The sequence below is a fragment of the Paucilactobacillus kaifaensis genome (genome assembly GCF_005405145.1).
GTDB lineage: Bacteria > Bacillota > Bacilli > Lactobacillales > Lactobacillaceae > Paucilactobacillus > Paucilactobacillus kaifaensis.
On the sequence record NZ_BJDM01000001.1, the window covers coordinates 230,686 to 346,028 of the forward strand.

The window sequence follows — 115,343 nt, forward strand, 5'->3', positions numbered from 1 at the left end:
ATTTCAATTAAAGAAAGGATTTTAGAATATGTCAAAAGTAGCAATTATCACCGGTGCAGGGCAAGGTATTGGTGAAGGAGTCGCATATCGATTAGCCCAAGACGGATTCTCGATTGCTGTAGCAGATATCAATGCTCAGACATCATCTAAGGTAGCGGAAAAACTCCGCAACGATGGATATCAAGCAAAAGCATATCAGCTAGATGTAGCACATCGTGGTGAAGTGTTTGATTTAGTTAAAGCAGCAGTATCAGATCTAGGAGAATTGGGTGTTTTTGTTAATAATGCCGGGGTAGCATTTATTGACACGATTATTGACTCGGATCCTGATGATATTGAACGGTTGCTAGACGTTAATTTGAAGGGTACTTATTGGGGAATACAGGCTGCCGCAAACCAGTTTAAGAAACAAGGGAATGGTGGTCGCATTATTAATGCAGCCTCATTAGCTGGTGTAGAAGCCTCTGCATTACAAAGTGCTTATTCAGCATCGAAATTTGCAGTTCGAGGTCTAACTCAAGCTGCTGCTAAGGAATTGGCTCAAGATCAAATTACAGTGAATGCATATGATCCTGGAGTTGTACGAACACCACTGAGGGATGAAATTGATCGTAGAACTGCCGCTATTCATAAAATATCAATTCCTGAGCAACAATCCAATGTACTAAAAGAAATTGCATTAGGAAGAGAGGCAACACCGACTGATGTTGCGGAAGTTGTAGCATGGTTTGCTTCACCTGGTGCTGGTTATATTACAGGACAATCGATTTTAGTCGATGGCGGAATGCATTTTCAATAAATATAATTTTTGAGGGGGATGACATCATATGATTACACATCTTAGCTGTTATGAGCATGCTGGTGGTTTAGTGTTCATGATAAGTGTATTAGAATCATTGAATTACTAATTTGGAGTGGGGAGAGATTTTAAATGAAATCATCATGGAAAATGCTATTGGGTTTAGTTGGTGTTTTGGGGTTAACGGTTGTTCTTAGTGGTTGCGGTAAGAGTTCGGCAAGTTCAGGAAATAGCGATTATAAATATGGAACAATTACGGTACCGGCAAAGGATGGGTCAATTTGTAATGCCCCTAACTACATTGCTTACGAAAAGGGATTCTTTAAGAAAAATGGTTTAAAAGCTAAATTAGTCGCTAATCCACGTGATATTAGTACGCTAGAGGCGGGGTTTGCTAGTGGTAAATACGATGTTCAAAATGGTGATTTTCAGTATTTACCAGCCATTCAAAATGGTGCTCAAATTAAAGCTGTCGGGGGCATTCACCAAGGCTGTATTAAACTATTAGTGCCGAAAGATTCCAACATCAATAGTGTCAAGGATCTTAAAGGTAAAACAATTGGTATTCCAGCACAAGGGTCTACACCACAATATGTAACTTCCATTGCTTTACAACATGCCGGAATCAATCCGAAAACGGATGTTACCTGGAAAGTTTACTCAACTGATTTGTTAGCAAAAGCAGCACAAAAAGGTGAAGTTCAAGCGATTGGAACCGTTGATCCATATGCTTACCAAGCACAACAAGAAGACGGGTTTAAAGTCATTATTGATAACAATAATAGTGCCGGTAATCAGGACATGGCAAATATGGGAATGAAAAAGGATGGCTCGTGCTGTTATCTATATATTTCCAACAAGTTAATTAAGGAAAACCCTGCTAAAGCAAAGGCAATTGCCAAATCATATAAAGAAGCAGCAGAGTGGATTAACAAACACCCAGAAAAGACTGCAAAGATTGAGTTAAACAAGGGTTACGTTTCTAAGACTAAGTTTATTAATGAAAAAAATGTCGCCCAAATTATTCGTGACGAGCACTTTGAACTCAATTTGAAGAAGGGTAAATCAGATTTGAGTTACTATATTAGCCAATTAAAAGAGGCGGGTTACTTGAAGAAAAACACTAATAATGCAGAGTTATTGAAAAAGGCATATTGGGATCCAGATTTAAAGTAATTGATGGGTGAGGAGTTTAACTGATGAGTGACAGACAACAAAAAAAGCAGTCACAGATTGCGGACTTAACGGTTAAGTATTGGAAAAAGTGGGATTATAGGTGGAACATTCTCAGTGTTGTAGTGGTCGTTGCAGCGTTGCTAGAGAATTTGTTTGTGCCCGCGCAAGAATTAGTTGATAACACCGTTTATCGCTATTTTTTGGTAATTTACGGACTCTATTTAATTGGAATCTACTTATATGGACGATTTGTTAGTTTTAAGGCGCACTTTTATGCTGGGCACTTTGCCCAATTAAATACCATTATAGGTATTTTGTTACTTGGGCAAGATTTGCTAACTGAAAAGTTTGCTAGATTTACACTGCCTTTTTTTGTTAGTTTTGCTCAAATATTGGATCAAATTCGAGAAGACCATCAACTACTGTGGGAATCAACCGAATCTTCATTAGTATTGTGGTTGGTTAGTTTTATTATTGGGACCTTAATTGGAGTTGGTTTAGGATTAGCTATGGGACGCTATCGTCAGGCTAATTACTGGGCTTTTCCATTCCTAAAAGTGATTGGTATTATTCCAGCTGCTGCCTGGATGCCGTTAACGATGATCCTATTTCCAACTAGTTATTCAGCCGAAGTGTTTCTGATTGTGTTTTCAGTTTGGTTTCCAGTTGCCTTTATGACGATTGGGGGCGTCCAAGGAATTCCAACAGCGTATTTTGAATCTGCTCATACGTTAGGTTTTAGTGAGTGGCGGATAATTCGAAAGGTTGTGATTCCTGGGGCGATGCCGAGTATTTTCATTGGAATTTACACGGCGTTAGGTTTGTCATTTATGACTCTGGTCATTTCAGAAATGATGGGAGCTAAGGTTGGTCTAGGTTGGTATATTAACTGGGCTAAAGGAACTGGAAATTATACTCAAGTTTATGCTTCAATTGCAATTATGGCGCTACTATTTTCGATTATCTTCTCGCTGTTAACCACGGTACAAGAAAAAGTATTACGCTGGCGTGATAATAGCACGGGAATTTAGGAGTGAAAAATAATGGATTTGTTAGAAGTTAAAGATGTTAAGCGCCAATTACTTGATAACGATGGACAAAAAATTGATATTTTGGAAAATATCAATTTTTCGGTTGAACCAGGAGAATTTGTTTCGATTATTGGTCCTTCGGGCTGTGGCAAAACAACACTGTTGCGTTTAATCTCTGGGTTAGATAAACCAGAACAAGGAAGTGTCTCTGTAAATGGTGAGGTCGTAAAAAAACCGGATGTGTCACGAGGATATGTTTTTCAACATGCAAGTTTGTATCCTTGGGAAACCATTGAAGGCAATATTAGTTCAGGATTAAAGGCCGTTTACGGTCGAAATTATGATCATGAGTTAGTGAATCATTACATTGACTTAATGGGGCTCCAGGGCTTTGAAAAATCATTTCCCCACCAGGTTTCAGGTGGAATGGCACAACGAGCAGCCTTAGCACGATCAATCATCATGAATCCAGAAGTGTTGTTGTTAGATGAACCAATGGGCGCATTGGACGCTTTTACTAGAGCTGATGTTCAAAATGTTATTTATCGTGTTTGGCAAAAAACTAAAACAGCTATGATTTTGGTAACGCATGATATTGACGAGGCAGTTTATTTAAGTCAAAAGATCATTGTGATGACGCCTCGGCCGGGCAAAATTAAAGATGTTGTGATTAATGATTTACCATTTCCAAGACAACGAGACAGTGATGCGTTTTTAAAGATGCGGCAAAATCTACAAGAAAAGTTGAAGTTTGGGTTTAATACTGAGAGTAGTAAATAAAAATTTGACTTTTTCTCATCATTGTTTAATAATATCGTCAATCGAATAGTTATGGAATGCGAAGATGAGTAGGCTATATCATTATTTTTAGAGAGTCGCTAGGTGGTGAAAAGCGATAATAGTGGTTGGTTGAAGATGGTCTTAAATGCAGTTATCACCGTCGAGCACAAGTGAGGCGGTGACGGGAACTCCCGTTACAGAGTTAGGGTATACACGTGAGTAAGTACTTAATAGCTACACTTGAGTACCCAACGAGAAATGACTCGTGAGGGTTGTTCAAATTAAGGTGGTAACGCGAAATGCACTTTCGTCCTTGTCTAGAGATAGACTATGGCGAAGTGCATTTTTTGTTTGGAGGTAATTAATATGACAGAATTCAATACGCGATTAGTACATGGTCAAGGCGTTAATGATAACCAAACCGGAGCAGTCAATGTTCCGGTATATAATTCGTCGACATATCAGTATCCAGCAATTGATAGCCAGGTTCGTTGGGATTATGCGCGTTCCGGTAATCCCACGCGCGAGTACCTTGAAAAACAGATTGCATTGTTGGAAAACGGGACGCAAGGATTTGCGTTTGCTTCTGGAATGGCAGCCATCCATGCGGCCTTTGCGATTTTTAAGCCAGGCGATCATATTGTGATCGGCGAGCAGATATACGGTGGCACATACAGATTAATTGAGCAGTACTTTAATGAACGTGGAATCGAGTTTACCGCTGTTGATACACAGGACTTAGCTGCGGTTAAGCACGCCATCATTCCAGCAACCAAAGCCATTTACTTTGAACCAATAACCAATCCATTACTGCATGTTACGAGTGTGACACAGATTGCTAAAATTGCTAAGCAACATAATGTTCTAACAATTGTGGATAATACATTTTTAACTCCCTATTTGCAACGGCCATTGGACTTGGGGGCAGACATTGTTGTTCATTCGGCAACTAAGTATCTGGGGGGTCATTCTGATGTAATTGCTGGATTGGTCGTCACTAAAACTGAGGAGCTAGGCAAAAAAATTTACTTTATCCAAAATGCGTTAGGTGGAGTTTTGTCCCCTGAAAGTGCTAATCTAGTTCGCCGCGGAATTCAAACACTTGCTGTGAGAATGGATCGTCAACAAGAGAATTCATTTGCGATTATTGATTTTCTTAAGAATCGTGATGAAGTCACTGAAATCAATTATCCAGGAATCAAAGGTTCCAGTGATAATCAAATTGCAGCCACAGAATGTAGTGGTTTTGGTGGAATGCTTTCGTTTGAATTGAAGCAAGATGTTGATGCAACCGCATTTGTTAACCAATTGCATTTGTTTAAATTAGCGGTGAGCTTGGGTGCAGTTGAAAGTTTGGTCGAGTTGCCTTATCAAATGAGTCATGCAGAGTTACCGCCAGTTGAGCGCTTAAAAGCTGGGATTACACCTCAACTTGTACGCTTATCAGTAGGAATTGAAGCTGCGACTGACCTAATCTCTGATTTGACGCAATCATTTGAATCGTTGCAACTTAGTCAAAGTAGTTCAAATAAATTTAAAAGAATCAAGCGACGTGCTATTTAAAATATTAGCTCGATTTAAGAAGATGGAGTGGATAGTTTGACAGAAAATAATTTTGACACCCTAAGAATTCATGCGGGTTATGATCCTAAAGAACATCAATTTGCTTCCTCTGTACCGATTTATCAAACGGCAGCATTTGGACTTGATAATACAGCAGTGGCTGATCAAATTGTGCAAGGGAAGCTACCAAATCGGTTTGATTATTCTCGTGATGGTAATCCAACGGTTCATGTGTTTGAACAGCGAATTGCTGCGTTGGAAGGAGGCGCAGACGCTGTTGCAGTGGGTTCTGGGATGTCTGCAATTTCATATACGATCTTTAATGTTGCCGAAAATGGTGGTCGAATTATTGCACCCAACAATATTTATGGCTCCGCACTCGATGAATTTAGAACCTTTTTTCCGAAATTTGGTATTAATTTTGATTTTGTCGATGATATTAATGATTTTGCTACGGTTGAACGATTGATCAAGGATGATACAAAGGCGATTTATGTCGAAAGCGTTGCTAATCCAAGTACCGAGATTGCCGATTTAGAGGGACTGGCTAAAATTGCGCATGCAAACCAAATTCCATTGATTGTGGATAATACGTTTCCAACACCGTACTTGTTACAACCATTCAAGCATGGCGCTGATATTGATGTATATTCCTCAACGAAAGGCATTAATGGCCACGGTAATGTAATTTCAGGACTGGTGGTTGACCATGGTAAGTTTGACTGGAATAATGATAAGTTTCCGCAATTTAACGAAGATGAATTTATTTTAGGTGATGAAAAAACTGGTAAGCGAGAAAGTTTTGTTACTAAGTTTGGTAATTTAGCATTTATTAAACGTATCAGAATGAAATATTTACGTTTGTTGGGATCTGTTTTGGGACCAAGCGATGCGTACTTAATTTTGTTAGGGTTGGAGACTATTTCAGAAAGGTTAACTAAAGAAGTAGCAAGTGCTACCAAGATTGCACAATTTTTGACGAAAAACGAGCATGTAAACAAAGTTTATTATTCAGGAATTGAATATGATAATCCATTAGTTAAAAGGTATTTTCCTAAGGGTGTTGGCTCAATTTTATCGTTTGAACTAGCAGGAGATGAAAACCAGATTGCGGAAATAATTAATCAGGTTAAAGTGTTTAGTTATTTGCCTAATATTGGGGATGCACGGTCATTAATTGTGAACCCAGCTAAAACCACCCATCGGGAAATTCCAGCCGACATCCGGCAAAAGCATGCGTTGAATAATCAAGTGTTGCGGCTCTCGATTGGATTGGAAGATGTTGATGATTTAATCGCTGATTTAGGGCACGCAATCGAGCAAGCATTTAGTAAATAAAATGTTAATAATGACTATTGACATAACATTAAAAAGAGATTAGACTAATTTACATTAAATTAATAGTTGATTAAAGCATGATGAAGAGATGAGTAGGATTTATTGCTTATGTAAGAGAGCTTCTGCTTGGTGGAAAGAAGTTAAGTGATGATTTGAAGATGGTCTCCGAATGATGTGTTAATGAGGAAATTCTAAGTTAACACCGGGTCGGTACTCGTTATCAAAACTAGGTCTTAACAATTATAGACGTCATAATTGTTGCGACTTACCAAGGTGGTTTTTGTGAGAAAACTACAAATTAAGGTGGTACCACGGGTGGATGCTCGTCCTTTGCATTATGCATTGGGCGGGCTTTTTATTTTGAATTTAATTACTGGTTAATTTAATCTAACAAGCTTATTTCACACATTTATTTTGGGAGGAATTAACATGACAAAAAATCATAAATTATTTAAACGACTTTTAGTTGTCGCATCGGTCGCACTGGTAGCAGCTGGGGGATTAGCTGGCTGTGGCAATAGTGAAAGCAAACAGCTTAGCACTAAAACAATCACAATTGGGGTTACTGGTGGACCACATGAACAGATCACTCAACAGGTTAAGAAGCTAGCCAAAAAAGATGGCCTTAACGTTAAAATCAAGGTCTTTAGTGATTACAACACACCCAATTCATCACTTAGTTCTGGTGATTTAGATGCTAACAGTTATCAAACATTACCATTCTTGAAGCAACAAGAAAAAGACAAGAATTATAAGTTCTCAGCAGCGTTTAAAACGGTGGCCTTTCCAATGGGAATTTATTCTAACAGTATCAAGTCACTTGATGATTTAAAAGATGGCGATTCAATTGCTGTTCCAAACGATCCAGCTAATGAAACTCGGGCCTTGGAATTATTCCAAAAGGCTGGCGTGTTGAAGATTAAAAAAGGTGTTGGACAAAACGCTACTAAGAACACAATTGCTTCAAATCCAAAACATCTGAAGATTGTGGAGTTGGATGCTGCACAATTACCAAAGCAACTTGATGAAGTCACCGCTGCTGCAGTAAATGGTAATTACGCATATTCATCAGGTTTATCGAAAAAGAATGAAGCTATTTACCATGAAAAATACAAGAATAACCCATATCCTAATTACTTTGTTGTGCAACAGGGTCACAAAGATGACAAGGTTATCAAACAACTTGATAAGTACTACCACTCTAAGACAGTTAAAAATTATATTGATAAGGCATTTGGCGGATCGGTTGTTATCTCGAAATAGAGTACAACACAGGGCGATTAGTTTCTGTCATATACCACAAGGAGGACAACTCGCTTGATTGAGTTTAAAAACGTATCGAAGACATTTACAGGTCAACAAAAAAATAAGCATGTTAAAGCAGTTGAAAATGTATCGTTAAAGGTTGATGATGGTGAAATTTATGGTGTCATGGGTTATTCTGGTGCCGGTAAAAGTACATTAATTCGCATGATTAATGGCTTGGAAAAACCATCATCTGGACAAGTTATTGTTAATGGCGAATCCGTAGCTGATTTATCTAAATCGGATTTACTGAAGTTACGGCGTAAAATTGGCATGATTTTTCAAAGCTATAATTTACTAGTCACAGCGAACGTTTTTCAAAATATTGTGTTACCACTAACTTTGGAAGGTATTGATAAAAAAGAGGCGACACAACGGGCTGAAAAGTACTTAAAAATAGTTGATTTGTGGGATAAACGGGATAGTTATCCAGCACAGCTTTCTGGTGGGCAGCGGCAACGAGTTGCGGTGGCACGAGCATTGGCTCATGAACCTAAGATTCTGTTGTCGGATGAAGCAACAAGTGCATTGGATCCCGAAACAACTGAATCAATTTTGTCTTTGTTGTTAAAGATCAATCAAGAGTTAGGTATTACAATCTTTCTAATTACACATGAAATGGAAGTAATTCAACGAATTTGTGATCGGGTGGCAGTTCTGGATCAAGGCGTAATTGTTGAAGAAGGAAATGTGGTTGATGTCTTTACACAACCAAAACAAGAAATTACCAAGCGATTTGCAGGAGTCAGTGATACTTTGGGTGTGCCGCGCGATATTTTGGCACCGTATCAAGATACTAAACAACTGGTTTCACTTCAGTTTGTTGGAAATAGTGCGAATAATCCACTTTTATCACAACTGCAGGAGAAATTTAGAATTACGCCGGATATTTTGGCTGGTAGCATGGGATATATGAAACGAGAACCATACGGCAGATTGTTAGTATATTTAAAGACGGATGATAAAAGTCAGTACGAGGCTGCACTTCAGTACATTCGTGATCAACAAGTGCATGTTGAGGAGGTTAAACTATAATGCAAACATTTATCAATTTATGGGGTTCAGTTATCTGGACCGGATTTGGTCAAACGTTAGCGATGACCTCAATTACATTTATTTTGTCAGTTGTGATCGGGATCCCAATTGGAGTACTGCTAGTGGTTACTAGAATTGACGGGCTACATCCTAATAAACCTGTTTATTCAATTACTAATTGGATTATCAATATTTTACGATCATTACCATTTATCATTTTGTTGTTTTTAATTTTACCAATTACTAAATTTGTGGCGGGAACAACAATTGGTATTCGTGGTGTAGTCTTACCCTTGGTGGTCTACGCTGGACCATATATTGGCCGATTAGTTGAGTCTTCACTATTAGAGGTTGATCCAGGAACCATTGAAGCATATCAATCAATGGGAATTAGTAACGGCAACATCATCTGGCGTATCATGGTGCGTGAGTCTAGAAGCAGCATTATTCGTGGACTAACAATTGCAGCAATTGGCTTGATTGGAGCAACAGCAATGGCCGGATTGGTTGGTGCCGGTGGACTAGGTGATATTGCATATCAATACGGATTCCAACGTTACCAACCAGATGTAATGTACGTTACCATCGTAATTTTAATTGTCTTAGTCCAGCTAATTCAATCGATTGGAAATGTGGTATCGGCCAGATTGAAAAAAGATTAGAGTGTGATCGGCCGCGGTTAAGAGCACATTTCAGCAATAGTGTTAGTAAGAGGCTAATTGCATAATTCGTTGATGTACGCGAATTGTATAATTAGCCTCTTAACCGTGATGTATGTGTTTTAGTGAATACATTATTGATAATAAAAGGTAATCTCTAAAGGAGGTCCACAAAAAATGACAATCAAAGTTGGATTAGCGCAAACTAATGTGACCTTTGCCAATCCAGATGCCAATTTTAAGCGAGTAGAAGAATATGTCCGTAAAGCTGCTGAGCAAGAAGTTGATGTAGTCGTATTTCCTGAAATGTGGAATACAGGATATGCCCTAAATCAACTAGATCAGTTGGCGGATGAAAATGGTAAACGAACCCAACAGTTGTTACAAAGTTTAGCCAGTCAATATCAGTTGAATATTGTCGGTGGATCGGTAGCAACCAAACGAAATGGTCATTTTTATAACACTAGCTATGTGGTTAGTGATCAGGGAGCCGTTGTGAGTGCGTATGATAAGGTGCATTTATTTGGCCTGATGCATGAAGGTGAATTTATTACAGCCGGGTCGGATGAAACCTCATTTGAGTTGGCACAAGTTCCAAGTACTGGGGTTATCTGTTATGATATTCGTTTTCCGGAATGGTTGCGAACGCTTAGTCGGCACGGCGCACAGGTATTATATGTATCTGCTGAATGGCCAGATGTACGGGTCACTCAGTGGGAATTATTAGTACGGGCTCGGGCAATTGAAAACCAGGCGTTTGTGGTGGCGGTTAATCGGGTAGGGGATGACCCTGATAATCACTTTAATGGGCATTCATTGGTAGTCGACCCTCTTGGCAATATAATCGCTCAGGCGGGGGAACAAGAAGAGCTAAAAGTGGCATCGTTTGATTTAGAGTCCATTGAGGCGGTAAGAGGTCAAATACCAGTATTTAAAGATCGACGGCCTGATCTATATAAATAGAGTGCGACGACCTGTGTTTAGATGCCGTAGGCTAGGTTCGTAAGGACCATTAATGAATCGGTCTATGATTTATTGATGGTCCTTACGAACCTAGCCCTAGGCGTCTGCAGGTCGGAGCACGTTTTGAAATAGAACGGCGTATAAAAAAGAACAAGCAAAGCTAGTTTTTTGTCGCGCAATACGGAAGGAAGAGAATATTATGGAATTTCCAGAGTCAAAATTATTACAACAATTACCAAAACAATTCTTTGCTAATTTAGTTGCCAAGGTTAATCAAAAAGCAGCATCAGGAGTGGATGTGATTAACTTAGGACAGGGAAATCCAGATAAACCAACCCCAGATTACATCGTTAAGAGTACCCAAGAAAATGTGGCAAAGCCTGAGAATCATAAATATTCTCTTTTCCGTGGCTTGCCGGCATTAAAAAAAGCTGCTAGTGATTTTTATTTAGAAAAATATGGGGCTACGTTTGATTCTGAAAAAGAGGTCGCAATTTTAGGTGGTTCTAAAATTGGCTTGGTTGAGTTGCCATGGGCATTAATGAATCCTGGTGATACGTTTTTATTACCTGATCCAGGCTATCCGGATTATCTTTCTGGAGCAGCACTAGGACAGGTTAATTTTGAAACATTTCCATTGAAAGAGGAGAATAACTTCCTTCCTGATTTAGATGCAATTCCGGTAGACGTAGCTAAAAAAGCTAAGTTAATTTATTTAAATTATCCGAATAATCCGACGGGTGCAGTTGCGACGCGTGAGTTTTATGAAGAACTAGTTGATTGGGCCAAAAAATATCACGTTGGCGTGATCAGTGATTTTGCGTATGGTGCCATTGGGTTCGATGGTCAGCCTCCGATTAGTTTCATGGAAATCCCTGGTGCTAAAGAGGTTGGAATTGAGTTTTATACGTACTCCAAAACTTTTAATATGGCTGGTTGGCGGCTAGCTTTTGCTGTCGGCAACCCAGATATTATTGAAGCAATTAATTTAATTCAAGATCATTTATTTGTGAGCGTCTTTCCCGCACTACAGCAAGCTGGAATTGATGCATTAAAAGATCCAAAACGAGATAGTGAAATTAACCAAATCGTGGCGCGCTACGAAACTCGTAGAAATGCTTTTATTGGTGCAGCTGAGAAAATTGGTTGGCGTTCAATCAATCCAGGTGGCGCTTTTTATGTTTGGATGCCCGTACCAAGTGGCTACACGAGTGAATCGTTTGCTGATGTATTGCTGAACGAAGCTGGTGTAGGGGTAGCTCCTGGTAATGGGTTTGGCGAACAAGGCGAAGGCTATGTCAGAATTGGACTGTTGATTGAGCCGGAACGGTTGGTAGAAGCAGTTGAGCGAATTGATAAACTGCACATCTTTGATCAAGTAAAGGAGTAGTGGCAAAATGGCTTTGAGATATACGGTATTAGGTGCGGGCGCAATGGGATTGCGGTATGGTGTTTTATTACAAGAAGCTGGCTTTGAGGTCGACTTTGTAGATACATGGGAACCACAAGTAACCACAATTAAACAACAAAATGGTGTTTACGTTTCGCGTGATGGAGAAAATCGGCATTTAGTACCAGTAAATATTTATACTCCAGAAGAATATACGGGAAACCCGGATGTATATATTGTATTTTCAAAGCAAATGTTACTTGCAGATTTATTACAACGCAGCGAGCACTTCTTTAAACCACACCAATATGCGGTTACTGGTATGAATGGAATGGGGCACATTGAAAAACTCAATCAATATTTTGAACCACAAAAAGTAATTGGTGGGACAGCACTAATTGGTACTGTATTGAATGCGGCTGGAGATGTTGATTTTATTGGTGCCTCTGGTGCAGGATCAATGAATTTGGCTAATCAGACGGAACAGCCAGATGAAACGACGCATCAGATTGTGGCCGATTTTCAAAAAGCCAATCTTAATCCAACACTAACTACTAACTTTTTGGGTACGTTATTGGCCAAAGTAATTTTCAATTCCGTGATTAATACAATTTGTACATTATTTGAAATTCAAATGGGTCAATTTATTGCGTACCCTGGCGCTGAGAAGCTGGGGAAACAATTAATCAACGAGGCGTTTGATGTCTGCGAACGAGCTGGGATTACTTTGTTAAATACCAGACAACAGGAATGGGATACGATTGAACATGTGAGTCGGGTTACTAATCCATTGCATTACCCATCAATGTATCAAGACATGAGTAAAAATCGACCTACTGAGGTAGATTACATTAATGGATATATTTATGAATTGGGTAAGCAGTACAATTACGAAGCTTCCACGCATGATTTTTTGCGTAATTTAGTACACTTAGCAGAGAATACTCGTCAATACAGAAAATAATCAGTTTAATAATTGGTTTTAGTTGTCTTCATCAGATTAAGTAAATCATTATTTGGTGTTTGTAGTTCCCAAGTTTCAGGATTATCCATATAGCCATCAACTTGCGATTTGGCCCAGCTGTTATCGGTTAACCAGCGAGTATCTTGGAAATGTGAAGGCACATTATATACACGAATCGTGTGATCATTTGTTAGTTGAAAGGTCACATCTCCAGCTGCAGTTGGTGTTCCTGCAACCAGATAAGTATTTTCTGGGAAAACGGTAGTTATTGACTTATTGTAGTTGTAAGCAACATTTTGACCACTAATATTTTGAACACTTAAATCTGCTATTTCTTTATTTTGAAAAGCAGATGTTAATGTCGCATCAGAGTCACCATATTTAACACGCATTGTATAAAATACAGCCATCCCTTGATCCTCCGAGACTGGGATTCCAGATGATGCATCTGGTGAAGCGCTGGAGCTGTTAGATTTAGTTATTGTACTAGATTCATTAATTTTTTTATGATTAGATGATTTTTTGACACTAACCGACGTTGAAGATGATGAACTAGATTGCTTACTATCATTGCCTGATGAACATGCAACAAGAATAGCAGAACTTATCAAGCAAAGTGAAACAGTCAATAAACGTTTTAACATAATAATCCCCCCAAAAATTGAATTAATAAAATTAGTATAGCATAAGAAAAAAATACGAAATATGATTTTTTAAAAGCATATGTGACTATTTGTGTCATTAGTATTGACACACTGCTGGCTTTCCGCTAAACTTACCACAATACAAATAACCTTTAACTTAGTCCCGCGAGGCTGATAAGGAATTCCGGTAGAAATATTAGAAGACCTTCTTAACTTAACGGCTAAGAAGGTCTTTTTACATTAAGGAGCTGAAAATGGTGGCACACGAAGTTGTAGATGGATCAAGCATGCAACGGGCACTAACCCGGATTACCTACGAAATAATCGAACAGAACAAGGGTGTTGATGATCTCGTGTTTGTTGGGATTAAGACTCGTGGAATTTATCTTGCCAAACGGCTAGCGAAACGATTGAAACAGTTAGAACAAATTGACGTGCCAGTTGGTGAACTGGATATTTCTTTATATCGTGATGATCGCCATATCCCTGATCATCATATTGAACCAACTGTTACAGCATCAGATATTGATGTTGATATAACAGATAAGCACGTGATCTTAGTTGATGATGTTTTGTTCACTGGTCGAACAGTTCGCGCTGCTCTAGATGCACTAATGGATTTAGGGCGTCCAAAGAAAATATCACTCGCTGTCTTAGTTGACCGTGGGCATCGTGAGCTACCAATCCGACCTGATTTTGTCGGTAAGAATATTCCAACTGCAATGGATGAACAAGTTCATGTAGCGATGGAAGAATATGATGGTCATGAAGATATCACTATTGAAAAAATAAAAGAATAATTTGTAACTGAACCATTTAATTGTTTCCTGAGAGAACAAAACGGTGCAGTAAAGTCCTTGCATACTTTTAGCGAGGAGTCTACACGCGAGTAAAAGCATTTGTTTAATCAGGAAATGATTGAACAAGTGCTTTTTTTGTAGCGATTTTTCTGAAACGACCCTTAATTTGAAAGGATGATCAATATGATGATGACAGAACGAACGCAGCATAACCTATTAACCATTGACCAATTAGAATCTGGTGATGCACTAGATTTGATCCACGAGGCGCAAGCTTTTAAGGCTGGTAAACAGGTGCAATTACTAAAACCTGCGTATGCCATTAATTTGTTTTTTGAAGATTCAACGCGTACTAAAACTAGTTTTCAAATGGCTGAAAAGAAATTAGGCATGCATGTGCTAGATTTTAATGGAGCTACGAGCTCTGTTAGTAAAGGTGAAAGTTTATACGATACTGTCAAAACGGTTGATTCAATTGGTGCCAACGTTGCGGTGATTCGACATCCGCGAACCGAATATTATCGTCAATTAGTTAAACATAATCTGAAAATTGGACTAATTAATGCTGGTGATGGGGCCGGACAGCATCCATCACAGTGTTTACTTGACATGATGACCATTTTGGAACAATTTCAGTGTTTCCACGATTTAAAGGTATTAATTATCGGCGACATTGTTCATTCGCGAGTAGCAAGATCCAATGCTGAGATGCTGTGGCGATTGGGAGCTCAAGTTTACTTTGCTGGGCCAAAAGAGTGGGCTGATCCTACATTAGCAAAATATGGTCAGTTTGGGGACTTTGACGCATTGTTACCACAAATGGATGTGATTAATTTACTTCGGGTGCAACACGAACGGATTACTGACTTGAATAATGCTAAGTTTGATGCATCAACTTATCATGAACAATATGGTCTGACTAAGCAGCGAGCTGAGCGAATGAAAGCAAGGGCAATTGTTCTCCATCCGGCGCCGGTAAACCGCGGGGTAGAAATTGATGACGAATTAGTTGAAAGTCCACATTCAAGAATTTTTACACAAATGCAAAATGGTGTTTTTGTGCGCATGGCAATCATTAGTCGGTTACTACGATTCCAAAATTTGTTATAGGGGGAATCTTCAATGAGCTTATTACTAAAAAATGGTCGTAGCTATATAGACGGTCACTACCAAAAAGTAACTATTTTAGTTGAGAATGGACGTGTTAAACAAATAAATGGCGCTATAACCACAGCTGATCAGGTAATTGACGTCAATCAGGCACTAATCAGCCCAGGGTTAGTTGATGTTCATGTGCATTTGCGGGAACCAGGATTCACAAATAAAGAAACAATCAAAACTGGGAGCGCGGCCGCAGCTCATGGTGGGTTCACAACAATTGGAGCTATGGCTAATTTAAATCCGACCCCTGACAACGCACAAAGATTTAGGGAACAAACCAAGTTGAATCAGAGTGCAGTGGTGAAAGTTAAACAATATGCACCGGTAACTAAACAACGGTTAGGACAAGAAGTTGTTCATTTTGATGAATTGGAACGGGCAGGTGCATTTGCATTTAGTGATGACGGTTCTAGCATTGATAATGCAGCGGTAATGTACGCTGCAATGCAGCAAATAGCTAACCTAAAAATGATTTTGTGTGATCATGCGCAGGATATGAATCTAACGCACAATGGGGTTATAAACTCAGGTCCTAGAGCCGAGAAGTTAGGTGTTCTTGGGATAAATAATGTCAGTGAAACTGCACAAATTGCCCGTAATTTAGCCTTAGCTAAAGCAACAGGTGTCCATTACCATGTCTGTCACGTTTCCACCAAAGAAAGTATTGAGTTAATCAGAGTCGCCAAAGCTAGTGGAGTTAATGTGACCTGTGAGGTGACACCACATCATTTATTACTAGATGATACTGAAATTATAGCGGATAATGCCCAGTTTAAAATGAATCCGCCACTGCGTAGTACAACTGATCGGTTGGCATGCATCGCTGGCTTGATGGATGGAACGATTGATTTAATTGCGACGGACCATGCTCCCCACACTGAGCAAGAAAAAAAACTTGGTTTGTCGGCAGCACCCAATGGAATTGTAGGTTCTGAAACGGCATTTGCACTATTGTACACGAGGTTCGTGCAGGCTGGAATTTGGCCATTAAATAAATTGATTGACTGGATGAGTGGCGCACCAAAACGAGTATTTAACCTTAACAATGTGGGACAATTAAAAATTGGTGATCCTGCCGACATAGCAGTTTTCGACTTAAAGAATACCGCTGAAATTAATGCACAACAATTTTTATCAAAAGGTCATAATTCGCCATTTATTGGGCAATCAGTACTTGGAACAACAGTGATGACATTAGTTGATGGCCGAATAGTATATCAAAGGGAGGCAGATTATGACTAAACCAAGATATTTAGTATTATCTGATGGCACCATTTATGCTGGAACTGCCTTTGGCGGTACAACTATCAGTACAGGAGAATTGGTTTTTAACACGGGGATGACCGGTTATCAAGAATCAATTACTGATCAGTCATATAATGGTGAAATTTTGATGTTTACCTATCCGCTCATTGGCAATTATGGCATCAATTTTGATGACGATGAATCGGTTAAACCAACTACAGCTGGCGTAGTAGTGCATGAATTAGCTCGGCGAGCAAGTAACTGGCGCAGTCAAATGAGTTTAGCAGAATTTTTGAAGCGACACCAAATTCCAGGGATTACAGATCTTGATACTAGATCAATCACTAAGAAAATTAGATCACAAGGAGCAATGGTCGCTGCATTAGTTGATACCAAAGAACAGATCAAACAATTCTTGGAACGATCTGAACAGACAAACCAAATTGATTTAGTAGTGCAAAGTAGTACTAACAATGCGTATCCGAATCCTAATATTGGTCTGCGAATTGTGGTGGTTGATTATGGGCTCAAGCACAGCATTTTACGTGAGTTATCTAAACGAAAATGCAATGTGGTTGTGTTGCCGGCGACAGCAACTGCACAACAAGTTTTGAGTTATCAGCCAGATGGGGTGTTGCTTAGTAATGGACCTGGTGATCCTAAAAACGTTCCCGCGGCACTTGAAATGATTCGTACGGTTGAACAACGGGTGCCGTTGTTTGGTATTTGTTTGGGCCATCAATTATTTGCGCTGGCGAATGGTGCGGACACATTCAAAATGAAATTTGGTCACCGCGGCTTCAATCATCCGATACGTGAAATTGCAACCAATCGAATAGACTTTACAGCACAAAATCATGGCTATGCGGTGGCTGCTGAATCGATTGTGCAAACTAATTTATTGGTGACACATCAAGAGATTAACGATCAGACAATCGAGGGGCTACGTCATAAACAGTATCCAGCGTTTTCAGTTCAATTTCATCCCGATGCTGCTCCAGGACCGCATGACGCTAGTCACTTATTCGACGACTTCTTAGAAAACATTGTTAGCTATCAACGCCAAAGGAGTATTTCAAACCATGCCTAAACGAAAAGATATTAAAAAAATTTTAGTGATTGGTTCTGGTCCAATCATTATTAGTCAAGCAGCCGAGTTTGATTATTCTGGCACCCAAGCATGTTTAGCTTTAAAAGAAGAGGGCTATCAAGTAGTGTTGGTTAATTCAAATCCGGCCACAATTATGACAGATCCTGAAATTGCAGATCAAGTGTACATTGAGCCATTAACACTTGAGTTCGTTAGTCGTGTGATTCGAAAGGAACGACCTGATGCTATTTTGCCAACGGTAGGTGGCCAAACAGGGCTCAACCTTGCCAAACAATTAGATGAAGCCGGCGTTTTAGCAACTTTCGGGATTGAGTTACTTGGGACCAGCTTGAAATCGATTAATCAAGCTGAAGATCGAGAGCAATTCAAGGAATTAATGCAACAACTTGGTGAGCCTATTCCCCAATCAAAAACGGTGGCGACTGTTGCAGAAGCACAAGCTTTTACTAGTCAGATTGGGTTTCCTGTTATTATTCGACCAGCCTATACATTAGGAGGTACTGGTGGCGGGATTGCCAATAATGTAACAGAGTTAGCAGAGATTGCTGAAAATGGCTTGGCGTTATCACCAATTACACAAGTATTAATTGAACAAAGTATTGCGGGATATAAAGAGATTGAGTTTGAAGTAATGCGTGACCATAACGATAATACAATGGTAGTTTGTTCAATGGAAAATTTTGATCCAGTAGGAATTCATACGGGTGACTCAATTGTGTATGCACCTGTACAGACGCTCTCAGATCGGGAATATCAGTTGTTACGGGATGTTTCGCTAAGGTTGATTTCTGCACTAAAAATCGAGGGTGGCTGTAACGTACAATTGGCACTTGATCCACTAAGCTACCAATATTACATCATTGAAGTTAATCCACGCGTTAGTCGATCATCCGCGCTAGCATCAAAGGCCACCGGCTACCCGATCGCCAAATTAGCAGCTAAAATTGCCGTTGGTTTGACTTTGGATGAAATTAAAAATCCAATTACACAAACCACTTTTGCGGCATTTGAACCGTCACTAGACTATGTGGTTTGTAAAATTCCACGCTGGCCATTTGATAAGTTTAACCATGCTGATCGATTGTTAGGGACACAAATGAAAGCAACTGGTGAGGTGATGGCAATTGGAAGAAACATTGAAGAGGCGACCCAAAAGGCAGTTCGCTCACTAGAAATAGGAACCAATTCATTAGAGTTACCTGGGTTACACCAGTTGGATGAACAGGTGTTGGCCGATCGGTTGGTGAATGCACGGGATGACAGGCTCTTTTGTATTGTTGAAGCTTTAAACCGACAATGGTCAGTAGAAGAAATTCATGAGTTAACAAAGATCGATTTATTTTTTCTGGATAAATTAAGCCATATTCTAGAAATAAATGCGCAGTTAGAACAACATCCACACAATACAGAGATCCTAAAAAAGGCGAAACGAAACGGATTTAGTGATTATCAGGTCGGGTTAGCATGGCAAAATTCGGCAGATGAAGTTCGAAACTGGCGAATAAAGCAACAAATTGTACCGGTTTACAAAATGGTTGATACATGTGCAGCTGAATTTGAATCGAAAACTCCTTATTTTTACAGCACGTATGAGACGGAAAATGAAAGCCAGCCGAATAATCAACCTGCAGTACTGGTTATTGGTGCTGGTCCAATAAGAATTGGGCAAGGAATTGAGTTTGATTATGCTACGGTTCACTGCGTGCAAACACTTAAAGAAGCAGGCTACCAAGCAATTATTATGAATAATAATCCGGAAACTGTCTCAACTGATTTTTCAATTTCTGACAAACTATATTTTGAACCATTAACACTGGAAGATGTTCTTAATGTAGTTGAGTTAGAGCAGCCAGTAGGGGTGATTGTGCAGTTCGGTGGTCAGACTGCCATTAACTTGGCAGAGCCACTAGCTCGACATGGTATTAAAATATTGGGTACGACGGTGACAGATGTTAATCGAGCGGAGGATCGGGATGAGTTTAATCGGATCATTCAAGAATTAAAAATTCCACAACCAGTTGGGACCACGGCGAGGACTAATGAAGAAGCGTTAGAGATTGGCGAACGGATTGGTTATCCACTATTGGTCCGTCCAAGTTATGTATTAGGTGGTCGTGCGATGGAAATCGTACATGATAAGGATGGATTGAATCATTATATGCATGCCGCCATTCAGGTATCGCATGCGCATCCAGTTTTGTTAGATCGCTATCTGACTGGCAAGGAGGTCGAGGTTGACGCCATTTGTGATGGCGAAACAGTTCTCATTCCAGGAATTATGGAACACATTGAGCGTGCGGGAATTCATTCTGGTGATTCGATGGCGGTGTACCCACCACAAACATTATCGGTTCAGATGGTTAATCAAATTGAGCGCGCCACCATTAAGTTAGCGCATGCACTAAATTGCCGAGGCCTTATGAATGTTCAATTTGTGATTCATGAAGAGCAAGCATTTGTAATCGAAGTTAACCCACGGGCTAGCAGGACAGTTCCATTTTTAAGTAAGACTACCAAAATTCCAATGACGCAACTAGCAACACAGGTAATTATGGGACAACGATTGGCCCAGCTAGGATATCAAACTGGACTACAACCAAAATCAAAATTAATTCACGTTAAAGCGCCTATTTTTTCCTTTAGTAAATTAAATGCTGTCGATAGTTTGTTGGGTCCTGAGATGAAATCCACAGGCGAGGTAATGGGTAGTGACGTTACATTTGAAAAGGCCTTGTATAAGGTCTTTCAAGCTAGTGGTGTTGATTTACCAGCTCACGGTAATATTTTGATGACAGTCAAAGATGGTGAGAAGCAATTAGCAGCAAGCTTAGCACAGCGGTTATCACAACTTGGTTTTAATTTATATGCTACTCAAGGAACCGGCCAGTACCTACAGCAACAAGGAATTTTGGTTCACAAACAGGTTGCTAAACTGAGCGAAAATAACGCCCCAATTACGGAACTATTGGTTAAAGGTAAGATTGCATTGGTGGTTAATACGGTTGATGATAACGCTGCAGCAGTTAGTGATGGCGCTAAAATTCGTTCATTAGCAATCAGTCATGGAGTGTTAGTGCTAACCTCGCTGGACACATTGGCAGCAGTGGTAAGAATGCTAGTTAGTCAGTCATATCTGATTGATGCAATTTAGGGAGTGGGTGGAAAATGGTAGATAGTAGATTAGCAGTTCAATTGCCAGGATTAAAGTTAAAAAATCCAGTTATGCCAGCTAGTGGGACATGTTGGTATGGTCAAGAATTTGCACAGCGCTTTGATTTAAATGTATTGGGAAGTTTGGTAATTAAATCGACTACATTACAGCCGCGAGAAGGTAATGCCAAACCACGAACAGCCGAAACGACCGGTGGGTGGCTAAATTCAAATGGATTACAAAATGTTGGGGTTGAACAAGTGGTTAATGATAAATTACGGTGGCTAGCGAAAAATTTCCCGCAATTGCCAATTATTGGGAGTGCAGCGGGGTTTAGTATTGAGGAATACGTTGAGCTAGTGCGTCGATTTAATGAAGCAGATAATATCAACGCGATTGAGTTAAATGTTTCATGCCCCAATGTTGATCACGGCGGGATGGCACTGGGAATTGATCCGCAAACAGTCGAAGAATTGACGAAGCGCTGTGTGGCTGTTAGCGAAGTACCGTTGTATGTAAAATTAACTCCCAATATTACTGATATTACTACAGTTGCCTTAGCTGCTGAGCGTGGTGGAGCTGCTGGATTAACAATGATTAACACATTAACTGGTTTAAGTATTGACTTAGCCAGTCGCAAACCTGTGCTAGCCAATGGTACTGGAGGATTGTCAGGACCTGCAATCAAGCCATTAACTCTAGCGATGATCCATCAGGTTCGACAAGTTAGCAGGATACCGATTATTGGAGTTGGTGGTATTTCAAGTGCAGAAGATGTGTTGGAAATGATGTTGGCAGGGGCCAATGCTGTTCAAATTGGGGCAGCCAATTTTCATGATCCACTAAGCTGTCCCAAAATTATCGCGCAACTACCAACCGTAATGAATTTTTACGGAATTGATAACTTAGCATCATTACAGGAGGCTAAATTTTGATTAAATTGGCACCGATTGTGGCCATCGATGTGGCTGATTTAACACAAGTAACTATATTACTGAAAGAATTGTCAGTAGCGCCACGACCAATTATTAAAATTGGAATGGAATTATTTTATCATTTTGGTCCAGCGCTTGTGAGACAAGTCCAACAAGCGGGTTTTGCTGTTTTTTTGGATTTAAAATTACATGATATTCCTAATACTGTGGAACGAGCAATGAAGGTAATTGGGGCGTTAGGGGTCCAATTTACAACGATTCATGCGGCGGGTGGACTAGAGATGCTCACAGCTGGCAAACGAGGGTTAATTGCCGGCGCTCAAAGTGTAGGAGCAGCACCGGCCCGATTATTAGCAATTACTCAATTAACGTCAATTGATGAACAAATCTTACATGAACAGCAGCATGTATCATTATCGCTTGGTGAATCTGTCCAAGAATATGCACGACTTAGTCAATCAGCTGGTTTAGCCGGAGTAGTATGTTCTGCACAAGAGGTGTCGTTAATTAGGCCGGTAGTCGATGCATCGTTTCTGTGCATTACACCGGGAATCAGGCCGCTTAATGCTAAACAAGATGATCAAAAAAGAGTCGTAACCCCTGCTCAAGCACGACAACTTAGCACTAATGGAATTGTGGTAGGACGGCCAATAACACAGGCAAAGAACGCACAACGTGCGTACCAACAAATCGCAGCGGAATTCATGGAGGAATAAGAGATGATACTTGCACAAGAAGTGGCGCAATCATTGTTAGAAATAAAGGCTGTTACTTTGCGGCCAAAGCAACCATTCACATGGGCAAGTGGAATTAAAAGCCCGATTTATTGTGATAATCGGATGACTATTTCATATCCGATAGTACGGCAGTTAATTTGTGATGGTTTAACTAAAATCATTCAAACCAATTATGAAAATGTGGACGTGATTGCAGGAACGGCGACTGCGGGTATTCCGCACGCATCCTGGGTAGCTGAGCGACTGAATTTACCATTGGTATATGTACGGTCCCAGCCAAAAGATCACGGGCAAGGTAAGCAAATTGAGGGTGTTTTAAAAGCGAAGCAAAATGTAGTCGTCATTGATGACCTCATTTCAACTGGACAAAGTGTGTTAGGGGCTGCTAAAGCCGTGGCTGAGTCAGGAGCCAATGTTTTGGGTGTAGCAGGGATATTTAGCTATCAGCTGCAGAGCGCGACCGACAATTTTGCAACGGCCAAGCTGGCATTACATACAGTTACTGATTACACAACGTTGATTGATGTTGCCAAAAAAGAAAAGTTTGTCGATAAAGATGATTTGGATGTATTAAGACAATGGCGCCGGTAGATAGTAAAATTTTTTCTACCGTTCTTACTAGCCGAAAAGTGAATTTTCCTGCAGGTATTGTAGGGGATGCGCTCTCTGTTCAATATAATTCCCTCCCTCGCACCATTATGTTATGATGAACAGACAGTTAGAAGGGGGCAATCTACTCGATGCAAGATCCGTTTAAAAATCAAAATGATCCTGATAACCAAAATCAGAATCAAAATCCATTTTCAAATTTACCGTTACCACCAAACTACGCGACCGTTGTAAATCCAGAAAATGGGCAAGTACGGGCCGCTAAGGTTGGGATTTCATGGACCACGCTTTGGTTTGGCCCAATCCCCGCTATGATGCGCGGTGACTGGTATAATTTTGCTTTAATGATTGTACTGGATTTAATTTATTTTTTGGGAATCTCCATGTTCAACTTACAGATTGGATTACCAATTCCGGCCATTGTCTTTGGCATGATTTACAATTTAATGTATTTCAGGCATCTATTTAACTTGGGGTATCAACCTGCTGACGAACATTCAAAGAAGATTTTGACGCAGAGCAGATATTGGAAAGAGTAGAGTGCGAACAACCGTGTTCAGAAGTCGGAGCACAACGGTAGAAAACGACCATATGATTCGAATTTTGAATCATGTGATCGTTTTTTTTGTTGTGTGGCGGCTTCTACGGTTGTGAGCATGTTTAGAATAGAGTGCGAACAACCACGAATAGAAGTTGTAATGTAACGTGGAAAATGATGAAATTAGATTCGCTTTTTGAATCTAGTTTCATCATTTTTTATGTTACATGGAAACTTCTGTGGTTGTGAGCACGTTTTAAAATACATAGCAGTGACTATTTTCGTGTTAAAAAGGATAATGTGAATAATTTTGTACTTTTTCTATATTAATTACTAATGATGTTTGAACAAACAAGTATGAACACGTAGAATAAACTTATATACTCAAGAATATAACTAGAACGCAGTATTTGAACCTAATTAAAAAAAGGTGGAAAGTAAATGTTTTATTTTTTGAATGACAATATTCAAAGAAAAAAATCGGGAATTGAACACGCGCAAATTAAGCGCTTGAATCTATTCAATCAATTTGAAGTTCCAGCTAAAATTGTGACGCGTCAGTTTGCTACGAACCTTCATGAGGTGACACGAGAGGCAGGCATCGATGATTCACAGTTGATTAATCTGTATGATTATTTTCAAGATGCAAGAAAAATTAATAAAACTGCTGTGATGATCCAAGACCTGAAAATCGATTCAAGTTGGAAGCGCGTTGCTGATGGGTTCAACTATAATTTTTACCGGGATAAACAACGAATGCTTTATGTTCGTCGTCACAGTGAAACCGATAAGCGGATTGAAAATGTCCAATATTTTGACCATTTTGGAAAACTTCTTAAGGTTGATTGGTATGATTTTCGCGGCTTTATTTCGGTTGAACAGGTTTACGATTGGGATGACCATATTGCTACAGAAAACTATTTGCGACCTAATGGGACCATTGCAATTCAAAAGACACATTTAGTCAATCGGCGTGGTAAGGAACTACAAACATATCACCTCTTTGATTTTAACGGCACCGACTATCAGTTTAACGATTTTGATGAATTAACGCGCTTTTTCTATGATCGATTAGTCATTGATCAACAGCAAGAAGTCGATCAGAGTGTGAATTTAATTATTGACCGGGTTTATGAGTTAGGTTGGTCGGTTGTACACATGGAACATCGGGTTTTTCGGGCGATTCAATTACACAACGACCATGTCAATAATCCAGAAGATATGCTCCATTCGACGCTAAATTATAACTATATGTGGGGATTGAATCATTTTGCAGATTGGGATGGGGTGATTTGTTTGACCACCCAACAACAAAAGGATGTGACAGATAGATTTGAAAATGGAACGACTAAGATTTACCAAATTCCAGGTCCAATTGTGCCAGCAGAAACTTTAGCGGCATCGCCAATTAAATTTGAGCAACGAATACCGTATAACGTGGTAATGGTGGCCCGGCTGTCACCCGAGAAACAGCAAGATCATTTAATTAAGGCTTGGCAGCAGGTCGTGGCTAAGTTTCCGCAAGCCACTCTTGATTTTTGGGGTTATGAAAACGGAGATACTGGCAAAAAACTAAAAGAGCAAGTTAAACAGGCACAATTAAATAGTTCCATTACTTTTCGTGGCTATACCGATGACGTGGCTAAAGTTTATGATACGGCGCAATTGTTAATTTTACCGAGTCGGGCTGAAGGTTTACCGCTATCCCTAGTTGAAGCTCAGTCCCATGGCTTGCCAATTATTGCTAATGATATTAAATACGGTCCGGCAGATGTAGTTATTGATGGGCAAAACGGTATTTTAACGCAGAATGGAGATGTTGATGGCCTAGCTGGTGCGATTATTTCGTTACTCGGTGATCAAAAAAAACTAGCTCAATTTAGTCAGCATGCGTATGAAGATAGCGCTCGTTTTTCAGAAGCTAATGTGATGAAAAAATGGCAGACACTGATTGATGACACCACCAAAAAGGAGGGCCAATAATAATGTATTATTTTGTTAATCAATATTTATTGAGCCAAAATTCGAGTGTGGAACACGCTGAAATTAAACGGGTCAAATTGTTCGATCAACATCAGGTACCAGCTAAAATTGTGACGCGTGATTTTGACTTAGTTTTACATCGGACAATTGAAAAATTTGGCCTCACGGACGATAATATTATTAATATGTATGATTTCTTTGCCCAGACAACTGATTATGAAGGGCACATATTCAAAATTGATAATTTAAAATTACCGATTGAATATCAGGTTGGTACTGGTAATAATTTTCGCGAGGTTACTGATGGCAGTCGGCTGGTTTGCGAAGTTCATTTTGCTGCCGGAACCGTTGCTCAAATTAACCATATCGACTACTTTGATGAAGCTGGTAATCTAAACTTGCGTAGTCGTTACGATATTCGGGGATTTAAAGCGGCAGATGAGTTTTTCGGTCAAGATGGCAACATGTTTTATCAGGTTATGTATCGACCAGATGGAAATCGCTACTTGGAATCTTACTACGTTAAGTCGACTGAAAACACGCCAATTAATTCATTAAACCATTTGATGGATTATCGTGGGCGTGATTATTACTTTAATTCGCTGGATGATCTATTTGCCTTCTTCTTAGAAGAGCTTGCAAATCAAGATAAAGGAGAAGTAACATTTATCGCAGATCGGCCAGCAATGGCTAATTTACCGGTGTTAAATATTAAGGCGAATGCTCATAAATATCTATGGTTGCCAATTAATCACGCCCAAGATGGTAATAATCCGGTAAAGGGAATGTTAAATAACTTATATCAGTTTCCGTTTACCAAGGGAAAGCAGCTAGATGGTGTGATTGTGATGACACAAGCACAGAAAAATGATTTAACAAAGAGAACAGAAACCAAACAATTGTCAATCCACACTGTATCAGGAGCAATAGCAGATGAAATTAAACAAAAAGTAGCAATTAACGAGCGTACGCAACATCAATTAATTTATGTTGGACGACTTGGAATTGATAAGCAAATTGATCAATTACTACAGGTCTTTAAATTAATTCATGAAAAAATTAATGATGCAACATTAGCAATTTATGGCTATGGTGCCACTAATGAGGTTGATCAGTTTAAACAGCAGGTTATAGATTTAAAACTAGATGAGCCGGGACTAATAACCTTTGCTGGCTATCAATTGAATTTAGAAAAAGTGTATGATAATGCCCAGTTGTTGCTTGATACGAGCAGTGTCGATGGACAGCCACTAGCCATGGTAGAGGCTATAAGCCATGGTGTGCCGGTACTCAGCTATGACTATAATTATGGACCACGCGAAATTATTGTTGATGGTAAAAACGGTTATTTGTTGCCACGAAACAACATTACTAATATGGCTAAAAAAGCAATCTCACTGTTGAATGATGAAAAACAGTTACAGGAATTTAGTTCAAATGCATATCAATTGAGTGAACGATATAGTGCAGATAATGTATGGCAACAGTGGCAAGCTTTAAAATGATGCTTAAAAAAAGAAGTATGACAAGTTTTTGTCATACTCCATTTTTTAATTTGGCACATACTAAATGCGAACTAGTTTAACAACAACCTCACACTTGGGAGTTTGCGGCATCATGTCCACCGGCTGCATGTACTCGACCTTGTAGTCCCTAGTTAGTGTCACTAAATCGCGAGCGAGTGTTGACGGATTACATGAAACATAAACGAACTTTTCAGGTCGAGCATTTAAAATACTCTCGATTAACTGCTGATCTAGGCCAGCACGTGGAGGATCAACAACTAAAGCATCAATAAAGAAACCGTCATCAAGCCATTTTGGTAAGAGTTCTTCTGCAGTACCAACTTCGTAACTTACGTTATCAATGTTGTTTTGTTTGGCGTTGAAATTTGCGTCATCGACGGCATCTTTGATAACTTCCATACCACGAACCTGATCAACTTGATCTGCAAGTGTTAATCCAATCGTTCCAATTCCTGCATAGGCGTCAACCAGATTGTCAGTTGGATTTAAATCAAGTGCCTTAGCTGTTTCAGCATATAATACCTTAGTTTGGGTTGGATTAAGCTGCAAAAAAGCACGAGCAGATAGACGAAATTTTAGATCGCCAATTGTTTCAGTGATTGCTTCTTCTCCGGCCAGATGAACTGTTTGTTCACCCCAGACAAGTGGGGATTCACCTTTATTGATGTTTTGCATGATTGATGTTACTTCGGGCAACTGTGTACTAATCTGCTCGAGTAATTCGCGTTTGTGAGGTAATTTAGGCGAGTTGGTGATGAAAGTTAGTTGGATCTCACCAGTTCCTTGTGCAACTCGCACGACAAGTGTTTTGATGATGCCAGAATGGTCTTCTTCATTGTAAATAGGAATTGCCAGGGCTTCAATAATTTTTACTACTTGGCGCATCACTTTCATTGTGACTGGAATTTGAACTGCACAGGTAGGTAAGTCAACCAAATCATGGCTACCAGTTTTAAACAAGCCTGCGGCAACGTGCCCATCCAATAAACGAACCTGAAATTGGGCTTTATTACGGTATTCAAATGGATTATCCATTCCAATGGTTTGCTTGATTTGATAATGCTTAAATCCCCGTGGTTGAAATTTTTCCAGGGACTGTTGAATTAAATCGCGTTTGAATTTTAATTGCTGGGAGTACTCGAGGTGTTCAAGTTCAAAGCCACCAACATTATTGGCGTATGAATCGCGTGGTTTAATGCGGTATTCGCTAGCTTGACGGATACTATGAATTTTACCTCGTAAAAAATGCGCATTTGACTCAGTAACTTCTACGACAACAACTTCTTCGGGAAGTGCATTGGGAACAAAACAGATCTTCCGTTTATAGTAACCGATTCCTTCGCCATTAATTCCGAGGCGTTTGATTGTGAGTGGAAACCGATCGCCAATATTAACCTCAACTGGTTGATTGTTACTGGTATGCTGATTAAAATTTGTTTGCTTTTTAAACATGTGAACGTCCTTTTTTGCGGTGCTCGAGCTGAGATTGTTTTACCCGGGCTTTTTTGTGATTTACGAAACGTGCTGCACAGACCAGTTTTCTTATACCACGGAAACTAGCCGGCTTACTTACACACTTTGAGTGTTTGTTCTCGGCCAAATGACCCTAAGATGGTATAGTATCATAATGTAATGAAATTAGAAAGGCTGAGGGATTATGGATACACAACAAATAAGAACCTACAATATCGGCGTTGAAGCCACCATGGCAGTGATTAGCGGTAAATGGAAACCGCTAATCTTATGTCATTTAAACAAAAATGCAATGCGCAACGGTGAATTGATTCGTGCAATTCCCAATATCAGTCAAAAAGTTTTAACTCAGCAATTACGAGAATTAGAAACGGATGATATTGTCACACGGCATGTATTTGCTCAAATTCCGCCACGTGTGGAATATTGTTTGACTGCATATGGCAAAACATTGGTTGAGGTTACCAATGCAATGTGTCACTGGGGCGAAAGATATATTGATAAGCAACGTTTAGCTGGAAATCAAGTTGATTTACTGGATACAAATAGTAAATATTATCAAAAAAGTAACGAGCTGCAAGCCCAATAACGATTTAATTCTTACTTATAAGTAACTAACTCACTTTAAAGTCCGTACTTGTTTACATCAAGATAACCCCTATACTAATAATTCGTTGCTCAATGAATGATGTTTTATATTAGGAGGTTATTTAAATGGTAATAATAAAAAGATCAAATGCAACTTTTACGTTATGGTCGTTAGCAATTAGTGCATTTGCAATTGGATCCACAGAGTTTATCAGTGTGGGTTTATTGCCGCTATTAGTGCAGAGTTTTCATGTGACACTGAGCGCAGCTAGTTTAACTGTTTCAATGTATGCTTTTGGTGTCATGATTGGTGCACCTATATTAACGATGTTAACAACTCAATGGAACCGGCACACATTAATGGCTGCCTTAATGTTTGTTTATATTGTGGGAAATCTTATTGCGGCTGGTGCAACTAGTTTTGTTGTCTTGCTGGTTGGCCGGATTATAGCTGCACTAGTGCATGGTTTATTCATGTCCATTTCAAGTGTTATCGCTGCGGATGTCGTTGCCCCATCCAAGCGTGCTAGTGCAATTGCGATGATGTTTACGGGCCTGACTGTGGCAACTGTAACTGGGGTACCCTTAGGAACATTTATCGGGCAACATTTTGGTTGGCGGTTATCATTTTTATTTTTAGCGTCAATTGGACTAATTAGTTTAATTGCTAACTGGATTTTAATTCCACGGGACTTACCAGTTGGCGGTAAGATGAAGTTGAGTTCAGTTGGAAAATTAATGACTGATAAAAAGATCCTATTAACTTTATTGCTGACGGTGTTTGGTTATGGGAGTACATTTACAAGCTATACCTATATTAGTCCAATTTTAGGCCAGTTGATGCATTTTACTGCTGACAATATTGTTATTATTTTGATTGTTTACGGATTAATGGTTGCTATTGGCAATACGATTGGTGGACGGTTGGCAGACTATAACCTCATTAACGCACTAGTATGGATGTTTTCATTGTTAACAATTACGTTATTATTTTTGGGAATCTTTATTCATTTAAAGTGGATGGGATTGTTCATGGTAATGCTGCTGGGATTATTTGCGTTTATGAATGTCCCTGGTGAACAGCTACTAATTGTTAAGTTAGCAGAAAAAACACATCCACAAGATATCGGCTTGGCTTCAGCACTAAATATTTCAGCATTTAATATTGGAATTATGTTGGGATCTGGTCTCGGTAGTCAGGTAGTTGAAATTGGTGGGTTATCTTGGACACCATATGCTGGAGTTGTTATGGGAATTATTGCGGTCATTTTAACCGCAATGTTGAAACGGATTAATTGAATTTGATGCAAAATAAAGAGAATGTGCCCATTTTAGGCACATTCTCTTTATTTTGGGTTGAAAATGGATTATTTACTGGTATTTTTCCAAATATACCATGCAAATACATTTTTTAAGAGTAAGGTACTCTTTAGAATTCTGCTGTATCTGGATTAGTTGCCAATCTGCCACAGCCACGGAGTGAATCAATTTTTTGCATATCAGGAATGCTTAACTCGAAATCGAATAGTTCCGTGTTTTGCTGGATTCGGTCAGCATGAATGGATTTTGGTAGTGGTAGAAAACCATGTTGAAGAGACCAGCGTAAAACAATCTGTGCAACGCTATGATTGTATTTCTTTGCTAATTCTTGTAATTCAGGAATTTTAAAGAAATCACCAGTGCCAAGTGGACTGTAAGCTTCATTTAAGATATTGTAAGTGGCATTTGCTCTTTGAACTTCTGGCTGTAGGTCACTAGGGTTGAGATAGTTTTGATTAACTGCTGGTGTCACCGTTGCGCTCTTCATCAAAGCAGCTAGATGATGAGGCTGAAAGTTTGAAATACCGATGGCACGAGCTTTACCGTCAGCGTAGGCTTCCTCCATTGCTTGCCACGTTTCGGCATTGATTTCTTCCCAACGATCACGGAATTTAACGGGGTTGGGCCAATGAATTAAGTATAAATCAACGTAATCAGTGCCCAATTTTTGAAGTGAAGTATCGAGGGCTTTTTTGGTAGCCTCATAGCCATGATCATCATTCCACAGTTTAGTAGTTAAAAAAATATCTTGTCGTGCAACACCACTGTCTTTAATTCCGCGGCCCACACTTTCTTCGTTACCATACGCAGCAGCTGTATCAATATGACGATAGCCTACGCTTAAAGCAGTTTTGACAGACTTATAAGCGACCTCACCATTTGGCGTTTGCCAAGTTCCAAAACCAACAATAGGAATTTTAACGCCATTATTCAATGTATAAGTATCAGTAATTTCTTGCATGATTTAACCTCCAAAACAATTTGTCTGTTGTGTTCAGTGTACCGCAAATGTTTGGATGGAAGAAATAATTTTGATTATATTCGAGACTCAAATGACCATTGTTTTTGTTGGTAAGCCATCTCCCAAAATTGTAATTCAAACGCGCTACTTTTTAAAAAGGCATTAATCATCTGATTTCGTTCAGTTGCATCAACGACTGAACTCATTTTTTCAACTAAGTTTATCATTGCACGGGTGCTGTTGGTAAATTCGTCACCTGCATATCCATCAATGAATTGCTGATAGATTGGCACAGGTGATGATTTTTCCTCTAGCCGTGCTCCAATTTCACTGTAGAGCCAGTAGCAAGGTAGCAGTGCAGCAGTCGCTCGTGCTGGAGAACCAGTATTGAGTTCGTAGTACATATGAGTTATATAATTATATGCAGCAGGGGTGGGTTTGGTGTTTGCTAAATCAGAGTCGGTAATACCGAGTTTAGCAAACATAGCATTTCTAACTAATAGTTCGTCGTTATTATCAAATGTTGCTCCGGCAAGTAGAATTTTTTTGTCCGCCATGTTTGATAATTTAGCTGCGATTAACTGGTGTAGTGTGGCAAATTCAGTTAAATAATAATTATCCTGCTTGAGATAAAACTTGAATTTGGTTATTGGTAAGTTTCCAGCAGTAAGTTCCTGAATAAATGGATGAGTAAAGCTTTTAGACCATAGCGGTTGTGCTAAATGATGCAATTTATCAGTAAAGTTCATTTTGTTTTCCCTTTCTCTAAATGGTAAAAACTACCTTTTTTCTGCGGCCACAGAAAAAAGGTAGTAGTTAATATAACGTCTTCCTTCGTCAGTGCAAACTGCTGCAGGTTCAATGGGTATTATCTCAGCCAAATGGCACCCCAGACAATGCTGTGCCACAAATAATATGCATGACACAATTAATTTATTTAGCTCAACCATATTTCATTTTTTAAATGGTGTCAATCTTCTTTTATAATTGCCTTTTGATAACTGAATAGGCTATGATGATGCTAATAAATTGGGAGGTAGTAAAATGGCTATTTTAGACCTACAACATGTTGGCTACCAAGTGCGTAATCAACAAATTTTAGCTGATATTAATTTGACGGTTGAAGAAGATGATTATTTAACGATTACAGGGCCATCCGGTGGGGGTAAAAGTACGTTGTTAAAAATTATTGCTACGATGATTTCGGCAACCGCGGGCGATATTTTTTATCAAGGTAAGAATTTGAATCAATATGATCCAATCTTGTATCGGCGGGAAGTTTCATACTGTTTCCAACAACCAACTTTGTTTGGTAATGATGTACTCGAAAACCTTAGTTTTCCGGCCAAAATTAGACGAACTGATTTTGATAAAGCTCGAGCAATTCAACTAATGCAATACGTTAAGTTGGATGAAAAAATGCTGACGCAGCCAATTAAGGAATTATCTGGTGGTGAAAAACAACGGGTGGCACTAATTCGAAATTTGATGTATTTACCTAAAATTCTTCTATTAGATGAAATTACAACAGGGCTGGATGCTGCTAACAAAGCTATTGTGTGGGAATTGATTGAACGACTAAAAGGCGACAGCGGGGTCACGTTGATTGCTGTCACACATGATGAACAAGAAATTTTAGCTGCCAAACATTTAGCCCAGGTTGAAAATGGGAAATTGGAGGTGCAAAGATGAGTCTTGATATTAGTAACTTATCATTAGTTTTAGTAACAGCACTAGTTTTCATTGCTCTATGGATTGGCTATCGAGAACAGCTTGGGATTGATAAAGATATTGTGATTGGTGTCATTCGGGCCGTGATTCAGTTAACAATTGTTGGTTATGTACTTAAGTACATTTTTCATTTAAATAATATTCTGCTGACGCTGCTACTAATTTTAATAATTATTTTCAATGCTGCGGATAACGCGAGAAAACGTAGTAATGGTATTAGAGGAGCATTCTATATTTCATTTGTGGCAATTTTAAGTAGTACTGTTGTTGTTTTGGGAGTATTAGTGGCCAGTGGTGCAATTAAAATGATTCCATCTCAAATCATTCCAATTTCAGGGATGGTTGCTAGTAATTCAATGGTTGCGATTGGATTATGTTATCGTAATATGAATGCGATGTTTAGAGATCAAAGACAGCAGGTATTGGAACGATTAGCACTTGGTGCGGATATTAAAAATGCATCCAAAGGCATTTTACGTGAAACAATTAAAACGGGAATGTCACCAACCATTGACTCAGCCAAAACAGTTGGACTAGTTAGTTTACCAGGAATGATGTCTGGACTAATCATTGCCGGGGTCGATCCGGTTAACGCAATTAAATACCAAATCATGGTGACCTTCATGATGCTAGCAACAACGTCGTTAGGGTCAGTAATTGCATGTTATATGATTTATCGAAAGTTTTACAATGATAGGATGCAATTAAAATAGAGCGCGGAACGAATCGGTTTGATGGCGTGGAGCACGTTTATACTACCAAAAAACAACTTAACTCTACCCAAAAATTGTCATTCCAAAATTTATCAGGTATGATGAACATAACAACTAAATAAATTTAACACTAGGGGTGTTCGAAGAAGAACTGAGATACGTTTGTGCAACGTGATCCCTTGGAACCTGTAAGTTCAAACTTGCGTAGGAAAGTGTATCAATGGGCTACTATTCTAGGCAATAGTAGCCCTTTATCGTCTAGTGTTAATAATTAATGGAGGATCAGTTCATGCAATTAGAATTACTAGATCAGTTACGCCAAGAAAATCCAATTGTCTTTAATATCTCTAATTTTGTGACGGTGCAAGATGTTGCCAATGGAATTAACTCAATCGGAGCCTCGCCAATTATGTCTGAAGAAGTTAAGGAAGCAGAAGAACTGGTTCAAATGAGTGCTGCAGTAGCGCTTAATTTAGGTGCCTTTACGACACAACAGATTCAGCAGATTAGGACGGTTGGCCAGCTAGCTAATCAATATCAAAAACCATTAATATTAGATCCAGTAGCGGTTGGCGCTGTTAAGTATCGACAAAATGTGGTGACGGGATTATTAAACGACTTTCAAGCAGATATTATTCGAGGTAATGCTGGCGAAATTGCTGCATTGGCAGGAGTGGACTGGCATGCGAAGGGAATTGATGCGGGCAGTGGCGAATATGATATAGCTTCAATTGCAAAGCTGTGTGCACAAAAGCAGCAATGTGTTGTTATTTTGAGCGGCCCCATTGATGTCATCTCAGATGGCAAGCAAGTTGTTAAAATCAGTAACGGTACGCCACTGTTTCAGTTACATGTTGGTTCAGGTGATATGCTTACCAGTATTGTTGGTGCATTTGCAGCAGTTAGTACGGACTATTTTGAAGTAGCACAAAGTGCATGTGCTGTCTTTGCGACAACCGGGCAACTGGTGGCCAAACATTTAAATGAGGAGTTGCCAGGGAGTTTTGCCGTTAAATTACTGGATAAATTGCATTTGATCACGGTTGAACAGATCCAACAAAGTTTGCAGATGGAGGTAATAAATAATGACTGAACAATTCCCACAGGCATTGTCGATAGCTGGTTCTGATAGCGGTGGTGGTGCCGGTATGCAAGCTGATTTAAAGACGATTCAAGAACGACATGTTTTTGCGACGACTGTATTAGTTGCAATTACGGCACAAAACACGTTGGGTGTTAGTGACGCGTTACCATTACCTACCAAAATTATTAATGAACAATTTGCAGCGTTGAACGAAGATTTACAAATAAAGGCTTGTAAAACGGGGATGTTAGCTGATGTTACTAGGGTCCGAGCTGTGGTTACGAATCTTAAAAAATATAATTTTGGCCCCTTAACAGTTGATCCAGTAATGATTGCTAAGGGCGGTGCGTCACTGTTGAGTGAAGATGCAGTGGAGGTAGTTCGTGATGAGTTATTACCGCTAGCAACGATTGTGACACCTAATTTACCAGAGGCTGAGAAGCTGACCGGAGAATCAATTAAAACAACTGAAGATATGCAGGTAGTAGCAAAAAAATTGCAGAAAATGGGTGTTAACAACGTGATGATCAAAGGGGGACACTTCAATAACGATGATCAAAGCCGCGATTTTGTGTTGCTAGAAAATGGCCAATCATTCTGGTTGAGTGCACCACGAGTTGAGACAGTGAATACACATGGTACTGGTGATACATTATCTGCCTGTATTACCGCTGAATTGGCTAAGGGAAAGTCAGTTGAACAAGCAATTCGAATTGGAAAGCAGTTTGTTGATGCAACCATTCGTGATGGGATCAAAGTAGGTCATGGGCATGGACCGTTGAACCATTGGGCATATCGAAAGGTTGAAGTTGATGATGAAATTTAAGGCGGAAATGCTACAGGTATATTTGATTGCAGGGACACAAGATGTTGCCGAGCCTGATCAGTTTTTATGGAAAATTGAGACGGCATTTAAAGCTGGTGTGACTGCGTTTCAGTTGCGTGAGAAAGGTAAATCTCAGTTAAATGAAGGGCAGAAATTTGAGCTAGCTAGTCGCTGCCGAAAATTGACTAGCAAGTATAGAATTCCATTTATTATTGACGATGATTATCAATTAGCTGATCGAGTACAGGCAGATGGTGTGCATGTGGGACAAAAAGACCAGAAAATTGAGACGGTAATTAAAGTAGTCGGCAATCGGATGATGATAGGTTATTCATGTAATACTGAAACAGAAATTAACCGAGCAAACCAATTAGAAATTGACTATGTTGGCAGTGGGCCAGTATTTCCAACACAATCAAAAGATGACGCAGATCCTGCAATTGGATTGAGTGGATTACAAAAACTGGTGTCTGTCAGTAACTATCCAGTTGTAGCTGTGGGTGGTATTACAGAAGATAATGTTAATGAGGTGCTTAAAACTGGCGTCGCAGGTATTTCTGGAATTTCATTGATTATGCAAAGTAGAAATATTGGTGCTACGGTTAGTGAGCTAGCTGGGTTATATCATTAAAGTTTTGCGATTTCATATTAGTTATGAGACGTGTCAATTAGCACAGATATCTAGATGTAAAAAAAGCAATTAATAAATTCGTAAGAAGAATTTATTAATTGCGTTTTTTATTTACTAGTGCTTGATACCATTCTAATCAAACACAAATTGGTTATGATACAACTCAGAGTAAAATCCTTTTTGATCTAATAATTCATCATGACTCCCTTGTTCAATGACTTTACCATCTTTTAGTACAATGATTTTATCAGCGTTTAAAATAGTTTTTAATCGATGAGCAATGACGAAACTAGTTCTTCCTTGAATCACATTATCCATTGCTTTTTGGATTCTAGCTTCCGTAACTGTATCAACGTTTGAAGTTGCTTCATCCAAAATTAGGAGTGATGGATTGGTCAAGATTGTGCGAGCAATGCTGACCAATTGTTTTTGACCAGTTGAAAAAACTGAATTTTCATCTGATACTTTGGTTTCGTAACCATTATCTAAATTGATAATAAAATCGTGGATATTGGCTTGCTTAGCAGCTGCAATGATTTCATCATCGGCTGCATCGGGCTTGCCAAAACTGATGTTATCACGAATTGTTCCAGAAAAGATGACGCTGTCTTGCAACACAATCCCAACATGATCACGTAAGCTTTGTAAATCAATATCACGAACGTTGACCCCATCAAATTCAACTGAACCTGAGTTAACATCATAGAAACGGTTTAACAAGTTCATTACAGTCGTTTTTCCGGAACCAGTTGGCCCAACTAGCGCAACCATCTTTCCTTTTTCAACGTTCATGGAAACATCATGCAAAATTTCTTTATCTTCGTTATAACCAAATCTGACATTTTTCAATGCAACGTTGCTATGCAAACCAGAGATTTGTTTGCCATTGACTGGGTTAACTTCGTTTGGTTCATCGAACATTTCATTGAGTCGCCGGGCACCAGTTAGTGCTAACTGTACCATGTTATACATTGATGAAATCTGTGTGATTGGTTGGTAGAACTGCTGCGAATATTGGACAAATACAACTACTAAACCAAGTGCGGCAGTACGACCAATGTCACCATTAAAGGCTAACCAACCACCAAAAAAGATGACAATTGCAGTATTAACTAGTGATAATCCACTCATAACCGGAAAGAGCATTCCTGAGTATACTTGCCCTTTAAAAGTAGCCCGCTTCACGTTTTGATTATGTGGGGTGAAGCCGTCGATGGCTTCTTTTTGTAGGCCATTAGTAATAATGATTTTTTGGCCACTAATTTGCTCATTGATGTAACCATTTAGCTTACCAACTTCGTTTTGTTGCAAATCAATATATTTACGTGTTTTTGAAATTAGAATTGCAGCGATTAATAATGCGATTGGAGTAGAAGCTACTGTCACCCAAGCTAACTCAACGTTTTGATTAAACATCATGATGACGATTCCAATCATCATGGCTAAATTACTTAGAATTTGACCTAATGCTTGGTTCAATGCGTTGGAAATATTGTCCAAATCACTAGTAAAGCGACTTAAAATATCACCATCTTGATGAGAATCAAAGAACTTAATTGTCATTTTCTGAAGCTTGCCAAACAATCCTTTACGCATTCGGTTGGTAGCATTTCCAGAAATAAAGGTAATTACGATATTGGAGATGAACATACCGACAACGGTAAAAACATAAAATAGTAGTAATAACCAAATGGAATGCATGAACGACCCTTTATCACTAACTCCATGAGCTAGACCGATGACATAGTTAGCCAACTCGGTAATTGCTTTTCCCATATAAACGGGTGCTTTAACTTGAAAATAGGTGGAAGCAATAATTGCTAGGATTGTTACTGAAAAGCCTAGTTTATAGCGCTTCATATAGAGGTAAAAGAACCTAATTGATTTTTTAATTTCAGACATTTAGGCTTCCTCCTTTCCCTTTTGGGTAGCGTAAATTTCTTGATAAATTTGATTGTTTTGAACCAACTCGCTGTGAGTTCCTTGCCCAACTAATTTACCATCATCCATGACAAAAATTTTATCGGCATTAATAACTGATGAAATTTTTTCAGCAATGATAAAAGTGGTAGTTCCCTTAAGCTCATTGTTTAATGCCTGCTGAACTAATTTTTCTGACTTGGCATCTAAAGCAGAGGTTGAGTCATCCATAATCAATACTTTCGGTTGCCCAATAACGCCACGAGTGATTGATAGTCGTTGCTTTTGACCTCCGGAAAAGTTAGCAGACCGTTCTTCAACAGGGGCATCAAATCCTTCTGGTAGTCGATTAATGAATTCAGCTGCTTGGGCAATTTTGCTAGCACGGTCCATATCGGATTTTGTTGCATCGTGTTTTCCCTGTCGTAAATTATCGGCAACGGAACCAGAAAATAAGATCGCTCGTTGTAGCACAAATGCTACCGCTTTTCTTAATGAATGTTCGTTAACGTCTTTTAAATTAGTGTCTCCAACTTTAACGGTTCCTTCTTGAGGATCAAACAATCGTGGAATCATTTGAGCCAAAGTTGATTTACCTGAGCCAGTTGCGCCCACAATCCCGACCATTTCACCAGGATTGACTGCAAAACTGATGTCTTTCAAAGTTGGAGTATCATCACCTTCGTATGTGAATGAGACATGATCAAATGACACCGAACCAGTTAAATCTGTTTCAGGAACGTCTTGATAGGTGATGTCTGGTTTAGTATCTAAAATTTCTCTTAATCGTTGCAAAGAAACCATTGCTCGAGCAGAAAAAGTCATCATCATTCCACCAATGATAATGGCAAACATCACTTGGAGAAGATAATTAATGAAAGAGGCAATGGCGGCAACGCTACTAGGGTCTGTTTTCGCCAAGTCGCCAACAAAATAAATGGCGGCTACGATTGCTAAATTACCGACTAATGTGAAGGCCGGAATTAAGACTGAGAATAAAACCCCAACATAGATGTTTTCACCATTCAATTTATCAGAGACAACATCAAAGCGCTGTTGCTCATTACTTTCCTGATTAAATGATTTAACAACCCGGACGCCAGCTAAATTTTCTTTCGCCAGTTCGTTAACACGGTCAATATACTTTTGCATAAAGCCAAAATGAGCACCCATTTTACCAAATGTAGTGGCAGAAATTCCGAATACTAGGATCACTAATACAAGAATAATCCACCAAAGTTGGTGAATTGTATTGATAGCTAAAATAAATGCACCAACAAATAAGATGGGCACACGGATCAGTGACTGTAAAATCGTCATCACTAACATCTGAACCTGATTGATATCGTTGGTTAGACGAACCACCAAGTTTCCGGCCTGGAATCGTTCGATATTACTATATGAAAAAGTTTGAATTTTTCTAAATGCAGTTTCACGAATGTCGGCACTCATGGATTGGGCTACTTTAGCTGATAAAATGGTGTTGATGACACCGGCTAGTAGTCCAATAGCGGCAATGACGATGAGCCAGACACCAATACTTAAAATTTTATTGCTTTGATCTTTTAAAATGGCATTGATAATATTTTGAAGTAATTTAGGTTGCCAAAGAGTGGCAAAAACCATTGCAAAGACTGTGATGACCGCCCAAAAGATGTCACCCCAATATTTTTTGGCATGTGATAATAAAATGTCCACGATAAACCTCCCAGATGATATTCTCCAACACTGTTGGATAGGTGCAAAAAAATAGCTCCTGAAAACAAGAGTACGAACAGCTTACCAAATCTTGAAATTGAATACAACTAAAATGTTAAAAGGGTTAACAATTAAATTACGAGTACCTTCAATGTAGATAAAATCAAAAAGCCATAAGTAATAGGCTAAAAATATAGACTTATTACTTATGGCTTGTCGATTATTTATTACGAGTAATGAATTTACTTTTGAGTAATATCTGTTCCAAAATATTTTTTTGATAATTTAGTTAAAGTTCCATCTTTGCGTAATTCTTGCAATGCCTTGTTAACCTTAGGTGAAAGTTTGCTGTCTTTTTTCAGGATACCTGCAATTTTTTGAGTAGCAACTTTATTGCCACCGTCGATTAAGCGAATATTAGCGTTTGGTTTTTGCTTTAAGTACGCGCCAAATGATCCGTTGGAATTAATGGTTCCGTCAGCCCGTCCCTGTAGGACCAAAGCCATTGATTGTTCAAAGTCGTTGGTCGGGACTACCGTAGCGCCTAGTCGTTTTGCATCAGTTGCATTTTCACTAGTGGCTGTTTCTGCTACCTTTTTGCCCTTGATATCTGTAATTTTATTGATTGAAGGATTGTCTTTTTTAACTGCCAATTGTGATTTTGAGTAAATATATGGTGTTGTAAACGTGTATTTATTTGACCGTGCCTTAGTAATAGCAACGTTGTTTAAAACGATGTCATATTTATCAACGTTCAACCCAGCAATTAATGAATCCCATTTTGTTTCCACGAAAACAGGTTTCAAATTCATTTTTTTGGCAATAGCTTTTCCTAGTTCAACTTCAAAACCAGTTAACTTATGGTTTTCGTGATAACTATATGGTTGAAAGGTTCCTTCTAGACCAATTGTTAGTTTACCTGGCGTTTTTTCTGCCGAATTTGAGCTAGATTTACCACAGCCAGATAAAATAATGGTTAATACAAGGACAGCCGCAAGACTGCCAATTAATTTAACTAAACGCTTCATAAAAAAATTCCTCCTCCAAAACATCCTTAACCATCTTAAGGATTCCAACTGTACTTGTCAAAAATAGTTAACTATAACAATAAAAATGACACAAAGTATTACTTTAAGGCTTAGTTGGGCTATAATCAACTTAATGAATTTGATGGAGGGGTTACAATGAAATCAGATAAAGTTTTGTATCATGCTGAAATGGTTAATAAAGATGGACTACCAGGCCATTCTTACGTTAAAGGACAAGGTGAATTGAACGTTCCTGTTAGTAGTCCATTAAAACCACAGCAGGGTGCCAATCCAGAGCAATTTGTGGGCTTAGCATTAGCAACCTGCCTTAACGCAACGTTGCAAGCAATCGAAAAACAACGTGGACTTGAACATAAGAGTCAGGTTCAGGTTGGGGTCGACATGATGTATGATACACATGGATATCAGTTTGTGGTTGATGGTCAGGTATTGATTCCTGATCAGCCACGACAAGTAGCGGAAGCTATGTTAGCTGAAGCTGAAACGCGTTGCCCAGTAGCAAAATTATTGCAAGGCAGCGCTAATGTGCACGTTCATGTGGTTGAGCAATTTGATTTTTCAGTGGCTGGTGATTAACATGGCCAAACCCAATTTATTTGAAATAGCTTTTAGCCGAATTTATCCAACATAAATTACAAAAGTTGGTTGATGAGATTATTAAGGGTAAACCGATTGAAAAATGTTTGAGGACGTAAATCAAATTAGCTGTCAATGCTTATCCATATTGTTAGATACTAATTATAGATCATGTTAAACTGAATTTATCAAATAGATAATGGAGGTACCAACATGGCACAGAAATTATATTCGAACAAAATGATTAATCGTGGCGGACGAGAGGGTGAAGTTCATTCACCTGATGGTAAGCTGGATTTACAAATTACTTCGCCGGGTAAGGGAGGTACAAATCCAGAAGAACTATTTGCAGCTGGGTATGCGTCCTGTTTCAATAGTGCTTTAGAAGTCGTTCTTAAAGAGGCTCAAATTGAAGGAGAACACATTATCAGCGCTGAGGTAACATTGTATACAGATGGCCCAGCTGATTTCCATATTGGCATTGAATTGAAGGGACATATTGAAGGTGTTAGCGTTGAACAACAGCAACACTTATTGGATCTAGCTGACAAGGTATGCCCATATTCAAAGGCAATTAAGGGCAATGTTGAGGTTAAGTTGACGGTGGATGATGAGCTAAGGTTTTAGAGTGAGAGCAACCGCGCTTAAAAGTTGCAGCACAACGTAAAAACAGTATTTACATGGTGGGTTTGCATGTGAGTACTGTTTTTGATTTGTGTGGAGACTTTTGCAGTTGGTGAACACGTTTAATCAGTCAAAATAAATAACTAACACTATCTAGCACAAATAAAAAAGTCTTTTTCATGAAACTTGGCTTTATCGTATAAAAACGGTTTCAATTCGTGGTATATTTAACCTGTAATTTAAAGGAGGCTGAACTTTATGCATGCACATAAAAATCGTCCAATTCCTAAGAAAGCCTGGCCATGGGTTGTTTTAAGTGGCTTAATTCAGATTTGGGCATTAGTTGATATTGTTAAGAGTACTGTTTTTATTCGTGGGAATAAATATATGTGGCTAGCGCTAGTTTTTGTAATGCCACCATTTGGAGCATTAGCTTATTATGTCCTTGGTCGTGAGGCGTTTTAAATGGTTCACGCTTAGTTGTTGATGTTTATTACTGAATGTATTATGATTACAGTATTGAAAACACGAATGCATTTCAAGTAGACATTCAGAGAGGCAATGGTTGGTGCAAATTGCTTGTCGAAACTCCGGTGCAATAATTGTGGGCGGGTAATTCCGCACGGTGTTTGGCCGTTACCCAAAATCGAGGGTGTCTGTAGACAAACTTGGGTGGTACCGCGGAAAAGAGCCATTTCGTCCCAAAATTTTGGGATGGATTGGCTCTTTTTTTGGAGGTTATATTATATGTTAGATGTTAAAAAAATGCGTAATGAACCAGATTATTTTAAGGAACGGCTTGCTACCAGAGGCGTTTCGGCAACAGAATTAGATGCTATTTTTAAGCTAGATGAACAGCGCCGTGATTTAATTAAACAAACAGAAACATTAAAGGCCAAACGAAATGATGTTTCCAAACAAATTGCACAGGCTAAGCGCAATAAAGAGTCGGCTGATGAAGCAATTGCAGCAATGCAGCAGGTTGGTCAGGATGTTAAGAAATTAGATGAGCAGCTAAATGAAATTGAAGCTGATTTTCAAAATAAAATGGCACATCTCCCTAACATGCCACATGAAGGAATTCCAGTTGGTCCTGATGAAGATGCTAATGTTGAGATGCGTAAGGTTGGTGAAACACCTAGGTTCTCGTTTGAACCAAAGGCGCATTGGGACATTGGTGAAGGACTTGGTATTTTAGATTTTGAGCGGGCTGCTAAAGTATCAGGGGCACGGTTTGTTTACTATGTTGGGTTAGGTGCACAACTGGAACGTGCAGTTTACAATTTCATGCTGGATGAACATATGAAAGAGGGTTACACAGAAGTTCTACCGCCTTATTTGGTTAATAGCAAGGCAATGTATGGCACGGGACAGTTTCCTAAGTTTAAACAGGATGTTTATCAAATTGAAAATGAAGATCAAGATTTGACGATGATTCCGACGGCTGAAGTACCCTTGACTAACTATTTTGCCAACGAGGTAATTCCAGCTGAAAAGTTACCAGTTTATGTAACGGCGTTGACGCCATCATTCCGATCTGAAGCAGGATCAGCCGGTCGGGATACTCGCGGTCTAATTCGGATGCATCAATTTAATAAAGTTGAAATGGTTAAGTATACTAAACCAGAAGATTCATATGCTGAATTGGAAAAAATGACTGCTAACGCTGAAAATATTTTGAAGAAGCTGGGATTGGCATACCACGTTATCACACTTTCAACCGGAGATATGGGATTCTCAGCTGCGGAAACTCATGATATTGAAGTCTGGATGCCGGAACAAAATATTTATCGTGAAATTTCAAGTTGTTCGAACACAGAGGATTTTCAAGCACGTCGAGCACATATCCAATATCGAGATGAAAATGGTAAGTTGCAGTACGTGAATACACTAAATGGTTCTGGCCTAGCGGTTGGACGAACGGTGGCTGCGATTTTAGAAAACTACCAAAATGAAGATGGTTCAGTTACAATTCCAGAAGTATTAGTACCATACTTCCATGGGATTAAAAAGATTACAAAGGATAATGCGGTACCGTTCAATAAATAAGTAAATAGAGTGAAAAAAAGCGCGTCCAGAAGTCGTGGTGTAACAGTAAAAGATCCAGCAAGATGATTTGAACTTTGAATCATCTTGCTGGATCTTTTACTGTTACACATAGACTTTTGCGCTTTTTTTCACGTTTCGGCAATAAAAAAAGTAGGCACACAGCATACCTAAATTTATTCTAACTAACGCTATAGTCAGTCGAACTCTCATTTTGATATTCTTCCATATATTTTTGCATTGTGTCACTTAAGTTTTGAGTCAAAATTTTGGTTAATTGAGTGGTGAACTCAGATTGTGATATCACTTTATCTTTACTTGGTTTAATTATCTTTTTATTAGCCTCAACCGTATTAGTTTTCAAACGGTATGTGGTACCGTCATACTTAATTTTGTACTGAATCTTGTTATTTTTAGTGTTAATTGTTTCAGTAACTGTAGCCTTATCGAGTTTTTTATTGAGACTAGCCAAGGAACTAGCAGATAAGGCGTTATCTTTAGTGCCCTTATGATCTTTTAGTTCGTTATTCGCAATTTTAAAAATTTGTCGTAGTTGTTTGTGCGTGTACGTGTATGAAATGTTGTCGTTTGATTTTTTGAACTTGTTAGTGTCCGAGTCTTTTAGGATTGTTTTAAGTTCTTTACCAAGTTTCTTTTGTACGGCGGGGTCACTTAGAATTGATTCGATAGAAGCTAGTTCATTATTATCAAGTTTACTGTTTAAGCCATCACTAGATTCGACGTATTTACCGACAAAAGCACTTTCTTGGCTTGCACTTAAATTGAGGCTGCTAGAAAAACTCTTAACTAAGCTATCAGCTTTAATATAAACATTACCTTTTTTAAGATCGGCGATTGCACTAACAGTGGTGCTATCAGATTCGCCATCAAGTGTTATTTCCTCATCGATTTGAGCCAGATCAGCTTTTTTATCGGTGTAGGTAGTAGCCTTCAGCGCCTTTATAGTGGAAAATTCTTCTGATTTACCACTGGTAGTTAGTGACATAGTTGTTTTTTGATGATCGTAGTTAGTGGCCTGATTGGCATCGATAAATTTACCTTGTTTCGTAAAGCTACAACCAGTTAAAAAAAGTGATAACGATAAAATTGGTACTAGTAGCCAAACATACTTCTTATGCATAAAAAAATCCCCCTTGTATTACAAAAATTATATCAAATGATTATATTTGTGTATATACAGTTAATGGGGTTTATTTTTAAGTTATTCAAATAATTTAATTAATGATGTTATTCAGCCTTGATAGTAACTAACCACTGACTATTTTGGTCAGACAGTTGGCCGGGTTCATCGATTAAGTCAGAATTAAGATCGATAATTTTGCCGTTAATTGGAGATGGAAAAGTTTCCACTACTTTACCGCCCTCAACATCCAGTAATTGGTCACCCTGGTTGATATGGTCATTCAGATCAGGACTTTTAATAAAGCTAACTTCGCCGATTTCTTGCAATATTTGTCCAGTCAAACCAACTTTTACTAATCCGTTTTGTTCACTTATTTTGAGACCATTTTGTTCATAGCTTTTGCTGGAGTGGTGACCAAATAGCGCTAAAAATCGTTGAAATATTTTCCTTAATTGTGACATGATTATGCTTCACCTCTGGTTAAATTCAGTTTAATTATAACATGTAAGTTAACAAACTAATTGAAAACGCTTAATTTATCTTTATTTAAGTATTAATCATAGGTATACTAAAATCATAAATAACATTTGAGGAGTGGGTTTACTTGCCAAAGCGGAACTATAATATCGGGCTTGATATTGGGACGAGTTCAATCGGATGGACGATTGTCGATGACAATGCCAAAATTATGCATGTCAGAGGTAAAAATGGTTATGGGGTGCGAATCTTTTCAGAGGGACAAACAGCTGCAGACCGTCGTGGTTTTAGGACAACACGTCGTCGCTTAAAACGTCGTAAATGGCGACTTCGGTTGCTGCAAGAAATATTTGAACCATACATTTTACCAATCGACGAGAATTTTTTTATGCGTCAAAAAGAATCTAATTTAGTACCGCAGGATCCAAATAAACACTTTACTGGTAGTATTCTATTTAACGACCGAACTGATCAGGAATTCCATGAACAGTACCCAACAATTTATCATTTACGATATGCATTGATGACAGAACATCATCAGTTTGATATTCGCGAAATTTATTGGGCCATTCATCATATTGTGAAGTATCGCGGGCATTTTTTGACGGGTGGCAGCCCTGATGATTTTAAGAGTGGCGATTTAGAATTAGAAGATAAGTTTAAAAGTTTAAATACACTTTTTACACGTCTAATGATCTCAAGTGAATTTCAGCTAAGGTTGAATAATCTTAGCTTAGTTCACGAAATGCTAGTTGACTCTAGCAAATCAAGATTGGATCGACAACGAGAACTTGTGAAACAAATTTATGCCCCAGCTAAAGATAAGCAAAAAGAAACTCAACGCAAAAACATTGCTACTAATTTGTTGAAGGCTGTGCTTGGGTTAAAAGTGAAATTAAACGTGGTTTTGAATATTAACGTAGAAGACGATAAAGCCTGGACGGTGTCGTTTAACTCAGAAACAGTTGATGATGTGTTGAGCGAATTAGATACTGAATTGAACGATGATGCACGAGAAGTTATTGATATTTTACGATCTATCCATTCGTCAATTATGTTAGCTGGCATAATTCCACCGGGTAAAGGATTATCTGAATCGATGATGGATAAGTATGAAGAACATAAAAAGCAATTGATTAAATATAAAATATTAATTGATCAATTAAGTTCCAAAGATGCGGAGCAGTTAAAACAAGCGTATGACAAATATATTAATGGAGTAGGCAGCAAGCCGTTTTTACAAGATGATTTTTATAAGGATGTCCATAAAGTAATTGATAAGTTAGATGATGAAATATCTGATAATTTTAAACAATGGATGGACGTAGATAATTTTCTGCCTAAGCAGCGAACCAAAGCTAATGGATCAATTCCACATCAAATGCACCAACGAGAATTAGACGAAATTATCGAAAATCAGAAGAAATATTATCCATGGCTGGCTGAATTGAATCCAAATGAAACACGACGAAAACAAAAAATTGCAAAATATAAGCTAGATGAACTTGTTGCTTTTCGGATTCCGTATTATATTGGACCATTAATTGATCCGGAAAAAATAGATGCACCAAATAATACAAAGTTCGCTTGGATGAGTCGCAAAGAAAATGGGGCCATTACCCCCTGGAATTTTGATCAAAAAGTAGATCGAAATACATCGGCGGAACGCTTTATTAAGCGGATGACTACCAAAGATACTTATCTGATAAATGAAGATGTATTACCAAAAAAGAGCTTGCTATATCAGCGATTTGAAGTGTTAAATGAGTTGAATAATGTTCGAGTTAATAATGAAAAGTTAACCACAGACCAAAAGCAAGCAGTTTATGGCGATCTATTTAAGCGAAATACGAGTGTTACTAAAAAAAGATTTAAGGATTATTTGCAAACTCAGATTGGATTTCCAGATGAAATTGAGATTAAGGGATTAGCAAGTGAAACTAAATTTTTGAGTGGCCTAACAACAGAAAATGACTTACGTCCAATTTTTGGCAATTTAATTGATGATCCAGATCATCGTCTTGATATTGAAAAGATAATTGAGTGGGCAACAATTTTTGAGGATAGTAAAATTTTGCGCTCTAAGTTGGACGGTGAGGTTTGGCTAACGGATGAACAAAAAGAAAAATTGTCTCATAAACGTTATCGTGGATGGGGTAACTTTTCACGTAAATTATTGGCTGGATTAGTTGATGGCAACGGGCAGAGAATCATCGATCTGTTGTGGGATTCCAGCAGTAATTTCATGGTTATTGTGAGTCGACTTGAGTTTAAAGAAAAAATTGAACAAGAAAACCAGGAATTTATTGCCCAAACTAATACACAAGATGTGATTAATGATTTATATACTTCACCTCAAAATAAAAAGGCTCTTCGTCAAATATTGTTGATTGTGAAAGATATTCAAAAGGCGATGAAGGGCCAAACACCAGATAATATCTTCATTGAATTTGCACGAGGTGATGATGGTCGAACTGGGAGATCAGTGGAGCGGCGGCAACAAATTGAAGTTAAATATCAAGAAATTAGTAATGATATTATTGAGAGCAGTGTTCGTGATGAATTTGAAGATAGAAGAGACTGGGATTTTTCTTCTGATCGACTATTCCTTTATTTTATGCAGGGAGGATGGGACCCGTATACTGGAAACAAGATAAATATTGACGATATCTTTAGTAAGAGTTTGTACGATATTGATCATATTTTGCCACAGGCGTTTATTAAAGATGATTCTTTAGATAATCGGGTACTAGTTTCAGCAAAAGTTAATCGTATCAAGAGTAACCGTTTGCCAGAAGCTGCCTTCAGTGCGAGCGAATATGCTCGACTATCAGGAGAGTGGTCTAAATGGAAGGCTGCTGGAATTATTAATGAACGTAAATTTAATAATTTAACCTTCAGCCCAGACAAAATCAATAAGTATCAGAAAGAGGGATTTGTTAAGCGTCAATTAGTGGAGACAAGGCAGGTAATTAAACTTGCTGCTAATCTTCTAGCTGATGAATTTTCCGATCAAGAAACGCAGATTGTGTCGGTTAAAGCTGGATTGACCCACCAAATGCGAGAAAATTTTGATTTTCCTAAAAATCGAGATGTTAATAATTACCATCATGCCTTTGATGCCTATTTAACAGCATTTGTTGGGAACTTTTTATTAAATAAATATCCCAAACTAAAACCATATTTTGTATATGGTGAGTTCCCAAAAGGGAAAGTTGTTGATCAACTGAAGAACTTTAATCTGTTACGTTCATTAGAAGCGTGGAATAAAGATAAACGTAGAATTGAACGCTCAGTAGAATATAAAGATGTGTGGGACTATCTGGACCACATTTATGATTATAAAAAAGTTACTGTAACTCATGAGGTTCGTGAGAATAGCGGTGCTATGTTTAACCAAACGCTGTATAAAGCAAGCGATGATAAAGCAAGTGGTCGTGGTAAAAAGAAACTAATTGCTAAAAAAGAGAATATGCCGACGGAGTTATATGGAGGTTATTCTGGTTCCACTGATGCATTTATGTCGATTGTTCGCCTAAAGAAAAAAGATAAAGTATTTTATAAGGTTGTAGGAATTCCTACTAGAGTTGCTAGTAAGATGGAACTAAAAGATAAGACAACTGATTTGGATAAACTAAACAAATATTTAGTCGATCAATTTACCCAATACAAAAGGAATAAAAGAACGGGTGAGATTACTAAAATAGTTGAAGACTTTAAACTCGTGGTTCCCAAGGTATTGAGTAACCAAAAAGTGTTAGATGGTGGCCAAGCGTTTACACTAGGATCGTCAACATACCGTTATAATGCACAAGAGTTATATTTGCCAAAAGACATAATTAGGCGGATTAATATCAGCATGGTGAGAAATGGAGACAGTAGTTTGACCGAACAGATCACAATGCTGGATGTTTACCAGGCTATTTTGGAGCAAGTGGACAAGTACTTTCCGATGTATGATATCAATGGATTTAGAGGGAAGTTAAAAGATGGAATAACATCTTTTAAAGGCTTACCTGATAAATCAGAATATGAAAATAATAAGTTAGTTAAGTTGGGAGAAAATATTGTTATTAATCGTATTTTGATAGGATTGCATGCAAATGCTGCAACTAGTGACTTGAAGGATTTAAAGATGAATACGCCATTTGGAAAAATGCAACAAATGAATGGAATCACTTTGTCTTCTGATTTTAAATTGGTATATGAATCACCAACGGGATTATTCGAAAAAGTTGTTTCATTACAAAATATCGAATAAAAAGAGAGTAATTGAAAAGGCACTATTGATCAGAAGGATCAATAGCGCCTTTTATGTAATGGTTCATAATAAGAACCTATGATAAAACTTGGCTTACGCCTTGTTTGATTTTAACTTAAGAGTAGCAAATCAATAAGTTCAGATGATTGAGTAGGTCATCTCAACACAGTAAGTGTACCAAGAAAATAATTATATTTCAAGGGGATGAAAAAATGGGATGGAGAACAGTTGTGGTGACACAACATGCAAAAGTTTCTTATACAAGCCGTCAACTAGTAGTTCAGACAAAAGATGGTATCAGTGAAATTCCGGTAAGTGATATTCAAGTATTATTGATCAGTACATTAAGTGCAGTTGTGACAACTGCAGCGATTAATGCGTTAATTCAAAATAATGCGAAAATAATTTTTACTGGTAAAAATGGTCAACCAGTATGCGAGACTGTTGGCTATTATCCTGGAACTAGAGATGCTGGATTACTAGTTGATCAGTTCAATTGGCCACAAAATCGCAAAGATATTTTATGGACTAAAATTGTTTCGCAGAAAATATTAATGCAGATTCAAGTGTGCGAATATCTTGAAAAAGGGTCAACCGACCTAGCTGATGAATTTAGTAAATTAGAAATTGGAGATGTTACAAATCGGGAAGCTGTTATTGCAAGAAAATATTTTAGTTTAGTTTTTAATAGTAAGTTTGTACGACATGGGTTTGATCCAATTAATGCTGCATTAAACTATGGATATTCGATTTTGTTGTCAGCAATCGATCGAGAAGTTGTCACAAATGGCTACTTAACCCAATTGGGAGTACACCATCATAATGAAGGAAATGAGTTTAACCTTGGATCTGATTTGATGGAGCCGTTTAGACCCGTGATTGATTTTTGGGTGGCCCACCAAAAATTCAAAGAGCTGACCCCTGATATTAAATTTGGATTAGTTGATTTATTGAATTACGAAGTAAAGTATAACGGTGAAATTACAATTTTACGAAATGCACTCACTAAACACGTTGCTGCATGTCTAAATTATTTAAGCGTAAATCGTGATGATATTGAAATTAAGGTGGAGTTAACAGATGAGGTACCGAATAATGCGATTAATGGTCATGTTTGATTTGCCGGTAGAAACCAGCAAGGAGAGAAAGGCATATAGAAAATTCAGAAAAGAATTAATCAATGAGGGCTTCCTTATGATTCAGTATTCAATATATGTGCGGGTGTGTGTTAGTAAGCAATCTGCTGGTTTCATGGAGAAGCGGATTGCTGAATTTACCCCTGAATTGGGAATTGTTCAAACAATGATGGTAACTGAAAAGCAATATAATGACATGAATTTTTTATTAGGAGAACCAAAAAAAGATGTGAGAAATACGTCGGATCGGACGGTAATTTTATGAAGATGACAATGTTCCCATTCAAACCATTTGAAGTGAACGCTGGAAAGCCAACTGTAATCGAAACAGGAAGTCATGAGATATACCAAAAGTTAATTTTAAACTTTCGAGACCTAAAAGATGATATAAAGTTTAGTAACGATAATTTTGAAACCGTTGACACAAGTAAAGCAATGTTATGGGTTGGAGATTCGTTTGTACAAGCCGATTTAAATAAATTATTTCAACATTCATTGAATAAAAAGATTGTTTCATTAGTTAACGATGATCAGATGCAACAAATTTTTGAACTTAGTCAACAATTGAAGCAGGTCATTTTAGAATCGTCATATTTAATGGATTTACCGTTAACCATTGAAGAACAAACTGATATTGCAAAGGTTATAAAATTTAGTGAAATTAGTTTTGCTAAAGAAATTAATGTTAATCCATATGGTATAATTGAAACAATTCTAAAGACAGCAAAAGAGTTAAATTTAAGTAGTATTGTTGGTTTTATGAATGTTACAGACTATTTAACCGAAAATGAATTTTCCGATTTAATTGAATCTGTAAAATCATTAGATGTGCAAATTCTTATCATTAAATTCTCAGAAAGTCGGAGGGCGGAGAGATATAATGGATGCCGTTATTATTACATTGATCATGATTATGTTGATTTACGTGAAAGTGAATAATGAAAATATGGTTAATGTTTAACGGTTTTAGAAGAGTAGCAAATCAATGAGTTCAGAACCACTTTTACGTTCTGATTCTTGAACCCCACGGTTTTAGAAGAGTAGCAAATCAATGAGTTCAGAACCAAACCTGTGGCAAGTTTTAACATGTCACCAGTTTTAGAAGAGTAGCAAATCAATGAGTTCAGAACCAAATCGGGGCTGGGGTGGGTTTGCACATAGGTTTTAGAAGAGTAGCAAATCAATGAGTTCAGAACCAAAATCTAAAATTACTAAGTTTCGTAAATTGTTTTAGAAGAGTAGCAAATCAATGAGTTCAGAACCATGAAGTAGTTGACACTATAGATGGCTGTTGTTTTAGAAGAGTAGCAAATCAATGAGTTCAGAACCCAACTAGTTTATAAGGCTTCGGTTTACCCTGTTTTAGAAGAGTAGCAAATCAATGAGTTCAGAACCGCAGTAATGCTACCAATCTTGACATAGCTAGTTTTAGAAGAGTAGCAAATCAATGAGTTCAGAACCTCTTCAAACTCTGCTTTAGTCTGGTTGATTGTTTTAGAAGAGTAGCAAATCAATGAGTTCAGAACCGTGTGATCTTTTGAATATTCCCAAACATCAGTTTTAGAAGAGTAGCAAATCAATGAGTTCAGAACCACCGTTACGCCGTTATCAAACATTTGCATGGTTTTAGAAGAGTAGCAAATCAATGAGTTCAGAACCAGATCGTTGCTTATAAATCACCACTCGCTAGTTTTAGAAGAGTAGCAAATCAATGAGTTCAGAACCTTGTTTACCCATCCAAAAGTACATCCAACAGTTTTAGAAGAGTAGCAAATCAATGAGTTCAGAACCAACTTCATATCATCAACAGTCACTTTACGTGTTTTAGAAGAGTAGCAAATCAATGAGTTCAGAACCTTAGATGGGATAGTAATATCGCTAGTTACAGTTTTAGAAGAGTAGCAAATCAATGAGTTCAGAACCCAATTCTTCTGCATATCCCGCAATAGTTCTGTTTTAGAAGAGTAGCAAATCAATGAGTTCAGAACCGATCTACTTATTGATTTAAGCGTTCTGTTAGTTTTAGAAGAGTAGCAAATCAATGAGTTCAGAACCTGGAAACGAGTGCCAATTATTAAAGCAGGAGTTTTAGAAGAGTAGCAAATCAATGAGTTCAGAACCGTTACTACCTCTACCATGGAAGCCTTTGGCGTTTTAGAAGAGTAGCAAATCAATGAGTTCAGAACCACGATTCAGTAGCGTTTCAGATGTTGGATAGTTTTAGAAGAGTAGCAAATCAATGAGTTCAGAACCTTACCATGTGAGCTAGGGATTTGCGAGTATGTTTTAGAAGAGTAGCAAATCAATGAGTTCAGAACCCGCCGATTTCGTAATAAACACTGATACATCGTTTTAGAAGAGTAGCAAATCAATGAGTTCAGAACCAACCACATTAGATGTTTATACCCATGTTTCGTTTTAGAAGAGTAGCAAATCAATGAGTTCAGAACCCAAAGACCTCAGGTACAATAGCATCTGCTAGTTTTAGAAGAGTAGCAAATCAATGAGTTCAGAACCCTGCCATCTTGGTCTGAAATCATCAATGACGTTTTAGAAGAGTAGCAAATCAATGAGTTCAGAACCAAACGTATGGGATTAATTTAAATTAAACAAGTTTTAGAAGAGTAGCAAATCAATGAGTTCAGAACCGAACGGGCAGCAAATCACTGTGGGAGCAGGGTTTTAGAAGAGTAGCAAATCAATGAGTTCAGAACCTATTTATATCTTCGTTTTCCCTTTGGATGAGTTTTAGAAGAGTAGCAAATCAATGAGTTCAGAACCGTAAAATCAGAGGCGAGGACGTTCGCAGGGGTTTTAGAAGAGTAGCAAATCAATGAGTTCAGAACCGCCGATAGTATTGTAAGACGGGCTATGATCGTTTTAGAAGAGTAGCAAATCAATGAGTTCAGAACCTACGGGCTGTGGAAGATGCCACAACCACTGGTTTTAGAAGAGTAGCAAATCAATGAGTTCAGAACCTATTTCAATTTTTGAACGAACAAAATAAGCGTTTTAGAAGAGTAGCAAATCAATGAGTTCAGAACCCTTGAATCAATATGGATTGTATTACCATTTGTTTTAGAAGAGTAGCAAATCAATGAGTTCAGAACCCCCATCAAATGACTTAATGTTTTCGCTATTGTTTTAGAAGAGTAGCAAATCAATGAGTTCAGAACCGTAATGTTTTCAGATTTAGCATATGAAACAGTTTTAGAAGAGTAGCAAATCAATGAGTTCAGAACCCCTCCTATTAGTGTCTAAATGAGTCAATGAGTTTTAGAAGAGTAGCAAATCAATGAGTTCAGAACCCGGGTTAGGTAAAACTATACCGACACTTAAGTTTTAGAAGAGTAGCAAATCAATGAGTTCAGAACCCAGCCTCAGTGAATTATGCTGTAGTAAGCAGTTTTAGAAGAGTAGCAAATCAATGAGTTCAGAACCTTGGGAGATATCGGGGAGTCTACAACTGATGTTTTAGAAGAGTAGCAAATCAATGAGTTCAGAACCTTGTTCAACAGACCAACCAGCGATAGAACTGTTTTAGAAGAGTAGCAAATCAATGAGTTCAGAACCTTAAAATTTGGGATTTAGAAGATGATTCAAGTTTTAGAAGAGTAGCAAATCAATGAGTTCAGAACCGTGTTTATCAAGGAGGCAGACAAATGAGCTGTTTTAGAAGAGTAGCAAATCAATGAGTTCAGAACCCAGCCAAATTTAAAAAGCATTCAGATGTTAGTTTTAGAAGAGTAGCAAATCAATGAGTTCAGAACCATCTGCTTGCACAATAAAACCCGATTCATCGTTTTAGAAGAGTAGCAAATCAATGAGTTCAGAACCAGTGCAAATGATAATGCGATTGAATAGTTAGTTTTAGAAGAGTAGCAAATCAATGAGTTCAGAACCTGTGTTATCTACTTCTTCTTTTGGGACATTGTTTTAGAAGAGTAGCAAATCAATGAGTTCAGAACCATGCGGTAGTTAAAATATTGATATTGTCTAGTTTTAGAAGAGTAGCAAATCAATGAGTTCAGAACCACAACAATCAGTTCACTAGCACTAAACTAGGTTTTAGAAGAGTAGCAAATCAATGAGTTCAGAACCCATTGTTTTACATCTTCTTCCTCTTGGTATGTTTTAGAAGAGTAGCAAATCAATGAGTTCAGAACCTTTGGTGCCGCTGCTTGCTGCGCCTTTTCAGTTTTAGAAGAGTAGCAAATCAATGAGTTCAGAACCACGTATTCCGTGGCCGTGTTCTTAACGTTGGTTTTAGAAGAGTAGCAAATCAATGAGTTCAGAACCCGAAATCTTACAGCCGAATTAGATTCTTATGTTTTAGAAGAGTAGCAAATCAATGAGTTCAGAACCATTGTTTCTGGGTTTGTTAAAGATAATGATGTTTTAGAAGAGTAGCAAATCAATGAGTTCAGAACCAGATATTAGCCCTGAACTGAATGAAGCAATGTTTTAGAAGAGTAGCAAATCAATGAGTTCAGAACCCCAAGCGGTCGCGTCTATTCAATTCCGCTTGTTTTAGAAGAGTAGCAAATCAATGAGTTCAGAACCTTCCAGGAGATATTGTTGAGGCAGCAGTCAGTTTTAGAAGAGTAGCAAATCAATGAGTTCAGAACCCCAACTAGATTCATGAATGATGATTCAGTAGTTTTAGAAGAGTAGCAAATCAATGAGTTCAGAACCAAGGTGGACGCACAAACGTTATTAATCGTCGTTTTAGAAGAGTAGCAAATCAATGAGTTCAGAACCCTTGTTTTAAATTCATAATTACCTGTTGCTGTTTTAGAAGAGTAGCAAATCAATGAGTTCAGAACCGAGCGATTTTCAACCGTTGCGCAATCAACGGTTTTAGAAGAGTAGCAAATCAATGAGTTCAGAACCCAGTTTTTCTTGTTCGACTTCGTAGCCGTTGTTTTAGAAGAGTAGCAAATCAATGAGTTCAGAACCTCTAGCAACTGGCGAGGCACGTAACGGCAAGTTTTAGAAGAGTAGCAAATCAATGAGTTCAGAACCCCAAACATCTCGCAACATTTGGACCGCATTGTTTTAGAAGAGTAGCAAATCAATGAGTTCAGAACCTGCCCCATTGTTTACCCCCCAAAACTTCAAGTTTTAGAAGAGTAGCAAATCAATGAGTTCAGAACCTGTCTTGTATAATTGATGTTCTTCGTAACTGTTTTAGAAGAGTAGCAAATCAATGAGTTCAGAACCCGGATCTAATACGAGAATATACAGAGATATGTTTTAGAAGAGTAGCAAATCAATGAGTTCAGAACCAACAAATTGAATTAGTAAAACAATTTTAGGGTTTTAGAAGAGTAGCAAATCAATGAGTTCAGAACCTATTTAGCATGATATTTCAGCGTGTCTCGCGTTTTAGAAGAGTAGCAAATCAATGAGTTCAGAACCCGGGTGATAGGGCGATGGCCGAAGTGGTTAGTTTTAGAAGAGTAGCAAATCAATGAGTTCAGAACCTGCTGTTCCATCGTCATTCTTGAATTGCTCGTTTTAGAAGAGTAGCAAATCAATGAGTTCAGAACCCCGTATCTACTACTAGGGCTCGGTCGAGTAGTTTTAGAAGAGTAGCAAATCAATGAGTTCAGAACCATAAACAAAAAAGCCATATCCCCTCCCGCCGTTTTAGAAGAGTAGCAAATCAATGAGTTCAGAACCTAATTGTCGGATTTACGTATTCATGCATTTGTTTTAGAAGAGTAGCAAATCAATGAGTTCAGAACCCCGAAAATGCCCCAATAATTTTGACCACTTGTTTTAGAAGAGTAGCAAATCAATGAGTTCAGAACCAAGCGGTAAATATTAATAATGCAATCGTTGGTTTTAGAAGAGTAGCAAATCAATGAGTTCAGAACCTGAAATGGCAGATAAGATCGATAAAGATGCGTTTTAGAAGAGTAGCAAATCAACGAGTTCAGAACCTCATTCTATTAATTCAAATGATTATATTAAGTTTTAGAAGAGTAGCAAATCAATGAGTTCAGAACCACTCTGTGGAATACAAATTCACATCAGTAGGTTTTAGAAGAGTAGCAAATCAATGAGTTCAGAACCGATAACGACATAGGCACGGCTTATAGTGAGGTTTTAGAAGAGTAGCAAATCAATGAGTTCAGAACCAATATATCAAAGCAAAACAGAAAGGTAAGTGTTTTAGAAGAGTAGCAAATCAATGAGTTCAGAACTCAATCGTTGGAGCGTTGAGTACTTTTGACGGTTCTAGATACTTACCTAAATTTATGCGTAAAGAAGCATCTTATATTATTCGGCTAATAGGTGTTAATCTATGAGGCTTAACTACAACATAATGGTATGAACGTTTAATAAGCTTAAAAATAGTAATTAATAGTACCCGTAGCCTAAGAGTGTACGTGTTTAGAAATGAATATAATTTATTGCGCTGAAGGTAAATTACTTATAAAGTTTTTTATCAGATAAAAAATAGTAATAAAAATTAACATTATTAACAGCAATAAATAAAGAATTTTTTTAAATATTTAATTTACTAGAATTTTAATTTATTTAGTTTTAAACTAGGATAGTCGGTGTTTGTCGATAGTTAGTTTTATAAGAGTAGCTAATTCCTAAGTTTAGGTAAAAATGGTAATCTTCAAATTGTCGATAATTTCAAAAACATATTTTTGTTTTTGTTTTTTAAAAAAATTTATTTTAAATTATCGATAGTTAGAGAATTTGACAAAAATAATATTAAGGTTTATCTTACAAAGCGAGATGGAAATGAAGGGATGTGATTATAATTATTACTAAAAACAAAAAACTGATTGCAGAATATAAGAAAATTTTAGCAATTTCAAAACGTTTACGATGTTTGGAGCATAGGCACAGTAATATGTCTAAAGAAAAAAATTTGGTACAAATAATAGACAGTTTGAAATTCTCGATTTCTCTAATGGAAGGTAAACAGGTGGTTCACCATTTAAAAAAATGTGTTTACTTGGACCCAGAAAAACTTGAGTATTTATTTTACTACCAAAGTTATTATTTTCAGGATGATTGTAGCAGTAGACTCACAAGAGGACAATTACGAAGCATCAGGCAGGCGTTATCAATTTTAAAACTAGTCGATCGCCGCATTTATGTGAAACGAACAAAATATGGGTTAACTTATAGACAACTTGCTAATATATTCAATGAAACTGAAGGCTTTATTGAGTATCATTTTTACAAAGCTAAAAAGGTTTTGAAAGTTGCTGTAGATACTGGGAAAGTCAAATATTATAGATATTAAAACGTTTAAAACATATGATTACCAGATATTATCTAAGTAATAAATTTGGGATGGCAATTACAAAGTGAACTAAATTCTCATAAAAAATTAATCTACATTATGTATAATATGTCCTTAATCATTATTTAGCACGTCGGAGGGCAAATTATGCAATCAAAGTCACATTCTCAAAACATTACAAAAGGGCTTCTGTGGGCGACCTTAGCGTCAGGACTATGGGGTGTTTCCGGAACAGTCTTACAATATATTTCTCAAAATTTGGCAATTCCAGCGACCTGGTTTCTATCCGTCCGAACATTAAGTGCTGGGGTAGTGTTATTGATTATTAGTGCAATGATTGAAGGAAAACGGATGTTTTCTATTTTTACCAACTGGCGCCTAGTATGTTGGCTGATCGCTTACAGTTTATTCGGCCTGATGGCCAATCTGTTTACATTTTATATGAGTGTACAAACAGGAAACGCAGCTGCCGCAACGATTTTGCAATATTTAAGTCCTCTTTTTATCGTGTTAGGCAGTTTAGTATTGTTGCGCCAACGGCCGATGCGTAGTGATCTAATTGCTTTTACAATTTCACTAATCGGATTGTTCTTGGCAATTACCAAAGGAAATATTCATGAATTAGCAATTCCGATGGATTCATTGATTTGGGGAATCCTGTCAGGGGTGACGGCGGCTTGCTATGTAGTACTGCCACGCCAAATAGTTAAGGAACACTCGCCAATTGTTGTGTTAGGCTGGGGGATGTTTATCAGTGGAGTCCTATTTAACTTGCGCCATCCCGTGTGGGTTAACGAACCACAACTTGATTTTAAGTTGGTGACTTCTTTAGCAGTCGTAATAATTGTTGGAACCATTTTGGCGTTTTCTGTCTTGTTATATAGCTTGAATTTCGCTCCTTCTGCTGTAATCAGCATTGTTGATGCAGTTCAGCCGGTGGTTACATTTATCCTGAGTGTAATCTTTTTACACGTTAAACTTAGCTGGATAGAAGTTTTTGGTTCAGCGTTAATTATTTTAGCAATTTACGTGCTACAACATTTCCGCGATGGTGAGCAGTAAAAAAACGAGATTACGACAAAAGTTGTCATAATCTCGTTTATTTTTATAATTGATAATTATTTGGATCTGCACTAGCGGGTCCGTAACTGTCCATTTCGCTATCGCGATAATCCCACCATTCTTCACTATAACCAACGAATCCTGCAGCGGTCATAGCATCATTTAAGATGTGGTAATTATGTTCTTGATATGGCTTACGCGGATAGTTGCGCTTAGCTTTTTCGCCAAACTCGTCGAATTTACTTTGCATTGGAATGTCGGTCCCATCTATTTCACACAAAGTAATATCGAAGGTAACTCCTTTTTGATGACTAGCGTTTGGATTAGGCGGTAAAACCCAGTTTGGATCTGGATACACTTCAAATAGTTTCTTTTGAGCTGCTACAGGACGATATGCGTCCCAGACTTTGAGTCTAAATCCTTGAGCTTTAACTAGTTTACTGGCCTTGGCCAATTTTTTGGCAGTGCCAGTTCGGGCAATAGCAGTTGCAAAATCATAAATTTTTGTACCAGTGAAATTATTTTCTGTTGCATAACGTAAATCAACAAAAATATCAGGATCTAATGCCTGAACGTTGGTAAAATCAGTGGCTAACTCACTCATATTGGTTCCTCCTATTCAAACTTACTAGATATTTGTTTCCAGTACGCTACTTCAAAATGTTAAAGCTGTCCGCGAGCTTTCTAGTTTTAACAGTGCTGTTTTTAATGGCAATCCACCACGATAACCGCCCATCGTATGGTCAGTCCGAATAACTCGATGGCATGGAACCACGATCATCCACGGATTGCGACCAACTGCGCTAGCTACGGCCCGAATGGCAGTTGGGTGGCCAATACGGTGAGCTAATTGTTGATACGTAAGTGTCTCACCGTATTTGATTGTGGTCAGTGTTTGCCAAACTTTTCGTTGGAGTGGGGTTCCAAATTGAGCATCTAAAGCAAGATCAAAATTTTGACGGCTGCCACTAAGAAATTCCTGCAGCTGTGTTTTAACCTGGGCTAATTTATCTGGATTACGAGTTAAATTATCAGTGGCAAAGAAACCATCTGCTTCGGCCAGTTCTGCGTCAGGTGAACCAACAAAACATAAGCCAGAATCGCTGGCAATTAAATAATATTGGTGATCGTTAAATTTAAAAATATCATAGTATAATTCCATCATCATTACCTCAAATTATGTCGTATTTAGCACCTTGATTATACCTTATAAACACAAAAAAAGATGGCGGGGAAGCCATCTTTTGAGGAGTATTACGAAAATCTTGGGGGGATTTCGTAATTATTTTTCGGTTACTATTGGGAGGAGTAATTGAAAAATATAGGTTTATGTCGTAACAGGAGTTACTTGCTCCTTGCTACGATTTATATATTAACAGCTGTTTGTGAAAAATGTGTGACGATTTTTTTAATCTTAACCATAATTTTAAAAAACGGTTGATTTAATAGTTGTTAACGTAGATAAATTTTTTCAACCGACCATTGAAAATCAATGCGATAATCGGTAAACTGAATAGTATAAAGCGTCCTTAGTGTAATGGATAGCACATGAGATTTCGGTCCTCATGATCCGAGTTCGACTCTCGGGGGACGCATTCTAGTTAGCTTGTAATGCCATATTCAATAAGCATTACAAGCTTTTTATTATGAACTTTGATTGTTAATTATCACTTACCAATTCCGGAAGGCGCGTCCATTACGGCCAAAGTCCTTACGATAAAGTATAAATCCAATTACGGCAGTAATAATGTCGGCAATTGGCTGTGATACAATGACTCCCTGATATCCCAATATTGCGGTCACAATGAAGATAACAATTATAAACACAACACCTTGCCGTGATATCGACATGATAAACGCGTCAAATGGCTGGTTGACGGACTGAAACATGGTGGTGAAGACAAGCGATATTCCAATAAATGGAGTGGTAATTAGGAACCACCGCAACATATAACTGGCCGCTTGAACAACTTTTTGATCTTTCATAAATAGGCCGCATAGTGCAGGTGCAATTGCAATTAGTACCAACGCAATGACAAAAGCAAAACCAGCATTTACCAAAATATCGAACTGAATAATTTTTTTGAGCCGTTCTTTATTTTTAGCACCATAGTTATACCCAATCAGTGCTTGTGAACCAAAACAAAAGCCGACTAACACCATGGTGACAATGGTCTCTACCTTGGTTGCAATCCCAAAACCCGCAACCTTACTAGCACCATAGACAATTAAGAAATTATTCATTATCGCCGTGCCAAGCATCGTCATAAAGTTGGTCACAGATGCTGGGACACCAATTAGAAGTACATCTTTAATTTCGATGCGTGGAATTTTAAATTTATGAATATTGATATGAATATAGCGTGCCCGGCGAATTGTATAAGCAATCAAGATTGAATCAGTTACTAAATAACCAACAACTGTTGCTAACGCGGCACCCGCAGCACCCAAGTGAAACCCAAAGATAAATAGTGGATCAAGAAATATTTTTAAAACAGTACCTGAGGCCGTTCCAATCATCGATTCAGTTGCTAAGCCTTCAGTCCGCAACGTATTAATGGGAACTAAAGAAACGATGATCAAGATACCGGCAGCAGCCATAATCTCATAGTAAATGGCTGCGTATTGATAGGTTGAAGGGGTAACACCTAGCCAACCTAAAACCTGTTGTTTAAAAATAAAAAGGCAAGCAGTTACGATGACGGCTAATAAAGTTGCGCCATAAAAGCAAAAGCTATTAACTTTACCAGCTAAATCATATTTTTTCTGGCCTAACAATCTGGAAATAGCAGAGCTACCACCGAGACCAAACATATCACCTAAAGCGATCATCATTGAAAATAACGGTGTGCATAGAGTAATACCAGCGACCAAATTGGCATTTTGTGTCTGAGCGACAAAAAATGTATCGGTTAAGTTATAAATCATTGAGACGACTGTTCCTAAAACTACAGGTAATGCTAGTTTGAAATATGCTTTCGGTATTGGCGCTTTTTCAAATAGTTCTAAAATGTTATCGTCTCCCAATCTGTTATGCAATAAGAATTATGTTACCACAATTGAGTTGTCAAATTGAGACCATAGGTAACAAAAGAATACATAATTGTAGCTAAAAAGTGATTGAACTTGTTTAAGTATTGACTAGTTTCCTAACTATCCAATTGTTTATTGGTGGCTGCAGCGCGTCTCAGTAATTTTTGTTTTTCTAAATGTAGTCCCCAAATATTGACTGACAGTGAAAGTAGCATCAACACTAATGCAATCACAGTAATGTTTTGGAGACCATTGTGTAAAATAATTCTCATTTGTGGAATCAAGTGAGTGGGTAATGATGTAACATTAGCTGCATCGCTAAGTTTGTTCATCATTTTCATTGTGATGGTACCACCTGATTCAGCGACACCTTGGTATAAGGCATGGTTCATAATGATTCCAAAAATCGAAGCCATAAATGTCTGACTTAACATGCGAATGAGAAAACTAAAAGAAGTGGCGACAGGAATGTCATCCAAATTGGCGTCTTGTTGCACCTTAACTTGGAGCTCATTAAAGCACATCCCATTGCCAAAGCCTTCAAACATACCAGCGACTAATAAAATCCAATAAGGAGTTTTAATTCCCATAATTAGCAACAAAATGAATGAAACTGTGAGTGTAATAATTCCAGTTGTGATAACCTTTTGTGGTGTGAAGAATTTACGTAATGGTGCCACAGATCCTGATCCCATAAAGTTAGTAAATGAACTGGGGATTTGAGTTGCTCCTCCAATTAGAGCTGTGGTCCCTAAAATTCCTTGCGCCCACATTGGGACATATGTGAGGAAACCAAGGAAAGCTCCCCAAATTAGTGCAAACAACGTAAAATCAATTATTAGAGAGCGATTTTTAAATAAACGGCTGGGGATGATGGGATCTTCTGCTTTACCCTCATAGTAAATCATGGCTGCCAAACAAATGAATGCAACTATTAAAATTGGTGCGACAATATTCCAACTAGCAGTGCCAATCATCTCAATTGCTGCGAGGAGCCCAATCAAACCAATAGTCATCAATGTGGCCCCGCGATAGTCAACTGGACTTGTTTTACGCACTTCTTTTGTTGATTTGTAGTAAATTTGAACAAGCAAAGCGGAGATTAAACCGATTGGAACGTTGATATAAAATACCCAATGCCAACTAAATGAATCCACAATATAACCACCAACCAGAGGACCGATGATTGTTGCCATGCTATAGCTAGCAGATACGAATCCTAGAACTTGCATTCTTTTGCGTGCGTTCTTATACAAACTTGCATAAATGATGTATGGCAATGAGATCAAACCACCATTACCAATGCCGGCAAGTGCACGCGAAGCAATCAAAAAGATAATATTAGGTGACATTCCTTGCATTAAAGAACCAACAACGAAAAAAATAGCAGCCAGTTGATAGGCCTGCTTGTTGCCAACATGTTCACCTAACTTACTCCAAAGGGGAGTGCTAACAGCGGTGCCAAGTAAAAAGATTGCGACGATCCAGCCCATCAATTCGATTCCATGTAAATCCGAAATGATAGCAGGTAGAGCAGTGTTAATGATTGTATTATCAATCCCACTCATTGCATTTGATAACAATAGTGCGAGGGTCACAATCAGGATGTTACGTTTTGATAAAATAACTATTCTCTTCTTTCTCTATAAGCCTGATATATATCATACTACAAATGTGGCGAAAGAATAAAATGCGCAAAAAATTATGAATTCACTGAAAAGTGTTAAGTTATTGAGCTATTCGTCTATTTAATAAATAGAAGTTCAATAAATATTAATATAATTACCGAAATTTTTATGAAGGGTAACAAAATCAGAATAATTTAAATTATTGATATATCAGAAACTTTATTCAATCCATCTAGTAATACAACAATTGCAATAATAGTGATACGGTCGGTTAAAAGGGTAAATGAATGGATAAAAAGATAGTCTAAGATAAGTAATAAATATATTGTGAAAATAAATTCTTTCTAAAGTAAATTTTTTAAGTTTATACACAACTCGTCAGCTTATATTTTAAGTTTGACGAGTTTTTAGACTGATATGTTTAATGTAATAGTTTGCTGGTAAAACAATGAGGTGGTGTAATTATTTTAATTGAGTAAAAAGCGAGCATTGTAAATAATTATGAGGTTAAGCAACAAGATTATATATGTGAATAAATTAATTTAAACATCGCCTGTTGCCAATGAAAACGATTACAGTTATACTGACTTACATAAATTACTTTTAGCAAATGATTTTGCAAAACCGAATTGTGTTACTTAAAATTTATGTAGTGAGGTGCTCTAGATTGAAAAAATACTTAGCTTATGCGTTTGGTACATTTGGTCATGATGCGTTTTATAATACACTCAGTATTTACTTTATGATGTTTTTGACTAGTCAATTATTTACTAATTCTTCTGACGAAAAGATGGTAGGGATTGTTACCGCCTTGGTTGTTATTATCAGAGTTGGTGAAATTATGTTTGATCCGATGATTGGCGGTGTAGTTGACAACACAAATACCAAATGGGGTAAATTTAGACCATGGATTTTAGTAGGATCAGTAGTGGCTTCCGTGGGACTTATTTTTTTGTTTTCTGATTATTTTGGGTTGGCTTGGAGTAACCCGATAATTTATTTGGTTGCGTTAGCGTTAACGTTCTTAGTAATTGATGTTTTCTACTCATTCAGTGATATTGCGCTTTGGTCAATGCTGCCAGCTGTTAGTATTGATACAAAAGTTCGAACTAAATTTGGAACCGCTTCCCGACTTGGTTCTACTTTAGGGGCACAGATTGTTATTGTTATTATTACACCAGCAATTATGTTATTTTCCCATGTTTTTTCTAAAGTTCCATTTGGACAGCAAACACGTGCTGGTTGGATGGGTTATGTTGCTATTGTGGCGTTGCTATGTGTTGGCGGAGCCGTGATTACATGTTTGAATATTAAAGAACAGCACAATTTAATTCGTTCGAATGTCAAGCACACAACTTTATCTGACATATTTAAAGCAATTGTGCACAATAGCCAGCTGCTATGGATAGCAGCTTCATATTTCTTATTTGCATTTAGTTATGTTGTTACGAATTCCTTATTGATGTACTACTTTAGATATCGTCTCGGTAATGCAGGAGCATATACATGGGTTGGTGTAATTACCTGTATTCTTGGAGTTGTTTCGGTTTCACTTTTCCCAGCACTGGAGTCATTAATTCATCGTAAAGCTATCTATATTGGTGGGATTGCTTTTATGTTGATTGGATATCTTATTTTCTTATTTGCAGGTCAAAACTTGGCGTTAGTATTAGTTGCAGTCTCGTTCTATTTCTTTCCATACCCACTTATTTTCTTAGCCACATTGATGACGATTACTGATAGTGTTGAATATGGTCAATTAGTAAATGGTGTGCGAAATGAATCAGTAACACTATCGGTCCGACCTTTAATCGATAAATTGGCTGGTGCCGCTTCAAATGGAATTGTGGGATTGGTTGCTGTAGCTGTTGGAATGACTGGTAATGCTAAACCGTCAGATATTAGTTCTGCTGGGGTTTTCCAATTTAATACATTTATGTTTTATATTCCGATCGTTTTACTGGTGATTGCTGCACTAATTTTCTTGAGTAAAGTTACTCTGACAGAAGCAAGGCATGAGGAAATTGTTAAAGAACTTAAACATAAATTAGAACAAGATAAGCATTCTATTCAAATAGATTCAAGCAATGATACCAGTGATAATTATAAAGACACTAGTGCGCAGGCCACTACCAAATAGCATTGATGATTTAACAAACACCCTTAAACTATTTCAACTAAACAGTTTAAGGGTGTTTTAGATTTGTTAAATATTATCAATTGCTTCTTCAATTTTAGGTAGGCCAGCACCAATTGCAACAGCGTAATCGGTGACCTTGCCGAGTACTAAATAATTGTGATCATCCGGAAACGCAGTGATTTTTCTTGTTCGCTCAGCAAGATCATTAATTGTGCTTTGATCAATATAACGGACAATTTCGCCAGCAATTACAATTGGGTTATCAACAAACATATGTAAATTATTAATTGCATCAGCAAGGTAATCTAAATATGTTTGCCAACGAGCCATGGTGTCTGCATCATTTTGAGACAGTCGATTAAAAAAAGCAGTTGCAGATTCGTTATCAACCAATAGCGAGCTAAGTGAACAATAGGTTTCGATGCATCCTTTTTTGCCGCAGTAGCATGGACGACCACGATGTGAATCAAGCGTAACATGTTCCATCGTCCCGCTACGACCATTTTGGCCGCTATAAATTTGACCTGCAACCATAATTGAAGTTCCAAGATGTTCTCCAATTGACAAATAAATTGCATCTTGGTTCGATTGTTCCTGATTTTGTTCAGCAACTGCAACACAGTCAGCATCGTGATAAAAGGTGATGTCATAATCCAAATATGCTTTAAAATCTTCGACACTTAAGCCGGTGCAATTAAGGATTTTACCATAAAGAATGGTTTGCCCATCATTTGAAACTAACCCTTGAATTCCAATCCCGATTCCGGCAATTTGTTCTCGACTTAATTTTTGTTCTTTAATAAATTTATTGATCCATTCGCCAAACTGTTTAAAATAGGATTCTTGCCGGTTAAACATTAGCGATAATCGAGAAGTGTCGATCAAATTACCATGGGTATTAATCAATACGATTGTTGCATGATCAAAAAATATTTCAACGCCTAAACTAACAATTGCAGTTGGATTAATGGAATAAGCCGTTGCACGGCGACCCATTTGAGATTCAAATTTGCCATTCTTTTTGATTAATCCATACTGTAACAAATCTTGTAGATTAGTGCTGACGGTTGGCAAACTCAATTGAAGTTGTTCAGCAATCAATTGCTTTGATAATTTATCGTTTGTGTACAGCAGTTTATAAATTGCTGAATAATTGGATTGCTTAATAGCTTGCATATTGCTAATTGCCATATTATATCCTCCCATAAAAAACTTATACGATAACAATACCATTGGAAAAATAACAGCGCAAACAAATTTTATAAAAGCGTTTTCAAAAAGTTGTTGACATTTTGAAACGGGCGCTGTATTGTAAAGGTGCATTAAGTAAAGTCATTTTATTAAATGTATTTTAATAAATGCAAATAACGTTGATATAACACGTGGTATCAGCACTAATTACAGGAGGATTTATTTTATGGGTATTTTAGACAGAATGAGCTTAAAAGGCAAAAAGATCTATGTTACTGGTGGAGCGCAAGGATTAGGTAAAGCGATGGCTACTGGCGTTGCCGAAGCCGGTGCGGATGTTGCCATTGTCGATATTAATGGGGACAAAGCGCAACAAGCTGCTGAAGAAATTGCTAAAGCAACTGGACAAAAAGTGATCTCAGTAAAAACTGATGTTACTAACCCGGAACAAGTCCAAAATATGGTTGATACAGTTGTTGATAAACTAGGTGGACTGGATGCTGTCTTTAATAACGCCGGAATGTGTTTAAATATTCCAGCTGAAGAAATGTCATTTGAAGATTGGTTAAAAGTAGTCAACTTAAATCTTAATTCAATCTTCTTATGCTCAACGGCTGCTGGTCGTTATATGATTAAGCAGGGTCATGGATCAATTATTAATACAGCTTCAATGTCTGCTCATATTGTTAATCGACCACAGCCACAATGTTCATATAACGCAACCAAGGCGGGTGTTATTCAATTATCAAAATCATTGGCTATTGAATGGGCTAAAAAAGGTGTTCGTGTTAATACAATCAGTCCTGGTTACATGGGAACAGACTTAACTCTTAGCTCACCTGATCTAAAACCATTAATTAAGACTTGGAATGACTGGGCTCCACTGGGTCGATTAGGTAAACCAGACGAACTTCAAGGGATTGCAGTTTATCTTGCAGGTGATACAAGTAGCTTCTCAACTGGTGATGATTATCTAGTTGATGGTGCATTTACCGCTTGGTAAAAATTAGCAAATAGAGAGGTTATTCCGATGAAATATTTAATTGGAACTGATATTGGTACATCAGGGACCAAGAGTATCTTGATGGATACTACTGGAAAATTATTAGCTCAAGACTTGGAAGAATATGATGTTTTAACGCCAAAACCACTATGGGCAGAGCAATGGCCAAATGTCTGGTTAGATGGTGTTAAAAATTCAATCCGTGAGGTTGTTAAAAAAAGCGGCATAGATGCTAAAGACATAGCTGGTGTTGGAATTAGTGGATTGTATGGTGGCTCTGGCATTCCAGTTGATGAAAATATGGAGCCTGTTCGGCCAGACTTAATTTGGATGGACCGACGAGCCGCTAAAGAGACTGAATGGGTGAAACAAAATGTCGATTTAGATCGACTATCTGAGATAACTGGGAATGATGTTGTTGATCCATATTACGGATATACAAAAGTATTGTGGATTAAGAATCATGAACCAGAAAACTGGCAGAAAACAAAACTATTTTTACCACCAAATAATTATGTTATCTACAAGCTGACTGGCGAGGTTTCCATCGACTATTCAGCTGCTGGTAATATCGGCGGTTTCTATGACATCAACAAGGGCGCATGGTCTCGAGAAATGATGGATGCCATGGGTGTACCGATGGACAAGATGCCACAAAAATTTGTAGATGCAACTGAAATTGCAGGCTATTTAACGGATGAAGTAGCTAGTGATTTAGGCCTAGCACCACATACCCCAGTAATTGCTGGTGGTGTTGATGTTGGGGCGGCAAATATTGGCATGGGGGTTCTTGAACCGGGAAGGTATGTTGCTGCTATTGGCTCATCGATGAATGCTGCATTAGTCAGTGATAAACCAATCAAGGGTAAAGGCTTAATTGTTTGGCCCTATCCATATAAATCGCGTGATTTGGTTTATAATTTTAGTGGTTCAGCAACCGCTGGAGCAATCACAAAATGGTTTAGAGATAACTTTGCTGGTCTCGAAGTTGAGGCTCAGAAAAATGGCGGCGATAATGCTTATGTGGCATTAGGAAAAGAATCTGACAAATTACCAGCCGGAAGTGAGGGCTTGGTGGTCTTGCCATACTTCATGGGTGAACGAGCACCAATTTGGAATTCTGATGCTAAAGGAACTATTTTTGGCTTATCTTTAGTCCACACAAAAGCACATGTTTATCATGCTTTTCAAGAAGCTGTTTGCTATGCTTTGCGGCACAGTATTGAAAGTACAGGTGAAAACCTAGGTGACTACATTGTCATTGCCGGTGGTGTTACTCAATCTCCAGCTTGGGTACAAATGTTTGCTGATGTTACTGGTTATGCAGTTCGAACACCAGTTGAAAATGCAGAAGCTAACTTAGGGGATGTGATGTTAGCTGGAATTGCAACTGACACTTTAACGGTTGATCAAGTGCAACAATGGCAGGTTCTTGGTGACAAGGTTGAACCGAATCCAAAGAACCATGAAGTTTATAATCAGTACTATCGTTTGTACCGCAAACTGTATACTGATTTAGGAACAGATATGAAAGAATTATCTAAGATTTCGGGAATTCAAGAATCATAAAAAGTGTGAACAGAGGTGGGCTGACGACGTCGTAGGTTAAGTAGTAATTATCGATTAATAAATTAGTTTGTGATTTATTGATTGGTAATTACTACTTAACCTTAGATAACTACCTCTGTGAGTACGTCTAGTAAAGTCAAAATCAGGTTCACAACTCAATTAATATTTCCAAAATATTAGTTTTAAAAAGTGAGGAAAAAGGCAGCTTAGAATCTAAACGCCTTTCACCTCATTTTTTTGTTTAAGCCAATCTAATAGCATTTTACGGCCCGAAACCCTACAATGATGGTGAAGTGTATTTTATTTAAAGGCGGTGAACTAAAATGATAGATAGTTTTAAATATCCCGATACCAAGGCCTATGAATATGTGGTGGCGGCGCTAGCAGCAAAGGGTGTTACCTACAAAGAAATTGCTAAAATTACGTATGAACTGCAACAACAATTCTTACCTGACATTGAGCTTAAAGAATATGAAGAGGCAACCATTGATGTAATGCATAAACGCGAATTACTAAACAACGTAATGGTTAGCCTGTACTTAGACAAGATGGCGACCGAACATAAGCTTGATGAACCGTTGCAATCAATTGTGGCACATGATGCTGGTGTGTTCGGGGTTGATGAAACATTGGCCTTACAAATCGCCAATATTTACGGCTCAATCGGGGTTACCAATTATGGGCATGTAGATCGAGTCAAACCAGGTATTATTGGCAAATTAGATCGCGATAGAGACTCAGTTAATACATTTATTGACGATGTGGTTGGTGGTATCGCAGCGGCGGTAGCCGGTAAGTTAGCGCATAAATATAGTTAAAGTACCCATATCTTAAATATGTCAATTCTAAAAATCCTTACATTTGCCTTACTTAATTCAATTGATTATAATGTAATAAAAAAGTAAGGAGAAAGTTTATGACTGAGAAAAACGTATCTGCTACGGTAACTTCAAAAAACCAGGTGACAATTCCAAAGACGGTACGAGATGTTTTAGATATTAGAGAACATGATAAGATTGTATTTGTTTTAAGTGAAAATGGTGAAGTAATTGTAAAACGTGAACAAGCAAAAGATATCTGGGAGCTCGCTAGAGAACAGGTCGCACAGTATGGCAGTATCAATACTTCAGAAATGGATTGGGGTCCAGATGTGGGTAACGAGGTTATTGATTAATGATTAGTCAAGGTGATATTTTATATCTTGATCTCGATCCAGCTAAAGGAAATGAGACTAAAAAAATTAGACCATGTGTAGTGGTTAGTAATGACCAATATAATCAAATTTTTAATACTGTCATTGTAGTTCCAATTTCATCATCAGATAAATATAAGCAAAGAAAGTATTTAACTTCACCATTTTTTATCGATGTCAGAACAAAAAATAATGTTGTTGACGGAACTATCTTACTGCAACATTTACGATCGGTTGACCCAGTGGCCAGAACTACTAGTCAGTCTCCCGTTGATCAGTTAGAAAACAGTGTGATCCAAGAAATTTCAACCAATTTAGCACAATATTTTTAAGTACTTGCACTCCCACATCGTTTTAAGGTAAAATACTAGTTGTTCTTTTGATATTTGCCTGCGTAGCATAGCTGGTTAATGCACCCGACTAGTAACCGGGAGATCGTATGTTCGAGTCACACCGCAGGCATAAAGTTGCTGAATACGCCTTCCTAAGCTATGATGTAGATAATCATAGCTTAGGGAGGCGTATTTTGATGGCACAAAAACAAATATTAGTAACTACGACAGAGAATATTCCAAATCAAAAGTTCGAAATTATTGGAGAAGTCTTTGGACTCACAACTCAATCAAAAAATATCGTTCGCAATATCGGTGCAGGTTTAAAAAATCTTGTGGGTGGCGAAATCAAGGATTATACCCAAATGATGATTGAATCGCGTGACATTGCGATTGATCGGTTGCGTAACAATGCAATTGAAATGGGCGCAGATGCAGTGGTTATGATGCGCTTTGACTCCGGGGCAATTAGTACTGACATGCAGTCCGTTGCAGCTTATGGTACTGCCGTTAAATTTATTGATTAAGGGTAATTTAAATGAAAATTACAAATGTAACTGCGGCTGATTATGATGAAATTGATATGGTGATTCACGCAGCGTTCGAAAATACTGAGCACGGCTATCATCAAGAAGCAGAAATTGTTCATGCAATTCGAACAGAGAGTTCATTTAATCAGCAATTAGAGGTCGTGGCGCGAAGAGATGGTCTCGTTGTTGGTCACGCCATGTTATCTGAAATTAAAGTAGTTGGGTCTAATTTAACTTGGTATATAATATTATCCACGCTTTGGTTATCAGCCAGCTAGCAACTTTGGAATTAGGGCACCATTTAAGGCTGATGATAACGTAGTCATGATTAAAGAATTAGCTGAAAATAGTTTGGCTGACATCCAGGGGACAATTGAATATAGTCAGGCATTTAACGTCTAACTAAAAAAGATTGCGGCTAATTAGCCTGCAATCTTTATTTGATTTAATTGAATAATGGCAATTTTAATTATAACGGATTACTTTCATCCGCCAGTTTCTCCCAATCATAAGCCCAAACAAAGCCCATTGTCTTTTCACCGGTGTGAACGCTGATAACTGGTCCAAGGTGACTTGAATCAACCGGAATATTAGGAAAATCTTCCTTAAATGTTTCTACCCATTCTTGATTAGCTTTGGGTGCATTGGCATCGATGATGGTGACACGCACAGGATAGTCTAACTTGGCTAAATCGGCGGTAAAGTCATTAAGTGCACGGCGGAAAGCCTTTTTCATGGTACGCTCTTTTCCCAAAGCCACAATTTGACCCGCCTGGTTAAATGTTAGTAATGGTTTAATGCGGAGTAAATTACCGACAAATGCCGAACTGTTCGAAATACGACCAGTACGTAAGAGGTGGCCTAAATCATCAACCATGAAGTAAACAGAAGTGGTTTCACGAAGTTTCTCCAGTGCAGGCATAATTGTATCCGCATGGGCGCCATTTGCTACCATCTTTCCAGCTAACATCGCCATTGCCGCTTCCCCAGCGCTTGCGATTTTTGAATCAAATGGATAAACCTTTAATTTATCATAGCCCTTAGCGAAAACTGATAAATTATCAAAGAAGCTGGTAATGCCTGATGATAAATGAATTGAAATAACTTCATCATAGCCCGCTGCTGCTAACTTATCGTAGGCTTCTTCCATTTGTCCCATTGTTATTTGTGAAGTGGTAGGTAGATTAGTTTCTGTGCGCATCCGTTCAAAAAAGGTTGGTGCATCAATATCGATGTTTTCCAAATATGCTTGTTGGTCAAAAATTACTGTGATGGGCATGACCGTTAAGTTAAATTTTTTTATTTGTTCTGGAGATAGATAAGCTGCACTATCTGTAACGACAGCGGTTTTCATATTATTATCCTCGTAAATTATATTATAGTAGTCTCCATTATAACGAATGGGGTTATAAATACAACCGATGAATTATGAGTGACTACTTATCGCAATAATTGGTATAATGCGAACTAGTGATAAATAGAAAAGGAAGTTAATCAGATGAGTGCAGTAATTCCAGAAAATATGGAAGAAATAATGATTAAGCAAGCAATGTTGGCAAAAAATGGCAAGGATGTATCAACTGACGAATTAATTAAACAAGCAGTTTTGGATGCATTTCAGGCATTTATTGACCAAGAATTAGAGGGTCACTACGATCAAGTTAGTTGGGATTCTAAACAACTAGTGGTGCATGATATAAATCATGATGAGATTGCACGGATTGATCCGCAAACCGATTCTTTTATAACGGATTTTGAGGATAATGCACAGCTTGTACTATTCAAGTTAGAAGATCAAGCTCGTAAACTGATTGGATCGCGATAAAAATGGAAATAACAAATGTTAAAGCAACCGATTTAGAACAATTGATGAAAATTGAACAAGCAGGTTTTACGCCTGATGAGGCAGCAACTAAATTGGCGATGAAACAACGGATAGAAATGATTTCAGATAGTTTTTTAGTGGCTAGAACAAAAAAACAAGTAATGGGTTTTGTGAATGGACCAGTAATCAAGCAACGCTATTTAACAGATGATTTATTTACAACGGTTGTTCCTAATCAAAAGACTGGTGGATTTCAAAGTATATTAGGTTTGGCTGTAGCACCACAGTTTCAGCATCAAAAGGTGGCAAGTGAGTTATTAACAATGCTAGCACAAACCGCTAAAGATCACCGCAGAGAAGGTATTACACTGACTTGTTTAGCTCGCCTAGTAAACTTTTATGAGCAAAATGGATATACTGATGAAGGAATATCCAGCTCGACTCACGGCGGCGAGGTTTGGCATAATATGGTCATGATATTTTGAAATAGTTGACAATTGCTTCAATTCGTTCTATGATTTTGTTCAATCGTAAATATTAAAAAATGATGAAAAGATGAGTACATTTTTAAGAATTATAATTAGAGAACTTCGGTAGCTGCAAAGAAGGAATAATTCTAAAATGGAAGATGGTCTTGGTATTCGGGTAATCGAGCAATTGTAAGGTTATCATGGTGCGCTCATTATGGCGTAATGTTAATTAACATGAGAAAGTGTGGCAGCACGCTTTAAACTAAGGTGGTACCACGATAATTCGTCCTTATTCCAAATTTTGGAATAGGGACTTTTTTTGGAGGAAAACAATTTGCGCAAAAAAATTAAGTTGGTTCAAATTCGTGATGCATTGTGTTAAATCACGATTATAGTGACTGTTGAGATAATTTTAAGGGGGATAAAACAAATGAAAAAATGGATTAAAGGTATTGGTATTTTTGCGTTAGGATTATTATTGGTGGTTACATTGACTGCATGTGGCAAGAACGATTCTTCAAGTAACAAAGCACATTTAAAAACTTCTGGAACCTTAACGATCGGATTGGAAGGAACCTTTGCCCCCTATTCGTACCGTGAAAATGGTAAACTAACCGGGTTTGAAGTTGAGTTAGGTAAGGCAATTGCTAAAAAGGCTGATCTAAAAGCTAAGTTTGTACCAACTAAGTGGGATTCGCTGATTGCAGGGGTTGGTGACGGTAAATTTGACGTTGCACTAAACAATATTACGATTACGAAAGCCCGTCAAAAGAAATATGCTTTTTCAACACCATACATTTATTCGAGAACGGTGTTAATTACGAAAAAAGATAATACAGATATTAACAGCGTAAACGATATTAAGGGCAAGAAAATTGCTGTAGGGACTGGGACTGATAACGCCGTTCAGGCTGAAAAGTATGGTGCTAAGATTTTACCCTCAAGCGAATTCTCAAATACGTTAGCATTAATTGAACAAGGCCGTGCTGAGGGAACTTTGAACTCACGTGAAGCATTATTGTCGTACCTGAAAGATAACCCCAATGCTGATTTGAAGTATAAACTAGTACCAACAAGTAAGATTCAGTCTGCTAAAATCGCTGCTTTAATTGCCAAGGATAATCCGGGCTTAACGAAAAAAGTTAATAAGGCATTGAAGGAATTACGTGCTGATGGAACGCTTGAAAAACTATCAGATAAATATTTCACTTCGAATATTACTGAAAAATAGTTATAATAGTAGTGTCAGTGATAAATGATCTGAATTATGGTAGTTGGACCAAACCTAAGTTTGATTACGGCTTTGTATTTGAAACGTGTTAAATCAGCCAGACTTCTGGGGCTAAATCAATAAATCACCGTTCGCTAAGTACGCGAACAATGATTTATTAACTTAGCCTACGAAGTCTTAACGGCTGATTTAGCACTCTGATTTTGAAACGTGCTAAACCAGTCAGGTCCCTGGAGCTAAATCAATTAAACATCATTCGCTAAGATCGCGAACAATGCTTAATTAACTTAGCTTACGGTACCTAAACAGCTGATTTAGCACTCTGATTTGGAAGGGAATATTATGTGGAACACCATCGTTAACTCAACACCAGAAATCTTTTGGGCTGGAATTAAATTTACAATTCCGTTGACTTTAATTTCGTTTGCAATTGGCTTTGTGATAGCTGTTGTGACTGCGTTAGTTAGAATTTCTCATCCTAAAGGAAACCCGATTTTTGCTGGGTTATGGGAATTGCTAAAATTGTTTTTAAGTTTTTATGTATGGCTATTCCGATCAACACCGCTATTGGTTCAGTTGTTTATTGTATTTTTCGGTTTACCGAATATCGGGATTCAATTCGATGCTTTTACAGCTGGAATTATTACGTTTTCATTGAATACAGGGGCTTATTGCTCTGAAACGGTCCGTGGGGCGATATCATCGATTCCTGATAGTCAGTGGGAAGCTGCTTATTCGATTGGCATGACGTATCGTCAGGTCTTATTTCGGATTGTCTTTCCTCAAGCACTTCGGGTAGCGTTGCCACCACTTTCGAACTCGTTTATTGGACTAGTTAAGGATACGTCATTAGCTAGCTCAATCACGATCCTTGAAATGTTCATGGTCAGCCAACAAATTGCAGCTAAAAATTATGAGCCACTGCTGATGTATTCGATCGTAGCAATTGTCTATGCCGTTTTCTGTACTGTATTAAGTATTGCACAATACTATTTGGAAAAGTATATGTCACGCTATGTTCAAGTAACGGGGGAATAACATGATTAGATTAGAACATGTCGATAAGCAATACGCTGATCATCATGCGTTAAATGATATCAACGTTGAATTTCCTGAACATGAAACTACCGTTATTTTAGGACCATCAGGAGCTGGGAAGTCAACACTGTTACGTTCACTAAATTTGTTGGAACGGCCACAAAGTGGAGCCTATCAAATTAATGACGAAACAGTGGATTTTAGTAAAGAGTTACCTACTAGTCAGATATTGCGTGTTCGTCGTAAAACGGGGATGGTGTTTCAAAGCTGGAATCTATTTCCACATTTAACGATTTTACAAAATATAACTGAAGGACCAATTCATGTTTTAAAACAACCAAAAGCTCAAGCAGAACAGGTAGCAACAGAGTTATTAAAGCAAGTGGGATTAGATGGAACCCAGCATCGCTATCCGAGTCAATTATCAGGTGGGCAGCAACAACGAATTTCAATTTGTCGCGCGTTGGCAATGAACCCAGAATATATTTTGTTTGATGAACCAACAAGTGCGCTGGATCCTGAACTGGAAGCGCAAGTGTTACATGTCTTACTGAATTTGGCACAAAGCAAACAATCAATGGTAGTTGTCACACATAATATGGAATTTGCTCGGCGAGTGGCTACAAAGATTGTGTTTGTTGAAGATGGGAAGATTGAATTTGACGGTACTCCTGCTGAATTTTTTGATCATCCAACGGAACGAATTCACGACTTTTTGAATGGAATGCAATTTTAAGAGTGTGCATCACTACGATTAGAAGCTTTTCATGTAGTAATAAAAAGTATCCCTTAAAAAGGGATACTTTTTTTGTGATACATGGAATTTTTTGGGTAGTAAATATGTTTTGTCAATATTGATGTTTGACGCAAAATTATGCACACAGTGGCAACGCAACTCTAAATTCGTTTAGTAATCTCATACCCTTGCGGATGACTACTATGGTCTGCTGGCAATGCATCTTTAACGTAGAAAATGGCGTACTCTTCATCACCTTTACCACGGGCAATGACTAGTTCATCTTCTTTCTTTTTTTTCTTGAAAATTTGTCCTTTACGTACAGCTTCGTTGTAATCATTAATATTGGCAATTGAATCACCTGGGTTAAAGAAAATTCTGTTATCCATAATTATTCAGCTCCCTCTAAATTATTATTTACGACTAAGAACTTCAACGGTAGTTTTTGCTTGTACGTGACCTTCGATTGCCCGATAGAATTCGTTCAACCAGTAACCATTTTCCAACGGTAAGTTAGCATCAAGCGCGTAGACTGTTAAAGTATAACTATGGTCCTTATCAGGTGGATTAGGACCTGTATAATGCCTGGTGATAATTGGATCACTTTCGCCAACTAACGCTCCAGCATTACTGTTGTTTCCTTGTAACATGCTAAATGGATTGTCTCGACTTACATTTTCAGGGATTTCAGTGACATTAACTGGAATGTTAGCAGCTAACCAGTGAATCCAGGTAAAGCCACCAACTGGAACGGCATCATAATCCAAAAAGGTTAGTGCAAATGTTTTGGTATTTTGAGGAACATCAGAAATTGAAAAGGGGAAAGAAACAACCGGAAATCCTTGATACTTTAGTTTAGGATCTGCGTACTTACCGTATTGATCTGGCAAGAAGTTATTATCCGTTAAAACTTTGATTTGCATATTACATTCCTCCCTACTCTCTGCTAATACTTTTATTATACATTTTTTTATGACTAATGGAGTATCAATATGAATCCATGATGATGGATTGACAGATAATTTGGTAAGCGCATAAGAAATTAGCAATCAAAATTTATTAAAAGAATTCTTGACTTTTATAATAAATCGTTCTAATCTAGTTCTAATTTAATAATTCGTCCACAAACCGATGAAGTGGAGATCAAGATAGCCGTGCCTGCACAGAGAGTTGACAGCGCTGAGAGTTCAACCAAACGCAGACTATTAAATGGACCACGGAGGGAACAGCAAACGGAGTGTGCAGAAAGGCGGTTAGATCATGAGCACTAGCATGATTTAATCAATGAGCCCTGAACTTGGGCTCGTTGATTAAATCGGGCTAAGCGCAAGGATCTGCCTTTCGGAACACGTTCTAGCAATAGAAACGTCGTTCAACCATATTCTAATTACCCTGTTACGTCAGGCAGACGTCAATTGCCAAGGATGTGTTAGCATCCTGATGAGAGTGAACGAGTGTGAGATTGACACGTGCTGAAACGTGTTCGCCCGAGGCAAATGTCTAAGGCTAAGTTAACAATAACAATCAATAAATCAAAGTTCGATTTATTAATCGCTATTGTTAGCTTAGCCTACGACATCTAAGCGCCTTGTCTCGCACTCTTCAAATAAAGGTGGTACCGCGGAAAAAATAAATCCGTCCTTGTAACGTTAAGTCGTTATGTGGGCGGATTTTTTTGTTACTTAAATTTGGAGGAATTCATATGATGGAACTTAAGCGATGGCAAAATCAGGTGGAACTAAAATAGACTTTTAGACTAAAAAGAGGACAACGTGATGAAACCTGAATTAGAAGAATTAAAAAAATATAGCTCCCAGTACAAATATGTGCCATTAATGCTTGAATTTAAGATGCCCCAATTTGATACTTATCAAATTACAGATTATTTTGATCGTGCGCAACAACATGTTTCACAACTGACAATTAATGATCGAGACCATAATAAATTTACGTATTTGGTAACTAAACCATTGCAGACCATTAAAGTTTATTCGGATCATTTATTGGTTAATCAACAAATTATTCATCAAAATCCACGCGATTATTTGAGTGAGCTACTAACTAGATATAAAACACCCAAGTTACCAGGATTTCCACCATTCAGCGGTGGCATTAGTGGTTATTTTGCTTACGAATATGCTAAGACAGCCGTTTCCAAATTAGCTCAGTTGCCACCGTTAAAAGATAGTCAACCATTGGCTCAATTGTTACTGGTTGATGAAGTAATTGTATATGATCATCAACAACAAGTGTGCCAATTAATAAAATTGATTGAGTTAGCTAATATGGGCAGGAATTATAAAAAAGCAGTTAGCAGGCTTACTGCAATAAAAAAAGAGATCTTAACAATTCATAAGCATTTACTTCAACCCTACCAACAACACACAAATTTTGCACCCCAGCAGTCGTTAACTCGATTTGAACATGGGGTTGAACAAGTTAAGCAAGATATTCGTAATGGTGAGATTTTTCAGTTAATCTACTCGAATCCACAAATTGCACGCTCAAGTGGTAGCTTAATTTCAGTAGCACAGCAACTGGCAAATGATAATCCTTCGCCGTATCAATTTTATTTTCATCAAGATGACTATCAGGTGGCAGTGGCCTCACCAGAAACGCTAGTAGCACGACAAAATGAACAACTGTTGACGTATCCATTAGCGGGAACTCGTCGCCGAGGACGTGATGGAAAAGAAGACCAAGCATTTGAACGCGAATTGACTACCAGCGTTAAGGAACTATCTGAGCATAATATGTTGGTTGATTTAGGTAGAAACGACTTGGGTCGAGTTAGCCAAATTGGTTCGGTTAAAGTAACACAACATGCACAAATCTTAAAGTTTTCGCAGGTAATGCACCTAGGATCGACTGTTGAGTCACAGGCAAAGCCAGATTTATCGGCGCTAGAATTGTTGGATGCTGTTTTTCCAGCTGGAACGCTGTCGGGCGCCCCTAAAGTTAGGGCAATGGAATTGATTTACCATTATGAACAAATTACACGAGGAATTTATGGTGGCTGTTTTGGTTATTTTGATTTTAACGGGGATGTCGATATGGCGATTGGAATTCGGCTAGTATATAGTCAAAATGGGCGCACAGTAGTTCATAGTGGCGCTGGAATAGTGGCTGATAGTAATCCGAAACATGAGTATCAAGAGTGCTTTAACAAGGCACGGGCTGTAAATTTAGCGGTTCAGAAAGTGAGTGATTAGCATGCGAGTATTGATCGATAATTATGATAGTTTTACGTACAATCTGTATCAGTTAATTGGTGGATTTGACGCTGATTTAATGGTGGTTAAAAATGATGAAATAAGTTTGGCGGAATTAATCCAACTAAATCCGACTGGATTGATTTTATCACCAGGCCCAGGTCGACCAGAGGATGCAGGAATTAGTCTAGAAGCAACTCGGTATTTTGCTGGTAAAGTTCCAATTCTTGGAGTTTGTATGGGATTAGAAGTAATCTGCGAGGCGTTTGGTGGGCGATTAACATATGCTCGAAATTTAATGCATGGCAAAATAGATGAAGTTGTTTTAGATAATCATGATCCGTTATTTGAGAATTGTAACCCCCGGGTTAATGCTGCTCGCTATCATTCGTTGGTGGTTGATCGACAAACCCTACCAGAACAGCTACAGATCACTGCTTATTCAAATGATGGGGATATAATGGCCTTATCACAACCACAGCTGGATGTTTATGGGGTTCAATTTCATCCTGAGTCCATTATGACGGATGCAAAGTTTGGACAGCAGCTGGTTAAAAATTTTCTCAAACTAAAAATTTTGCAAGAAAAAAAGTTGACAAATATCTCATAATGTTCTAATCTAGTTCTAATTTAATAATTCGTCCACAAACCGATGAAGTGGAGATCAAGATAGCCGTGCCTGCACAGAGAGTTGACAGCGCTGAGAGTTCAACCAAACGCAGACTATTAAATGGACCACGGAGGGAACAGCAAACGGAGTGTGCAGAAAGGCGGTTAGATCATGAGCACTAGCATGATTTAATCAATGAGCCCTGAACTTGGGCTCGTTGATTAAATCGGGCTAAGCGCAAGGATCTGCCTTTCGGAACACGTTCTAGCAATAGAAACGTCGTTCAACCATATTCTAATTACCCTGTTACGTCAGGCAGACGTCAATTGCCAAGGATGTGTTAGCATCCTGATGAGAGTGAACGAGTGTGAGATTGACACGTGCTGAAACGTGTTCGCCCGAGGCAAATGTCTAAGGCTAAGTTAACAATAACAATCAATAAATCAAAGTTCGATTTATTAATCGCTATTGTTAGCTTAGCCTACGACATCTAAGCGCCTTGTCTCGCACTCTTCAAATAAAGGTGGTACCGCGGAAAAAATAAATCCGTCCTTGTAACGTTAAGTCGTTATGTGGGCGGGTTTTTTTGTTACTTAAATTTGGAGGATGATCATATGACTGCACTTAAACGATGGCAAAACTTTAACTTGAATTACGCACAAACTAATAAACTAAAAATTGAAATGAGGAATCTACCATGATTGAAGCAGCAATTAAACAAGTAACTAATAACGAAGACTTAACTTTTGACCAAGCACAACAAGTAATGAATGAGATTATGAATGGGGAAACGAGTGATATTCAAATTGCCTCCTTTTTAACTGCACTGAGTATGAAACATGAAACTGCAGATGAAATTGCCGGGAGTGCTAAATCAATGCGCGACCATGCTGCAACTTTTAATGCCGGTGAGCAAGTATTAGAAATTGTTGGCACTGGTGGCGATCACGCCAACACTTTTAATATTTCGACTACCTCAGCAATTGTAATTGCAGCAGCTGGCGTTCCAGTTGCTAAGCATGGTAATCGAGCTGCATCATCTAAAAGTGGTGCTGCGGATGTATTAGAAGCGCTGGGCGTTAATATTAACTTAGAACCCCATCAAAGCGAAGAACTTCTTCAAAAAATTGGAGTTTGCTTCTTATTTGCCCAAGAATACCATCAAGCAATGCGGTTTGTTGCTCCAGTTAGAAAGACATTAGGAATTCGAACGATCTTTAATATTTTAGGACCATTAGCCAATCCAGCACACGCAACACAGCAATTATTAGGTGTTTACGATGCTAATCTACTCAAACCAATGGCACACGTATTAGATCAGTTGGGTGTAACAGATGCGATGATTGTCCATGGTCAAGATGGTTTAGATGAAATTTCTCTAAGCGCCCCCACCGATGTAATTGAATTACGACATGGTCAAATGACAGAATATACAATTGATCCTCGGGACTTTGGTTTTGAACTTTGTGACAAAGCAGATTTAGTTGGTGGGACTCCAGCGGAAAATGCGCAAATTTCACGCGACATATTACAAGGACAAAAAGGCGCTAAGCGCGAAGTTGTACTATTAAATGCTGGTGCTGCGCTACACATTGCTAAACCGGAACTTAGTTTACAAGATGGTGTTTTATTAGCACAACAATTAATTGATAATGGACAGGCAAATCAAAAGTTAGCAGAGTTAATTCAATTTACCAAGGAGGCCGTGGCATGATATTAGACCAATTAGTAGCAGCCACAGCTAAACGTGTTGCTAGGAGCAAGCAACGAATCTCTCTTGAGCAACTAAAAGGGCAGACAGAAAAATTGAAGATGAGCTCAGCACGACCATTTGAAACAGCATTAACCAATGACAACATGCACATTATTGCCGAAGTGAAAAAAGCCTCCCCATCCAAGGGCTTAATTGCGCAGGATTTTACTTACTTACAAATTGCACGCGACTATGAAGCGGCAGGGGCTAATGCAATTTCTGTTCTGACAGAAACAGACTATTTTCAAGGCTCGCTTGAATATTTAAAAGAAATTGCGCAACAAGTTAATATTCCGGTTTTACGTAAAGACTTCATTATTGATGAATACATGATTTATGAAGCCAAACTAGCAGGTGCCGCAGCAATTTTGTTGATTGTTAGAATTTTGACACCCCAACAGTTACGACAGTATTTGTTACTAGCTGATCAGTTAGGACTATCTGCTTTAGTTGAAGCTCATGATGAAGATGAAATTAAAACTGCACTGCATGCTGGTGCTAAAATTATTGGAGTCAATAATCGGAATTTGAAAGATTTTTCCGTTGATTTTGGTAATAGTGCTCGTCTACGGCAGTTTGTACCGGATGAGTGCATTTTCGTGGCTGAAAGCGGTGTTCAGACAAGAAAAGATACACAAACATTGCAACAAAATGGGATCACCGTCGCCTTAGTTGGGGAAACATTGATGCGTTCAAATAATAAGACAGAGCTAGTGCAGCAGTTAAAGGAGCCGATTGCAATTGACCAAAGTTAAAATATGCGGATTAAAAACATTAGCAGATGTAGCGGCAGTTAATGATGCTCAGCCAGAATTAGCAGGTTTTGTTTTTGCACCTAGTCAACGACAAATTAGTACAAAACAAGCTCAGTTATTACGGCAAAATTTATCTGCCGCAATTCAAGCAGTGGGAGTATTCGTTAATCCAACCTTGGCGCAGATTAAGCCACTAATAGAAAAAGGTATTATTCAATTAGTTCAGCTACATGGAGTTCAAGATCAAAAATTAATCACACAACTGCAGCAACTAGGAGTAAAGGTTATTCAGGCAGTTCAGTTAGAAACTGAGTTGGTAACGAATCCCGATTATGTAATGTTTGATGGAAGACAGCCGGGAAGTGGAACTGTTATTGACTGGCATAAAATCACTAAACCAGAGCAACCGTTATTTTTGGCTGGTGGATTAACCCCAACAAATGTTATTGACGGAATTGAGACTGTCATACCAGCCTTTGTTGACGTCAGCTCGGGTGTTGAAACTAATGGAAAAAAAGATGCAACAAAAATTATGCAATTTACCAGGAGGGCACATTATGCAAGAAATGAAATCAGAAACTAATCAAACTGGACGATTTGGCGAATATGGCGGGCAATATATTCCAGAAACGCTAATGAGTGAAATTGATCGGTTGACAGCAGCCTATAATCACTATAAAAATGATCCAGACTTTAAAGCCGAATTGAAAGATTTATTAATCAATTACGCTAACCGACCATCATTGCTTTACCATGCAAAAAGAATGAGTGCCGATTTGGGTGGAGCTCAAATTTATTTTAAACGTGAAGATTTAAATCATACTGGATCACATAAGATTAACAACGTGTTGGGGCAAATTCTATTGGCGAAAAGGATGGGGAAAACCCGAATTATTGCAGAGACTGGTGCTGGGCAGCACGGTGTGGCGACTGCAACCGTTGCTGCGTTAATGGGGATGGAATGTGAAATCTTCATGGGTAAACTGGATACCGAACGGCAAGCTCTGAACGTTTATCGAATGGAGTTGTTGGGAGCTAAGGTGCACGCGATCAGTACCGGTACGGGAACGCTGAAGGATGCGGTTAATGCCGCAATGCAAGAGTGGACTCGCCGAATGGATGATACCCACTATGTAATTGGTTCAACGATGGGACCACATCCATTTCCAACCATGGTACGCGACTTCCAGTCTGTGATTAGTAAGGAAATCAAAGCGCAGTTATTACAAGAGACTGGTAAACTGCCTGATGCAGTAGTGGCATGTGTTGGTGGTGGTAGCAATGCCATTGGCGCCTTTTATCACTTCATTGATGATTCTAGTGTGAAACTAATTGGCTGTGAAGCTGCAGGTAAAGGAATTCATACAGATCAAACAGCAGCTACCCTAGAAACAGGCCGGATTGGAATTTTTCATGGTATGAAATCATTATTCTGTCAAGATGACGACGGTGATATTGCACCTGTTTACTCGATTTCTGCGGGACTAGACTATCCGGGTATTGGACCAGAACATGCAGCCTTACAAGCACAAAAAAGAGTTCAATATGTTGGAATTACAGATGATGAAGCGGTTGATGCATTTGAATATATTGCGCAAACCGAAGGAATTGTTGCTGCAATTGAAAGCTCACACGCAGTGGCCTATGTTAAAAAATTAGCACCAACCATGCGACCAGACCAAATTATTGTCTGCAATCTATCAGGGCGTGGCGATAAAGATGTTGCTGCAATTGCCCGTTATCGAGGAGTTGACTTACATGACTAAATTACAAGAAGCATTTACTGGAGAAAACACATTTATTGGGTTCACTGTTGCTGGTGATCCTTCAATTGAAAAAAGTGTGGAATATGTTGTCGCAATGGCGAATGCCGGTGCGGATGTAGTTGAATTGGGTATTCCATTTAGCGACCCAGTTGCAGATGGTCCTGTCATCCAGGCTGCTGATCTGCGAGCATTTGCCGCTGGAATCACAACGGATAAGATTTTTGAAATGGTGGCTACAATTCGGCAACAAACTGATGTTCCACTCGTGTTTTTGTCTTACGCGAATAAGATTTTTGATTATGGCTACGATCGGTTTTATCAACGGTGTGAAGAATTAGATGTTAGTGGGACTGTAATTCCAGATTTACCCGTGGAAGAACGAGATGAACTAGTACCAATTGCGCAAAAGCATGGTGTTGCGGTAATTCCATTAGTAGCCCCAACATCTGGTGAACGAGTGGCAAAAATTGTGTCAGGCAGCCAAGGATTTATTTATTTAGTTTCATCGTTGGGAGTGACGGGGATGCGTGATAATGTTGCTAATGATTTAACGACCACGATTGAAAAAATCAAAGCAGTTACAGATACGCCGGTGGCGGTTGGATTTGGCATCCATACTCCAGAACAGGTTAAACAAATGAATCAAATTGCAGATGGGGCGATTGTGGGTTCTGGCATTGTAAAATTAATTGAAGAACAGCCGAATAATGCCACTGATGCAATCACTAAATATGTGCAAGAAATGAAAGGTTTGGCACAAGTTAAATAATCGAAATGTAATAATTACTAAATGGTAGCAAAAGTTTATCTTTTGAATTAAGCTGGTTAATAACAATTATTGAAGCTAAGTTTGAAAGGTAGGCAATCAAAATGCAACATGACTCTAACATTGGAATCAATGAGTATCACCGTTTATTTGGTCATGAGACTCATGATAACCGCGTTTTATTCGAGTTATTGACTGTTGCGGTCTTTCAAGCTGGGCTCAGTTGGCAGGTTGCTGCTGGTAAAATTCCAGTTTTTAGACAGGTTTTTGCGGATTTTGATTATCAAAAAGTTGCAGGTTTTGATGAACCTGAATTAGAAGCAATCATGCAACAACCGGAGATGATTAAAAATCCGCGTAAGATTCGGGCGATTATCAGTAATAGTCGTGCCATCATCAGGTTGGCACCTAAGTTTGCTGATCTCAACGATTACCTATGGCATTTTACAGAACAACAAGTTTGGGTGATGTCGATTGAACCTGATCAACCCTTAAATCAGCAATCCAGTTTGGGAACATTTGTGGCTAAAGATATGAAAAAACATGGATTTAAATTTGTCGGGCCAACGACCGTTCAGTTACTATTAATTGCTGCGGGAATCATTCAACGATTAGAAAAATAAGGTGTGCAGAAAACCGGCCGGAAGCAAGTGCTTTAACGTAATCGGTTCAAAAGTTAGTTTAGAAAGACAAGATAAGGAAACCCTCAAAATTGGATTTGTAGTCCAACCTTGAGGGTTTCAATTTGTCACGATGAGTTTGGTAATTATCAGTCTAAATATAGCTTTTGTAAATCTTTCATTTGATCTGCTGAAATCTCCAAATATTGATGCAAATAGTTGTTAACACTACCATATTGGTTGTCAATTTCTGCTAAAGCCGTGTTGATATAGTCTGGTGAAACTGTCGACAATGCGCGGGTGTTTTCCGCAAAGGCTGTGGATAAGCCTGCCTGTTTTATTTTTTTTATTCGGGACTCAACATAATTTTTAGTTACTGAGTTGGTTAATAGGTAATCTCTGATAATGGTTGGTCGATCGACATTGAGAGCACTTAATAAGAAAACAGCGCCCATGCCAGTGCGATCTTTACCAGCAGTACAGTGAAATAAGACAGCGTTGTGATCGCTATTGCCTAATAAATGGCTAAAGAAAGCTTGGTAGGATTTTTTGGCTTGAGGAGTGGTAACCATATCGCGATAGACATCCAACATATGATTATAACCAGCATCAGAGCTACCAGAATATTCGGCCATAATTTGTTCTTGGCTGTGAGACGCGTCTGTTTCATCGGTCTGGAAAACGGGCAACGACGTATATGCTGCTCCTAGTGGTACACGATCTGGCTGGGAAGTAATTTCTTCAGGAGCTCGAAAATCAAGGTCATACTTAACCTGTAGTCGGTCGAGAATATCTAAATCGTGTTGATCCAGCGTATTTAAATGACCAGAACGAATTAAGTGACCCCATTTAACCGTATGTCCATCGGTGGTAGTATAACCGCCCAAATCGCGGAAGTTATGACCATTTTGAATTGGTAGTAGTCGTGCATATTCCATTGTTAGCCCCATCCTTTATTTTTATCTAAGTACAATTGTACAGTGTTCAGCAAAAAAAATACAATGAAGCAGTTTAATAGTTATATTTAAGGGCTTTTGCGAGTAGTATTCCAGCTGTATAAGATCCAGTTGCATCCGGATGAAGACCGTCAGTATAAGATAGATGCCAGTCTTTGGTTTCAATCAATTGAATATTTCCCATTTGTTGCACTGTTGTTCTGAAAATGGGCGCATATGTTTGACTGAATGGAATCATGATACTGATTGGGACGGCGGGAAATAATATTTGGACTTGCTCGATAAACTTAGGTAAGGCTTGATTAAAATCCGATCGAGTAAAGTGGCGATCGTTGACACCAATATTAATAATGACACGGGTGGTTGGCTGTGATTGCCATTTTGTAGTTGCGTCGATATGGTCTAAAAAAACAGTTGCATTAGGGACCCCACCTGTACCAGGATTTAAAATTCCAGCAGCAGAATATGAAATACGGGTGGCGTCGAGATGTAGTTGGTCAGCACAAACAGCAACATAGTTGGATTCGGCCGCGTAATCAAACGAAGCGTGATGACCATTAATCCAGCATCCCGACGTAATTGAATCACCAATGAAGGTAACTGGTTGATTGTGCTTATTGGGCTTAATGATCGCAGTTTGGTCAACTGAGATCGACTTAAGAGCAAATCCTTGATTTCCAGTCCAGACTTCATCGAGATCGCTATTGCCAACCAACATTAATTCAACTGTATGTTCCTGTTCAGTTAGAGAAATGGATTGTGGCATCTGATTAGTTAAAAACCGTTGCCAGTTTTGATGATCAATGCGGACAGCAACGATTTGGCTTGGGCCAAATGGATTCCCATTATTAAAAAAATCGATGGCTAAAGTTAAACTATTACTGATGTCAAACTTAATTAATGAGCCCAGATTGGTGGAGTAAAGAGTGTCTACATGGTGAATTGGCTTAATGATCCAACGACCAATTAGGGAGGTTTTAGTTATGATTTGTAATGGGGATAATTTTTTAGTTAACAATGTTGTCTCCTTGAATATTAAAAAAAAGCTAAAGTAAGTAGTATTTTGTTTAACAAAAGCAGCTGTTAATTTTGTTTTGAGTAGTGTCATGGTAAAATGATGGGGTACTCTAGGAGGTGCACAATGAAATCTATCAAAAAAATTGCGGTAACGCTGGTGCTAGTACTAGTTGGAGCAATTGCTCTTCCAGCACTTATACAGCTACAAGCAGGTTCGGTTGCTCGCGCAGAAACAACCGATGCAAGTAGTAGCAGTTCAGCTGTCCAAACCAAGGCATTATCTAAGCCATATGTGGTTTACGGGGCGGGACTGGCTACTAGTGATCGATCGGATGTAGCGAGTGCATTAGGAGCTACTGATGATTATACTGCATTAACTTCAACAGCAAGTGATTATTCTAAATATATTAGTTCAGATGGAACAACAGATTCAGCAATGATTAGTTCAGTTTCACTAGCACCAGCGGATTCAGGTACTGGTGTAAAAGTTAATATTGTTAAGTACAACGGCGAAAGTAACATTACAAAGGTTACTGCTCAACAATATGCCATGGTTGCTACAATGGCTGGGGTCAATGATATTATTATTACTGTGACTGCCAATAAATCAGTGTCAGGCGAAGCGGCATTGACAGGTGTGTACAAGGCTTTGGCGGCTGATGGAATTACGCTAAGTTCTGAAAACACTTCTGCAGCTAACAGCGTGCTGGAAGCTACTCAACCAGCAATTGATCAGAACAGTGATGATAAAGGATATGCTGGTAAACTCATGGCGGCTGTTGGAACAGTATCAGCTGATTTGGCCAAACAACGACAAAATGATAATGAATATGCAACTAAGGCAGAGGTTCGTCAGATGTTGGATGAAGCGCTAGAGAAAAATAACGTCAGTTCTAAGACACCAGACAGTTCCAAAACATTGATTGTTAATGCATTGATTCAGGTTCAAAAAGCGCCTGTTTCAACATCGAAAACTTACATTAATAACGTCAATAATGTTGCTGGTTCACTAAAAAGTAGTGTCGGGGACGCGATGGCTAAATTAGGTGATTTTGCTAATAGTGCGGATGGTAAAGCCTTAATGGCTAAGTATGGAAATCTGTTTCAACGTATCTGGCAACGGATTGTTGAATTCTTTCAAGGAATCTTTTAGAGTGTGAACTAAGGCGATTAAAGGTCTAAGTGAACACATTTCAAAATAATATTCAGATAAACGCATTCAACCATAAGTAAGTGTAATTTCTAGTGAAAATAAAAAAACTGATAAGCGAAGCAATTCTACTAAATACTAGCAGAATTGCTTTTTATTTAACCGGTATGTAGTAAAATATGGTCAATTAAAATAAAAAAGGGGACGTAGATTTTGAAAGCAATTGGATTTTATGAAGGAACAGTTTCGGCTAAAGATCAGCAATTTACTCAAATAGAAACAGAAAAGCCAATTCCCACTGGCCAAGATTTATTAGTAAAAATCACAGCAGTGTCGGTTAATCCAGTTGATACAAAAGTCCGGCAAGCTACAGCAAAGCAAGTTAATTTGAAAATTTTAGGATATGACGCAGTGGGGATAATTGATACAGTAGGACCTGCAGTTGAGGGTTTTAAAGTTGGTGATCGGGTGTTTTATGCGGGTAGTAATCAGCGTGATGGTTCAAATCAAGAATACCAATTGGTAGATTCAAGAATTGTAAGCTTGGCACCACAAAAACTAGATGATGCTGACGCGGCCGCAATGCCACTGACAATGTTAACGGTCTATGAATTAATCTTTGAAAAGTTTCAAGCTAAGTATGAAACCAACGCTAATCGTGGTAAAACAATGCTCATCATAAATGGTGCGGGTGGTGTGGGTTCAATTGCAATTCAGTTGGCCAAATGGGCTGGCTTTAAGGTGATTGCAACCGCCTCAAGACCAGAAACTGTGACCTGGGTAAAACAAATGGGAGCCGATTTAGTGGTCAATCATCGTGAAAACTTATGGGATCAATTGGGTGACCAATATGCTAATCAAATTGATGATATTATGATTTTACATTCTACTGAGAATTATTTTGATGTTGCTGCAAAACTAGTACGACCGTTAGGACATGTTGGTTCAATTGTAGAAACAAGCAAACCTGTTGAACTGGGAAAACTAAAGGACAAGGCCGTTAGCTTTGACTGGGAATTTATGTTTGCCAAGGCTAAGTACGGTGTTGATCTTGATTCACAGGGAAAAATTTTGAATAAACTAGCCCAGTTGTTGGATGACAATCAAATTGTAACAACTCGCACTGAAACTCTTAATTCAATTTCAACAGAAACGTTAAAACAAGCGCATGAACGTGTTGAGTCAAACCGGATGGTTGGAAAAATAGTAATTACAGGTCCCTTTGCATAGTTTAAAAAAATAGCAATGACTTGAAAATTTCAAGTCATTGCTATTTAGGTTCACCTATAAAATTAATTTATCATGGATAGGTATTAGTTAATTAATGTCAAAGCGTCGCCATCTTCAATGGTAATTTTTTTGCCGCCACCTTGGCTAATTAAGCCTTGGTCTTCAAAATCCTTAAGCTTGCGACTAATTGTTTCAGGAGTGGTTCCAAGATAAGTAGCTAAATCTTTTTTCTTTAATGGTAACTTGAATGTAGTTACCTGCATCCCTGCTGCCGTTTCAACTAAATAGTCAGCTAACCTTGACTCAATTGAAGAGGTTGTAGCTTGCGTAGTTCGTTTTTCCAACTTTGACAGCCGATTACCAAATTCATTGAGCAGATTGATGCTAATACTAGGATATTGCATCATCAATTTTTGAAAATCAGAGCGTTCAATCTGGCAAACTGCAGTTGGTAACAATGCTTCACCAAAAGATTGCCGAGTTGCTTGCGAAAATAGAGCTGATTCGCCCTCAAAGTCCCCGGTTTGTAATAAATAAAGTAACTGTTCTTTCCCATTTTCTGCTAACTGGTAAACTTTGACTTGGCCACTAGCAATAATCATTAGTGCATCAAGTGAATCTCCGGCAGAAAAAATGGTTTCACCAGGCTGGTAATGATGTTGATGAACAATTGATTCAATTGTTTTCTTGTCTTCGTGAGTTAATTGATCAAACAACGGAACTAACGATATACATTCATGCTCTAAACTCATTTTGTACCGCTCCTTTAAGTTACATTTGGATTTAGAATAGCACTATTGGATTAAAAAGGCTAAGAATGTGACCGGATTTTAGTGGGTGAGGTGTTGGTTATAAAAAATGTACTTACTGCCGTAGGCATCGAAATGTGGATACTTGCACTCCGGGTTTTGAAACGTGCGATCAACTGCAAAAGTTTCCATGTAACATCAAAAAAGATAAAACCAGATTCAAAAAGCGAATCCGATTTTATCTTTTTTCACGTTACACTACAACTTTAGTACGCGGTTGATCCCACTCTGTTTTGAAACGTGCTCATAACTGTAAAAGTTTCCATGTAACAACAAAAAACATAGTACCTTTCAAAAACCGAAGGATACTATGTTTTTTATCGTTACATTCCAACTGCTACTCGCAGTTGTTCGCACTCTACTTGTTGTATGCAGCCGTGAACAAATCAACAATATCTTGTTGATTACCAATTCTTGGATTTGAACCTGCGTTACCATCTCGTAATGCGTTCTTGGCTAGTAGTTCAAAATCTTCTGGTTTAGCACCTAATTCTTTAACAGTTCTGATGCCAACCTGTTTTGAAATTCGTTCCAATGCATCAATTGCTTTTTGTGCGGCATCCCAAACATTTAGCCCATCAATGTTTTCGCCCATGAAGCGAGCAATATCAGCGAATCGCTCTGGCGCAGAGATCATATTCCATTTCTCAACAGTTGGCATTAATGCTGCACAACATTCGCCGTGTGGAGCATCATATTGACCACCTAATTGATGTGCCATGGCATGAACATAACCTAGATCAGCATTATTAAATGCCATTCCAGCTAATAGTGATGCCTCAGCCATCTTAGTCCGTGCCTCGACGTTATGACCATCAGCGTAAGCTTGTGGTAAATACTTACTGATCAGTTTGATGCCTTGGATTGCCTGGGCATCGGTGATGTCGTTGCGGTGGGTAGAAACATAAGATTCAACACAGTGTGTTAAAGCGTCCATTCCCGTAGCAGCAGTCATTCCCTTAGGAACTTCCAGCATTAACAATGGATCGTTAAATGAAACTAGTGGAACGTTACGCCAAGAAATAACAACAAATTTTAATTTAGTTTCTTCATTAGTGATTACGGTATGTCGAGTAATTTCACTAGCAGTACCGGCAGTTGTGTTAACCGCTAGCAGTGGTGGCAATGGATTAGCAAGAGTGTCAATACCAGCTAGTTTAGTGATATCATCACCATTTGTCAGTACAATACCAATCCCTTTGGCACAATCATGTGATGAGCCACCACCAACGGAAATGATACTGTCACAACCGTTATCTAGGTAAACTTTTTTACCCTCTTGAACATTTCTAACCTTGGGATTTGGTTCAACATTGTCGTAAAAAACATAGTCAACGCTAGCAGCTTTTAGTGAAGCTTCAGTTTGTTTGACAGGCCCGTTTTCCATATTGCGTAAAAAATTATCGGTCACAATCAACGGTTTATGCATACCTAAAATTTTAGCACGATCACCAATTTTTTTAATTACGCCAGGTCCGAAAAAGTTAACGTTGGGCATCATGAAATCTGTATTGGGTTCTACCATAATAAATTCCTCCATGAAATTAAAGAGTTTGAAAAATAATTCACAATTAGAATCAAAAAAATAAATTTCGGAGATTTATTTTAACTAATTGATCTTATTTTTCTTGTTCGTTTCATATTGTAAATGTATCGATTACATTTTTCAAGTCTTTTATTATCAAGGAATAAGTAAGCCTGACTTGTATTTAATAACCAAACTGTAAATGATTTACTGACGATTAAAACTGAAATACAATTTAATTGTGCACTGCTACACGTTTTCAATTGCATTCCAAAAATTTAATTGAAAATACCCGGGCTCAGCTAAATGTGCTAAACTGGGATTATTAAAATTTTATGAGGGAGATCGCAGGACGATGAAACATTATCGCTTTACACGGCTTAGCTTAGGCTGGCAAATCGTGATTGGCTTAGTTTTAGGAATTATAGCTGGAGGAATTTTTTATCATAATAATGCTGCCATCACGGTAATGCAAAATTTGGGTACGATGTTCATTAGTTTGATTCAAATGATTGTATTACCGATTGTAGTTTCGTGCTTAACGGTTGGGATTGCCAATATGGGCGATATTCATAAACTTGGTCGAATTGGCGGTAAAACGTTAATTTACTTTGAAGTTATGACCACGATTGCTATTGCTTTAGGTTTAATTGTTGGGAATATAACTCACCCGGGAACTTTTATTGATATTCATCAACTTAAAAGTACAGATATATCTCAGTATGTGACAACAGCAAAGTCTGCATCCCACACTGGTATTTGGTCAACAATTATGGGAATTATTCCGACCAATTTTTTCAAATCACTAGCAGCAGGGGATATGATGCCTGTTATTTTCTTCTCAGTTTTCTTTGGTTTGGGAACAGCTGCAATTGGTAAGCGAGGCCAAATTATTATCGATTTTTTGCAGGCCGTTTCTGAAGTAATGTTCAAGGTGACAAACTGGGTCATGAAGTTTGCACCAATTGGTGTGTTTGGTTTGATTGGAATGACAGTTGGTGAAATGGGTTTTAGTGCCTTAGCACCGTTGGGCCTGTTTGTTATTATTGCATATGCCACGATGATTATATTTGTGGTAGGGGTTATGGGCATCGTTGCTCGCATATTTGGGTTTAAATTTTGGACGTTAATGAATGTTATTAAAGATGAAATTGGAATTGCATTTTCGACCGCTAGTTCGGAGGGTACATTGCCACGCTTGATTGATAAAATGCAAAAGTATGGTGTTAGCAAGGGAATTGTTTCATTTGTTATTCCAACTGGTTATACGTTTAACTTGGATGGGTCAGCAATTTATCAGTCATTAGCAGCGCTATTTTTAGCACAAGCATATGGTATCCATTTGGCATTGGCTCATCAGATTACATTATTGGTAGTTTTGATGATTACATCCAAAGGGATGGCAGGAGTACCCGGGGCATCATTTGTTGTCTTGTTAGCCACAGTTTCAACGATTGGCGTGCCGATGTCTGGACTAACCTTTATTGCAGGGATTGATCGGTTTGTTGATATGGGACGCACGGCGGTCAACGTGGTTGGGAATTCTCTGGCCACGATGGTAATTGGTAAGTCTGAAAATGAGTTTGATGAAGAACAAAATGCGAAGTATTTGGCTGAATTAAAGTCATAAAGGAGCGTGAACTAGTTGGCAACAGAAAAATTATTACCGCGTGATCAAGTGCCTGAGCAGTTAAAATGGAACTTGAAGTTGTTGTTTGAATCTGATGAAGCAATGAAAGCTGCATTACAAAAGACGTTGCAACGAGTAGCTGAGTTTACGCAATTAAGCGGTCATGTTGGGAGTAGTGCTGCCAATTTGCTGGCAGCATTACAGTCCGACAAGTTGATCAATGAAGAGTTAGAACGTGAATATGTATATGGTTTTTTACGTCGTGATAGTGATACAACAAAGGGACAAGCAGCAAGTCTATACGGTGAGGTAGCCAATGCATTGAGCCAAGTTAGTGCTAAAATGGCTTTTCTGGAACCGGAAATTGTAGCAATCGACGAAACTGAATTAGTCCAATACTTGGCTGACGAGCCTAAATTGGGTGAATTTAAGTTTATGCTGACAAAAATTCGTCAACAAAAAGCACATATTTTATCAGATAAAGAAGAGCAGTTGTTGGGTAGGGCAAACAAATCATTAGATGCCGCCGATGATATTTACAACACACTTAATGATGCAGATTTAGATTTTGGAATGGTTCATGATGACAATGGCAATGGCAATGAGGTTCCATTGACACATGGAAATCGTAGTCAATTCACTGAATCACAGAATCGCGATGTTCGTCGGGAGGCTACGTTAGCATATGAAAAACCATATCATAACCTACGGAATACATTTGCCCAGACATTAAATAGTTTTATCAGTTCACAAAATATGCAAGCTGAGGTTCGACATTATCAGAGTGGACGTGAAGCAGCGTTGAGTGGTGAACAAATTCCTGAAAGTGTTTATGACACGCTGGTTAAAAGTGTGAATGAACATCTACCGCTGCTTCATCGTTGGTATGCTTTAAAGAAAAAAGTGCTCCATCTTGATCCATTTTATAAATATGACATTAATGTCCCGTTGGCTGGTCAAGATTTATTAAAAACTACGTTTGAACAGGGAAAGGAAATGACCCTGGACGCGTTATCAGTTTTAGGTCCGGATTATGTTGCAGGGTTAAAACATGAGTTTAATGAACGCTGGATTGATGCTGCTGAAAATAAGGGTAAGCGCTCTGGTGGCTATCAGGTTAGCGTTTATACTGCCAACCCGTTTATCTTGTTAAACTGGACGGATAAGCTTTACAGTACGTATGTGCTAGCGCATGAATCAGGTCATGCAATGCATAGCTATTTCTCACAACAAAACCAGCCATCAGAATATGCGGATGCACCAATTTTCTTAGCTGAGGTTGCCTCAACGTTTAATGAAAATATATTGACAGATTACTTATTAGAAAAGTATGCGAATGATAAGCAAGCGTTAATTTTCATTTTAGAGCAATCGATTTCTGGTTTTGTCGGAACGATTTATCGACAAACCCAATTTGCGGAATTTGAGCATCAGGCATATCAAGCAGAGCAAAATGGTCAGACACTTACAGCTGATTATTTAGATCAAATAAATGGTGAGCTGGTCAATAAATATTATGGCCCGGCGGTGACGGAATCTGGCACGATAACACAAAGTTGGGCTTATGTTCCTCATTTTTATATGAATTACTACGTTTACCAGTACGCGACATCATGGGCAGCCGCAACCGCGTTGTCTCAGGGAGTTTGGCAACATGATGATCATGCACTAGAAAATTACCACAAGTTTCTAAGCGCAGGTGGTTCAGACTACCCCATCGAAATCTTAAAACAAGCAGGAGTAGACATGACAAATGATCAGTACCTAGTGAGAGCATTTGGGGTGTTTGAAAAGAGATTGAATGAGATTGAAAAATTATTAAGAGCGTGACCAACCGCGATTAGAAGTCGTAGTATAACGTAAAAAAACTAGTTACATGGGTGTGAACTGTGCACCCATGTAACTAGTTTTTTTGGGTTATACGGAGACTTCTGCGGTTGGTAAACGCGTTTCGGCAATAAAAATGGAAAGGTGGATATTAAATCAAGAGAGTTTGGATCGTTTTTGGGTTATACGGAGACTTCTGCGGTTGGTAAACGCGTTTCGGCAATAAAAATGGAAAGGTGCATATTAAATCAAGAGAGTTTGGACCATTTTTGGGTTATACGGAGACTTCTACGGTTGGTAAACGCGTTTCAACAATCACTGTAATTAAAATCAAATCAGGTTAATAAAAATGTGCAAGAAAAAAGGCCTTAGTTAATCAACCAAAGTCTAACTTTCAATCTGTTTGTCTTCAAAATCTAATCCACGTCGTTCCACACTAGTCGTAAACACAATTTGCGTACTTGTTTTACCATATCGTTGCAGACCATTTACAAAATTATCTAAGGCGGCTGTAGTTTCAAATACGACTTCAAGTAGTTCAGAATAATCTCCAGTAACACAGTTGCATTCTAATACGTTTGGAATGGAACTGACATATGGATAAAATTCTTTTTTTTGTGTTGGTTCTAGCTGCAATCGAATAAATGCTTTAACATGATATGACAACTTTTCATAGTTAACGGTCGTTTGATAGTTGGCAATTACGCCTTGTTTTTCAAGCCGGTTAATCCGAGCGGCGATGGCGGGAGAAGAAATAAAACACTGTTCTGATAGTGTTTTTAAAGAAACACGGGCATTTTTTTGTAATGCGTTCAAAATTTTACGATCAATTTGGTCCATCTAACCACTCCTTTTTTTCTTTGATCTATTTTACCACGGTAATGGTGAACAAAATAATTAAAATCTCCTACATTGAAGGATAATTTAAACCTTTCAGTGTAGGAGATTATTTACTTAAGCTGTTTGAATGCTTGAGAGTCCACTAACATTATTACTACGTTCAATGAAGTTAGCGAACAGAGCCTGGGATTCCTGATTATGTTTAAACATATTTTCAGGATGCCATTGAACTCCTAGAATCTGGGTATTTAACTTAGATTCCACGGCTTCGATGACACCGTCATCTGATTTAGCAACAGTCTGCAGCGAAGGAGCAAGCTGATGGAGTGCTTGGTGATGACGCGAGTTGACATAACTTCTTTCGCCAATCAGTGATGACAACATACTACCACTTTGAATATTAACGTGATGGGTTGGCAAATTACCTGGAGCCTGTTGGTTGTGTTTTAATTTTGCTTGAGGATCTTCTGATAAATCTTGATACAAAGTACCACCTAGAGCGACATTTATGACTTGCATCCCACGACAAATACCCATGACAGGTTTCCCTGCTTTGATTGCTGCCTTTAGTAATGCAATCTCAAACAGATCTCGTTTACGATAAGTTTCACCGAGATTATAATGCGGTTCTTCATTGAAGAAGGTTGGGTCAATGTCAAAGCCTCCCAACATTAATAAACCGTCAAATAAATCAACATAACTAGGTGCGTCTTCTGGATCAATCGAAGGCAAGATAATTGGAATTCCACCGGATTTAGTGACTGCTTGAATAGCTGGATCTGGTGCGAATTCTGCGTTTCTTTCATTAATGATATTCGTAGCTTCCGTAAACGTGTCGGCTGGCATTGCAATCCTTGGTTTCATGTATGTAATCCTCCCGTAATTAAACTGAGCGCAATATGTAAAGTCTGAATTGGAGAAATTGTATGCTAAAACCAAATTATTGTCAATAAAAATGGCTGTTCTCTGGTAATTACACGAACAATCTTTTACTTTTTGGTTAAATAGCACTACAGTAGGAGCGTAAATAAATTTAGGGGATGGAAAAATGACAACACGCCAATTAGCACAACAGATTTTAAATGTGATTGATGTAGATTATCAGATTACTGAGCGTAGTAACGAACTTGATATTGAAATTGAACAAGAAAAAGTTGATCGTCGCCCCAGTGACGAAGTTAAAACAGAGATCGAAAGAGAGTTTGGTAAAACAGATCTAAACTACAATGTTAGTGCAGAAAATTTGTCAGTTACTGATAAATTAAAATTAACCGTTCAAAAATAATACCCAAATATTAAAAAATGTTAAAGTTTTGTCCATTATAGATATTTATTATCCAATTCGCTTGAATTTTATTAATAAACCAGTAGAGTTAAAGGGGTTTTATTTTTAATAAAGGGGATTTAAAAATATGGACGAAGAAAATCAATTGTTTGATGCATTTATTAAATCGTATTTGTACTCACTTAAATACTTGCAAGACTTTATTTCCGCACCGGCGGCAGAGTACGGTATTTCGTTTGATCAATTTTTGATAATGCGTGAGGTTAGCGAGGCAAAAGGGGAAATCACTTTAATGAATGTAGCAGAATCACATCGAGTATCACGATCTGCTATTTCACGTCAAATAAGTGGTCTACTTGGTAAAAAATATGTATTGCAACAAATTGATCCTCATGATCGTCGCCGTAAAATTTTAGAGCTAACTGCTGACGGTAAAAAAGTGGAAGCCAAACTAATGGAAGTTGGTTTGGCTCGCGCCCGAAAATGGATCGAAATTTTTGGTGTGGAAAAATTGGGAAAAGTTTTGGAATTTATTAAAGAATTTACGCAAGAGGTTGTTACTAAAGAGCCTAGCTACTTCGCCGAACGTAGTGGTGAACATAAGGATTAACAAAATAGAGATAGTTTGGATTCATAATCTATGAGTCCAAACTATCTCTATTATCATTAATTAGGGTAATTTATTTTTTTGGATGTTACTGAAGCAATAATTGATAAGCGAATCTTTTGGCTGAACCAGCATGCATGTAAATAATTCCACGATAATCAAAGCCATTTGTAGTGATCACATGCTGCATGCCGAGATTATCCGGATGAGTGTCGATTCGAACATCATGGTAGCCGAGTGTTCTAGAAACGGTTAACAGCCCTGAAATTAATTTTTCAGATAAATGCTGGCCACGAAATTCACTTGATAGTGCAATTCGATGGATGGCGGTGTAGCGTGCTTCGATTCCATTTAGCCATGAACCATCTTCAATTTTTAAATAATTTAAATCAATTCCCTGCCATAAAGCAGCTGTTCCAGCAATTTTACCATCGATGATTAAGACATAGGTAATTTCATTTTTAACATCATCAGCTAAATTTTGGTCAGATGGATAACCATCTTGCCACTGATCGACACCTTGTTTTTTGAGATACGCTTTAGCATCAGCAATGATTTTTTTAATTTCTGGTAAATCTTCGTTAGTTGCCTGACGGATATAAGTTACAGACATAAAAACACTTCCTTTTCTTACAGCAATGTGAAAGATTATAGCGCATTTTTTATGTCGAATCAATGCGATGGATATAAATGGTATTTCAAAGATAAGTTGACTATAATTAGCCTAAAGATGAATATGTTCGAAACGGCCTAACTTAACGTATAACAGTTAACTGTTTCAGTTCACACTTTTTAAATAATAGGAGGTCAATATGAAAATATTAGTAATTGGTGCCCACGGTAATGTGGGACAAAAATTAATTCGTATTTTAAGTGCTCAAGGCGATCAGGTATTAGCCGGTGTGCGTGATCCAGCACAGTTGGCAGATTTACATGATGAAAATATTATTCCAACTAAATTTGACTTAGAACAACTACCTGACACATTAGCGCAAAAAATGATTGGAATCGATGCGATTGTATTTACAGCCGGGTCAGGTGGTAAAACAGGCGCCGATAAGACAATGCTTGTTGACTTGGATGGCGCTGTAAAAAGTATGCAAGCGGCACAAATTGCTGGGGTGCAGCGTTTTGTGATTGTAAGTGCGTTATATACTGATGATCGGCAGAAATGGGTTGGCGATATGCGTCCATATTATGCAGCAAAATACTATGCGGATCAGTGGTTAATAAATCAAACAAACTTAAACTATACAATTGTTCGACCAGGTGGATTAACTAATGATGCTGGTACTGGGCTAGTTCAAATTGATGCAGAACAAGATGTTGCTGGTAGTGTTGCACGTGAAGATGTGGCTAAAGTAGTTGCTGCTTCATTACACAATAGTAAAACGGCAAAACGAGTTTTCAATCTAATTAGCGGTGAAAAATCAATTGATGAGGCACTAAATGAATTATAACGTGTACAGTTTCACTAGATTTAATGGTACAATGTAGTTATTAAATTGCATGTTGTGAAGGGATGATTAATTTATGGATCAAGTCTATGAAAACATTTTAGTACCAGTTGATAGTTCACAAGAAGCAAAGTTAGCGTTAGAAAAAGCCGTAGCAGTTGCCAAGCGAAATAATGCGCATATTGATTTATTAAATGTGCTTGATACGCGATCAGTAACCTATAATTATGCAGGGATGTCTGATGGTAGTATTACGTATCAGTTAGTTAATGAGTCAAAAGAATATTTAAATCGACTTGTTGAGCATTTACGCTCCACTGATAGTTTTACGAATGTTGATATTCATATTCGGTTAGGCAATCCTAAGACTGTTATCGCATACGACTTTCCAAAGGATCATAAGCTTGATTTGATCATGATGGGTGCTAGTGGCCTATCAACGATGCAGCGAGCTGTGATGGGGTCAGTGACATCATTTGTTAATCGTAATGCAATTGTGGACGTTTTGGTTGTTCGCACAACGGTTCAAAACGAAAAGATTGAAGATAAAAAGTAAAGCGCAAATAAACGCGTCTAGGGACATTAGTGTACTGTAAATGAAGTGGTCAAACATGGTTAAAGTACAATCATGTTTGACCACTTCATTTCTTTTGCCTTTTTCTGCTATTTCAGATATGATATCAGTATCTTGAAATGGAGGGATATTTATTTTAACAATCCGTAAAGCAGAACCTGAGGATGCGGGACAGATAGTGCCACTGATGTCTTTAATTTATGACGAAATGGAATTGACGGAATTCGAGTCAGTTCCAGACGAGGATCCTCAGCAGATGATCAGGAACGCCTACGAACGCCGGGCGCTCCTTGGATATATTGCCACTACATTAGTTGCCGAAGTTGACGACAAGGTAGTCGGGATGGCGTTCGCATATCCGGATACAAATGAAACTGCGGTTAATCGTGTTTATGAGCAAGCTGCTCAAGAAATACCTTCAATCAGTGATGTTGATTTCTTTGCTGATCCGGAAGCGTTTGACGATGAATTTTACTTGGACTCATTAGCAGTCGATGATAATTATCGGGGGATGGGAATTGCTACTAAACTAATTCGGGCAATTGCTGACCATGCAGCAGATTTAGGCTATCCTACGTTAGGACTAAATGTAGATACTTTAAATCCACTCGCAGAAAAGTTGTATCGTCGACTAGGGTTTAGGGGCGCTGGTCAGATTATGATTGGTGATCATCATTATCGTCACTTACAGGTTTCAACCGCCCAAAAAGTGTTGGTTTAATGTAATAAAAAACTTAAAATGAAATTGGTAGGCCTGAAAACTATTCGTTTTTAGGCCTTTTAATGTGGTATTTTTATGTCAGTTCTGATAATCTAGTCTCATTGAACTATTATTCCCTACATAATTATTAGTTTTTAAATATACATAGAAAAGCGGTGCACTAAATGAACACTACCATGAGAAAAATGAAATGGATGTTGCCAGTTGTTTTGCTGATTGGCTTTATTATGCGTTCTCCTATTACGACATTGCCATTGATGTTAAAAGAATTGGCAACCAATTTACATGTTGCGCAAAGCCAGCTTGGAATTTTAACGACTTTACCGCTGATCATGTTTTTATTGTTTTCTAACTTTGCTTCTGGTTTATTGAATCTATTAGGGTTTAAAAAAGCAATGATGGTTGCAATCGGTACTCTAGTGGTGGGTTCATTTCTGCGATTAATCATTGCCATGCCAACAATGCTGTTGGGAACTTGTTTGATTGGCGCGGGGATTGCTCACCTAAATGTGTTTATGCCATCACTAGTAACAGCATACTTTCCTAATCGGATCGGGCTGTATACAACGTTATATTCGTTTGCTATGATTTTTGGTAATGCAATTTTTAATTTGATTACTGCGCCAGTTATACAGATGTGGGGCTGGAAATCAATGATGTGGTTGCTCGTGATTGTACCGGTGCTAGCGTTGACAGGGTGGTTACTTGTAACTACATGGTTGCCTGAAAAAATTAGCCGTACGGATATAAAAAGACACGTAAAAAGTGATCTGCATGTCTGGAATAATAAACGTGCCTGGCCGTTTTTATTGACGTTTGGCGGACAAGCAACATTGAGTTACACGTTTAGTGCTTGGATGCCTGCGTTAATGGATTATCATCGTGTTCCCGCTGGGATTATTGGTGTGATCACTGCTTCATTTGCGTTAATTGGGTTACCAATTTCTATTTTTTTGCCGCAATTGTTAGTAGTTTTCAAACGGCGAGGGAAAAAGATTTTAATTTGGTCAGCTGGTTTGTGTGGCATGGCTGCGGCTGGAATGTTATTTGTTCAGAATACATCTTCTGTTACTTTTTGGATGCCAGAAAGTTTACTAATTGGTTATGCTATTGGTGTATTTTTTATTTTTGATATGACGATGTTTGCTGTAAAAACGGATAATCCCTACGCAACAGCAAAATTGTCTGGGATGGCTCAAGCGGGTGGGTACTTAATGTCTGCTTTCGGTCCGTCACTGTATGGAGTGGCGTTTGCTGCTAACCCAACTGGAAATTTACAAAATAGTGTTTACATGGTGCTAGTTTTGCTTGCTTTGGTTTCGAGCTTGGTTATTGTTCAAATAGAAAAAGTGTGATGAATAGTTCAAATGGTAGTAACTAAAACGCGTTATCGGTTAAATGTCTAAAAATAATAAAGAAGTCCAATCCCGAAATATATCAGGATTGGACTTTTTTATTCTAAAACTACGTAAAAGACGCAGCTAGAAGTATTCTATTGTTCTTCGTACCATGAATAGTGGAAACTACCTGGACGGTCGTTTCGTTCATATGTGTGAGCACCAAAGTAGTCACGTTGTGCTTGAAGAAGGTTAGCAGGTAACACTTCAGCACGATATGAGTCGTAGTAAGTTACTGCAGCACTTAAGCTTGGTACCGGTACGCCAGCTTTAACGGCTAAGGCAACTACGTCACGAATTGATTCTTGGTATTTAGCAGCAATGTCTTTAAAGTATCCATCTAATAACAAGTTAGTTAACTTAGGATCTTTATCAAAGGCATCTGTAATACTTTGAAGGAATTGAGCACGAATAATGCAGCCTTCACGCCAGATTTGAGCTAGTTCGCCAAATTTAAGGTTCCAGTCATATTCTTCTGAAGCAACTCGAAGTTGTTCGAAACCTTGGGCATAACTCATGATTTTACCAAAGAAGAGAGCTTGACGAACTTTTTCGACAATTTCATTTTTGTTGACGTCAACTTTAGCTGTTGGGCCAGCCAATTGCTTACTTGCAGCTACACGTTCGTCTTTCATCATTGAAATGTAACGAGCGTATACAGCTTCAGTAATAACTGATTGAGGAACACCAATTGCTAATGCATCTTCGGAACTCCACTTACCAGTACCCTTGTTGGCACCGCGGTCCAAGATAGCATCAACGATAGGTAAGTTTTTGTCATCGCCTAAGTCATCTTTACGAGTTAAAATATCAGCGGTGATTTCAACAAGGTAGCTGTCTAATTCGCCTTCGTTCCATTCTTTAAATGTGTCGGCTAATTCATCAATTGAAAGACCAGCAACATTACGCAAAATGTTGTAACTTTCATCGATTAATTCTTCGTCACCATATTCGATTCCGTTATGAATCATTTTAACGTAGTGGCCGGCACCGTTTGGTCCAATGTAAGCAACACAAGGCTTGCCATCTTTAGCTTTAGCAGCGATTTGTTCCAAAATTGGGGCAACTAAATCGTAGGCATCTTTTTGGCCACCAGGCATTAATGAAGGTCCTTGAAGGGCACCAAGTTCACCACCAGAAACTCCCATACCAATAAAGTTGATACCAGATTTATCTAGTTTGGCATTACGTGCAATTGTATCGTGGAAGTTTGTGTTTCCACCATCAATCAAGACGTCACCTTTGTCGAGTAATGGGATCAATTCATCAATCACAGCGTCAGTTGGTGCACCGGCTTTAACCATCATCAAGATACGACGAGGTTTTTCTAGTGAACTAACAAAATCTTCAACGGTATAACTAGGTACCAATTTCTTTTCAGAATGGTCCTTCATCATATCGTCAGTCTTAGAACGTGAACGGTTATAAACGCCCACTGTAAAGCCACGGCTTTCAATGTTTAGGGCTAAGTTCTTACCCATGACAGCAAGGCCAACAACACCAATTTGTGCTTTTTGATCAGACATGTAAACAACTCTCCTTCAAATTTTTAAAATTAAAACGGTTCAAGACTATTTTAACATTGTTTTGCTAAACGTAAACTATTATGCGAGAAAAAGTTACCTAATTCACAATATTTATAATTCGTAATGCTTTTTATTGATATCTGAAATTATTTAGAGAGCTTTTTTGCTTAAAAAGGCAATAGAATCAGAGGTTCTTAATTTAAAGTTTTTGAAACGTGTAAATTTCTACAAACACCTGGGGCTAAATAAAAAGAGTAGTGTGATTTGAGCTTTGAATCACACTACTCTATTTACCGTTATGCTCTGACTTTTGATCGCGGTTGGTCACACTCTACTTGTTTAAGCGATAAACCCAAGCACGATGATCTTTTTGTAACAGTTCATCTGATGCAACTGGGCCCATTGAACCTGGTAGGTAGTTAGGGAAGATTGGCTCCTCGATATCCCATAATTTACGGATAACATCAACAAACTTCCATGCATAGGCCACTTCTGACCATGAAGCAAAGTTGGTGCTATTTCCTTCAAGTGCATCATGCAATAAACGCTCATATGGTTCAGGAACTTCTTTTTCTTTGTCTGCATCTTGGAAGAAATCCAAGTTTACTGGTTCAGTTTCAAACCCTTGGCCAGTGCTCTTAGCATTAACTTTTAGTGAAAAACCAGACTGTGGTTCCACATAAATAGTTAAGACGTTAGCTTGTAGTGCAGCATCTGATTTTTGTGGAAATGCAAAAATATCAATTAATGGTTTTTTGAAGACAACATCGATACGAGTAAATTTATCAGCTAACTTTTTACCAGTTCTGATGTAAAACGGCACACCTGACCAGCGATAGTTATCAAATAATAATTTACCTGCAACAAATGTTTCTGTGTTTGAATCGTCCGGAACACCAGATTCATCACGGTATTCATTGCCAGTATCACCTGCATCATATTGACCACGAACAAAATTACCAGCAGCTTCGGATGGAGTATATACACGTAGACTCCGCAAAGCTTTTACTTTTTCTACTCGTACATCTGCGTCGGTAAAGGCAACTGGTTGTTCCATTGCCAATTGACTGACAATTTGGAGAATATGGTTTTGGACCATATCTCGCAAAGCTCCAGATGTATCATAGTATGATGCGCGATCTTCAACACCTAATTTTTCGCTAAGAGTAATTTGAACGTTATCAATGTAACGATTATTCCAAAGTGATTCAATAATCGTATTACCAAATCGTAATGCTTCAATATTTTGAATCATTTCCTTACCAAGGTAATGATCAATTCGATAGATTTGATCCTCTTCGAAAGTGCTTGTGAGTTCTTCGTTAAGTTGTTTAGCAGATTTGTAGTCACGTCCGAATGGTTTTTCGATTACTAAACGGTTGTAACCTTCTTGAGTAATTAGACCCTCAGATTTTAAATTAAGCGCAATTTGGCCAAAGAAACTTGGTGCCATTGAAAGGTAAAATAGGCGGTTGCCATTAGCTTCGTACTGCTTATCAAGCTTATTGATTAGTTCATCTAGGGCAGCATAATGAGCTTTGTCAGTAACATCATGAGCGATGTAGTAAAAATGACTAACAAATTCATTGGCTTGATTCTTTGATTCCTCTTTAATGTCGCTGATTGATTCAGAGACGATTCCTTGAAATTCATCGTTGGTCCAGTCTGCTCGTGATGTTCCGATAATTGCAAAATGATCCTTTAGATAACCTTTTTGATAAAGTTTAAATAGTGATGGATACAATTTACGTTTAGCTAAATCACCAGATGCACCAAAAAATGTAAAGATAGCTGTGTTCTCTTTTGCCAAAAATGTTCACTCCTTGTCTTTTGAATGAATCGTCCTAACTACTAGGATATAATTCTAACAGGTACGATTATATACTCTCTTAAAGCAATGTGCACGTTAAAAAGGCAACGTTTTCATTAATGAACATCCATTATAAAAATGGGCCAGATTATAGATCGTTTATATTAATTCAATGGTTATTCAAAAATGAAAATTGGTATAGGTTAATATATTTGTGTATTTTTGTGCAAAGTAAGATTGTTAATCAAAGATAAATTGGCGCTTTTCACAGATAATGCCACAAATCATAAAAATAATAGTGACTGCCAGCATGAAAATATCGGTGGTCAACCATGAGTGCGTCATATTTTGTAAAGCACCAGTCAAAACTGGTCCCACTGCAGCAATTAAATAACCAAGTGATTGAGCCATACCGGACAGATTTCTGGTTTGTTCTGGTGTTTTTGTTTTTAGACCAAACATCGTCATGGTTAACGAGAATGTTGCAGCTGTGGCAGCACCTAAAACAATGTTAATAATCACAAAGAAAACTACAGAGTGAATTGGGATCATTAATGCGACAATACCAACAATTGTAGCTGCTGCAGCGATGACAATTAATTTAGTTCGATTGTGCATCCGAACCGCTAAAATTGGTAATAAAAATGAAGTCGGTACGGAGGCTAGTTGAAATAATCCTGCTAATAAACTGGCAGTATTGGATGATAATCCAGCGGCAATAGCCATTGTTGGTAGCCAGGCTACTAATGTGTAGAAAATTAGTGATGCCAAACCAAAGTAAAATAACATGAACCATGCGGTTTTATTTTGCCATACGGAAGCGGTAGTCTGTTTAACGGTGAATTTATCACGATGATTAAACTTTATGTTTGGCAGCCACAAAATAAATGTGATTAATGCAATCAAACTAATAATCTGAACAACAAATTGCCAACTTGTTTTTTGAGCAACTGGAGCGCTTAAACCAGCACCAAAAACGCTAAAGAAAGTCATTGATAGTGTATACAAGCTGGTCATTGTTCCAATTTTAGCCGGCATATTATCGGTAATTAAAGCTGGTAACAGCACATTCATGAATGTAATTGCTAAACCGACTAGTAATGTTCCTACGAATAATAACGGTTGGTTGATGATTCGCATGTACGAGCCAACAAATAAAATTACTGTAATGATGGCAATGGTTAATTCATTGCCCAATCGCCGACTGATAACAGGTACAAGCGGTGAAAAAACACCAAAACAAATTAAAGGCAGGGTTGTTAAAATTCCTAAGCTAGTCGCCTTTACTCCAAGGGTTTCAGCAATATTATTAATTACTGATGGAATCGAAGTAATTGGTGTTCGCATACAAGCACCCAGTAGAAAAATTCCCAAAACTAAAAATGCGCTGTGTTTCCGCGTATTAGTCAAAAACTCACATCCTATCTATATAATTGCGACCACCATCATATCATAGGTTGTAGCGTAAAACTAATTTAGCGGTTTAAAAAATTGTGTTGCTGCGACAGCTTTTTGCCAGCCTTGATAAAGCTTTTGCCGTTTGGCCGGTTCCATTGATGGTTTGAACAACTTACCATCAGCGAGGACTTCTTTAAGTTCATCTGTATTTTTCCAGTAATCCACTGCTAGGCCGGCCAAGAAAGCTGCACCTAAAGCGGTTGTTTCTTCTTCAGCAGCACGATCAACTTCAATGTTTAAAATGTCGGCTTGAAATTGCATTAAGTAGGTATTACGAGATGCGCCACCATCAGCTTTTAACTTTGGAATTACTAGTCCAGTATCTTTTTGCATTGTTTCGATGACATCTTTGGTCTGATAGGCAATCGATTGCAACGTTGCTTTAATAAAATCATTGCGGTTAGTACCGCGCGTTAAACCGAAAACGGCACCGCGGGCTTCGGCGTCCCAGTAGGGGGCACCTAAACCGGTAAACGCAGGGACGACATAAACCTCATCATTATTAGTAGAAGCAAGCGCTGCTTCACGCGATTCAAACGCATTATTAATCATTCCAAGATTATCCTGTAACCAATCGATTGCTTGTCCAGCTACGAAGATACTTCCCTCAAGGGCATAGCGAACATGTCCATTGATACCATACGCAATCGTCGTAATTAGATTATTTTGAGATAGTTGTGGTTCGTCACCTGTATTCATCACAATAAATGAACCAGGTCCATAAGTGTTTTTAACAGTTCCTTTTTCAAAGCCGGCTTGGCCAAATAGAGCTGCTTGTTGGTCACCGCAAATTCCAGCAATGGGGACCTCAGCACCATAAAATTGAAATGTTTTGGTGGTGGCATATACTTCAGAACTAGAGTGCACTTCAGGCAACATTGCTAAAGGAATATTGAGCAATTGTAAGATGTCTGCATCCCAATTTAAAGTATGGATATTAAAAAGCATTGTACGACTAGCATTTGAATAGTCAGTGACGTGAACAGCACCTTCAGAAAGCTTCCACGTTAACCAAGTATCGATTGTACCAAATAGTAGTTCTCCTTTTTCGGCGCGTTCTTGAGCACCAGGAATGTGATCTAACACCCAGCGAATTTTAGTGGCGGAGAAATAAGCGTTGATGTTTAATCCAGTTTTATCACGAATCTGATCATGAAAACCTTTATCAATCAATTGCTGCACGATTTTCGCAGATTGTTGCGACTGCCAACCGACAGCATGATAAATTGGTTCACCAGTCTCGCGATCCCAAATAACGGTAGTTTCACGTTGATTAGTGATTCCGATGCCAGCAATGTTTTGTGGCTGAATGCTAGTATTGATTAAGATGGTAGCAATTACTTGTTGTACAGCGTTCCAAATTTCGTTGGCATCATGTTCCATCCAACCAGGATGAGGCGCAAAACTGCGAAGCTGTCGTTCAACCTCTGAAACTTTGAAGCCACGTTGGTTGAACAGCATTGCTCGCGTAGTTAAGGTTCCTTGGTCAATCGAAAGAATATATTTATTGGGAGATTTGAGTGCCATAGTGAGTTTCCTCCAGTCAAAAATAAAGTGTCTTAAAAGACACAGAAGTTATAAGTAATAGCGGAGGAAACTCAAGAGATGTTTCTTACCGCTGGAAAGATTTTTAAATGATAATGTAAAAGCTTTACTAGGGGAATCATACCAGTAAATGATATCGGTTTCAAAGACTAAGGTAAAAACTTTGACGCCATTGTTGGTAACGTGTTACGTTCAAATTAATCAAATTGGAGGTGCAGTCAATGACAGTACAAAAAATGGTTCCGTGTTTTACTTTTGCCGGCACGGCGGAAGACGCAATGAAGTTTTATACAACAGTGTTTGATGATACTAAAATTGCAGCAATGGAGTTGTATACTGAGGCAAAACCAATTGGTGAACTTGGTAAAGTCTTTTTTGCAACATTAGAATTGAATGGTAATGAAATTTACTTTATGGATTTGCCAATCGATGCCGGGGTGCCAAAACAAACTTGGGCCACTAGTTATATGCTGTATTGTGATACAGAAGAACAATTTGATCGTTATTTTGATGGTATTGCGCCGACAGGTGAGGTCATGATGGGTCCAGAAGCCGTGGAGGGTTTTAAGAAAGCCACATGGGTTACGGATAAATTTGGGGTTACTTGGCAACTAGTTTGGTGATCATTAAGTAAGATGAAATGAATATTAACGGTGCCAACTAAAAAGTTGGCATCTTTTTTTGTTTACAATAAAGTGACAGCAGTTTGACGAGATGCTCAAGGCCTCATATAATGGGCATAAGAGAATGAACGGAAGAAAATTATTATAATAATGTAAGCTAAATATCATTTATTTTAATTTATTGCTGGTAAAGAAAGTAGGAAACCACGATGCAACAGGCAAAAGAAATAAAATTAAAATGGGTCGTTTCTGCTAGTTTTTTGAACAATACTGGGGCCTCTTTTTTGTGGCCGTTAACGACGGTTTATATGCACAATTATTTACATGAAAGTTTAGCAACCGCTGGAGTAGTGCTATTTTTTATGTCTTGTGCCATGATTTTAGGTAATTATTTGGGTGGGTGGCTGTTTGATCATTGGAGTCCTTATAAAACGGCACTAACATCTGTGAGTATCGCAACAGTAGCAGTGGTGGCACTAATCTTTTTCCATAGTTGGCCTATTTTTGCTGTTTTGCTGATGTTTGTCGGATTTGGTGATGGGGCCAACATTACTGTAATTAATGCCTATGCTGCATCCATAAAGGGACATAAAGTTCGTTATATCTTTAATGTTTTATACATGGCCCTGAATCTGGGGGTTGTGGTTGGAACGTTACTGGTTGGCTTCTTAATGTCACTTGGTGTAACAGTTGTTTTCGCAGTAACGAGTATCTGTTATGCACTGTTTTTATTGCTAACAATCACGACATTCAACGTGCCGGTGCCAAAACGTAATCGTAAATTAGACAGTATTGCAGTTGAAACTAAGGCGCCCGTTAGAACTAGTTCATTAGTTTGGTTGATTTGTGTCTTGGTTATTTCAACATATTTAAGCTATACTTTGTGGGAAAGCGTAATGGCTGTTCATCTGACTAATATGCATATTCCGTTTTATGCATATAGTCTGTTATGGACGATGAATGGAATTATTATCTTAGTAGGACAGCCGCTGGTTAATAAGCTAGAGCCATATCTAAAAATCGATCGCCAAATTGAAATTGGTATTACCATTTTTGCATTGTCCTTTTTCTTGTTAATCTTTGCTGACTCATTTGTATGGTTTATTGTTGATTTCATTATTTTAACAATTGGTGAAATGATGGGGTTGCCTAGTATTCCCGCGTGGATTGATCAATTAACTAATCCAGCACAAACGGGTAAGTATCAGGGGATAATGAATATGTCAATTTCTGTCGGTCGAGCCATTGGACCACTATATGGTGGAATGATCATCGACGGTTTTGGCTATCAATCATTGTTCTTATCAGTCACTGTAATAATGGGGATTTGTTTATTACTAGTAATGCAAAATGTGCGTCATATTCGAAAAAATCAAGGTTAGTTGGTGGGATAAGAATGAAAGTTTTGGGAATCTTAGGATCTCATAAGTGTAATGGAATCACAGCTAAAATGTTAGATGCAGTTTTGACTGCGGTACCCGCACCACATGAAACAGAGCTGTTATTTTTAGAAGATTACGACATTAAACCAGATACGGGGGAGCCTAATCTTGTATTAGATCAGATTGAACAGAAATTAATTGCAAGCGATGTCTGGGTGTTGGCAGCACCAACGTATATTGGTGCATTGTCAGGAGTTATGAAGAACTTTTTAGATTGCTTGCGTCAACGAATGGGACGATTTGATCATACTGGAGCGATTCATCCAACTAAATTTAAAGACAAACACTATCTATCAATTACCACTTGTTATACTGGAACGGTTGAGAATGTTTTGACTGGTGCCACTGATGATACGTTTAAGACGATTGATAAGGCTATGTCGTTAGCTGGATTAATTAAAATTCACGAATTAGTTTTGACTAACTCTTATGGTCAGACTAAATTATCCCAAGCAAAAAAAGAGGAATGTGCTCGCTGGGGTGCCAAAATCGCAAATAAACAGAAACGAGATGATAGCACAGTGAAACGATATATTGAATTATTCTTCATGGTTGCCATAATGGCATTTATCACAATGGGAATTCAGCGCCTGATTAATCCAACCTTGGTTGGTGCTCAATTTTGGTGGTCTGTCGGTTCATTTGTGGTGATTTTCTATGTTTTGCTGGCATTCATTTTGCACTTTATGACGGTTATGAAGCATAAGAGAAAATAATAGGTAGCAAATAATAAAATAAGGTTGAGGTGAAAACTATGTTTTCCTGCTTCAACCTTATTTTAGTTTGCTCATAATTTAATTAGAGTGAGATAAAAAGTGATTTGCTAGTAATAGTGGCTTGTTATGGCACCATTTATCAGATTGTGCGTTGACAACTAAAATGTAAAGGTTATAATGGAAGCGTATTCAGATATACTAGTATGCCAGTTTCGTTTTAGATTGTGAAGAATACACTAAGTACTTAGTTCTTCGTTTGCTATTTTTATTCAAAATATATAATTGTGGGGGTACAATTATGGAAAATAAAGATCGACGTGTCTTTGGGTCACATGGCCGCAAAGTTACATTTGGACGGGCATTCTTTTATGGATTGCCTGATATGATGGGTGGTGGTGGTTTTACCATCATCGGGGCTTTTTTGTTATTTTTCTTTACGACGTTTGCAGGCTTAACTGCTACACAAGGGGCATTGATTATTGGAATTGCCAGAGTTATCGATGCCATAACAAGTTTAGTTATGGGAAGTTTAACCGATAATTTCTGGCGTACGAAGCTTGGTCAAATGTTTGGCCGACGGCATTTCTTCTTAATGATCGGTGCGCCGCTGATGCTTGAATATATTTTAATGTGGGTGCCAGGTCGCGGTTTTTGGTACTATTTAATCGTTTATCTATTATTTGAAATTATTGCTGCATCAGTTTTAATTCCGTGGGAAACATTGCCGACTGAAATGACGAGTGACTACACATCACGGACAAAGATGTCTTCCACACGGATGTTCATTTCATCAACGGGAACTTTCTTAGCAACATTCGTTCCGGGTCAAATTATTAGTGCAATGGGTCAAAATAATCCATATGCATATTTGGTTAATGGTATTATATTCGCTATTATTTTTGCTTTGTGTGTGTTTGCAGCAAACAAAGCAACGTGGGAACGTCCAGTTACTCAAGAAATGAAGGATGTTTATAATTCTCAACCTAAGAGAAGCTTATGGCAGACTTTTGCAAAAGAGTTTAAAGATTATATTTCCACAATGAAAATCAAAAGTTTCCGTAAGCATATTGGAATTTATCTATTGTCGTTTACGGGTAAGGATACGTACAACACCATTTTTGTCTATTTCATTGTTTCATGTTTAGGTTTAACTGCAACAGATTCAGCTAATATTTTATCGTTATCAGTAATTGGGATTCCAACAACGATTTTAGCTGGTTGGTTAATGATTAAAAAGGGTCCTAAATTTCTATTCATTAACGCTTATACGATCATGCTGCTGATGATTATTGGTGATTATCTAGTGTACAAGTTGCAGCCTAGCAATCCATTAGTTTGGTTACTTGCAATTGGCCTTATTTACCAAGTTGGTCGTCAAACATTGGAATTCACACCGTGGAATGTCTTTCCATTTATTCCGGATTTAGATGAAATTGTAACTAAGCAACATCGTGAAGGAATTTATGCAGCATTCATGACGTTTGTGCGCAAATCAACAGTCGCAGTTGCAACAGTTATTGTTGGGATTGTGCTAGATGAAAGTGGTTATGTTAAAGGTGCTAAGAATTTGTTACACGAACCAGAATCAGCTCAACATGCTATTGTGGGTGTGCTAGTCTTTGGTGCCGGTGGTTTAATTCTTTGTGCTTTGCTACTTGCGTTAACGTTTAAGTTAAACAAAGAAACTCATGATGTTGTAGCTAATGAAATTGATCGCCTTAAAGCTGGTGGAAGTAAAGCGGATGTAACACCAGAAACA

General features: G+C 38.1%; 104 protein-coding genes, 2 tRNA genes, 1 CRISPR repeat array, 2 riboswitches and 1 other annotated feature (2 of these 110 only partly in view). Of the genes, 78 read left to right on the plus strand and 28 right to left on the minus strand.

Going from position 1 to position 115,343, the window contains the following annotated elements:
• From FFM51_RS00995 to FFM51_RS01055, 13 genes are all read left to right on the plus strand, one after another.
• Positions 1 to 11: the 3' end of a MetQ/NlpA family ABC transporter substrate-binding protein gene (locus FFM51_RS00995; protein WP_170999531.1), read on the plus strand. The gene continues 844 nt to the left of window position 1, outside the view; 11 of the gene's 855 nt are visible here — the last part of the coding sequence; the start codon falls outside the window, past its left edge; it ends in the stop codon at positions 9 to 11.
• A gap of 17 nt (positions 12 to 28) precedes the next feature.
• Positions 29 to 799, plus strand: a complete 771-nt coding sequence (locus FFM51_RS01000) for an acetoin reductase (RefSeq protein ID WP_137596801.1) — start codon at positions 29 to 31, stop codon at positions 797 to 799.
• A gap of 132 nt (positions 800 to 931) precedes the next feature.
• The gene (locus tag FFM51_RS01005; RefSeq protein WP_137596802.1) at positions 932 to 1,975 is read left to right on the plus strand and encodes an ABC transporter substrate-binding protein; all 1,044 of its coding nucleotides are present in this window, start codon (positions 932 to 934) and stop codon (positions 1,973 to 1,975) included.
• A 23-nt stretch (positions 1,976 to 1,998) separates the two neighbouring features.
• Positions 1,999 to 3,006: an ABC transporter permease gene (locus tag FFM51_RS01010; protein ID WP_137596803.1), complete on the plus strand. Its 1,008-nt coding sequence runs from the start codon at positions 1,999 to 2,001 to the stop codon at positions 3,004 to 3,006.
• A gap of 12 nt (positions 3,007 to 3,018) precedes the next feature.
• Positions 3,019 to 3,786 carry an ABC transporter ATP-binding protein gene (locus FFM51_RS01015; protein ID WP_137596804.1) on the plus strand — a complete coding sequence of 256 codons (768 nt, stop codon included), beginning with the start codon at positions 3,019 to 3,021 and terminating at the stop codon, positions 3,784 to 3,786.
• Positions 3,787 to 4,152: 366 nt separating this feature from the next.
• Positions 4,153 to 5,349, plus strand: a complete 1,197-nt coding sequence (locus FFM51_RS01020) for a trans-sulfuration enzyme family protein (protein ID WP_137596805.1) — start codon at positions 4,153 to 4,155, stop codon at positions 5,347 to 5,349.
• A 36-nt stretch (positions 5,350 to 5,385) separates the two neighbouring features.
• Positions 5,386 to 6,687 carry an O-acetylhomoserine aminocarboxypropyltransferase/cysteine synthase family protein gene (locus FFM51_RS01025; RefSeq protein WP_137596806.1) on the plus strand — a complete coding sequence of 434 codons (1,302 nt, stop codon included), beginning with the start codon at positions 5,386 to 5,388 and terminating at the stop codon, positions 6,685 to 6,687.
• 71 nt (positions 6,688 to 6,758) lie between these two features.
• Positions 6,759 to 7,021: a binding site (T-box leader), on the plus strand.
• 95 nt (positions 7,022 to 7,116) lie between these two features.
• Positions 7,117 to 7,950 (plus strand): MetQ/NlpA family ABC transporter substrate-binding protein, encoded by an 834-nt coding sequence (locus FFM51_RS01030; protein ID WP_137596807.1) that lies wholly within the window; start codon positions 7,117 to 7,119, stop codon positions 7,948 to 7,950.
• 54 nt (positions 7,951 to 8,004) lie between these two features.
• On the plus strand, positions 8,005 to 9,027 hold the full coding sequence (locus FFM51_RS01035; RefSeq protein ID WP_137596808.1) for a methionine ABC transporter ATP-binding protein: 1,023 nt from the start codon (positions 8,005 to 8,007) through the stop codon (positions 9,025 to 9,027).
• Positions 9,027 to 9,689, plus strand: coding sequence for a methionine ABC transporter permease (locus tag FFM51_RS01040; protein WP_137596809.1), 663 nt, complete (start codon positions 9,027 to 9,029; stop codon positions 9,687 to 9,689). The genes FFM51_RS01035 and FFM51_RS01040 overlap by 1 nt, the downstream gene beginning before the upstream one ends.
• 174 nt (positions 9,690 to 9,863) lie before the next feature.
• A complete protein-coding gene (locus tag FFM51_RS01045; protein ID WP_137596810.1) occupies positions 9,864 to 10,649 on the plus strand; it encodes a carbon-nitrogen family hydrolase in 786 nt (261 codons plus the stop codon).
• Between the two features lie 199 nt (positions 10,650 to 10,848).
• The gene (locus FFM51_RS01050) at positions 10,849 to 12,039 is read left to right on the plus strand and encodes a pyridoxal phosphate-dependent aminotransferase (RefSeq protein ID WP_137596811.1); all 1,191 of its coding nucleotides are present in this window, start codon (positions 10,849 to 10,851) and stop codon (positions 12,037 to 12,039) included.
• 7 nt (positions 12,040 to 12,046) lie between these two features.
• A complete protein-coding gene (locus FFM51_RS01055; protein ID WP_137596812.1) occupies positions 12,047 to 13,003 on the plus strand; it encodes a ketopantoate reductase family protein in 957 nt (318 codons plus the stop codon).
• A gap of 5 nt (positions 13,004 to 13,008) precedes the next feature.
• Here the strand turns inward: FFM51_RS01055 and FFM51_RS01060 are convergent, their stop codons facing one another.
• Positions 13,009 to 13,647, minus strand: a complete 639-nt coding sequence (locus FFM51_RS01060) for a hypothetical protein (RefSeq protein WP_137596813.1) — start codon at positions 13,645 to 13,647, stop codon at positions 13,009 to 13,011.
• A gap of 257 nt (positions 13,648 to 13,904) precedes the next feature.
• On the opposite strand from FFM51_RS01060, the gene pyrR reads away from it, so the two are divergent.
• The 11 genes from pyrR (at position 13,905) to FFM51_RS01115 (ending at position 27,422) form a co-directional block, all read left to right on the plus strand.
• Positions 13,905 to 14,447: a bifunctional pyr operon transcriptional regulator/uracil phosphoribosyltransferase PyrR gene (gene pyrR, locus FFM51_RS01065; RefSeq protein ID WP_137596907.1), complete on the plus strand. Its 543-nt coding sequence runs from the start codon at positions 13,905 to 13,907 to the stop codon at positions 14,445 to 14,447.
• Between the two features lie 183 nt (positions 14,448 to 14,630).
• Entirely contained in the window at positions 14,631 to 15,557 is a 927-nt protein-coding gene (locus tag FFM51_RS01070; RefSeq protein WP_137596814.1) for an aspartate carbamoyltransferase catalytic subunit, read from the plus strand.
• A gap of 12 nt (positions 15,558 to 15,569) precedes the next feature.
• Positions 15,570 to 16,850: a dihydroorotase gene (locus FFM51_RS01075; RefSeq protein ID WP_137596815.1), complete on the plus strand. Its 1,281-nt coding sequence runs from the start codon at positions 15,570 to 15,572 to the stop codon at positions 16,848 to 16,850.
• Positions 16,843 to 17,943, plus strand: coding sequence for a glutamine-hydrolyzing carbamoyl-phosphate synthase small subunit (gene carA, locus FFM51_RS01080; protein WP_137596816.1), 1,101 nt, complete (start codon positions 16,843 to 16,845; stop codon positions 17,941 to 17,943). Before FFM51_RS01075 ends, carA begins: the two co-directional genes overlap by 8 nt.
• Entirely contained in the window at positions 17,936 to 21,115 is a 3,180-nt protein-coding gene (gene carB / locus FFM51_RS01085; protein WP_137596817.1) for a carbamoyl-phosphate synthase large subunit, read from the plus strand. Before carA ends, carB begins: the two co-directional genes overlap by 8 nt.
• Before the next feature lie 14 nt (positions 21,116 to 21,129).
• Complete coding sequence (locus FFM51_RS01090) at positions 21,130 to 22,050, plus strand: dihydroorotate dehydrogenase (protein WP_137596818.1); 921 nt, start codon at positions 21,130 to 21,132, stop codon at positions 22,048 to 22,050.
• The gene (gene pyrF / locus FFM51_RS01095; protein WP_137596819.1) at positions 22,047 to 22,766 is read left to right on the plus strand and encodes an orotidine-5'-phosphate decarboxylase; all 720 of its coding nucleotides are present in this window, start codon (positions 22,047 to 22,049) and stop codon (positions 22,764 to 22,766) included. The genes FFM51_RS01090 and pyrF overlap by 4 nt, the downstream gene beginning before the upstream one ends.
• Positions 22,767 to 22,769: 3 nt before the next feature.
• Entirely contained in the window at positions 22,770 to 23,378 is a 609-nt protein-coding gene (pyrE, locus tag FFM51_RS01100) for an orotate phosphoribosyltransferase (RefSeq protein ID WP_137596820.1), read from the plus strand.
• A 149-nt stretch (positions 23,379 to 23,527) separates the two neighbouring features.
• Entirely contained in the window at positions 23,528 to 23,935 is a 408-nt protein-coding gene (locus FFM51_RS01105; RefSeq protein WP_137596821.1) for a hypothetical protein, read from the plus strand.
• A gap of 440 nt (positions 23,936 to 24,375) precedes the next feature.
• Positions 24,376 to 25,917, plus strand: coding sequence for a glycosyltransferase (locus FFM51_RS01110; protein WP_137596822.1), 1,542 nt, complete (start codon positions 24,376 to 24,378; stop codon positions 25,915 to 25,917).
• A 2-nt stretch (positions 25,918 to 25,919) separates the two neighbouring features.
• Complete coding sequence (locus FFM51_RS01115) at positions 25,920 to 27,422, plus strand: glycosyltransferase (RefSeq protein ID WP_137596823.1); 1,503 nt, start codon at positions 25,920 to 25,922, stop codon at positions 27,420 to 27,422.
• 60 nt (positions 27,423 to 27,482) lie between these two features.
• Here the strand turns inward: FFM51_RS01115 and rlmD are convergent, their stop codons facing one another.
• The gene (gene rlmD, locus FFM51_RS01120) at positions 27,483 to 28,895 is read right to left on the minus strand and encodes a 23S rRNA (uracil(1939)-C(5))-methyltransferase RlmD (RefSeq protein ID WP_137596824.1); all 1,413 of its coding nucleotides are present in this window, start codon (positions 28,893 to 28,895) and stop codon (positions 27,483 to 27,485) included.
• A 205-nt stretch (positions 28,896 to 29,100) separates the two neighbouring features.
• Between rlmD and FFM51_RS01125 the strand changes: the two genes are divergently transcribed.
• Complete coding sequence (locus tag FFM51_RS01125) at positions 29,101 to 29,505, plus strand: winged helix-turn-helix transcriptional regulator (protein WP_137596825.1); 405 nt, start codon at positions 29,101 to 29,103, stop codon at positions 29,503 to 29,505.
• Positions 29,506 to 29,630: 125 nt separating this feature from the next.
• Positions 29,631 to 30,803: an MFS transporter gene (locus FFM51_RS01130; RefSeq protein ID WP_170999533.1), complete on the plus strand. Its 1,173-nt coding sequence runs from the start codon at positions 29,631 to 29,633 to the stop codon at positions 30,801 to 30,803.
• A 130-nt stretch (positions 30,804 to 30,933) separates the two neighbouring features.
• Here the strand turns inward: FFM51_RS01130 and FFM51_RS01135 are convergent, their stop codons facing one another.
• Together FFM51_RS01135 and tenA are read right to left on the minus strand one after the other, a co-directional pair.
• Entirely contained in the window at positions 30,934 to 31,785 is an 852-nt protein-coding gene (locus FFM51_RS01135; protein WP_137596826.1) for an aldo/keto reductase, read from the minus strand.
• Between the two features lie 74 nt (positions 31,786 to 31,859).
• Complete coding sequence (gene tenA, locus FFM51_RS01140) at positions 31,860 to 32,534, minus strand: thiaminase II (protein ID WP_137596827.1); 675 nt, start codon at positions 32,532 to 32,534, stop codon at positions 31,860 to 31,862.
• 63 nt (positions 32,535 to 32,597) lie between these two features.
• Positions 32,598 to 32,687, minus strand: a riboswitch (TPP riboswitch).
• A 142-nt stretch (positions 32,688 to 32,829) separates the two neighbouring features.
• Here tenA and FFM51_RS01145 point away from each other — a divergent pair.
• From FFM51_RS01145 to thiE, 5 genes are all read left to right on the plus strand, one after another.
• A complete protein-coding gene (locus FFM51_RS01145) occupies positions 32,830 to 33,477 on the plus strand; it encodes an ABC transporter ATP-binding protein (protein WP_137596828.1) in 648 nt (215 codons plus the stop codon).
• On the plus strand, positions 33,474 to 34,229 hold the full coding sequence (locus FFM51_RS01150) for an ABC transporter permease (protein WP_137596829.1): 756 nt from the start codon (positions 33,474 to 33,476) through the stop codon (positions 34,227 to 34,229). Before FFM51_RS01145 ends, FFM51_RS01150 begins: the two co-directional genes overlap by 4 nt.
• A gap of 122 nt (positions 34,230 to 34,351) precedes the next feature.
• Positions 34,352 to 34,457, plus strand: a riboswitch (TPP riboswitch).
• A 61-nt stretch (positions 34,458 to 34,518) separates the two neighbouring features.
• Positions 34,519 to 35,322 carry a hydroxyethylthiazole kinase gene (thiM, locus tag FFM51_RS01155; protein WP_137596830.1) on the plus strand — a complete coding sequence of 268 codons (804 nt, stop codon included), beginning with the start codon at positions 34,519 to 34,521 and terminating at the stop codon, positions 35,320 to 35,322.
• Positions 35,315 to 36,139, plus strand: coding sequence for a bifunctional hydroxymethylpyrimidine kinase/phosphomethylpyrimidine kinase (gene thiD, locus FFM51_RS01160; RefSeq protein ID WP_137596831.1), 825 nt, complete (start codon positions 35,315 to 35,317; stop codon positions 36,137 to 36,139). Before thiM ends, thiD begins: the two co-directional genes overlap by 8 nt.
• Positions 36,129 to 36,770 (plus strand): thiamine phosphate synthase, encoded by a 642-nt coding sequence (gene thiE, locus FFM51_RS01165; RefSeq protein WP_137596832.1) that lies wholly within the window; start codon positions 36,129 to 36,131, stop codon positions 36,768 to 36,770. Before thiD ends, thiE begins: the two co-directional genes overlap by 11 nt.
• A 132-nt stretch (positions 36,771 to 36,902) precedes the next feature.
• Here the strand turns inward: thiE and FFM51_RS01170 are convergent, their stop codons facing one another.
• The 3 genes from FFM51_RS01170 to FFM51_RS01180 form a co-directional block, all read right to left on the minus strand.
• Positions 36,903 to 38,672: an ABC transporter ATP-binding protein gene (locus FFM51_RS01170; RefSeq protein WP_137596833.1), complete on the minus strand. Its 1,770-nt coding sequence runs from the start codon at positions 38,670 to 38,672 to the stop codon at positions 36,903 to 36,905.
• A complete protein-coding gene (locus FFM51_RS01175) occupies positions 38,673 to 40,388 on the minus strand; it encodes an ABC transporter ATP-binding protein (RefSeq protein WP_137596834.1) in 1,716 nt (571 codons plus the stop codon). It abuts the gene before it with no gap.
• 242 nt (positions 40,389 to 40,630) lie between these two features.
• A complete protein-coding gene (locus tag FFM51_RS01180) occupies positions 40,631 to 41,416 on the minus strand; it encodes a transporter substrate-binding domain-containing protein (RefSeq protein ID WP_137596835.1) in 786 nt (261 codons plus the stop codon).
• Positions 41,417 to 41,572: 156 nt separating this feature from the next.
• Here FFM51_RS01180 and FFM51_RS01185 point away from each other — a divergent pair, with 156 nt between their 5' ends.
• From FFM51_RS01185 to serS, 4 genes are all read left to right on the plus strand, one after another.
• Positions 41,573 to 42,013, plus strand: coding sequence for an OsmC family protein (locus tag FFM51_RS01185; protein ID WP_137596836.1), 441 nt, complete (start codon positions 41,573 to 41,575; stop codon positions 42,011 to 42,013).
• 213 nt (positions 42,014 to 42,226) lie between these two features.
• Positions 42,227 to 42,640: an organic hydroperoxide resistance protein gene (locus FFM51_RS01190; protein WP_137596837.1), complete on the plus strand. Its 414-nt coding sequence runs from the start codon at positions 42,227 to 42,229 to the stop codon at positions 42,638 to 42,640.
• Between the two features lie 255 nt (positions 42,641 to 42,895).
• Positions 42,896 to 43,102: a PLDc N-terminal domain-containing protein gene (locus tag FFM51_RS01195; protein ID WP_137596838.1), complete on the plus strand. Its 207-nt coding sequence runs from the start codon at positions 42,896 to 42,898 to the stop codon at positions 43,100 to 43,102.
• Between the two features lie 282 nt (positions 43,103 to 43,384).
• Complete coding sequence (serS, locus tag FFM51_RS01200) at positions 43,385 to 44,686, plus strand: serine--tRNA ligase (protein WP_137596839.1); 1,302 nt, start codon at positions 43,385 to 43,387, stop codon at positions 44,684 to 44,686.
• 178 nt (positions 44,687 to 44,864) lie between these two features.
• Here the strand turns inward: serS and FFM51_RS01205 are convergent, their stop codons facing one another.
• Both FFM51_RS01205 and FFM51_RS01210 read right to left on the minus strand, forming a co-directional pair.
• On the minus strand, positions 44,865 to 45,824 hold the full coding sequence (locus FFM51_RS01205; RefSeq protein WP_137596840.1) for a hypothetical protein: 960 nt from the start codon (positions 45,822 to 45,824) through the stop codon (positions 44,865 to 44,867).
• A gap of 107 nt (positions 45,825 to 45,931) precedes the next feature.
• Entirely contained in the window at positions 45,932 to 46,288 is a 357-nt protein-coding gene (locus FFM51_RS01210; RefSeq protein ID WP_137596841.1) for a glycine cleavage system H family protein, read from the minus strand.
• Between the two features lie 143 nt (positions 46,289 to 46,431).
• Between FFM51_RS01210 and cas9 the strand changes: the two genes are divergently transcribed.
• From cas9 to FFM51_RS01240, 6 genes are all read left to right on the plus strand, one after another.
• Positions 46,432 to 50,565 carry a type II CRISPR RNA-guided endonuclease Cas9 gene (gene cas9, locus FFM51_RS01215; protein WP_223875870.1) on the plus strand — a complete coding sequence of 1,378 codons (4,134 nt, stop codon included), beginning with the start codon at positions 46,432 to 46,434 and terminating at the stop codon, positions 50,563 to 50,565.
• A gap of 212 nt (positions 50,566 to 50,777) precedes the next feature.
• Positions 50,778 to 51,683: a type II CRISPR-associated endonuclease Cas1 gene (gene cas1 / locus FFM51_RS01220; RefSeq protein WP_137596842.1), complete on the plus strand. Its 906-nt coding sequence runs from the start codon at positions 50,778 to 50,780 to the stop codon at positions 51,681 to 51,683.
• A complete protein-coding gene (cas2, locus tag FFM51_RS01225; protein ID WP_170999534.1) occupies positions 51,661 to 51,966 on the plus strand; it encodes a CRISPR-associated endonuclease Cas2 in 306 nt (101 codons plus the stop codon). Before cas1 ends, cas2 begins: the two co-directional genes overlap by 23 nt.
• Positions 51,963 to 52,640 (plus strand): type II-A CRISPR-associated protein Csn2, encoded by a 678-nt coding sequence (csn2, locus tag FFM51_RS01230; protein ID WP_137596843.1) that lies wholly within the window; start codon positions 51,963 to 51,965, stop codon positions 52,638 to 52,640. Before cas2 ends, csn2 begins: the two co-directional genes overlap by 4 nt.
• 24 nt (positions 52,641 to 52,664) lie before the next feature.
• Positions 52,665 to 57,914: direct repeats of the CRISPR family, unit length 36 nt; unit sequence GTTTTAGAAGAGTAGCAAATCAATGAGTTCAGAACC.
• A gap of 562 nt (positions 57,915 to 58,476) precedes the next feature.
• The gene (locus FFM51_RS01235) at positions 58,477 to 58,977 is read left to right on the plus strand and encodes a hypothetical protein (RefSeq protein ID WP_137596844.1); all 501 of its coding nucleotides are present in this window, start codon (positions 58,477 to 58,479) and stop codon (positions 58,975 to 58,977) included.
• Between the two features lie 147 nt (positions 58,978 to 59,124).
• Positions 59,125 to 60,039, plus strand: coding sequence for a DMT family transporter (locus FFM51_RS01240; protein WP_137596845.1), 915 nt, complete (start codon positions 59,125 to 59,127; stop codon positions 60,037 to 60,039).
• 43 nt (positions 60,040 to 60,082) lie between these two features.
• Here the strand turns inward: FFM51_RS01240 and FFM51_RS01245 are convergent, their stop codons facing one another.
• Both FFM51_RS01245 and FFM51_RS01250 read right to left on the minus strand, forming a co-directional pair.
• Entirely contained in the window at positions 60,083 to 60,643 is a 561-nt protein-coding gene (locus FFM51_RS01245) for a M15 family metallopeptidase (protein ID WP_137596846.1), read from the minus strand.
• Positions 60,644 to 60,694: 51 nt separating this feature from the next.
• Positions 60,695 to 61,201 (minus strand): methylated-DNA--[protein]-cysteine S-methyltransferase, encoded by a 507-nt coding sequence (locus tag FFM51_RS01250; RefSeq protein ID WP_223875871.1) that lies wholly within the window; start codon positions 61,199 to 61,201, stop codon positions 60,695 to 60,697.
• A 361-nt stretch (positions 61,202 to 61,562) separates the two neighbouring features.
• On the opposite strand from FFM51_RS01250, the gene FFM51_RS01255 reads away from it, so the two are divergent.
• Positions 61,563 to 61,634, plus strand: a tRNA-Arg gene (locus tag FFM51_RS01255).
• A 76-nt stretch (positions 61,635 to 61,710) separates the two neighbouring features.
• On the opposite strand, the gene FFM51_RS01260 is transcribed toward FFM51_RS01255, so the two are convergent.
• Positions 61,711 to 63,051 carry an MATE family efflux transporter gene (locus FFM51_RS01260; RefSeq protein WP_137596910.1) on the minus strand — a complete coding sequence of 447 codons (1,341 nt, stop codon included), beginning with the start codon at positions 63,049 to 63,051 and terminating at the stop codon, positions 61,711 to 61,713.
• 137 nt (positions 63,052 to 63,188) lie between these two features.
• Positions 63,189 to 64,655 carry an MFS transporter gene (locus tag FFM51_RS01265; RefSeq protein WP_263386059.1) on the minus strand — a complete coding sequence of 489 codons (1,467 nt, stop codon included), beginning with the start codon at positions 64,653 to 64,655 and terminating at the stop codon, positions 63,189 to 63,191.
• Positions 64,656 to 65,367: 712 nt separating this feature from the next.
• On the opposite strand from FFM51_RS01265, the gene FFM51_RS01270 reads away from it, so the two are divergent.
• Positions 65,368 to 66,840 (plus strand): glycoside-pentoside-hexuronide (GPH):cation symporter, encoded by a 1,473-nt coding sequence (locus FFM51_RS01270; protein WP_137596848.1) that lies wholly within the window; start codon positions 65,368 to 65,370, stop codon positions 66,838 to 66,840.
• 66 nt (positions 66,841 to 66,906) lie between these two features.
• Here FFM51_RS01270 and FFM51_RS01275 read toward each other — a convergent pair whose 3' ends face one another.
• Positions 66,907 to 68,031 carry an ROK family transcriptional regulator gene (locus tag FFM51_RS01275; protein ID WP_137596849.1) on the minus strand — a complete coding sequence of 375 codons (1,125 nt, stop codon included), beginning with the start codon at positions 68,029 to 68,031 and terminating at the stop codon, positions 66,907 to 66,909.
• A gap of 226 nt (positions 68,032 to 68,257) precedes the next feature.
• Here FFM51_RS01275 and FFM51_RS01280 point away from each other — a divergent pair, with 226 nt between their 5' ends.
• From FFM51_RS01280 to FFM51_RS01315, 8 genes are all read left to right on the plus strand, one after another.
• Positions 68,258 to 69,034 (plus strand): SDR family oxidoreductase, encoded by a 777-nt coding sequence (locus FFM51_RS01280; RefSeq protein WP_137596850.1) that lies wholly within the window; start codon positions 68,258 to 68,260, stop codon positions 69,032 to 69,034.
• Between the two features lie 27 nt (positions 69,035 to 69,061).
• Complete coding sequence (locus FFM51_RS01285; RefSeq protein WP_137596851.1) at positions 69,062 to 70,603, plus strand: FGGY-family carbohydrate kinase; 1,542 nt, start codon at positions 69,062 to 69,064, stop codon at positions 70,601 to 70,603.
• Positions 70,604 to 70,926: 323 nt separating this feature from the next.
• A complete protein-coding gene (locus FFM51_RS01290) occupies positions 70,927 to 71,421 on the plus strand; it encodes a phosphatidylglycerophosphatase A family protein (protein WP_137596852.1) in 495 nt (164 codons plus the stop codon).
• A 98-nt stretch (positions 71,422 to 71,519) separates the two neighbouring features.
• Positions 71,520 to 71,777: an AbrB/MazE/SpoVT family DNA-binding domain-containing protein gene (locus FFM51_RS01295; RefSeq protein WP_137596853.1), complete on the plus strand. Its 258-nt coding sequence runs from the start codon at positions 71,520 to 71,522 to the stop codon at positions 71,775 to 71,777.
• Positions 71,777 to 72,127 (plus strand): type II toxin-antitoxin system PemK/MazF family toxin, encoded by a 351-nt coding sequence (locus FFM51_RS01300; protein WP_137596854.1) that lies wholly within the window; start codon positions 71,777 to 71,779, stop codon positions 72,125 to 72,127. Before FFM51_RS01295 ends, FFM51_RS01300 begins: the two co-directional genes overlap by 1 nt.
• A 56-nt stretch (positions 72,128 to 72,183) precedes the next feature.
• Positions 72,184 to 72,257 (plus strand) — tRNA-Thr (locus FFM51_RS01305).
• Positions 72,258 to 72,324: 67 nt separating this feature from the next.
• Positions 72,325 to 72,654, plus strand: coding sequence for a heavy metal-binding domain-containing protein (locus FFM51_RS01310; RefSeq protein ID WP_137596855.1), 330 nt, complete (start codon positions 72,325 to 72,327; stop codon positions 72,652 to 72,654).
• 11 nt (positions 72,655 to 72,665) lie between these two features.
• Positions 72,666 to 72,935 (plus strand): GNAT family N-acetyltransferase, encoded by a 270-nt coding sequence (locus tag FFM51_RS01315; protein WP_137596856.1) that lies wholly within the window; start codon positions 72,666 to 72,668, stop codon positions 72,933 to 72,935.
• A 191-nt stretch (positions 72,936 to 73,126) separates the two neighbouring features.
• Here FFM51_RS01315 and FFM51_RS01320 read toward each other — a convergent pair whose 3' ends face one another.
• Complete coding sequence (locus FFM51_RS01320) at positions 73,127 to 74,011, minus strand: DegV family protein (RefSeq protein ID WP_137596857.1); 885 nt, start codon at positions 74,009 to 74,011, stop codon at positions 73,127 to 73,129.
• Between the two features lie 144 nt (positions 74,012 to 74,155).
• On the opposite strand from FFM51_RS01320, the gene FFM51_RS01325 reads away from it, so the two are divergent.
• The 5 genes from FFM51_RS01325 to FFM51_RS01345 all read left to right on the plus strand — a co-directional run bounded on the left by FFM51_RS01325 (position 74,156) and on the right by FFM51_RS01345 (position 77,957).
• Positions 74,156 to 74,482: a hypothetical protein gene (locus tag FFM51_RS01325; RefSeq protein WP_137596858.1), complete on the plus strand. Its 327-nt coding sequence runs from the start codon at positions 74,156 to 74,158 to the stop codon at positions 74,480 to 74,482.
• A 2-nt stretch (positions 74,483 to 74,484) separates the two neighbouring features.
• Positions 74,485 to 74,967 carry a GNAT family N-acetyltransferase gene (locus FFM51_RS01330; RefSeq protein WP_137596859.1) on the plus strand — a complete coding sequence of 161 codons (483 nt, stop codon included), beginning with the start codon at positions 74,485 to 74,487 and terminating at the stop codon, positions 74,965 to 74,967.
• A gap of 415 nt (positions 74,968 to 75,382) precedes the next feature.
• Complete coding sequence (locus FFM51_RS01335; protein WP_137596860.1) at positions 75,383 to 76,183, plus strand: transporter substrate-binding domain-containing protein; 801 nt, start codon at positions 75,383 to 75,385, stop codon at positions 76,181 to 76,183.
• A gap of 342 nt (positions 76,184 to 76,525) precedes the next feature.
• Positions 76,526 to 77,221 carry an amino acid ABC transporter permease gene (locus tag FFM51_RS01340; protein ID WP_137596861.1) on the plus strand — a complete coding sequence of 232 codons (696 nt, stop codon included), beginning with the start codon at positions 76,526 to 76,528 and terminating at the stop codon, positions 77,219 to 77,221.
• A gap of 1 nt (position 77,222) precedes the next feature.
• Entirely contained in the window at positions 77,223 to 77,957 is a 735-nt protein-coding gene (locus FFM51_RS01345; protein ID WP_137596862.1) for an amino acid ABC transporter ATP-binding protein, read from the plus strand.
• A 161-nt stretch (positions 77,958 to 78,118) separates the two neighbouring features.
• Here the strand turns inward: FFM51_RS01345 and FFM51_RS01350 are convergent, their stop codons facing one another.
• Both FFM51_RS01350 and FFM51_RS01355 read right to left on the minus strand, forming a co-directional pair.
• Entirely contained in the window at positions 78,119 to 78,346 is a 228-nt protein-coding gene (locus FFM51_RS01350) for a hypothetical protein (protein ID WP_137596863.1), read from the minus strand.
• Positions 78,347 to 78,370: 24 nt separating this feature from the next.
• Positions 78,371 to 78,880: a YbhB/YbcL family Raf kinase inhibitor-like protein gene (locus FFM51_RS01355; protein WP_137596864.1), complete on the minus strand. Its 510-nt coding sequence runs from the start codon at positions 78,878 to 78,880 to the stop codon at positions 78,371 to 78,373.
• Between the two features lie 852 nt (positions 78,881 to 79,732).
• On the opposite strand from FFM51_RS01355, the gene FFM51_RS01360 reads away from it, so the two are divergent.
• The 8 genes from FFM51_RS01360 to FFM51_RS01395 all read left to right on the plus strand — a co-directional run bounded on the left by FFM51_RS01360 (position 79,733) and on the right by FFM51_RS01395 (position 87,442).
• Positions 79,733 to 81,169: an anthranilate synthase component I family protein gene (locus FFM51_RS01360; RefSeq protein WP_137596865.1), complete on the plus strand. Its 1,437-nt coding sequence runs from the start codon at positions 79,733 to 79,735 to the stop codon at positions 81,167 to 81,169.
• Between the two features lies 1 nt (position 81,170).
• A complete protein-coding gene (locus FFM51_RS01365) occupies positions 81,171 to 81,779 on the plus strand; it encodes an anthranilate synthase component II (protein WP_137596866.1) in 609 nt (202 codons plus the stop codon).
• 697 nt (positions 81,780 to 82,476) lie between these two features.
• Entirely contained in the window at positions 82,477 to 83,493 is a 1,017-nt protein-coding gene (trpD, locus tag FFM51_RS01370; RefSeq protein WP_137596867.1) for an anthranilate phosphoribosyltransferase, read from the plus strand.
• Positions 83,490 to 84,287, plus strand: a complete 798-nt coding sequence (trpC, locus tag FFM51_RS01375) for an indole-3-glycerol phosphate synthase TrpC (RefSeq protein ID WP_137596868.1) — start codon at positions 83,490 to 83,492, stop codon at positions 84,285 to 84,287. The genes trpD and trpC overlap by 4 nt, the downstream gene beginning before the upstream one ends.
• A complete protein-coding gene (locus tag FFM51_RS01380; protein WP_137596869.1) occupies positions 84,274 to 84,870 on the plus strand; it encodes a phosphoribosylanthranilate isomerase in 597 nt (198 codons plus the stop codon). The genes trpC and FFM51_RS01380 overlap by 14 nt, the downstream gene beginning before the upstream one ends.
• Positions 84,845 to 86,053, plus strand: coding sequence for a tryptophan synthase subunit beta (gene trpB, locus FFM51_RS01385; protein WP_170999535.1), 1,209 nt, complete (start codon positions 84,845 to 84,847; stop codon positions 86,051 to 86,053). The genes FFM51_RS01380 and trpB overlap by 26 nt, the downstream gene beginning before the upstream one ends.
• Complete coding sequence (gene trpA / locus FFM51_RS01390; RefSeq protein ID WP_137596870.1) at positions 86,046 to 86,822, plus strand: tryptophan synthase subunit alpha; 777 nt, start codon at positions 86,046 to 86,048, stop codon at positions 86,820 to 86,822. The genes trpB and trpA overlap by 8 nt, the downstream gene beginning before the upstream one ends.
• A 101-nt stretch (positions 86,823 to 86,923) precedes the next feature.
• The gene (locus tag FFM51_RS01395; protein WP_137596871.1) at positions 86,924 to 87,442 is read left to right on the plus strand and encodes a DNA-3-methyladenine glycosylase I; all 519 of its coding nucleotides are present in this window, start codon (positions 86,924 to 86,926) and stop codon (positions 87,440 to 87,442) included.
• 146 nt (positions 87,443 to 87,588) lie between these two features.
• On the opposite strand, the gene FFM51_RS01400 is transcribed toward FFM51_RS01395, so the two are convergent.
• Together FFM51_RS01400 and FFM51_RS01405 are read right to left on the minus strand one after the other, a co-directional pair.
• Positions 87,589 to 88,377: a tyrosine-protein phosphatase gene (locus FFM51_RS01400; RefSeq protein WP_137596872.1), complete on the minus strand. Its 789-nt coding sequence runs from the start codon at positions 88,375 to 88,377 to the stop codon at positions 87,589 to 87,591.
• A 73-nt stretch (positions 88,378 to 88,450) separates the two neighbouring features.
• Positions 88,451 to 89,413: an SGNH/GDSL hydrolase family protein gene (locus tag FFM51_RS01405; protein ID WP_170999536.1), complete on the minus strand. Its 963-nt coding sequence runs from the start codon at positions 89,411 to 89,413 to the stop codon at positions 88,451 to 88,453.
• 123 nt (positions 89,414 to 89,536) lie between these two features.
• On the opposite strand from FFM51_RS01405, the gene FFM51_RS01410 reads away from it, so the two are divergent.
• Complete coding sequence (locus FFM51_RS01410) at positions 89,537 to 90,565, plus strand: DUF1002 domain-containing protein (protein WP_137596874.1); 1,029 nt, start codon at positions 89,537 to 89,539, stop codon at positions 90,563 to 90,565.
• Between the two features lie 210 nt (positions 90,566 to 90,775).
• A complete protein-coding gene (locus FFM51_RS01415; protein WP_137596875.1) occupies positions 90,776 to 91,792 on the plus strand; it encodes a zinc-binding alcohol dehydrogenase family protein in 1,017 nt (338 codons plus the stop codon).
• A gap of 83 nt (positions 91,793 to 91,875) precedes the next feature.
• On the opposite strand, the gene FFM51_RS01420 is transcribed toward FFM51_RS01415, so the two are convergent.
• Together FFM51_RS01420 and FFM51_RS01425 are read right to left on the minus strand one after the other, a co-directional pair.
• Positions 91,876 to 92,544 carry a Crp/Fnr family transcriptional regulator gene (locus tag FFM51_RS01420; protein WP_137596876.1) on the minus strand — a complete coding sequence of 223 codons (669 nt, stop codon included), beginning with the start codon at positions 92,542 to 92,544 and terminating at the stop codon, positions 91,876 to 91,878.
• A gap of 415 nt (positions 92,545 to 92,959) precedes the next feature.
• Positions 92,960 to 94,126, minus strand: a complete 1,167-nt coding sequence (locus FFM51_RS01425) for an iron-containing alcohol dehydrogenase (RefSeq protein WP_137596877.1) — start codon at positions 94,124 to 94,126, stop codon at positions 92,960 to 92,962.
• Positions 94,127 to 94,481: 355 nt separating this feature from the next.
• On the opposite strand from FFM51_RS01425, the gene FFM51_RS01430 reads away from it, so the two are divergent.
• Both FFM51_RS01430 and pepF read left to right on the plus strand, forming a co-directional pair.
• Entirely contained in the window at positions 94,482 to 95,756 is a 1,275-nt protein-coding gene (locus tag FFM51_RS01430) for a cation:dicarboxylate symporter family transporter (RefSeq protein WP_137596878.1), read from the plus strand.
• A gap of 15 nt (positions 95,757 to 95,771) precedes the next feature.
• Positions 95,772 to 97,586 carry an oligoendopeptidase F gene (gene pepF / locus FFM51_RS01435; protein ID WP_137596879.1) on the plus strand — a complete coding sequence of 605 codons (1,815 nt, stop codon included), beginning with the start codon at positions 95,772 to 95,774 and terminating at the stop codon, positions 97,584 to 97,586.
• A gap of 384 nt (positions 97,587 to 97,970) precedes the next feature.
• Here pepF and FFM51_RS01440 read toward each other — a convergent pair whose 3' ends face one another.
• Entirely contained in the window at positions 97,971 to 98,423 is a 453-nt protein-coding gene (locus FFM51_RS01440; protein WP_137596880.1) for an Lrp/AsnC family transcriptional regulator, read from the minus strand.
• Positions 98,424 to 98,537: 114 nt separating this feature from the next.
• Positions 98,538 to 99,287 carry a gamma-glutamyl-gamma-aminobutyrate hydrolase family protein gene (locus FFM51_RS01445; protein ID WP_137596881.1) on the minus strand — a complete coding sequence of 250 codons (750 nt, stop codon included), beginning with the start codon at positions 99,285 to 99,287 and terminating at the stop codon, positions 98,538 to 98,540.
• 184 nt (positions 99,288 to 99,471) lie between these two features.
• On the opposite strand from FFM51_RS01445, the gene FFM51_RS01450 reads away from it, so the two are divergent.
• Both FFM51_RS01450 and FFM51_RS01455 read left to right on the plus strand, forming a co-directional pair.
• Positions 99,472 to 99,708, plus strand: a complete 237-nt coding sequence (locus FFM51_RS01450; protein WP_137596882.1) for a hypothetical protein — start codon at positions 99,472 to 99,474, stop codon at positions 99,706 to 99,708.
• Between the two features lie 127 nt (positions 99,709 to 99,835).
• Positions 99,836 to 100,318: a MarR family winged helix-turn-helix transcriptional regulator gene (locus FFM51_RS01455; RefSeq protein ID WP_137596883.1), complete on the plus strand. Its 483-nt coding sequence runs from the start codon at positions 99,836 to 99,838 to the stop codon at positions 100,316 to 100,318.
• Positions 100,319 to 100,403: 85 nt separating this feature from the next.
• Here the strand turns inward: FFM51_RS01455 and FFM51_RS01460 are convergent, their stop codons facing one another.
• A complete protein-coding gene (locus FFM51_RS01460) occupies positions 100,404 to 100,928 on the minus strand; it encodes a GNAT family N-acetyltransferase (RefSeq protein ID WP_137596884.1) in 525 nt (174 codons plus the stop codon).
• Positions 100,929 to 101,127: 199 nt separating this feature from the next.
• On the opposite strand from FFM51_RS01460, the gene FFM51_RS01465 reads away from it, so the two are divergent.
• The 4 genes from FFM51_RS01465 (at position 101,128) to FFM51_RS01480 (ending at position 104,422) form a co-directional block, all read left to right on the plus strand.
• Entirely contained in the window at positions 101,128 to 101,775 is a 648-nt protein-coding gene (locus FFM51_RS01465; RefSeq protein ID WP_137596885.1) for an SDR family oxidoreductase, read from the plus strand.
• Positions 101,776 to 101,848: 73 nt separating this feature from the next.
• Complete coding sequence (locus FFM51_RS01470) at positions 101,849 to 102,328, plus strand: universal stress protein (protein WP_137596886.1); 480 nt, start codon at positions 101,849 to 101,851, stop codon at positions 102,326 to 102,328.
• Positions 102,329 to 102,479: 151 nt separating this feature from the next.
• A complete protein-coding gene (locus tag FFM51_RS01475) occupies positions 102,480 to 103,067 on the plus strand; it encodes a GNAT family N-acetyltransferase (RefSeq protein WP_414691946.1) in 588 nt (195 codons plus the stop codon).
• 164 nt (positions 103,068 to 103,231) lie between these two features.
• Positions 103,232 to 104,422, plus strand: coding sequence for an MFS transporter (locus FFM51_RS01480; protein WP_137596888.1), 1,191 nt, complete (start codon positions 103,232 to 103,234; stop codon positions 104,420 to 104,422).
• 137 nt (positions 104,423 to 104,559) lie between these two features.
• Here FFM51_RS01480 and gndA read toward each other — a convergent pair whose 3' ends face one another.
• The 4 genes from gndA to glpK all read right to left on the minus strand — a co-directional run bounded on the left by gndA (position 104,560) and on the right by glpK (position 110,785).
• Positions 104,560 to 105,990, minus strand: coding sequence for an NADP-dependent phosphogluconate dehydrogenase (gene gndA, locus FFM51_RS01485; RefSeq protein ID WP_137596889.1), 1,431 nt, complete (start codon positions 105,988 to 105,990; stop codon positions 104,560 to 104,562).
• Between the two features lie 331 nt (positions 105,991 to 106,321).
• Positions 106,322 to 107,800: a glucose-6-phosphate dehydrogenase gene (gene zwf / locus FFM51_RS01490; protein ID WP_137596890.1), complete on the minus strand. Its 1,479-nt coding sequence runs from the start codon at positions 107,798 to 107,800 to the stop codon at positions 106,322 to 106,324.
• Positions 107,801 to 108,040: 240 nt separating this feature from the next.
• Positions 108,041 to 109,210, minus strand: coding sequence for a CynX/NimT family MFS transporter (locus FFM51_RS01495; RefSeq protein ID WP_137596891.1), 1,170 nt, complete (start codon positions 109,208 to 109,210; stop codon positions 108,041 to 108,043).
• Positions 109,211 to 109,270: 60 nt separating this feature from the next.
• On the minus strand, positions 109,271 to 110,785 hold the full coding sequence (gene glpK / locus FFM51_RS01500; protein ID WP_137596892.1) for a glycerol kinase GlpK: 1,515 nt from the start codon (positions 110,783 to 110,785) through the stop codon (positions 109,271 to 109,273).
• Between the two features lie 239 nt (positions 110,786 to 111,024).
• On the opposite strand from glpK, the gene FFM51_RS01505 reads away from it, so the two are divergent.
• The 4 genes from FFM51_RS01505 to FFM51_RS01520 all read left to right on the plus strand — a co-directional run.
• Positions 111,025 to 111,426: a VOC family protein gene (locus tag FFM51_RS01505; RefSeq protein WP_137596893.1), complete on the plus strand. Its 402-nt coding sequence runs from the start codon at positions 111,025 to 111,027 to the stop codon at positions 111,424 to 111,426.
• 209 nt (positions 111,427 to 111,635) lie between these two features.
• Complete coding sequence (locus FFM51_RS01510) at positions 111,636 to 112,808, plus strand: MDR family MFS transporter (protein ID WP_137596894.1); 1,173 nt, start codon at positions 111,636 to 111,638, stop codon at positions 112,806 to 112,808.
• 14 nt (positions 112,809 to 112,822) lie between these two features.
• The gene (locus FFM51_RS01515) at positions 112,823 to 113,584 is read left to right on the plus strand and encodes a flavodoxin family protein (protein ID WP_137596895.1); all 762 of its coding nucleotides are present in this window, start codon (positions 112,823 to 112,825) and stop codon (positions 113,582 to 113,584) included.
• Positions 113,585 to 113,882: 298 nt separating this feature from the next.
• Positions 113,883 to 115,343 carry the 5' portion of an MFS transporter gene (locus tag FFM51_RS01520; RefSeq protein ID WP_137596896.1) on the plus strand. It continues 69 nt past the right edge of the window, so the window shows 1,461 of its 1,530 coding nt (coding positions 1-1,461); the start codon lies at positions 113,883 to 113,885; its stop codon lies off the right edge, out of view.

What these genes read in the sequence shown, in the direction of transcription:
- FFM51_RS01470 (WP_137596886.1), top strand. Translation starts at nt 101,849, where the DNA reads ATGGATCAAGTCTATGAAAACATTTTAGTACCAGTTGATAGTTCACAA.
- FFM51_RS01015 (WP_137596804.1), top strand. Translation starts at nt 3,019, where the DNA reads ATGGATTTGTTAGAAGTTAAAGATGTTAAGCGCCAATTACTTGATAAC.
- FFM51_RS01045 (WP_137596810.1), top strand. Translation starts at nt 9,864, where the DNA reads ATGACAATCAAAGTTGGATTAGCGCAAACTAATGTGACCTTTGCCAAT.
- FFM51_RS01010 (WP_137596803.1), top strand. Translation starts at nt 1,999, where the DNA reads ATGAGTGACAGACAACAAAAAAAGCAGTCACAGATTGCGGACTTAACG.
- FFM51_RS01050 (WP_137596811.1), top strand. Translation starts at nt 10,849, where the DNA reads ATGGAATTTCCAGAGTCAAAATTATTACAACAATTACCAAAACAATTC.
- FFM51_RS01300 (WP_137596854.1), top strand. Translation starts at nt 71,777, where the DNA reads ATGATTAGTCAAGGTGATATTTTATATCTTGATCTCGATCCAGCTAAA.
- FFM51_RS01245 (WP_137596846.1), bottom strand. Translation starts at nt 60,643, where the DNA reads ATGAGTGAGTTAGCCACTGATTTTACCAACGTTCAGGCATTAGATCCT.
- FFM51_RS01420 (WP_137596876.1), bottom strand. Translation starts at nt 92,544, where the DNA reads ATGAGTTTAGAGCATGAATGTATATCGTTAGTTCCGTTGTTTGATCAA.
- FFM51_RS01275 (WP_137596849.1), bottom strand. Translation starts at nt 68,031, where the DNA reads ATGGCAATTAGCAATATGCAAGCTATTAAGCAATCCAATTATTCAGCA.
- FFM51_RS01430 (WP_137596878.1), top strand. Translation starts at nt 94,482, where the DNA reads ATGAAACATTATCGCTTTACACGGCTTAGCTTAGGCTGGCAAATCGTG.
- FFM51_RS01240 (WP_137596845.1), top strand. Translation starts at nt 59,125, where the DNA reads ATGCAATCAAAGTCACATTCTCAAAACATTACAAAAGGGCTTCTGTGG.
- FFM51_RS01040 (WP_137596809.1), top strand. Translation starts at nt 9,027, where the DNA reads ATGCAAACATTTATCAATTTATGGGGTTCAGTTATCTGGACCGGATTT.
- FFM51_RS01280 (WP_137596850.1), top strand. Translation starts at nt 68,258, where the DNA reads ATGGGTATTTTAGACAGAATGAGCTTAAAAGGCAAAAAGATCTATGTT.
- FFM51_RS01210 (WP_137596841.1), bottom strand. Translation starts at nt 46,288, where the DNA reads ATGTCACAATTAAGGAAAATATTTCAACGATTTTTAGCGCTATTTGGT.
- FFM51_RS01350 (WP_137596863.1), bottom strand. Translation starts at nt 78,346, where the DNA reads ATGGATAACAGAATTTTCTTTAACCCAGGTGATTCAATTGCCAATATT.
- FFM51_RS01055 (WP_137596812.1), top strand. Translation starts at nt 12,047, where the DNA reads ATGGCTTTGAGATATACGGTATTAGGTGCGGGCGCAATGGGATTGCGG.
- thiD (WP_137596831.1), top strand. Translation starts at nt 35,315, where the DNA reads ATGACTGAACAATTCCCACAGGCATTGTCGATAGCTGGTTCTGATAGC.
- FFM51_RS01285 (WP_137596851.1), top strand. Translation starts at nt 69,062, where the DNA reads ATGAAATATTTAATTGGAACTGATATTGGTACATCAGGGACCAAGAGT.
- rlmD (WP_137596824.1), bottom strand. Translation starts at nt 28,895, where the DNA reads ATGTTTAAAAAGCAAACAAATTTTAATCAGCATACCAGTAACAATCAA.
- FFM51_RS01315 (WP_137596856.1), top strand. Translation starts at nt 72,666, where the DNA reads ATGAAAATTACAAATGTAACTGCGGCTGATTATGATGAAATTGATATG.
- FFM51_RS01410 (WP_137596874.1), top strand. Translation starts at nt 89,537, where the DNA reads ATGAAATCTATCAAAAAAATTGCGGTAACGCTGGTGCTAGTACTAGTT.
- FFM51_RS01320 (WP_137596857.1), bottom strand. Translation starts at nt 74,011, where the DNA reads ATGAAAACCGCTGTCGTTACAGATAGTGCAGCTTATCTATCTCCAGAA.
- thiM (WP_137596830.1), top strand. Translation starts at nt 34,519, where the DNA reads ATGCAATTAGAATTACTAGATCAGTTACGCCAAGAAAATCCAATTGTC.
- FFM51_RS01400 (WP_137596872.1), bottom strand. Translation starts at nt 88,377, where the DNA reads ATGGAATATGCACGACTACTACCAATTCAAAATGGTCATAACTTCCGC.
- FFM51_RS01450 (WP_137596882.1), top strand. Translation starts at nt 99,472, where the DNA reads ATGACAACACGCCAATTAGCACAACAGATTTTAAATGTGATTGATGTA.
- FFM51_RS01360 (WP_137596865.1), top strand. Translation starts at nt 79,733, where the DNA reads ATGAAACCTGAATTAGAAGAATTAAAAAAATATAGCTCCCAGTACAAA.
- carB (WP_137596817.1), top strand. Translation starts at nt 17,936, where the DNA reads ATGCCTAAACGAAAAGATATTAAAAAAATTTTAGTGATTGGTTCTGGT.
- FFM51_RS01115 (WP_137596823.1), top strand. Translation starts at nt 25,920, where the DNA reads ATGTATTATTTTGTTAATCAATATTTATTGAGCCAAAATTCGAGTGTG.
- FFM51_RS01105 (WP_137596821.1), top strand. Translation starts at nt 23,528, where the DNA reads ATGCAAGATCCGTTTAAAAATCAAAATGATCCTGATAACCAAAATCAG.
- trpD (WP_137596867.1), top strand. Translation starts at nt 82,477, where the DNA reads ATGATTGAAGCAGCAATTAAACAAGTAACTAATAACGAAGACTTAACT.
- FFM51_RS01445 (WP_137596881.1), bottom strand. Translation starts at nt 99,287, where the DNA reads ATGAAACCAAGGATTGCAATGCCAGCCGACACGTTTACGGAAGCTACG.
- FFM51_RS01075 (WP_137596815.1), top strand. Translation starts at nt 15,570, where the DNA reads ATGAGCTTATTACTAAAAAATGGTCGTAGCTATATAGACGGTCACTAC.
- FFM51_RS01425 (WP_137596877.1), bottom strand. Translation starts at nt 94,126, where the DNA reads ATGGTAGAACCCAATACAGATTTCATGATGCCCAACGTTAACTTTTTC.
- FFM51_RS01060 (WP_137596813.1), bottom strand. Translation starts at nt 13,647, where the DNA reads ATGTTAAAACGTTTATTGACTGTTTCACTTTGCTTGATAAGTTCTGCT.
- carA (WP_137596816.1), top strand. Translation starts at nt 16,843, where the DNA reads ATGACTAAACCAAGATATTTAGTATTATCTGATGGCACCATTTATGCT.
- FFM51_RS01345 (WP_137596862.1), top strand. Translation starts at nt 77,223, where the DNA reads ATGATTAGATTAGAACATGTCGATAAGCAATACGCTGATCATCATGCG.
- trpB (WP_170999535.1), top strand. Translation starts at nt 84,845, where the DNA reads ATGCAAGAAATGAAATCAGAAACTAATCAAACTGGACGATTTGGCGAA.
- thiE (WP_137596832.1), top strand. Translation starts at nt 36,129, where the DNA reads ATGAAATTTAAGGCGGAAATGCTACAGGTATATTTGATTGCAGGGACA.
- FFM51_RS01185 (WP_137596836.1), top strand. Translation starts at nt 41,573, where the DNA reads ATGAAATCAGATAAAGTTTTGTATCATGCTGAAATGGTTAATAAAGAT.
- FFM51_RS01455 (WP_137596883.1), top strand. Translation starts at nt 99,836, where the DNA reads ATGGACGAAGAAAATCAATTGTTTGATGCATTTATTAAATCGTATTTG.
- FFM51_RS01330 (WP_137596859.1), top strand. Translation starts at nt 74,485, where the DNA reads ATGGAAATAACAAATGTTAAAGCAACCGATTTAGAACAATTGATGAAA.
- FFM51_RS01030 (WP_137596807.1), top strand. Translation starts at nt 7,117, where the DNA reads ATGACAAAAAATCATAAATTATTTAAACGACTTTTAGTTGTCGCATCG.
- FFM51_RS01000 (WP_137596801.1), top strand. Translation starts at nt 29, where the DNA reads ATGTCAAAAGTAGCAATTATCACCGGTGCAGGGCAAGGTATTGGTGAA.
- FFM51_RS01180 (WP_137596835.1), bottom strand. Translation starts at nt 41,416, where the DNA reads ATGAAGCGTTTAGTTAAATTAATTGGCAGTCTTGCGGCTGTCCTTGTA.
- FFM51_RS01125 (WP_137596825.1), top strand. Translation starts at nt 29,101, where the DNA reads ATGGATACACAACAAATAAGAACCTACAATATCGGCGTTGAAGCCACC.
- cas1 (WP_137596842.1), top strand. Translation starts at nt 50,778, where the DNA reads ATGGGATGGAGAACAGTTGTGGTGACACAACATGCAAAAGTTTCTTAT.
- FFM51_RS01020 (WP_137596805.1), top strand. Translation starts at nt 4,153, where the DNA reads ATGACAGAATTCAATACGCGATTAGTACATGGTCAAGGCGTTAATGAT.
- FFM51_RS01505 (WP_137596893.1), top strand. Translation starts at nt 111,025, where the DNA reads ATGACAGTACAAAAAATGGTTCCGTGTTTTACTTTTGCCGGCACGGCG.
- FFM51_RS01355 (WP_137596864.1), bottom strand. Translation starts at nt 78,880, where the DNA reads ATGCAAATCAAAGTTTTAACGGATAATAACTTCTTGCCAGATCAATAC.
- FFM51_RS01190 (WP_137596837.1), top strand. Translation starts at nt 42,227, where the DNA reads ATGGCACAGAAATTATATTCGAACAAAATGATTAATCGTGGCGGACGA.
- FFM51_RS01195 (WP_137596838.1), top strand. Translation starts at nt 42,896, where the DNA reads ATGCATGCACATAAAAATCGTCCAATTCCTAAGAAAGCCTGGCCATGG.
- pyrE (WP_137596820.1), top strand. Translation starts at nt 22,770, where the DNA reads ATGATACTTGCACAAGAAGTGGCGCAATCATTGTTAGAAATAAAGGCT.
- FFM51_RS01110 (WP_137596822.1), top strand. Translation starts at nt 24,376, where the DNA reads ATGTTTTATTTTTTGAATGACAATATTCAAAGAAAAAAATCGGGAATT.
- serS (WP_137596839.1), top strand. Translation starts at nt 43,385, where the DNA reads ATGTTAGATGTTAAAAAAATGCGTAATGAACCAGATTATTTTAAGGAA.
- FFM51_RS01510 (WP_137596894.1), top strand. Translation starts at nt 111,636, where the DNA reads ATGCAACAGGCAAAAGAAATAAAATTAAAATGGGTCGTTTCTGCTAGT.
- FFM51_RS01135 (WP_137596826.1), bottom strand. Translation starts at nt 31,785, where the DNA reads ATGCAAGAAATTACTGATACTTATACATTGAATAATGGCGTTAAAATT.
- FFM51_RS01310 (WP_137596855.1), top strand. Translation starts at nt 72,325, where the DNA reads ATGGCACAAAAACAAATATTAGTAACTACGACAGAGAATATTCCAAAT.
- FFM51_RS01090 (WP_137596818.1), top strand. Translation starts at nt 21,130, where the DNA reads ATGGTAGATAGTAGATTAGCAGTTCAATTGCCAGGATTAAAGTTAAAA.
- tenA (WP_137596827.1), bottom strand. Translation starts at nt 32,534, where the DNA reads ATGAACTTTACTGATAAATTGCATCATTTAGCACAACCGCTATGGTCT.
- glpK (WP_137596892.1), bottom strand. Translation starts at nt 110,785, where the DNA reads ATGGCACTCAAATCTCCCAATAAATATATTCTTTCGATTGACCAAGGA.
- FFM51_RS01290 (WP_137596852.1), top strand. Translation starts at nt 70,927, where the DNA reads ATGATAGATAGTTTTAAATATCCCGATACCAAGGCCTATGAATATGTG.
- FFM51_RS01130 (WP_170999533.1), top strand. Translation starts at nt 29,631, where the DNA reads ATGGTAATAATAAAAAGATCAAATGCAACTTTTACGTTATGGTCGTTA.
- FFM51_RS01365 (WP_137596866.1), top strand. Translation starts at nt 81,171, where the DNA reads ATGCGAGTATTGATCGATAATTATGATAGTTTTACGTACAATCTGTAT.
- FFM51_RS01170 (WP_137596833.1), bottom strand. Translation starts at nt 38,672, where the DNA reads ATGTCTGAAATTAAAAAATCAATTAGGTTCTTTTACCTCTATATGAAG.
- FFM51_RS01325 (WP_137596858.1), top strand. Translation starts at nt 74,156, where the DNA reads ATGAGTGCAGTAATTCCAGAAAATATGGAAGAAATAATGATTAAGCAA.
- FFM51_RS01440 (WP_137596880.1), bottom strand. Translation starts at nt 98,423, where the DNA reads ATGGACCAAATTGATCGTAAAATTTTGAACGCATTACAAAAAAATGCC.
- trpC (WP_137596868.1), top strand. Translation starts at nt 83,490, where the DNA reads ATGATATTAGACCAATTAGTAGCAGCCACAGCTAAACGTGTTGCTAGG.
- FFM51_RS01395 (WP_137596871.1), top strand. Translation starts at nt 86,924, where the DNA reads ATGCAACATGACTCTAACATTGGAATCAATGAGTATCACCGTTTATTT.
- FFM51_RS01515 (WP_137596895.1), top strand. Translation starts at nt 112,823, where the DNA reads ATGAAAGTTTTGGGAATCTTAGGATCTCATAAGTGTAATGGAATCACA.
- FFM51_RS01005 (WP_137596802.1), top strand. Translation starts at nt 932, where the DNA reads ATGAAATCATCATGGAAAATGCTATTGGGTTTAGTTGGTGTTTTGGGG.
- FFM51_RS01340 (WP_137596861.1), top strand. Translation starts at nt 76,526, where the DNA reads ATGTGGAACACCATCGTTAACTCAACACCAGAAATCTTTTGGGCTGGA.
- FFM51_RS01250 (WP_223875871.1), bottom strand. Translation starts at nt 61,201, where the DNA reads ATGGAATTATACTATGATATTTTTAAATTTAACGATCACCAATATTAT.
- FFM51_RS01145 (WP_137596828.1), top strand. Translation starts at nt 32,830, where the DNA reads ATGGCTATTTTAGACCTACAACATGTTGGCTACCAAGTGCGTAATCAA.
- trpA (WP_137596870.1), top strand. Translation starts at nt 86,046, where the DNA reads ATGACTAAATTACAAGAAGCATTTACTGGAGAAAACACATTTATTGGG.
- FFM51_RS01295 (WP_137596853.1), top strand. Translation starts at nt 71,520, where the DNA reads ATGACTGAGAAAAACGTATCTGCTACGGTAACTTCAAAAAACCAGGTG.
- FFM51_RS01465 (WP_137596885.1), top strand. Translation starts at nt 101,128, where the DNA reads ATGAAAATATTAGTAATTGGTGCCCACGGTAATGTGGGACAAAAATTA.
- FFM51_RS01460 (WP_137596884.1), bottom strand. Translation starts at nt 100,928, where the DNA reads ATGTCTGTAACTTATATCCGTCAGGCAACTAACGAAGATTTACCAGAA.
- FFM51_RS01070 (WP_137596814.1), top strand. Translation starts at nt 14,631, where the DNA reads ATGATGATGACAGAACGAACGCAGCATAACCTATTAACCATTGACCAA.
- csn2 (WP_137596843.1), top strand. Translation starts at nt 51,963, where the DNA reads ATGAAGATGACAATGTTCCCATTCAAACCATTTGAAGTGAACGCTGGA.
- FFM51_RS01205 (WP_137596840.1), bottom strand. Translation starts at nt 45,824, where the DNA reads ATGCATAAGAAGTATGTTTGGCTACTAGTACCAATTTTATCGTTATCA.
- cas2 (WP_170999534.1), top strand. Translation starts at nt 51,661, where the DNA reads ATGCGATTAATGGTCATGTTTGATTTGCCGGTAGAAACCAGCAAGGAG.
- gndA (WP_137596889.1), bottom strand. Translation starts at nt 105,990, where the DNA reads ATGTCTGATCAAAAAGCACAAATTGGTGTTGTTGGCCTTGCTGTCATG.
- FFM51_RS01335 (WP_137596860.1), top strand. Translation starts at nt 75,383, where the DNA reads ATGAAAAAATGGATTAAAGGTATTGGTATTTTTGCGTTAGGATTATTA.
- FFM51_RS01150 (WP_137596829.1), top strand. Translation starts at nt 33,474, where the DNA reads ATGAGTCTTGATATTAGTAACTTATCATTAGTTTTAGTAACAGCACTA.
- FFM51_RS01480 (WP_137596888.1), top strand. Translation starts at nt 103,232, where the DNA reads ATGAACACTACCATGAGAAAAATGAAATGGATGTTGCCAGTTGTTTTG.